Source organism: Acidovorax sp. 59 (assembly GCF_002754175.1).
Classification (GTDB): domain Bacteria; phylum Pseudomonadota; class Gammaproteobacteria; order Burkholderiales; family Burkholderiaceae_C; genus Acidovorax; species Acidovorax delafieldii.
Map to the genome: position 1 here is coordinate 4,597,046 of NZ_PEET01000001.1, position 111,908 is coordinate 4,708,953.

General features: G+C 66.0%; 100 protein-coding genes and 1 riboswitch (2 of these 101 running past the window's edge). Of the genes, 54 read left to right on the top strand and 46 right to left on the bottom strand.

The features are described from left to right. The 4 genes in view from CLU87_RS21035 to CLU87_RS21050 are tightly spaced (at most 41 nt apart) and all read left to right on the top strand, a layout consistent with a single transcriptional unit that may run on beyond the window. On the top strand, positions 1-129 hold the 3' portion of the coding sequence (locus CLU87_RS21035) for an SIS domain-containing protein (RefSeq protein WP_056056797.1). 873 nt of this gene lie to the left of the window's left edge; the window shows 129 of its 1,002 coding nt (coding positions 874-1,002); its start codon lies beyond the left edge, outside the window; it ends in the stop codon at positions 127-129. Positions 130-131: 2 nt separating this feature from the next. Then, entirely contained in the window at positions 132-701 is a 570-nt protein-coding gene (locus tag CLU87_RS21040) for an HAD family hydrolase (RefSeq protein WP_099731688.1), read from the top strand. Next, the gene (gene lptC, locus CLU87_RS21045; protein ID WP_056056794.1) at positions 698-1,318 is read left to right on the top strand and encodes an LPS export ABC transporter periplasmic protein LptC; all 621 of its coding nucleotides are present in this window, start codon (positions 698-700) and stop codon (positions 1,316-1,318) included. The genes CLU87_RS21040 and lptC overlap by 4 nt, the downstream gene beginning before the upstream one ends. Positions 1,319-1,359: 41 nt before the next feature. Continuing rightward, positions 1,360-2,142 (top strand): SDR family oxidoreductase, encoded by a 783-nt coding sequence (locus tag CLU87_RS21050; protein WP_199170858.1) that lies wholly within the window; start codon positions 1,360-1,362, stop codon positions 2,140-2,142. A gap of 118 nt (positions 2,143-2,260) precedes the next feature. Here the strand turns inward: CLU87_RS21050 and CLU87_RS21055 are convergent, their stop codons facing one another. Both CLU87_RS21055 and CLU87_RS21060 read right to left on the bottom strand, forming a co-directional pair. Beyond that, positions 2,261-2,815 carry an RNA-binding protein gene (locus CLU87_RS21055; protein ID WP_056742615.1) on the bottom strand — a complete coding sequence of 185 codons (555 nt, stop codon included), beginning with the start codon at positions 2,813-2,815 and terminating at the stop codon, positions 2,261-2,263. A 271-nt stretch (positions 2,816-3,086) separates the two neighbouring features. Beyond that, a complete protein-coding gene (locus CLU87_RS21060; protein WP_056056787.1) occupies positions 3,087-3,470 on the bottom strand; it encodes an RNA-binding protein in 384 nt (127 codons plus the stop codon). Between the two features lie 245 nt (positions 3,471-3,715). Beyond that, positions 3,716-3,901: riboswitch (yybP-ykoY riboswitch) on the top strand. Positions 3,902-3,917: 16 nt separating this feature from the next. Between CLU87_RS21060 and CLU87_RS21065 the strand changes: the two genes are divergently transcribed. The 4 genes from CLU87_RS21065 (at position 3,918) to CLU87_RS21080 (ending at position 7,662) form a co-directional block, all read left to right on the top strand. Then, positions 3,918-4,484, top strand: a complete 567-nt coding sequence (locus CLU87_RS21065; protein WP_056056786.1) for a TMEM165/GDT1 family protein — start codon at positions 3,918-3,920, stop codon at positions 4,482-4,484. A 246-nt stretch (positions 4,485-4,730) separates the two neighbouring features. Then, entirely contained in the window at positions 4,731-5,861 is a 1,131-nt protein-coding gene (locus CLU87_RS21070) for a homoserine O-acetyltransferase (protein WP_099731689.1), read from the top strand. Then, positions 5,858-6,442, top strand: a complete 585-nt coding sequence (gene metW, locus CLU87_RS21075) for a methionine biosynthesis protein MetW (RefSeq protein ID WP_008904599.1) — start codon at positions 5,858-5,860, stop codon at positions 6,440-6,442. Before CLU87_RS21070 ends, metW begins: the two co-directional genes overlap by 4 nt. A gap of 83 nt (positions 6,443-6,525) precedes the next feature. After that, complete coding sequence (locus CLU87_RS21080) at positions 6,526-7,662, top strand: glycerophosphodiester phosphodiesterase (protein WP_099731690.1); 1,137 nt, start codon at positions 6,526-6,528, stop codon at positions 7,660-7,662. Here CLU87_RS21080 and CLU87_RS21085 read toward each other — a convergent pair. After that, positions 7,640-8,281 (bottom strand): NAD(P)H-dependent oxidoreductase, encoded by a 642-nt coding sequence (locus CLU87_RS21085; RefSeq protein ID WP_099731691.1) that lies wholly within the window; start codon positions 8,279-8,281, stop codon positions 7,640-7,642. The genes CLU87_RS21080 and CLU87_RS21085 overlap by 23 nt on opposite strands. 72 nt (positions 8,282-8,353) lie before the next feature. After that, positions 8,354-8,824, bottom strand: coding sequence for a MerR family transcriptional regulator (locus CLU87_RS21090; protein WP_099731692.1), 471 nt, complete (start codon positions 8,822-8,824; stop codon positions 8,354-8,356). A 169-nt stretch (positions 8,825-8,993) separates the two neighbouring features. Here CLU87_RS21090 and CLU87_RS21095 point away from each other — a divergent pair, with 169 nt between their 5' ends. The 6 genes from CLU87_RS21095 (at position 8,994) to CLU87_RS21120 (ending at position 16,527) form a co-directional block, all read left to right on the top strand. Further along, positions 8,994-9,827, top strand: a complete 834-nt coding sequence (locus CLU87_RS21095) for a hydroxypyruvate isomerase family protein (RefSeq protein WP_099731693.1) — start codon at positions 8,994-8,996, stop codon at positions 9,825-9,827. 136 nt (positions 9,828-9,963) lie between these two features. After that, positions 9,964-12,027, top strand: coding sequence for a methyl-accepting chemotaxis protein (locus CLU87_RS21100; RefSeq protein WP_099731694.1), 2,064 nt, complete (start codon positions 9,964-9,966; stop codon positions 12,025-12,027). Positions 12,028-12,126: 99 nt separating this feature from the next. Then, positions 12,127-13,353 (top strand): GGDEF domain-containing protein, encoded by a 1,227-nt coding sequence (locus tag CLU87_RS21105; RefSeq protein WP_099731695.1) that lies wholly within the window; start codon positions 12,127-12,129, stop codon positions 13,351-13,353. Positions 13,354-13,423: 70 nt separating this feature from the next. Further along, complete coding sequence (locus CLU87_RS21110; protein ID WP_099731696.1) at positions 13,424-14,914, top strand: M20 family metallopeptidase; 1,491 nt, start codon at positions 13,424-13,426, stop codon at positions 14,912-14,914. Between the two features lie 67 nt (positions 14,915-14,981). After that, complete coding sequence (locus CLU87_RS21115) at positions 14,982-15,509, top strand: TlpA disulfide reductase family protein (RefSeq protein ID WP_099731697.1); 528 nt, start codon at positions 14,982-14,984, stop codon at positions 15,507-15,509. Positions 15,510-15,648: 139 nt separating this feature from the next. Continuing rightward, on the top strand, positions 15,649-16,527 hold the full coding sequence (locus tag CLU87_RS21120) for an alpha/beta hydrolase (protein ID WP_099731698.1): 879 nt from the start codon (positions 15,649-15,651) through the stop codon (positions 16,525-16,527). Positions 16,528-16,596: 69 nt separating this feature from the next. Here the strand turns inward: CLU87_RS21120 and CLU87_RS21125 are convergent, their stop codons facing one another. Then, positions 16,597-17,079: a YidB family protein gene (locus CLU87_RS21125; RefSeq protein ID WP_099732291.1), complete on the bottom strand. Its 483-nt coding sequence runs from the start codon at positions 17,077-17,079 to the stop codon at positions 16,597-16,599. Positions 17,080-17,208: 129 nt separating this feature from the next. Then, positions 17,209-18,579 (bottom strand): M20/M25/M40 family metallo-hydrolase, encoded by a 1,371-nt coding sequence (locus CLU87_RS21130; protein WP_099732292.1) that lies wholly within the window; start codon positions 18,577-18,579, stop codon positions 17,209-17,211. Between the two features lie 158 nt (positions 18,580-18,737). Here CLU87_RS21130 and CLU87_RS21135 point away from each other — a divergent pair, with 158 nt between their 5' ends. Continuing rightward, on the top strand, positions 18,738-19,664 hold the full coding sequence (locus CLU87_RS21135; RefSeq protein ID WP_099731699.1) for a LysR family transcriptional regulator: 927 nt from the start codon (positions 18,738-18,740) through the stop codon (positions 19,662-19,664). Here the strand turns inward: CLU87_RS21135 and CLU87_RS21140 are convergent. Continuing rightward, complete coding sequence (locus CLU87_RS21140) at positions 19,650-20,834, bottom strand: MFS transporter (RefSeq protein ID WP_099731700.1); 1,185 nt, start codon at positions 20,832-20,834, stop codon at positions 19,650-19,652. The two genes, CLU87_RS21135 and CLU87_RS21140, sit on opposite strands and share 15 nt — an antisense overlap. 240 nt (positions 20,835-21,074) lie before the next feature. Here CLU87_RS21140 and CLU87_RS21145 point away from each other — a divergent pair, with 240 nt between their 5' ends. The 10 genes from CLU87_RS21145 to CLU87_RS21190 all read left to right on the top strand — a co-directional run bounded on the left by CLU87_RS21145 (position 21,075) and on the right by CLU87_RS21190 (position 31,056). Beyond that, positions 21,075-22,127, top strand: coding sequence for a peptidase U32 family protein (locus tag CLU87_RS21145; protein ID WP_199170859.1), 1,053 nt, complete (start codon positions 21,075-21,077; stop codon positions 22,125-22,127). A 38-nt stretch (positions 22,128-22,165) separates the two neighbouring features. Then, on the top strand, positions 22,166-23,128 hold the full coding sequence (locus CLU87_RS21150) for a U32 family peptidase (RefSeq protein ID WP_099731702.1): 963 nt from the start codon (positions 22,166-22,168) through the stop codon (positions 23,126-23,128). 21 nt (positions 23,129-23,149) lie between these two features. After that, entirely contained in the window at positions 23,150-23,770 is a 621-nt protein-coding gene (locus CLU87_RS21155) for a hemolysin III family protein (protein ID WP_099731703.1), read from the top strand. A gap of 15 nt (positions 23,771-23,785) precedes the next feature. Next, positions 23,786-24,307, top strand: a complete 522-nt coding sequence (locus CLU87_RS21160; RefSeq protein ID WP_099731704.1) for an SCP2 domain-containing protein — start codon at positions 23,786-23,788, stop codon at positions 24,305-24,307. Positions 24,308-24,309: 2 nt separating this feature from the next. Next, positions 24,310-24,723, top strand: coding sequence for a putative zinc-binding protein (locus tag CLU87_RS21165; protein ID WP_099731705.1), 414 nt, complete (start codon positions 24,310-24,312; stop codon positions 24,721-24,723). Beyond that, a complete protein-coding gene (locus CLU87_RS21170; RefSeq protein WP_099731706.1) occupies positions 24,716-25,312 on the top strand; it encodes a UbiX family flavin prenyltransferase in 597 nt (198 codons plus the stop codon). Before CLU87_RS21165 ends, CLU87_RS21170 begins: the two co-directional genes overlap by 8 nt. A 144-nt stretch (positions 25,313-25,456) precedes the next feature. Next, a complete protein-coding gene (locus tag CLU87_RS21175) occupies positions 25,457-26,425 on the top strand; it encodes an IS1595 family transposase (RefSeq protein WP_099729449.1) in 969 nt (322 codons plus the stop codon). A gap of 34 nt (positions 26,426-26,459) precedes the next feature. After that, complete coding sequence (ubiD, locus tag CLU87_RS21180; protein ID WP_099731707.1) at positions 26,460-27,947, top strand: 4-hydroxy-3-polyprenylbenzoate decarboxylase; 1,488 nt, start codon at positions 26,460-26,462, stop codon at positions 27,945-27,947. A 164-nt stretch (positions 27,948-28,111) separates the two neighbouring features. Beyond that, positions 28,112-29,746 carry a long-chain-fatty-acid--CoA ligase gene (locus tag CLU87_RS21185; RefSeq protein ID WP_099731708.1) on the top strand — a complete coding sequence of 545 codons (1,635 nt, stop codon included), beginning with the start codon at positions 28,112-28,114 and terminating at the stop codon, positions 29,744-29,746. A gap of 50 nt (positions 29,747-29,796) precedes the next feature. Beyond that, positions 29,797-31,056, top strand: a complete 1,260-nt coding sequence (locus tag CLU87_RS21190) for a branched-chain amino acid ABC transporter substrate-binding protein (protein WP_082564848.1) — start codon at positions 29,797-29,799, stop codon at positions 31,054-31,056. A gap of 40 nt (positions 31,057-31,096) precedes the next feature. Here the strand turns inward: CLU87_RS21190 and CLU87_RS21195 are convergent, their stop codons facing one another. Further along, the gene (locus tag CLU87_RS21195; RefSeq protein WP_099731709.1) at positions 31,097-31,858 is read right to left on the bottom strand and encodes an SOS response-associated peptidase; all 762 of its coding nucleotides are present in this window, start codon (positions 31,856-31,858) and stop codon (positions 31,097-31,099) included. 208 nt (positions 31,859-32,066) lie between these two features. On the opposite strand from CLU87_RS21195, the gene CLU87_RS21200 reads away from it, so the two are divergent. Both CLU87_RS21200 and CLU87_RS21205 read left to right on the top strand, forming a co-directional pair. After that, on the top strand, positions 32,067-33,365 hold the full coding sequence (locus tag CLU87_RS21200) for an acyl-CoA dehydrogenase family protein (RefSeq protein WP_099732293.1): 1,299 nt from the start codon (positions 32,067-32,069) through the stop codon (positions 33,363-33,365). A gap of 129 nt (positions 33,366-33,494) precedes the next feature. Further along, a complete protein-coding gene (locus CLU87_RS21205; protein ID WP_099731710.1) occupies positions 33,495-34,049 on the top strand; it encodes a DUF3617 domain-containing protein in 555 nt (184 codons plus the stop codon). Here CLU87_RS21205 and CLU87_RS21210 read toward each other — a convergent pair. The 3 genes from CLU87_RS21210 to CLU87_RS21220 all read right to left on the bottom strand — a co-directional run bounded on the left by CLU87_RS21210 (position 34,033) and on the right by CLU87_RS21220 (position 37,408). Next, positions 34,033-35,190 (bottom strand): diguanylate cyclase, encoded by a 1,158-nt coding sequence (locus tag CLU87_RS21210; protein ID WP_099731711.1) that lies wholly within the window; start codon positions 35,188-35,190, stop codon positions 34,033-34,035. The two genes, CLU87_RS21205 and CLU87_RS21210, sit on opposite strands and share 17 nt — an antisense overlap. Before the next feature lie 199 nt (positions 35,191-35,389). After that, complete coding sequence (locus CLU87_RS21215; protein WP_099731712.1) at positions 35,390-36,154, bottom strand: 16S rRNA (uracil(1498)-N(3))-methyltransferase; 765 nt, start codon at positions 36,152-36,154, stop codon at positions 35,390-35,392. Between the two features lie 99 nt (positions 36,155-36,253). Beyond that, entirely contained in the window at positions 36,254-37,408 is a 1,155-nt protein-coding gene (locus tag CLU87_RS21220) for an aminoglycoside phosphotransferase family protein (RefSeq protein ID WP_233193834.1), read from the bottom strand. 153 nt (positions 37,409-37,561) lie between these two features. On the opposite strand from CLU87_RS21220, the gene CLU87_RS21225 reads away from it, so the two are divergent. From CLU87_RS21225 to rsmA, 3 genes are read left to right on the top strand one after another with little or no spacing between them, the layout of a single operon-like run. Next, a complete protein-coding gene (locus CLU87_RS21225; protein ID WP_099731713.1) occupies positions 37,562-39,943 on the top strand; it encodes an LPS-assembly protein LptD in 2,382 nt (793 codons plus the stop codon). Between the two features lie 3 nt (positions 39,944-39,946). Next, positions 39,947-41,380: a peptidylprolyl isomerase gene (locus CLU87_RS21230; RefSeq protein ID WP_099731714.1), complete on the top strand. Its 1,434-nt coding sequence runs from the start codon at positions 39,947-39,949 to the stop codon at positions 41,378-41,380. Positions 41,381-41,435: 55 nt separating this feature from the next. After that, positions 41,436-42,215 carry a 16S rRNA (adenine(1518)-N(6)/adenine(1519)-N(6))-dimethyltransferase RsmA gene (rsmA, locus tag CLU87_RS21235; protein ID WP_099731715.1) on the top strand — a complete coding sequence of 260 codons (780 nt, stop codon included), beginning with the start codon at positions 41,436-41,438 and terminating at the stop codon, positions 42,213-42,215. A 269-nt stretch (positions 42,216-42,484) separates the two neighbouring features. Here rsmA and CLU87_RS23225 read toward each other — a convergent pair whose 3' ends face one another. The 7 genes from CLU87_RS23225 to CLU87_RS21265 form a co-directional block, all read right to left on the bottom strand. Continuing rightward, complete coding sequence (locus CLU87_RS23225) at positions 42,485-42,694, bottom strand: hypothetical protein (protein WP_015016367.1); 210 nt, start codon at positions 42,692-42,694, stop codon at positions 42,485-42,487. Next, complete coding sequence (locus CLU87_RS21240; protein WP_015016366.1) at positions 42,673-43,098, bottom strand: barstar family protein; 426 nt, start codon at positions 43,096-43,098, stop codon at positions 42,673-42,675. Before CLU87_RS21240 ends, CLU87_RS23225 begins: the two co-directional genes overlap by 22 nt. Positions 43,099-43,236: 138 nt before the next feature. Continuing rightward, positions 43,237-43,644 carry a ribonuclease domain-containing protein gene (locus CLU87_RS21245; RefSeq protein WP_056056729.1) on the bottom strand — a complete coding sequence of 136 codons (408 nt, stop codon included), beginning with the start codon at positions 43,642-43,644 and terminating at the stop codon, positions 43,237-43,239. Positions 43,645-43,798: 154 nt separating this feature from the next. Continuing rightward, on the bottom strand, positions 43,799-46,144 hold the full coding sequence (locus CLU87_RS21250) for an NADP-dependent malic enzyme (protein WP_099731716.1): 2,346 nt from the start codon (positions 46,142-46,144) through the stop codon (positions 43,799-43,801). 404 nt (positions 46,145-46,548) lie between these two features. Further along, positions 46,549-48,069, bottom strand: coding sequence for a CoA-acylating methylmalonate-semialdehyde dehydrogenase (locus CLU87_RS21255; protein ID WP_099731717.1), 1,521 nt, complete (start codon positions 48,067-48,069; stop codon positions 46,549-46,551). A 70-nt stretch (positions 48,070-48,139) separates the two neighbouring features. Then, complete coding sequence (locus CLU87_RS21260; RefSeq protein WP_099731718.1) at positions 48,140-48,769, bottom strand: DJ-1/PfpI family protein; 630 nt, start codon at positions 48,767-48,769, stop codon at positions 48,140-48,142. A 29-nt stretch (positions 48,770-48,798) separates the two neighbouring features. Further along, complete coding sequence (locus CLU87_RS21265; RefSeq protein ID WP_099731719.1) at positions 48,799-50,160, bottom strand: aspartate aminotransferase family protein; 1,362 nt, start codon at positions 50,158-50,160, stop codon at positions 48,799-48,801. Positions 50,161-50,289: 129 nt separating this feature from the next. Here CLU87_RS21265 and CLU87_RS21270 point away from each other — a divergent pair, with 129 nt between their 5' ends. Beyond that, on the top strand, positions 50,290-51,270 hold the full coding sequence (locus CLU87_RS21270; protein ID WP_099731720.1) for a LysR family transcriptional regulator: 981 nt from the start codon (positions 50,290-50,292) through the stop codon (positions 51,268-51,270). Between the two features lie 94 nt (positions 51,271-51,364). Then, positions 51,365-51,670: a flagellar basal body protein gene (locus tag CLU87_RS21275; protein WP_015016359.1), complete on the top strand. Its 306-nt coding sequence runs from the start codon at positions 51,365-51,367 to the stop codon at positions 51,668-51,670. 218 nt (positions 51,671-51,888) lie between these two features. Here the strand turns inward: CLU87_RS21275 and CLU87_RS21280 are convergent, their stop codons facing one another. Next, positions 51,889-52,161, bottom strand: a complete 273-nt coding sequence (locus tag CLU87_RS21280; RefSeq protein ID WP_056056719.1) for a DUF2061 domain-containing protein — start codon at positions 52,159-52,161, stop codon at positions 51,889-51,891. Positions 52,162-52,436: 275 nt separating this feature from the next. Between CLU87_RS21280 and CLU87_RS21285 the strand changes: the two genes are divergently transcribed. From CLU87_RS21285 to CLU87_RS21315, 7 genes are all read left to right on the top strand, one after another. After that, on the top strand, positions 52,437-53,486 hold the full coding sequence (locus CLU87_RS21285) for an SPFH domain-containing protein (RefSeq protein ID WP_099731721.1): 1,050 nt from the start codon (positions 52,437-52,439) through the stop codon (positions 53,484-53,486). Between the two features lie 114 nt (positions 53,487-53,600). Further along, positions 53,601-55,115 (top strand): DUF4178 domain-containing protein, encoded by a 1,515-nt coding sequence (locus tag CLU87_RS21290; RefSeq protein WP_099731722.1) that lies wholly within the window; start codon positions 53,601-53,603, stop codon positions 55,113-55,115. A gap of 70 nt (positions 55,116-55,185) precedes the next feature. Continuing rightward, positions 55,186-55,404 carry a DUF350 domain-containing protein gene (locus CLU87_RS21295; protein WP_015016355.1) on the top strand — a complete coding sequence of 73 codons (219 nt, stop codon included), beginning with the start codon at positions 55,186-55,188 and terminating at the stop codon, positions 55,402-55,404. A 77-nt stretch (positions 55,405-55,481) separates the two neighbouring features. Further along, positions 55,482-57,056 (top strand): polyamine aminopropyltransferase, encoded by a 1,575-nt coding sequence (locus CLU87_RS21300; protein WP_056742696.1) that lies wholly within the window; start codon positions 55,482-55,484, stop codon positions 57,054-57,056. A gap of 122 nt (positions 57,057-57,178) precedes the next feature. Then, complete coding sequence (locus CLU87_RS21305; RefSeq protein ID WP_099731724.1) at positions 57,179-60,931, top strand: PAS domain S-box protein; 3,753 nt, start codon at positions 57,179-57,181, stop codon at positions 60,929-60,931. After that, positions 60,928-61,920, top strand: a complete 993-nt coding sequence (locus tag CLU87_RS21310) for a two-component system response regulator (RefSeq protein WP_056742703.1) — start codon at positions 60,928-60,930, stop codon at positions 61,918-61,920. The genes CLU87_RS21305 and CLU87_RS21310 overlap by 4 nt, the downstream gene beginning before the upstream one ends. A gap of 11 nt (positions 61,921-61,931) precedes the next feature. Next, positions 61,932-63,650, top strand: coding sequence for an NAD(P)-binding protein (locus CLU87_RS21315; RefSeq protein ID WP_199170860.1), 1,719 nt, complete (start codon positions 61,932-61,934; stop codon positions 63,648-63,650). Between the two features lie 20 nt (positions 63,651-63,670). Here CLU87_RS21315 and CLU87_RS21320 read toward each other — a convergent pair whose 3' ends face one another. Continuing rightward, entirely contained in the window at positions 63,671-63,922 is a 252-nt protein-coding gene (locus CLU87_RS21320) for a hypothetical protein (protein WP_056742705.1), read from the bottom strand. Positions 63,923-64,102: 180 nt separating this feature from the next. Here CLU87_RS21320 and CLU87_RS21325 point away from each other — a divergent pair, with 180 nt between their 5' ends. The 4 genes from CLU87_RS21325 to CLU87_RS21345 all read left to right on the top strand — a co-directional run bounded on the left by CLU87_RS21325 (position 64,103) and on the right by CLU87_RS21345 (position 67,571). Continuing rightward, on the top strand, positions 64,103-65,458 hold the full coding sequence (locus CLU87_RS21325; RefSeq protein WP_199170861.1) for an esterase-like activity of phytase family protein: 1,356 nt from the start codon (positions 64,103-64,105) through the stop codon (positions 65,456-65,458). Positions 65,459-65,535: 77 nt separating this feature from the next. Further along, positions 65,536-66,240, top strand: coding sequence for a riboflavin synthase (locus tag CLU87_RS21330; protein ID WP_056056705.1), 705 nt, complete (start codon positions 65,536-65,538; stop codon positions 66,238-66,240). A gap of 17 nt (positions 66,241-66,257) precedes the next feature. Then, positions 66,258-66,758, top strand: coding sequence for a GNAT family N-acetyltransferase (locus CLU87_RS21335; RefSeq protein ID WP_056742711.1), 501 nt, complete (start codon positions 66,258-66,260; stop codon positions 66,756-66,758). A 315-nt stretch (positions 66,759-67,073) separates the two neighbouring features. After that, the gene (locus CLU87_RS21345; protein WP_056743200.1) at positions 67,074-67,571 is read left to right on the top strand and encodes an NUDIX hydrolase; all 498 of its coding nucleotides are present in this window, start codon (positions 67,074-67,076) and stop codon (positions 67,569-67,571) included. A gap of 48 nt (positions 67,572-67,619) precedes the next feature. On the opposite strand, the gene CLU87_RS21350 is transcribed toward CLU87_RS21345, so the two are convergent. The 5 genes from CLU87_RS21350 to CLU87_RS21370 all read right to left on the bottom strand — a co-directional run bounded on the left by CLU87_RS21350 (position 67,620) and on the right by CLU87_RS21370 (position 73,747). Next, a complete protein-coding gene (locus CLU87_RS21350; RefSeq protein ID WP_099731726.1) occupies positions 67,620-68,777 on the bottom strand; it encodes a DUF3089 domain-containing protein in 1,158 nt (385 codons plus the stop codon). A gap of 142 nt (positions 68,778-68,919) precedes the next feature. Then, positions 68,920-69,897: a tripartite tricarboxylate transporter substrate binding protein gene (locus CLU87_RS21355; protein WP_056056701.1), complete on the bottom strand. Its 978-nt coding sequence runs from the start codon at positions 69,895-69,897 to the stop codon at positions 68,920-68,922. A 39-nt stretch (positions 69,898-69,936) separates the two neighbouring features. Then, positions 69,937-71,118, bottom strand: a complete 1,182-nt coding sequence (tcuB, locus tag CLU87_RS21360; protein ID WP_099731727.1) for a tricarballylate utilization 4Fe-4S protein TcuB — start codon at positions 71,116-71,118, stop codon at positions 69,937-69,939. Continuing rightward, positions 71,105-72,571, bottom strand: a complete 1,467-nt coding sequence (tcuA, locus tag CLU87_RS21365; RefSeq protein WP_099731728.1) for an FAD-dependent tricarballylate dehydrogenase TcuA — start codon at positions 72,569-72,571, stop codon at positions 71,105-71,107. The genes tcuB and tcuA overlap by 14 nt, the downstream gene beginning before the upstream one ends. Positions 72,572-72,763: 192 nt before the next feature. Then, positions 72,764-73,747: a LysR substrate-binding domain-containing protein gene (locus tag CLU87_RS21370; RefSeq protein WP_056056696.1), complete on the bottom strand. Its 984-nt coding sequence runs from the start codon at positions 73,745-73,747 to the stop codon at positions 72,764-72,766. Between the two features lie 354 nt (positions 73,748-74,101). On the opposite strand from CLU87_RS21370, the gene CLU87_RS21375 reads away from it, so the two are divergent. Beyond that, the gene (locus CLU87_RS21375; protein WP_099731729.1) at positions 74,102-75,763 is read left to right on the top strand and encodes an L-lactate permease; all 1,662 of its coding nucleotides are present in this window, start codon (positions 74,102-74,104) and stop codon (positions 75,761-75,763) included. 117 nt (positions 75,764-75,880) lie between these two features. Here CLU87_RS21375 and CLU87_RS21380 read toward each other — a convergent pair whose 3' ends face one another. The 3 genes from CLU87_RS21380 to CLU87_RS23565 form a co-directional block, all read right to left on the bottom strand. Next, positions 75,881-76,945: a porin gene (locus CLU87_RS21380; RefSeq protein WP_369804329.1), complete on the bottom strand. Its 1,065-nt coding sequence runs from the start codon at positions 76,943-76,945 to the stop codon at positions 75,881-75,883. An 84-nt stretch (positions 76,946-77,029) separates the two neighbouring features. Further along, entirely contained in the window at positions 77,030-78,028 is a 999-nt protein-coding gene (locus CLU87_RS23560; RefSeq protein ID WP_099731731.1) for a tripartite tricarboxylate transporter substrate binding protein, read from the bottom strand. Between the two features lie 69 nt (positions 78,029-78,097). Then, on the bottom strand, positions 78,098-79,189 hold the full coding sequence (locus tag CLU87_RS23565) for a 4-oxalomesaconate tautomerase (protein WP_099731732.1): 1,092 nt from the start codon (positions 79,187-79,189) through the stop codon (positions 78,098-78,100). Between the two features lie 190 nt (positions 79,190-79,379). On the opposite strand from CLU87_RS23565, the gene CLU87_RS21395 reads away from it, so the two are divergent. Both CLU87_RS21395 and mnmA read left to right on the top strand, forming a co-directional pair. Further along, complete coding sequence (locus CLU87_RS21395) at positions 79,380-80,321, top strand: LysR family transcriptional regulator (protein WP_056056686.1); 942 nt, start codon at positions 79,380-79,382, stop codon at positions 80,319-80,321. Then, the gene (gene mnmA / locus CLU87_RS21400; RefSeq protein WP_099731733.1) at positions 80,318-81,487 is read left to right on the top strand and encodes a tRNA 2-thiouridine(34) synthase MnmA; all 1,170 of its coding nucleotides are present in this window, start codon (positions 80,318-80,320) and stop codon (positions 81,485-81,487) included. The genes CLU87_RS21395 and mnmA overlap by 4 nt, the downstream gene beginning before the upstream one ends. 136 nt (positions 81,488-81,623) lie before the next feature. Here mnmA and CLU87_RS21405 read toward each other — a convergent pair whose 3' ends face one another. The 4 genes from CLU87_RS21405 to CLU87_RS21420 form a co-directional block, all read right to left on the bottom strand. Next, a complete protein-coding gene (locus tag CLU87_RS21405) occupies positions 81,624-82,337 on the bottom strand; it encodes a Bax inhibitor-1 family protein (protein ID WP_015016329.1) in 714 nt (237 codons plus the stop codon). A gap of 104 nt (positions 82,338-82,441) precedes the next feature. Beyond that, positions 82,442-83,017, bottom strand: a complete 576-nt coding sequence (locus tag CLU87_RS21410) for a hypothetical protein (protein ID WP_099731734.1) — start codon at positions 83,015-83,017, stop codon at positions 82,442-82,444. Between the two features lie 382 nt (positions 83,018-83,399). Continuing rightward, positions 83,400-83,954, bottom strand: coding sequence for a single-stranded DNA-binding protein (ssb, locus tag CLU87_RS21415; protein WP_056056677.1), 555 nt, complete (start codon positions 83,952-83,954; stop codon positions 83,400-83,402). A 126-nt stretch (positions 83,955-84,080) separates the two neighbouring features. Continuing rightward, positions 84,081-85,259, bottom strand: coding sequence for an MFS transporter (locus CLU87_RS21420; RefSeq protein ID WP_099731735.1), 1,179 nt, complete (start codon positions 85,257-85,259; stop codon positions 84,081-84,083). A 217-nt stretch (positions 85,260-85,476) separates the two neighbouring features. On the opposite strand from CLU87_RS21420, the gene uvrA reads away from it, so the two are divergent. Further along, complete coding sequence (gene uvrA, locus CLU87_RS21425) at positions 85,477-88,566, top strand: excinuclease ABC subunit UvrA (RefSeq protein WP_233193835.1); 3,090 nt, start codon at positions 85,477-85,479, stop codon at positions 88,564-88,566. 13 nt (positions 88,567-88,579) lie between these two features. Here uvrA and CLU87_RS21430 read toward each other — a convergent pair whose 3' ends face one another. The 6 genes from CLU87_RS21430 to CLU87_RS21455 all read right to left on the bottom strand — a co-directional run bounded on the left by CLU87_RS21430 (position 88,580) and on the right by CLU87_RS21455 (position 92,686). Next, the gene (locus CLU87_RS21430; RefSeq protein ID WP_099731736.1) at positions 88,580-89,152 is read right to left on the bottom strand and encodes a DUF1439 domain-containing protein; all 573 of its coding nucleotides are present in this window, start codon (positions 89,150-89,152) and stop codon (positions 88,580-88,582) included. Positions 89,153-89,362: 210 nt separating this feature from the next. Further along, positions 89,363-89,614 carry a hypothetical protein gene (locus CLU87_RS21435; protein WP_056056666.1) on the bottom strand — a complete coding sequence of 84 codons (252 nt, stop codon included), beginning with the start codon at positions 89,612-89,614 and terminating at the stop codon, positions 89,363-89,365. A gap of 155 nt (positions 89,615-89,769) precedes the next feature. Further along, positions 89,770-90,270 carry a GNAT family N-acetyltransferase gene (locus tag CLU87_RS21440; protein ID WP_099731737.1) on the bottom strand — a complete coding sequence of 167 codons (501 nt, stop codon included), beginning with the start codon at positions 90,268-90,270 and terminating at the stop codon, positions 89,770-89,772. 63 nt (positions 90,271-90,333) lie between these two features. Beyond that, positions 90,334-91,212 (bottom strand): PA4780 family RIO1-like protein kinase, encoded by an 879-nt coding sequence (locus CLU87_RS21445; RefSeq protein WP_099731738.1) that lies wholly within the window; start codon positions 91,210-91,212, stop codon positions 90,334-90,336. A 62-nt stretch (positions 91,213-91,274) separates the two neighbouring features. Then, positions 91,275-92,036, bottom strand: a complete 762-nt coding sequence (locus CLU87_RS21450) for a tRNA-uridine aminocarboxypropyltransferase (protein WP_099732297.1) — start codon at positions 92,034-92,036, stop codon at positions 91,275-91,277. A gap of 29 nt (positions 92,037-92,065) precedes the next feature. Further along, the gene (locus CLU87_RS21455; RefSeq protein ID WP_192419261.1) at positions 92,066-92,686 is read right to left on the bottom strand and encodes a trans-aconitate 2-methyltransferase; all 621 of its coding nucleotides are present in this window, start codon (positions 92,684-92,686) and stop codon (positions 92,066-92,068) included. Positions 92,687-92,810: 124 nt separating this feature from the next. Here CLU87_RS21455 and CLU87_RS21460 point away from each other — a divergent pair, with 124 nt between their 5' ends. The 4 genes from CLU87_RS21460 (at position 92,811) to CLU87_RS21475 (ending at position 96,447) form a co-directional block, all read left to right on the top strand. Then, positions 92,811-94,067: a helix-turn-helix domain-containing protein gene (locus CLU87_RS21460; RefSeq protein ID WP_099731739.1), complete on the top strand. Its 1,257-nt coding sequence runs from the start codon at positions 92,811-92,813 to the stop codon at positions 94,065-94,067. Positions 94,068-94,111: 44 nt separating this feature from the next. Further along, positions 94,112-94,804: a PQQ-binding-like beta-propeller repeat protein gene (locus tag CLU87_RS21465; RefSeq protein ID WP_099731740.1), complete on the top strand. Its 693-nt coding sequence runs from the start codon at positions 94,112-94,114 to the stop codon at positions 94,802-94,804. A 184-nt stretch (positions 94,805-94,988) separates the two neighbouring features. After that, positions 94,989-95,810: a DUF899 domain-containing protein gene (locus tag CLU87_RS21470; RefSeq protein ID WP_099731741.1), complete on the top strand. Its 822-nt coding sequence runs from the start codon at positions 94,989-94,991 to the stop codon at positions 95,808-95,810. A gap of 25 nt (positions 95,811-95,835) precedes the next feature. After that, the gene (locus tag CLU87_RS21475) at positions 95,836-96,447 is read left to right on the top strand and encodes a hypothetical protein (protein WP_099731742.1); all 612 of its coding nucleotides are present in this window, start codon (positions 95,836-95,838) and stop codon (positions 96,445-96,447) included. Here CLU87_RS21475 and CLU87_RS21480 read toward each other — a convergent pair whose 3' ends face one another. Then, on the bottom strand, positions 96,448-96,831 hold the full coding sequence (locus CLU87_RS21480) for a VOC family protein (protein WP_056056657.1): 384 nt from the start codon (positions 96,829-96,831) through the stop codon (positions 96,448-96,450). A gap of 325 nt (positions 96,832-97,156) precedes the next feature. On the opposite strand from CLU87_RS21480, the gene CLU87_RS21485 reads away from it, so the two are divergent. Next, entirely contained in the window at positions 97,157-97,753 is a 597-nt protein-coding gene (locus CLU87_RS21485; RefSeq protein WP_099731743.1) for a flavin reductase family protein, read from the top strand. 120 nt (positions 97,754-97,873) lie between these two features. Here CLU87_RS21485 and CLU87_RS21490 read toward each other — a convergent pair whose 3' ends face one another. Continuing rightward, entirely contained in the window at positions 97,874-99,295 is a 1,422-nt protein-coding gene (locus CLU87_RS21490; protein ID WP_099732299.1) for a DUF2130 domain-containing protein, read from the bottom strand. Between the two features lie 198 nt (positions 99,296-99,493). Between CLU87_RS21490 and CLU87_RS21495 the strand changes: the two genes are divergently transcribed. Next, positions 99,494-100,621 carry a Fic family protein gene (locus tag CLU87_RS21495; RefSeq protein WP_099731744.1) on the top strand — a complete coding sequence of 376 codons (1,128 nt, stop codon included), beginning with the start codon at positions 99,494-99,496 and terminating at the stop codon, positions 100,619-100,621. Between the two features lie 365 nt (positions 100,622-100,986). On the opposite strand, the gene CLU87_RS21505 is transcribed toward CLU87_RS21495, so the two are convergent. The 5 genes from CLU87_RS21505 to CLU87_RS21525 form a co-directional block, all read right to left on the bottom strand. Further along, a complete protein-coding gene (locus tag CLU87_RS21505; protein WP_099731746.1) occupies positions 100,987-104,190 on the bottom strand; it encodes a type I restriction endonuclease subunit R in 3,204 nt (1,067 codons plus the stop codon). An 89-nt stretch (positions 104,191-104,279) separates the two neighbouring features. Beyond that, on the bottom strand, positions 104,280-104,954 hold the full coding sequence (locus CLU87_RS21510; protein WP_099731747.1) for an abortive infection family protein: 675 nt from the start codon (positions 104,952-104,954) through the stop codon (positions 104,280-104,282). Continuing rightward, positions 104,954-106,039, bottom strand: a complete 1,086-nt coding sequence (locus tag CLU87_RS21515) for a restriction endonuclease subunit S (RefSeq protein WP_099731748.1) — start codon at positions 106,037-106,039, stop codon at positions 104,954-104,956. Before CLU87_RS21515 ends, CLU87_RS21510 begins: the two co-directional genes overlap by 1 nt. A 231-nt stretch (positions 106,040-106,270) precedes the next feature. After that, entirely contained in the window at positions 106,271-107,815 is a 1,545-nt protein-coding gene (locus CLU87_RS21520; protein WP_099731749.1) for a class I SAM-dependent DNA methyltransferase, read from the bottom strand. Positions 107,816-107,851: 36 nt separating this feature from the next. Next, complete coding sequence (locus CLU87_RS21525; protein WP_099731750.1) at positions 107,852-109,684, bottom strand: 3'-5' exonuclease; 1,833 nt, start codon at positions 109,682-109,684, stop codon at positions 107,852-107,854. 349 nt (positions 109,685-110,033) lie between these two features. On the opposite strand from CLU87_RS21525, the gene CLU87_RS21530 reads away from it, so the two are divergent. Continuing rightward, positions 110,034-111,341, top strand: coding sequence for an MFS transporter (locus tag CLU87_RS21530; protein WP_099731751.1), 1,308 nt, complete (start codon positions 110,034-110,036; stop codon positions 111,339-111,341). Positions 111,342-111,377: 36 nt separating this feature from the next. Here the strand turns inward: CLU87_RS21530 and CLU87_RS21535 are convergent, their stop codons facing one another. Then, positions 111,378-111,908 carry the 3' portion of a tyrosine-protein phosphatase gene (locus CLU87_RS21535; RefSeq protein WP_099731752.1) on the bottom strand. The gene runs 222 nt beyond the window's last position, so 531 of the gene's 753 nt are visible here — the last part of the coding sequence; its start codon lies beyond the right edge, outside the window; the stop codon is at positions 111,378-111,380.

The following is a 111,908-nucleotide window of genomic DNA, read 5'->3' on the forward strand; positions in this document are numbered from 1 at the left end:
GCCCTGGCCGTGGACGCCGCCGAAATGATGGAAGCCCACGCCATCACCAGCGTGCTGGTGGTGGACGCAGCGGGCGCCCTGGTGGGCGTGGTGCACATCGGCGATCTGATGCGGGCGAAGGTGATCTGACGATGGCGCTGGTTCCTCAGACCTCTCCCTCTCCTGCCCTGCAGATTGACCCTGAGCTGCTGCTGCGCGCCCAGGGCGTGCGCGTGGCCTTTTTCGACGTGGACGGTGTGCTCACCGACGGCGGCCTGTACTTCAGCGAAACGGGCGAGACCCTCAAGCGCTTCAACACCCTGGACGGCCACGGCCTCAAGCTGCTGCAAAAGGCAGGCATCACCCCCGCCGTCATTACCGGTCGCGACTCTGCCCCATTGCGCGTGCGCCTCAAGGCCTTGGGCGTGGAGCACGCCGTGTTTGGCACCGAAGACAAGCGCCCCGCCGCGGAGCAGATGCTGGCCACCCTGGGCCTGACCTGGGCGCAGGCGGCTGCCATGGGCGACGACTGGCCCGACCTGCCCGTGATGCGCCGCAGCGCCTTTGCCTGCGCGCCCGCAAACGCCCAGACCGAGGTGCGCCACGCGGCCCACTTCGTCACCCAGGCGCGCGGGGGCGACGGTGCGGCGCGCGAGCTGTGCGACCTGCTGCTGGTGGCCACGGGCCGCTATGCGGCGCTGCTGGCGGACTACACCGCATGATCCGCGTGATCCGCCAGGGCTGGGACCAGCTCTCGATCTACCTGCCCGTGGTGCTGATGGGCCTGCTGGCCCTGGGCACCTGGTGGCTGGTGCGTAACGCGCCCATGCCCCAGTTGCCTGCGATTGACCGGCCCGTGCAGCACCAGCCGGACTATTTCATGAAGTCCTTTTCGGTGAAGACATTCGATGCCACGGGCCGCCTGCAGAGCGAGGTGCAAGGTGACGAGGCGCGCCATTACCCCGACACCGACACGCTGGAGATCGATCAGGTCCGCATGCGTTCGGTCAGCCTCGATGGCCGGGTCACCGTGGCCACAGCCAACCGGGCCCTGAGCAATGCCGATGGCTCCGAAGTGCAGTTGTTCGGCAACGCCATCGTCAAGCGTGAACCGCTGCCCGCCAAGCCCGGGGCGGCAGCGCAGCCCCCCATGGAGTTCCGTGGTGAGTTTCTGCATGCCTTCACCAACACCGAGCGGGTGCGTTCTGATCAGCCGGTCACGCTCACCCGTGGCAACGACCGCTTCACCGCCGACAGCATGGATTACGACAACCTCGACCAGGTGCTGCAACTGCGCGGGCGCGTGCGCGGCATGATCCTGCCGGGCACCACGCGGTAGCCTCCACCTATCCTGCCTAGCCGCCCACTGTCGGAATGCACATGACCACTCCCCTTGTCTTCATCACCGGCGCATCCAGTGGCATCGGCCAAGCGCTGGCCCAGCGCTACCACCAAGCGGGGTTTCGCCTGGCTCTGGTGGCGCGGCGCACTTCCGAAGTCAAAACATGGGCAAGTGCTCAAGGAATAAGCCCTGAAAGCTATGAAATTTATAGTGCTGATGTGTCGGTGACTGACAGCATCGTGGCTGCAGGGCGCGATTGCATCGCACGCCAGGGTGTGCCGGATGTGGTGATCGCCAATGCCGGCATCAGCGTGGGCATGGACACAGCGGTGCGGGACGATATCGACGTCATGGCCCGCACCTTTGCCACCAACAACATCGGCATGGCGGCCACGTTCCAGCCGTTTGTAGACGCCATGGTGCAGCGCGGCAGCGGCACCCTGGTGGGCATCGGCAGCGTGGCCGGCATCCGGGGGTTGCCCGGCCATGGCGCCTACTGCGCCAGCAAGGCGGCTGTCATCAGCTACTGCGAAAGCCTGCGGGGTGAATTGCGCCCCCACGGCGTGCGCGTGGTGACGGTGTCGCCGGGCTACATCGACACCCCCCTCACGCAACAGAACCGCTACAGCATGCCGTTTTTGATGCAGCCCGCCGATTTTGCCGACCAGGCGTTTCGCACCATTCAGGCGGGCGTGAGCTACCGGGTCATCCCCTGGCAAATGGGCGTGGTCGCCAAGCTGCTGCGCATGCTGCCCAACCCATTGTTTGACAAGGTGCTGGCGGGCCGCCCGCGCAAGCGCCGCCAGAGCGAAATGCAGTAGGGGCGGGATTGCACAAGGCGCCCCAAGGCGCCGGGGGCGATGGAGATTGCTATCTCGACGTGCAGCTGCCATGAAAAAGGGCCCTGAAGGGCCCTTGTGACAGAAAAACGGGTGTGGTTCAGTAGCCGCCGTTGCCGCCGCCACCGTAGCCACCACCGCCGCCATTGCGGCCGCCGCCACCACCGTTGCGCGAACCCGAGCCGTACGGGCTGCGAAAGCCACCTTCGCTGCGGCCACCGCCGCCATAGCCCCCGCCACCACCTTCGCGGCCGCCGCCGTATCCACCGCCGCCGCCCTCGCGGCCACCACCATAGCCACCGCCGCCTTCACGGCCGCCGCCATATCCGCCACCACCGCTGCGGCCGCCGCCGTAGCCGCCGCCACCACCGCCGCCGCCGAAACCACCGCTACGGGGTGGGCGTGGTTCCATGGGGCGGGCTTCGTTCACCACAATGCTGCGACCGCCGAGGGGCTGGCCGTTCATGCCGTTGATGGCGGCCTGGGCTTCTGCGTCGCTGCCCATCTCCACAAAGCCGAAGCCTTTGGAGCGACCCGTGTCGCGCTCCATCATGACCTTGGCGCTGGTCACGGCACCGAACTGGCCAAAGGCCTGTTCCAGATCACCGTCGCGCACCGAGTAAGGCAGGTTGCCGACGTACAGTTTGTTGCCCATCGAGGGACTCCTCAAAAACACATGGATAAAGCGATGGAGTCCCCAAAACGCAGCCAGCTAATCACAATGACGCTCTCAGCGCGAAACTGACGGATCACCGCAAACTTGAAATGCGGGCCAAACCCGCCAGACCATTATGCGCCACACTTTTGGAGAAAAAGCAAGGGGCCTTGCGCGCTGTGGTGTCCGTGCCGCGTCAGAACGCAAAAAGGAGCCCGAAGGCTCCTTTTTTTGCCGTCGGCAGGCCCTGAGGACTACCGATGAGGACTTTTTAGTAGCTGCTACGGCCACCGCCGTAACCACCACCGCCGCCACCGCCGTAGCCGCCGCCACCGCTACGGCCACCGCCGTAACCGCCGCCGCCGCCATTGCCGCCACCGAAGCCACCGCTACGGGGAGCGCGGGGCTCCATGGGGCGGGCTTCGTTGACCACGAGGTCACGGCCACCGAAGTTTTGACCATGCACGCCTTGGATGGCGGCTTGGGCTTCAGCATCGCTGCCCATTTCGACAAAGCCGAAACCCTTGGAGCGGCCGGTGTCACGTTCCATCATGACCTTGGCGCTGCCAACCGAGCCGTACTGGCTGAAGGTCTGCTGCAGATCTTCGTCGCGGAAAGAGTAGGGCAGGTTGCCCACGTAAAGTTTGTTGCCCATGAAGGACTCCTGAAAAAACACAAAAACGCGATGGAGCCCGACGCAATCAACAAACCTGTGACGACTTCAAAGACGCGAAACTGACCATTCACCGCTAAGCTAACTGCCCTTCTGCAAGCAGAAAAGCGAATCCATTATTAATCACTTTATGGGGCCCGTGGGGTTTTATTTCTGGGCAGATGGGCTCAAAACACCGGGGCAGCGTGGTTTTTCGGGGAATTTCAGGGCAAACCATAGGGTAAAATCCGCGGGTCTTTGGGGAGTAGCCCGCCCGGCCGCGCAACGCGCCGGGGGCATGCGTCAACACACTTGGGTTCTTTGAGACCTATGGCGTATGCGGCTTTTGAGCTGGGCGAGACCATTGACTGCAAACCGATCCACATGGCCGGAGTCGGGGTGCAGTCAATGCGTTTTCCACCCATCCGGCCGGATAGGACCCCCTCCCCCATGGAAGCCTTTTTCATTTCCACCGCCATCGTCGCGCTCGCCGAGATGGGCGACAAGACGCAGCTGCTCGCTCTGGTGCTCGCGGCACGCTTTCGCAAACCCTGGCCCATCGTGCTGGGTATCCTGGTGGCCACGCTGGTCAACCACGGCCTGGCCGGCGCTGTTGGTGCCTGGGTGACCACCTTCCTGGGCCCCCAGGTGCTGCGCTGGATTTTGGGCGCCTCGTTCATCGCCATGGCGGTCTGGATGCTGATCCCCGACAAGCTGGACGAAGGCGAAGCCGACGGATCGCCACGCTGGGGGGTGTTTGGCACCACCGTGGTCGCATTCTTCCTGGCCGAGATGGGCGACAAGACCCAGATTGCGACGGTCATGCTGGCTGCCAAATACAACGCTTACCTCTGGGTGGTGGCGGGCACCACGTTGGGCATGATGCTGGCCAATGCGCCCGTGGTCTGGCTGGGCGAGCGCATCACGCGCAAGGTGCCCATCCGCGCGGTGCATCTGGTGTCTGCCGCCATCTTTCTGGTGTTGGGGCTGCTGGCGATTTTTTCGTCTGCAGGCTGACCTGATCGGTGCGACGGGCTGGGCGACGCGGCGCTGCTTTGGTATATTTGCCAGACGCGCCGATTTGCCACAGCTTGCGGGCGCTTTATAAATTCTGCTAAAGACCCGTCCGACACACCTGCCCGGCCTCGTTTTTAGCGACGCCGGGTATTTTTTTGCCGAGGTTTTGCCCTCGGTGACAGCGGCTCCTCAAGGGGCTTGCGGCGTGTGCAAGCGGTGGAACGTGAGGGCTTACCAGTTCCAACTATGTCGTTCATCGCCACACCCCAGTCCATGCATTTCCCGGATGCGCTGCCGCTGCAAAGCGGCGCGTCCATCCGCGACTACCACCTGGCCTTTGAGACCTACGGCACGCTCAATGCCGACCGCTCGAACGCCGTGCTCGTGTGCCACGCCCTCAACGCCTCGCACCATGTGGCGGGCGTGTACGCCGGTCAGGACAAGAGCGAGGGCTGGTGGGACAACATGATCGGCCCCGGCAAGCCCGTGGACACCGACCGCTTCTTCGTCATCGGCGTGAACAACCTGGGCTCGTGTTTTGGCTCCACCGGGCCCATGCACCACCACCCGGACACCGGCGAGGTTTATGGCGCGGACTTCCCCGTGGTCACGGTGGAAGACTGGGTCAACGCCCAGGCACGGTTGCTGGACCGTCTGGGCATCCAGCAACTGGCGGCCGTGCTGGGCGGCAGCCTGGGCGGCATGCAGGCCCTCAGCTGGACGCTGCAGTACCCCGAGCGCATGCGCAACGCGGTGGTGGTGGCCAGTGCGCCCAACCTCACGGCCGAGAACATCGCCTTCAACGAAGTCGCCCGCCGCGCCATCGTGACCGACCCGGATTTCCACGGCGGCCACTTTTACCGCCATGGCGTGATCCCCAAGCGTGGCCTGCGCATTGCCCGCATGATCGGCCACATCACGTACCTCAGCGACGACGTGATGAACGAGAAGTTCGGGCGTCAGCTGCGTGAAGGCATCGACCTGAAATACAGCACGCAGGACATCGAGTTCCAGATCGAAAGCTACCTGCGCTACCAGGGCGACAAGTTCAGCGACTACTTCGACGCCAACACTTACCTGCTCATCACCCGGGCGCTGGACTACTTCGACCCCGCGCGCACCCATGCCGGCAACCTCACGCGGGCCCTGGCCCGGGCGCAGGCCAGGTTCCTGCTGGTGAGTTTCACCACCGACTGGCGCTTTTCGCCCAAGCGCAGCCGCGAGATCGTGAAGGCCCTGCTCGACAACCGCCGCAGCGTGAGCTACGCCGAGATCGATGCGCCCCACGGGCACGATGCCTTTTTGCTCGATGACGCCCGGTACATGGGCGTCATGCGCTCTTACTTCGATAGCATTGCCAAGGAGTTGCAACCATGACCGAAAAAGCGGCGATGCAAGCCCTGGCGCGCCTGGTGCCCCCCGGCTCGCGCGTGCTCGACCTGGGCTGTGGCAACGGCGCCATGCTCGACTACCTGCAGCGCGAGCGCGGCTGCAGCGGCTATGGTGTGGAGATCGACGACGCCAACGTGCTGGCCTGCGTGCAGCGCGGAGTGGATGTGATCCAGCTCAACCTCGACGAGGGGCTGGCCATGTTCGACGACAACAGCTTTGACGTGGTGCTGCAGATCGACACGCTGCAGCACCTGCGCAATGCCGAAACCATGCTGCGCGAGACGGCGCGCGTAGGCCGCACGGGTGTAGTGGCGTTTCCCAATTTTGCGCACTGGCCCAACCGCCTGTCCATCCTGCGCGGACGCATGCCCGTGACGCGGCGCCTGCCTTACCAGTGGTACGACACGCCCAACATCCGCGTGGGCACCTACAAGGACTTCGAAGTGCTGGCCACAAAGAACAGCCTGCGCATCCTGGATTCCTTCGGGCTGCAGGATGGCGAAGAAGTGCGCTGGCTGCCCAACGCGCGCGCGGGCACGGCCGTCTTCCACTTCGAACACGCGTAGCGCTTACCGGGGTGTACGCCCCGGCGACACACCGCTGTCAAGCGCATCGGCTAAGGTGCGGGCTCCGTTTGTAGGAGACCCGCATGAAACGCATTGCACTGCGCGCCGTGACTGCTGCCGCGCTGTTGACCACCTGGGCGCTGGGCGCCGTCGCCCAGGCCTGGCCGCCCACCCCCACCGTCATTGCCCACCGGGGCGCCTCGGCCCTGCGGCCGGAGCACACGCTCGCCGCGTACCAGAAGGCCATTGACGACGGCGCCGACATCATCGAGCCCGACCTGGTGATCACCAAGGACGGCGTGCTGGTGGCGCGGCACGAGAACGCCATCGCCATCCTGGGCGCCGATGGCTCTGTGAAGGAAGCCACCACCGACGTGGTGGACCGCCCCGAGTTTGCGGGCCGCAAAACCACCAAGACCGTCGACGGCCAGGCCATCACCGGCTGGTTCACCGAAGACTTCACGCTGGCCGAGCTCAAAACCCTGCGCGCCCGCGAACGCATCCCTGCGCAGCGCCCGGCCAACGTGGCCTATAACGGCCAGTTCGAGGTGCCCACCTTGCAGGAGGTGATCGACCTGGCCAAGGCGGCGACGGCCAAGACAGGTCGCACCATCGGCATCTACCCCGAGACCAAACACCCCACCTACTTCCAGTCCATCGGCCTGCCGCTGGAGGCGCCGCTGCTGGCCGTGCTGGAGAAGAACGGCTGGAACCACAAGGACGCGCCCGTGTTCGTGCAGTCGTTCGAGGTCAGCAACCTGCAGGCGATCCGCAAGCTCAGCAGCGTGCGTCTGGTGCAGCTGGTCGCCCCTTCGGGCCGGCCGTATGACTTTGTGGCGCAGGGCGCGGCCAACACACGCGCTTATGCCGACCTGATCACGCCCGAGGGCCTGCAGCAGGTGGCCACTTACGCCAACGCCATTGGGCCATTCAAGACCCTGGTGGTGCCGGTGAAGGACGGTGTGCCCGGCGAACCCACGCCGTTGGTCGCGCAGGCCCATGCCGCCGGGCTGGCAGTGCATATCTGGACGCTGCGGCCCGAAAACGCCTTCCTGCCCGCCGGTCTGAAGAAGGCGCCGATCACTGATGGCATCGTGCGCGGCGACAGCGTTGCCGAGATCACGGCCTACCTGCGCGCGGGCATCGACGGCTTCTTCACCGACGATTCGGCGGTGGGCCGTGCTGCAGTGCAGGCCTTCACGGCGAAGGCGACGAAGTAACAGGTGCCGAGCGCGGCTTGCCCGGCGCGGAACGCGCCCCCTGGCGCAATCCCAGTTGCCGCGCCTTCTCCACCCACAGTGCCAACCGGTCGGCGCTGGCGCTGCGCACGGGGCCAAAGCTGTGCACCTGCACGGGCCGGATGCCGCAGAACTCCAGGATGGCCTTCTTCATCTGGTGGTGCCCCGGCATGCGCGTGACCCAGCGGAAGTACCAGGGCGGCGAGTCCATGGTCACCAGCAGCTCGGCCGATCGGCCGGTCAGCAGCTTGTCCCACAGCGATGAGCCTTTGCGGTACTTGAAGGCATAGCCGGGCAGCAGCACGCGGTCGATAAAACCCTTGAGCAGCGCGGGCATGGCGCCCCACCAGATGGGGTAGACCCACACCAGGTGGTGCGCCCAGGTGATGTCGGCCTGCGCGGCCAGCAAGTCGGGCTCCAGCGGCTGGACGGCGCCGTAGCCTTGAAACAGCGGGTTGAACGCCAGCTGCCCCACGTCCAGAAACCGCACCTGCGCCCCGGCGTGCCGGGCGCCCTCGGCATAGGCACGTGCCATGCCCGCGCACAGGCTCCCGGCGGCGGGGTGGCCCAGAATGACCAGAATGTTGTGTTGCTCTGCCACAGACGCTCCATCTCGGTGTTGTTGATGGCGCCATGGTCACCTTGCCCCACGGGGCAGAGTCAAGCGGTCAGGTCAAGTCGCGGTGGATCTCGCAGCGCCCGCTGTGGTCCCTGCGCCAAATTGCGCGGGGTTGTGCGCTGGAGGTGCCACCGCCAATGTGGAGGGCGCAGCGCAGGCTTCGAGTGCCACGGGCACGGCCAGCGTGTCGCAGGTGTGCAGCTCGGCTTCCAGTGCGGCCAGTTGTGCGTCCAGCGCTGACAGGCGCGCCAGCTCCTGCGCCACGGCGGCCCGCCGCCCGGCCACCAGTTGGGCCACACGGTTCCAACCAGCGGCGGTGTCGATGTGGGGCAGCCCGTCCAGCTCCGACAGCCGAAAACCCAGCGCCTGGGCCCTGCGAATCAGCAACACGCGGGCCACATCGGCCTCGCCATAGTGGCGGTAGCTGCCCGCGCGCGCCACCGTGCCCAGCAGGCCCCGTGACTCATACAGCCGGATGGCCTTGGGCGTGGTGCCGGTGCGTTGGGCGAGTTCTCCGATGCGCATGGGTGATCCTGAGATTGCTATAAAATATATAGCTGTAAAGGCATATGAAACTAGCGCTAGAGGCGAATTTGGCACAAATTCAGGCTCCACGGCGCTCTGGGCGGGCAATGGGCTCGTTGGCTACACGATAAGCTGCGTCGCTTTGAAGTTGCCCCTTCGCACTGCCCCCATGCCCCAGTTTGCCGCCCACCTGAGCCTGATGTACACCGAGCTGCCCTTGCTCGATCGTTTTGCGGCTGCGGCGCACGACGGGTTCCGGGCGGTGGAACTGCACTTCCCCTACGCTTTCGAGCCCCGCGAGATCGCTGCCCGGCTGCAGGACAACGGCCTGCAGCTGGTGCTGTTCAACGCCCCGGCGGGCGGGTTCAAGCCCACCGACATGGCCCACGCCTGGGACCAGGGCGCACGGGGCCTTGCCGCGCAGCCGGGTCGGGAGGCGGAGTTTCGCGCCGGGGTGCTGGAGGCCCTGCGGTATGCCGAGCAACTGCGCTGCCCGTTCATCAACCTGCTGTGCGGCACCGTGCCGCCGGGGGTGGAGCGCGAATCGCTCAAGGCCCTGTGCGTGGGCAACCTGCGCTGGGCGGCAGAGCAGGCCGCGCGTGCAGGGTATGACATCGTCATCGAGCCCACCAACCTGCGCGACGTGCCGCGTTATTTTCTGAACCGACAGGATCATGCGCACGAGCTGCTCGATGCGGCCCAGGTGCCCCACCTGAAGGTGCTGATGGACCTGTACCACTGCCAGCTGGTGGAGGGGGACCTGCACGGCAAGCTGCAGCGTTACCTGCCCACGGGCCGCGTGGCCCACATCCAGGTGGCGGGCGTGCCCACACGCAATGAGCCCGACCGGGGCGAGCTGCACTACCCGTTCCTGCTCGACACCATCGACGCCCTGGGCTACACGGGCTGGGTGGGGTGCGAATACACCCCGGCGGCAGGCACGTCACAGGGGCTCGGCTGGCGGGACTGGGCCCTGCGCAGCCGCGCCCCGCACCCCGCATAGATCGTTTCGGCGGTCGGCACCAATACGCGCGAATGCGTAAGGGAATGCGTGAATAAATGTAACAAGGTGCTGCGCTTAGAGTGAATGCAGACCGGCCCAGCCGGCTTTTCGCATTCCATTCTAGGAGACACCCCGCATGCCCGCATCCCTTGCCAACAACCGATCCGTCGCGCGCCAGGTCACGTTGACCGCCATTGCGCTGGTGGCCTTGGTGCTGGTGCTGGTGGGGCTGGCGATTGCCGTGCTGACCGAGCGCAGCACCCGCGCCCAGGTGGTGGCCAGCGTGGGCGACACGGCGCAGAGCGTGGCGCAGTCGCTGGACGCGGCCGACAACACCAACCGCGAGCTGGTGCAGCTGACCATGAAGGGCTTTCAGCGCTACTTCGAGGCCACCATGCAGCTTGACGAAGCCTCGGGCGAGCTGCGCAGCTACGGCGCGCTGGTCAACGAGGACTATGGCTCGGTCGACAAATTCGCCAGCGAGACGGGCGGCATTGCCACCGTGTTCGCCAAGAAGGGCGACGATTTCATCCGCATCACCACCTCGGTCAAGAACGACAAGGGCGAGCGCCAGATGGGCACGCCGCTTGGCCGCACCGACCCGGCCTACGCCACGGTGTCCAAGGGCGAGCCTTTTACTGGCGTCACGGTGGTGAACGGCAAGCCCTTCATGGGCCACTACCTGCCCGCCAAGGACGCCTCGGGCAAGGTCATTGCGCTGCTGTTCATCGGCAACGACATCAGCGTGTTCCACGCCATGCTGCAAAAACAGGTGGCGCAGACGAAGTTCTTCGAACACGGCGGCACCTACGTGATCAACCCTGGCACCTCGCTGGACCAGGCCGTGTTCGTGTACCACCCCACAGCGCGCGGCAAGCGCGTGCTGGAGGCCTACCCGCAAGCGCGCCCCTTCTTTGAAGCGCTGGCTGCATCGCAGGACGGCTTTGTGCGCGAGGCCGCAGACGTGCTGGGCACCGGCGCCGAGAACCCCTGGGCGCTGGTGCGCAAGACTGGTGGCGGCTGGTGGGTGGTGGCCGAGGTGGCCGACGGCGAGGCCATGGCCAGCCAGCGGCGCGTCACGCTGGCCGTGTGGGGCCTGATGGCCGTGGCCGTGGTGCTGCTGGCCATCGGCCTGTTCGTCATGCTGCGCCGGGGCGTGAGCCGCCCGCTGCAGGACCTGACCCAGGCCATCACGCTGGTCGCGCAGGGCGACCTGACCGAGGCCTTCCACACCACGCGGCGCGACGAGATCGGCGCGCTGGTGCAGGAGGTGGAGGGCATGCGCCAGCGCTATACGCAAATGCTGCAGCAGGTGCGCAATGCCGTGGACAGCATCACCACCGCCAGCGCCGAGATTGCCAGCGGCAACCAGGACCTGTCGGCCCGCACCGAGGCCACGGCCAGTAGCCTGGCGCAGACCGCACAAAGCATGGAGCATCTGACCTCCACCGTGCGCCAGTCGGCCGACGCCGCCCGCCAGGCCAACCAGCTGGCCAGCACCGCCGCCGAAGTGGCTGCGCGCGGCGGCCAGGTGGTGGGCGAGGTGGTCACCACCATGGGTGACATCAACCAGAGCTCGCGCAAGATTGCCGACATCATCGGCGTGATCGATTCGATCGCGTTCCAGACCAACATCCTCGCGCTCAACGCTGCGGTGGAAGCCGCCCGCGCGGGTGAGCAGGGCCGGGGTTTTGCCGTGGTGGCCAGCGAAGTGCGAAACCTGGCCGGGCGCAGCGCCGAGGCCGCGCGCGAGATCAAGGCTCTCATCGGCGCCTCGGTGGAGCGGGTGGAATCGGGCGCACGCCTGGTGCAGAACGCGGGCACCACCATGGACGAGATCGTGGGCTCGGTCAAACGGGTGGGCGACATCATTGGCGAGATCACGGCCGCATCGACCGAACAGTCCGACGGCATTGGCCAGGTCAACACCGCCGTCAACCAGCTCGACCAGATGACGCAGCAGAACGCCGCGCTGGTGGAGCAATCGGCCGCCGCTGCGCAAAGCCTGCGCGAGCAGGCCACGCGGCTGGCGGGCGCGGTGCAAGTGTTCAAACTCTCGCGGGGAGACGGCACGGCGACCCACGGTGGCCTGGGTTACTCGGCGCGCGAGGCCCTGGCTGCGCCCATGGCGCAGACCGGCGACGGAGAGGGACAGCACGCGCCCGGCAGCGGCGCCCGGGCACCCGCCCAGCTGCAATAGGGCGCACGAACGGTGGGGGTGGTCATCCGGCGGTTTGCGGTCTGTGGCCCTTGGTTTATGCTGGTCTGATTCCTTTCACTCCCCCGCCCACCTGCATCCATGGCCGCCCACGTCCCCACCATGCTGGCAATGATCATTGCCAGCTCCCTCATGATGGCGGCCTCCATGGCCGTGGTGGGCTGGGGCCGGCGGCGCGACGGCCTGGGCCGCTGGGCGGCGGCCCTGCTGGTCAATGCCATCGGCCACCTGCTGATCATGCTGCGCGGCCTGATCCCCGATGTGTTGTCCATCGTGGTGGGCAACCTGATGTTGTCCAGTGTGTTCGTGGGGATGATTGCTGCGGTCTATCAGTTCCAGGGGCGCCCCGTGCGCTGGCCCCTGCTGCTGGCACCACCGCTGCTGGTGCTGGTTTTTGTCTCGGTGTTCATCGACGACTTTCCGGCGCGGGTGAGTTTTGTGGGCCTGGTCATCGGGCTGCAAGCCGTGTGGGCGCTGCTGGCAGCGCTTTCGCACCGGCATGCCACCGTAGGGCGCGGGCAATGGCTGCTGGTGGCGGGCCTGTTGCTGGAGGCCGTGGTGCTGGGGGGCCGTGCATTGGTGGCCATCAGCACGCACACCGAGGCCACGAACATCCTGCAAAGCAGTGCGCTGCAAACGCTGACCTTTCTGGCCACCTTCTCGGTGGTGCTCATCAGCTCGGTGGGTTTTGTGTTCATGTCGCGCGACCGGGCCGACGAAAACAACCGCGTGCTGGCCGCGCTGGACCCGCTCACTGGCGTTGCCAACCGCCGCTCGCTGATCGCGGCGCTGGACCGCGACGTGGCCCGCGCCCAGCGCATGCGCGAGCCCATGGCCCTGATGATGGTGGACATCGACCACTTCAAGGACGTGAACGACCAGTACGGCCATCCGGCGGGTGACCGCGTGCTGTGCAGCGTGGTCAACGTCCTTCGCCAGCGCGTGCGTGCGCAGGACCTGGTGGGCCGCTACGGGGGCGAGGAGTTCATGGTGCTGCTGCCAGACACCGGCCTCACGGGGGCCGAGCAACTGGCGCGCGAGCTGTGCAAGGCGGTCGAGGAGTCCCGCTGCCCCGCCGATGGCGTACCCGGCCCCGGCATTGCGGTCACGGTGAGCATTGGCGTGTTTGGCGGGCGGCTGGAGTCGGGTGACAGCTGGGACATGCTGATTGCTGCCGCCGACCGCGCGCTGTACCAGGCCAAGAACAACGGCCGCAACCGCGTCGAGGTGGCCACGGGCCTGCGCCGCCCCAGCGCCCAGCTGGCGGCCCAGGCCAATCCCGAGACCCTGCCCGAGTCTCTGTATTGATCGATGGCGCCCGGCGGGGGGTTGTGTTGGAATGGCGGATTGATCACCTTCTGCCTTCAGGAGCCCCACCATGAACGCCCGTGTGCCCTCCCAAGTCCTTCAGCCTGAGCTTGCCCTGCAGCGTGTCAGCCAGGCCTGGGACAGCGACATTGTTCGCCAGCTCACCGACTACATCGCCATCCCCGCCAAGTCCCCCACGTTCGCTGCTGACTGGGCCGAGTTGGGCCTGCTCGACACCGTGGTGCGCAACGCCGCCGCCTGGGTGGAGTCGCAAAAGGTCGAGGGCCTGACGCTCGAAATCGTGCGCCTGGACGGCCGCACCCCGGTGCTGTTCTTCGAGATCGCTGCCACCCAGCCCGGCGCCACCGACACCGTGCTCATGTACGGCCACCTGGACAAGCAACCCGAGTTCTCCGGCTGGCGCAGCGACCTGGGTCCCTGGACGCCCAAGTACGAAGACGGCAAGCTCTATGGCCGGGGCGGCGCCGACGACGGCTATGCGGTGTACGCCAGCATCGCTGCGGTGCAGGAACTCAAGCGCCAGAACGTGCCGCACCCGCGCATCGTGGGCCTCATAGAAACCTGCGAAGAAAGCGGCTCGCGTGACCTGCTGCCCTACATTGATGCACTGAAGCCCCGCATGGGCAACGTGGCGTTGGTCGTGTGCCTGGACTCGGGCGCCGGCAACTACGACCAGCTGTGGCTCACCACCAGCCTGCGCGGCATGGCCAGCGGCACGCTCAAGGTCGAGATCTTGACCGAGGGCATCCACTCGGGCGATGCCTCGGGCCTGGTGCCCTCGTCGTTCCGCATCATGCGGCAGGTGCTCGACCGGCTGGAAGACAGCGCCACCGGCCGCCTGCTGCCCCAGAGCTTCCATTGCGAAGTGCCCGCCGATCGGCTGGCCCAGGCCCGTGCCACGGCGGCCATCCTGGGCGAAGAGGTGTACCGCCGCTTCCCCTGGGCGCACTACGACTGCGGCGGCTCCACCACGTTTGCACTGCCCACCACCACCGACCCGGTGCAGGCATTGCTCAAGCGCACCTGGGAGCCCACGCTCAGCGTCACCGGTGCCGAGGGCTTCCCGGCGCTGCAGGACGCGGGCAACGTGCTGCGGCCCTACACCGCCTTCAAGCTCAGCCTGCGCCTGCCCCCGCTGGTGGACGCCGCGCAAGCCGTGCAGGACCTGAAGGCGCTGCTGGAAGACAACGCGCCCTACCAGGCCAAGGTCACCTTCCAGAGCGGCGGCGGTGCCACGGGCTGGAATGCCCCGGCCACCACACCCTGGTTCGAGCAGGCGCTCAACGAGGCCTCACAGGCACACTTTGGCGCGCCCTGCGGCTACATCGGCCAGGGCGGCACCATCCCGCTCATGAACATGCTGAGCGAAGGCTTCCCCACCGCGCAGATGATGGTGTGCGGCGTGCTGGGCCCCAAGAGCAACGCGCACGGCCCCAACGAGTTTTTGCACGTGCCCTATGCCAAGCGCCTCACCGCCTCCGTGGCACACGTGATGGCGGCCATGGCCCAGCAGGCAGCCGCTGCGGCCACGGCCCCCTGACACCAGAGGGCGCCACACCGGGCGCCCTGGGTGCTCTTCCTCACGCCTTCCATCACCGGGTCACGCCATGGAAAAACGCGCCTTTCTCCACGCCTGCTCTGCAGCTGCCCTTGCCACTCTCGCGCCGGCGTCCGGTCTGGCCCAGACCCCGGCTGACAGCAGCACACCGGGCCCTCTTCACACGCTGACCGGCACCAACAGCGAAGGCAAGCCGGTCATGCTGACGGACTACGCGGGCAAGGTGTGTCTGGTGAGCTTTTTTACCGCTGGCTGCGCCCTGTGCACCAACGAGCTCCGCCTCATGCGCGAGTTTTACACCGCCAATCGCCAGCGCGACTTTGTGCTGCTGGGCGTGAACGTGGACGAGAAGGCGGCTGACTTCATGCAGTACATCGAGCTGCTCAAGGTATCAGTGCCCGCCGAGCAGCGTTTTCCCATTGCCTGGCGAAACGCCGAGGGGCACAAGGACAGTTTTAGCGCTATTTCGCGGCGTCCCACGCACTTCGTGCTCAACCGCAAGCACCAGCAAGTGCTGCGGCGCGAAGGCAATTTCCTGCCCACCGACTGGGATGACCTCTGGGTATCGCTGGCTTGAAAAGGCAGAAGCAACTCGGCCCGATCAGGGGTCACGCTCTCAGGGTCTTGCCGGCGGTACGAGCCTGACCATTTAGTGCATCGGGTATTTGGGTGCGCCGGGTATGCTGTCCCATCGCGTCTCGAATGCCCTGCTTTCCATGACTTCTGACGAACTGCTTCCTTCGACCCTGACCACCTTCACCGCCAGCGATGGCGAGAACCTCGCCGTGCAGGACTGGCCCCTGCCGCAGGGCGAGCCCTGCCGGGGGACGGTGCTGCTGGTGCACGGCCTGGGCGAGCATGTGGGCCGCTATGACGCGCTGGCCCGCCGCCTCAACGACTGGGGGTTTGCGGTGCGGGGCTATGACCAATACGGCCACGGCGAGTCGGCCGGGCCGCGTGGCGGGCTCACGTCGGACATGCGCCTGCTGGACGATCTGGCAGACCTGGTGGACGCCACCCGCGCCCGCATGCCTGCGGGCCAGCCCCTGGTGCTGCTGGGCCACAGCATGGGCGGCTTGGTGGCCTCGCGGTTTGTGTCCCTGCACCTGCGCCCGGTGGATGCGCTGGTGTTGTCCTCCCCCGCGCTCGATGCCGGCCTGGGCGCCGTGCAAAAACTGCTGCTGGCCACGCTGCCGCGCATCGCGCCCAACCTGCGCGTGGGCAATGGGCTGGACGCGCAGTACCTTTCGCATGACAGCGCCGTGGTGGCGGCCTACCTGGCCGATCCGCTGTGCCACGACCGCATCAGTGCCCGCCTGGCCCGCTTCATTGCCGAGGGTGGCCCCGCCACCGTGGCCCGCGCTGCGCACTGGAGTGTGCCCACGCTGCTGATGTGGGCGGGCAGAGACAAGCTGGTCAACCCCGCCGGCAGCCGTGCCTTTGCGGCCGCTGCACCCAAGGCCGTGGTGCAGTCGCACTGCTTTGAACCCCTGTTCCATGAGCTGTTCAACGAAAGCCCCGAGCTGGCGGAGCCGGTGTTCGACCTGCTGCGGCAGTGGCTGGTGCGGCGCTGCGCGGTGCCTGCAAGGCCGTAGGCAGGCGCCGGGTGGCCTGATTTCAGAGAAAACGGCTGGTCGCGCCAGTGCAATATGACCCGGTTGCTATTATTTTTGAAGTAGGCCGCCGAGCATCCCCAGCAGGTCGTTGGCATTGCCAAAACCGCCATGGGGCGCCTGGCCCTGGGGACTCAGGTGGTCTACCAGGCCCGGCAACACCTGGGCCAGCTGCCCGGCGGCTGCACCGGGGGCCACACCCAGCTGCGCGGCCATCTGCGACAGGGGGCCGCTGCCCAACACCTGCGACAGCTGCTCACCCGAGATCGCCTGGTTGGGCCCGGCGCTCAGCCACGACGCAATCACGTTGCCCAGCCCGGCTTGCTGGAACTTGGCCATCAGCCCCGGAAGGCCGCCCACCGGGCCATCGTTGCTGAGGAGGGACATGACGGCCTGCACCAGCTGCGGGTTTTGTGCGGCCAGGCTGATCAGCCCTCCCAGGCCACCACCGGCCCCACCCGCCGCAGCGGCGCCACTGCCGCCTTGCGACGCGTTGTTGATGACGGCACCCAGAACGGAATCGAGCAAACCCATGGTGTTCTCCTGCAGAGGAATGAAGGGCGGCAGTGCGCCAGCCCGGACGGAACCATCCATGGTACGCACCTCGGCGGCGCCTTCGTGTCAACAATCGTGAACGGGGGGCGCCGCTGCGGTGCCGCGCAACTACTTGGTGCGGGGTGGGCGCTTGTCCAGCAGCGGTGCGCTCACACCCTGCACCCCCACCAGCCCCAGCACCGTGACCAGCGAGGTCTGCGCGCCTTTCCAGGCGTCCGTCAGATCAATCCACTCCGAAAGTGCATGGAACCCGCCCGTCTTGCCGCCGCCCCCGATCACGATGGCGGGGATGCCCAGCGCCATGGGCACGTTGGCATCGGTGCTGGCACCGGCCAGCACCGTCTTGCGGCCAAAGGCGGTGTTGGCGCGCACGGCAGCCTCGACGATCAACGCGTCGGCGGCGGTGCGGCCACCGGGCCGGTCGCCGATGAGCTTGGTCGATGCGCTCAGGGTGTTCACGCCCCAGCGTGCGTTCTCTTCGGTCACGGCGCTGTCCACGGCGGCCAGCACCTGCTTTTCGGTGGCCAGCAGCGGGGCCATTTCGTCGGAGCGGATGTCCACCGCCATGCGCGCATCCGGCGCGATGGTGTTGACGGATGTGCCGCCGCCCACAGTGCCCACGGTGAACGTGGTCTTGGGGCTCTTGGGCGTGCGGATGTCGGCGATCTTGGCAATGGCGCGGCCCATGCCGTGGATGGCGCTGGGCACCTCGCCAAACGCGGCGTAGCTGTGGCCGCCCGGGCCCTTGAAGGTCACCTCGTGGCGGTGGCTGCCCGTGCCCAGCACCAGCACCGTGCCATCGGGCGCGGGCTCCAGCGCCACCATGCCGTCGATGTCCAGGTGTTCCTTGAAAAGGTGCTTCATGCCGCGCAGGTTGCCCAGCTCTTCCTCGCCCACATTGCCCACGAACACCAGGTCGCCCACGGTGGCGATCTTCTGGTCGTTGAGCACCTTGAGCCACGACAGCAGCACGGCCAGGCCGCGCGTGTTGTCGGAAATGCCGGGCGCATAGAGCTTGCCGTCGCGCTCTTTCACCTTCACATCGGTGCCGGATGGGAACACCGTGTCCAGGTGGGCCGAGATGACCAGCTTGGGGCCGTTGCCCGTGCCCTTGCGCACGCCCACGACGTTGCCTTCGGCATCGATGGCGGCGTTGGTCAGGCCCAGGGACTGGAGCCGGGCAAGAAAGGCTTCGGCACGCTTTTGTTCCTTGAACGGCGGCGCCTCGATCTCGGTGAGCATGCGCAGGTCTTCGGTGGCGCGGTCGTGGTCGGCCTTCACGGCGTCGAGCAGCTGCAGGATCTGGGGCGCAGCCATGAGCTGGCCGTAGGCCTTGTCCACGGCGGGGCGCAGCACTGTGGGCGTGGGTGCCACGGCGCCGAATTGCGCATGGGCGGCACTTGGCAGCAAGGCGGCGCAGGCGAGGGCCATGGCACCCGCAAGGGCTGTGGCACGGAAGGTATGGAGAGGGAGAGTCATGGTGATCCAGCGAAACACAAACACAAACGGAAGGGGTGAGCGGCCTGTCCAGCCATCGTGGATGGAGCCGTGGGCCGGCATGCAGGGCCATGCAATTGTTGGACCGAACTCCGCCCCCGGGCTCTGCTTTAATCTGCCGAGCCGACAGTTTTTCTTACATGCGCAAACACATCCCCAGCACCCGTGCCCTGCTTGTTTTCGATGCCGTGGCACGCCACCACGGCGTGAGCAAGGCCGCCGAAGAACTCTGCCTCACCCACAGCGCCGTGAGCCAGCAGCTGCGCCTGCTGGAGGGCCAGCTGGGCCTGCAACTGGTGCAGCGCGGCGCACGCGGCTCCACGCTCACCGACGTAGGCCGCCGCTACCACGCGCAGGTGGTGGGCGACTTGCTGCGGCTGCAGAACCACACCCTCGAAGCCATGGCCCAGCGGCCCGATGGCGCGCGCCTGCTGGTGGGTTGCGTGCCGGTGTTTGCCGAGCGCTGGCTGCTGCCCCGGCTGCCTGCCTTCCTTGCGCAGCACAAAGGCTGCAGCCTGCACCTGCAGGTGTACCCCACGCAGATCTACATGGCGGAGATCCCGTTTGATGTGGCTGTGCAGTACGACGACGCGGCCTGGCCCGGCGTGGTACCAGCGCCCCTGATGCCCGAGGTCTGCGTGGCCGTGTGTGCCCCGCAGTCGCGCCACCGGCGTGCGACAGAGCGCGGCGACTTCCGGGCTGTGCCGCTGCTGCAGCTCAGCTCGCGCCTGGGGGCGTGGGACGACTGGCTGGGCCGCGCGGGCATCACGCGCGTGCCGGCCCACACCCTGGGCGGCCACCGCTTTGATCTGTTCTCGATGCTGGTAGAGGCGGTGCGCGCCGATCTGGGTATTGGCCTGGTGCCCCGGTATTTTGTGGAGCGCGAACTGCAATCGGGCGAGCTGGTGCTGGCCCACCCGCACCACGACAGCGGTGCGCGGGGCTACAGCCTGTTCGTGGCGCCGGGGCGTCTGGAAGACCGGGCGGTGGCGGCCTTTGCGCAGTGGCTGCGCACCACGGTGGCCGCAGAAGGCGCTGTGGCGGAGGTGCCTTCAGACGCCGCGTGAAACGCGCTTGCGCTGCAGACCCAGCCAGGCCAGCGCCAGCCCCGTCACCACAATCGGCACCAGCGAACCCGCGTTGAGCAGCGTCCAGCCCTGGGTGGTGACCAGCACGCCGGATGAGAACGCACTCAGCGCCAGCGTGGCGTACACGCAGAAGTTGATGGCCGCCTGGGCGCGGTCCTTCTCCTCCGGCCGGTAGGCCGTCATCGCCAGCGTGGTGGAGCCGGTGAACAGGAAGTTCCAGCCCACGCCCAGGAAGAAGAGCGCAATCCCAAAGTGGTGCAGCTCCACGCCCATCAGCGCCACCGCCACACACGCCAGGTTGAGCAACACCCCGGTGCCCATGATGGGCAGCACGCCAAACCGCTTGATGAGGTGGCCGGTGACAAAGCCGGGAGCGAACATGCCGATCACATGCCACTCCAGCACCAGCGCCGAGGCATCAAAGTCAAAGCCACACACCTGCATGGCCAGCGGCGTGGCCGCCATCAGCAGGTTCATCACGCCATAGCCCAGCGCGGCGCCCACAATGGCCACGATGAAGGCAGGCTGGCGCATCAGTACGGAGAGGGGGCGCCCCTGCTCGCGTTGGCCCGCCGCGTTGAGCACCACGGGTTGCGCTTCGAACCGGATGGCTGCCATGCACAGCATGGACAACAGAGCCACGCCGATGAGCGCGATGTAAGCGCCCGCAAACGGCACCGGGAATAGCGTGCGCGTGGCGCTGGCCAGGTTGGGGCCCGCCACCGCACCCAGCAGGCCACCGGCCAGCACCAGCGACACGGCCTTTTCGCGGTAGTCCGGCTTGGCCAGTTCGGCAGCGGCAAAGCGGTACAGGCCGCCGTTGGCGCTGTAGTAGCCCGCCACCACCGTGGCCGTGCACAGCAGCCAGAAGCTGCCGCTGAACGCGGCCCAGGCACACAGCGCGGCCGACACCACGGCCACGGCCAGCCCGATCTGGAACGACACCTTGCGCCCCCAGCGCGCCTGGCTGTGCGCCACCAGCGGCGTGGACAGCGCCCCGCCCACCACGTAGCCCATCACCGGCAGCGTGGCCATCCAGCCAAAGGGCGCCAGCTGCAGGCCCACCAGGCCATTGATGGCAATGAAGACAACGTTGTTGGTGAGGAAAAGGCCTTGGCACAGGGCCAGCAACCACAGGTTCTTGTTCACGGCAGAGGGCGCCTTTTGGCGTCTTTATGAAATGGATGTCCCACGCAGGGCACTGGACGCAAGTCAAGGCCGGTGGGCAGTGTGGAACGCCGGGAAGGCTGGAGCACATCAAAACCCGACTGCTTTGCTCCGGCATTGTGCACTGCCGTTGATGAAGATCAGCGGATGCGCGGGGAGCCCCCCGTATGGTGGCGCCCAGTGCTGTGGCTCCCCACCGGGGCCAGCGTTTGAATGCTTGTGATGGATCCCTTGAAATCGACGGCCACCGCCTTGCCCGGGGCGGCTGGCCCTGCCATGGAACTGGTTTGCCCCGCGGGCAGCCTGCCCGCCCTGAAGGCCGCTGTGGACCACGGCGCCAACTGCGTCTACCTGGGCCTGCGCGACGCCACCAACGCGCGCAATTTTGCAGGCCTCAACTTTGACGAGGCCGCTATCGCCAACGGCATTGCCTATGCGCATGGTCGCGGCTGCAAGGTCTTCATGGCGCTCAACACCTACCCGCAGGCGGCCAACCCGGGGCCGTGGCGCAGCGCACTGGACAAGGCGGTCGACCTGGGCGTGAACGCGGTCATCCTGGCCGACCCTGGCCTCATGCACTACGCGGTGCAGCACCATCCCCGGCTGCGCCTGCACCTATCGGTGCAGGGCTCGGCTACCAACTACGAGGCCATCAACTTCTACCGCGAGCAGTTCGGCATCGTGCGCGCCGTGCTCCCGCGTGTGCTGTCGATGGAGCAGGTACGCCAGGTCATCGACCGCACGCCGGTCGAGATCGAGGTGTTCGGTTTTGGCAGTCTGTGCGTAATGGTCGAGGGGCGCTGTGCGCTGTCGTCGTACGCGACGGGCGAATCGCCCAACACGCACGGCGTGTGTTCACCGCCGAAGGCCGTGCGCTGGGTGGAGACCCCGCAGGGCCGCGAGTCGCGCCTGAACGGCGTGCTCATCGACCGCTATGCGCCCGGCGAGAACGCGGGCTACCCCACGCTGTGCAAAGGCCGCTTCGACGTGGGGGATGACGAGAACTACTACGCCATCGAAGAGCCCACCAGCCTCAACACGCTGGAGCTGCTGCCCCAGCTGCTCAAGATGGGTGTGCGCGCCATCAAGATCGAAGGCCGCCAGCGCAGCCCCGCGTATGTGGCGCAGGTCACCCAGGTCTGGCGCGAGGCCATGGACCAGTGCCTGTCCTACCCGCACCGCTATGCGCCCAAGACGCGCTGGATGGCCAGCCTGGACCAGGTGGCAGAAGGCCAGCAGCACACGCTGGGCGCCTACCACCGCCCCTGGAAGTAGTGCTTCTCCACAATGACAAAACCCCCGGAGACCGCCCCATGAAACTCTCTCTCGGCCCGCTGCTGTACTACTGGCCCCGCGACACCGTGTTCGCGTTCTACGAGGCCATGGCCGCCACGCCTGTGGATGTGGTGTACCTGGGCGAGACGGTGTGCTCGCGCCGCCATGAGCTGCGCCCGGCCGACTGGCTGGCGCTGGCGCGCATGCTGCGGGACGCGGGCAAGGAAGCGGTCTTGTCCAGCCAGGTGCTCATCGAGTCCAGCGCCGACGTGGGCGTGATGCACAAGATCACGGGCAATGGCGAATTTCTGGTCGAGGCCAATGACATGGGGGCAGTGAGCTGCCTTGCGCGTGCACCCGCCGGGCCGCAGGCCTTCGTGGCCGGGCCGCACCTGAACCTGTACAACGCGCCCTCGCTGCAATGGATGGCGCAACGGGGCGCCACGCGCTGGGTGATGCCGCTGGAGATGTCGCAGGACGCGCTCGCTGCTGTGCTGGCGCAGCGGCCTGCAGGCATCGAGACCGAGGTGTTTGCCTACGGCCGCATGCCCCTGGCCTATTCGGCGCGCTGCTTCACCGCCCGCCACCGCAACCTGCCCAAGGACGACTGCCAGTTCAGCTGCCTGCAACACGCCGACGGCCTGCCGCTGCGCACGCGCGAGGGCGAAGGTTTTCTGGTGCTCAACGGCACACAAACGCAATCGGCGCGCGTCTACAACCTGGCCAACGAACTGGCGACGATGCAGGCCCAGGGCGTGGACGTGGTGCGCCTGAGCCCGCAGGCGCAGCACATGGCGCAGGTGATCGCCGCGTTTGACGACGCCCGCCGCGCAGTGCTTGCGCAAGAGACTGCTGAAAAGACCCCCGACTTTGTGGAGCGCATGCAGCCCTTCATGCCCGATCTGCCCTGCAACGGTTACTGGTTCGGTCGCCCAGGCCTGGAACAGGGGCTGCAAGGGGCAGCGCGTGGTGCTGCCGCGCGGCCTGCGATGCATCCATAACGCAAAAAAGCGAATCACCGCATGTACCCCGGAGAACGTTTCAACAGCATCAGCCACCTGGTGGGTGCCCTGCTCGCCACGGCAGGCACGGCCGTGCTCATCACCCTCGCGGCGCGCCTGGGCGACCCGTGGAAGGTGGTGGCGTTCAGCATCTACGGCGCCATGTTGGTGGCGCTGTACGCGGCCTCCACCGCGTACCACAGCGTGCGTCGGCGCACCATCAAGGCCGTGCTGCAAAAGCTGGACCACTGCAGCATCTACCTGCTGATTGCGGGCAGCTACACGCCGTTTGCGCTGGTGTCGCTGCGCGGCGCCTGGGGTTGGTCGCTGCTGGGCGTGGTGTGGGGGCTGGCCCTGCTAGGCATTGCGCAAGAGATCTTGTGGGCGCGTGGTGCACGCGTGCTGTCGCTGGTCATCTATGTGCTCATGGGCTGGCTGGCGCTGGTGGCCGTGGTGCCGCTGTGGCAGGCGCTCACCCCAGCCGGGTTTGCCTGGCTGCTGGCGGGCGGGGCCTGCTACACGCTGGGCATCGTCTTCTATGCGCTGGACCACCGCGTGCGCCACGGCCACGGGCTGTGGCACCTGTTTGTGCTGGGCGGCAGCGTCTGCCACTTTTTCACCGTGTTTTTCTACGTGGCCTGAGGGCCCTTCTGTCTCATGGCGGCTTCTCCCCTTCCTTTCCCCCTGGTTGTTCCTGCGCCTGTGGGCGCTGTGCTGGCGCGCCTGCCCGCCTACCCCGGCTCCCAGCTGCTGGTAACCGCGCTCAACCTGGCGCTCGCGCGGCACCTGCCTGCGGACGTGGGCCAGGTGCTGCTGCACAAGAAGATGCGGGTGCAGGTGCGCGATGCGCGCGTGGCGTTCGACTTTGCCTGGACGGGCCAGCGCTTCGCCCCCCATGCACCGCTGGTGCCGCCGCAGGTGGCCGATGTCACGCTGAGCGCTACGGCCCATGATTTTTTGCTGCTGGCCCAGCGCCAGCAAGACCCCGACACGTTGTTCTTCAGCCGCCGCCTGTCGATGGAGGGCGACACCGAGCTGGGCCTGGTGGTGAAGAACGCGCTTGATGCGATCGAGCTGCCCGTGCTGGACCCGCGCCAGTGGGTGCACAAGCTGGCGCCGCGTCAGGTGCTGGGCCACCTGCGCCGCCGCCTGGACCCCACACCACGCAACGGAGGGTGAGCATGACCACCAACACCCATCCCCAGAACCACCCCTTGGTCTATTCCTGCTCCGGCTGCTCCAGCGCCGCGCAGCTGGCCAACCACGTGGCGCTGCAGCTCGACCGGCGCGGCGTGGCCGAGATGTCGTGCATCGCCGGGGTGGGCGGCGATGTGCCGCACCTGATGAAGACCGTGCGCTCGGGCCGGCCCATCATCGCGCTCGACGGCTGTCCGCTGGTCTGCGTGAAAAGCACGTTGGCGCGCCACGGCATCGTGGCCGACCGGCACTACCAGCTGCAGCAATATGGCGTGAAAAAGCGCACGCACGAAGACTTTGACCCCGTGCAGGCCGCGCTGGTGTTGGAGCAGGTGGAGGCCGACCAGCAGGCCCAACCCCTGCGGCGCCCCTCTGTGGTGGAGCCCTCGCATGGCTGATGCTGCCCACACCCGCCGCATCATCGTCGCGATCTCGGGCGCCAGCGGCGCCGTGTACGGCGCGCGCCTGCTGCAGGTGCTGCAGGGCCAGAGCGGCATCGAGACCCACCTGGTCGTCTCCGACGCCGGCTGCCGCAACCTGCAGCACGAGCTGGACATGGACCGCGCTGCGGTGGAGGCCCTGGCCCACCGCGTGCACGACGTGGCCAACGTGGGCGCGGCCATCGCCAGCGGCTCGTTCCAGTGCCATGCCATGGTGGTCGCGCCCTGCTCCATGCGCACGCTGGCTGCCATAGCGCATGGGCTGGCCGACAACCTGCTCACGCGCGCGGCCGACGTGGCCCTCAAGGAGCGCCGCCGTCTGGTGCTGATGGTGCGCGAGTCGCCCCTGCACCTCACGCACCTGCGCAACATGGTGGCCGTGACCGAGATGGGCGGCATCATCTGCCCGCCGCTGCCCGCCTTCTACCTGCGCCCGCAGACCGTGGGCGAGGTGGTGGACTACAGCGTGGCGCGCGTGCTTGATCTCATGGATGTGCCGCACGCCCTGGCTCCTCGGTGGCAGGGCCTGGAGCTGAATGCTCCTTAATTTATAGCTGCTAGGGCAATCAATACCTGCGCTACCAGTCGATTTCAGGCTCTTCTAGCGAATGCTAGTGATGAGTCTTTAACCGTAGCGCTACGCCCCCATCTCCCCAGCATGACGCGCTTGCGTCTGCCCCAGGAGAAGGCCATGCGACAGCAACAGATGACGCGCTTGATCCACAGCCTGCCCCAGCTGACGCACCACCAGCGCCAGCAACTGGCAAGCTGCCTGCAGGCGCTGCTCGATCACAGTCAAGCCATCGCCGTTGTAGAAGCACATGGCAGCGCCCACCGAACCTGTCCGCACTGCGGCAGCCCGCAGCTTGTCAAGAATGGCTCGGCCAACGGGCTGCAACGCTTCAAGTGCCGCCAGTGCGCGCGCACCTTCAACGCCTTGACTGGAACACCGCTGGCACGCCTGCATCTGCGGGATAAGTGGATGGGCCAGGCGCAGGTCTTGAGCGAAGGACTCTCACTCAACCAGGTGGCCCTGCGCCTGGGTGTGGCGCAAAGCACCGCCTTTCGCTGGCGCCACCGCTTCCTGGCCTGCCCCAAGAGCGTGCAGGCACGCCAGCTTGTGGGCATCGCCGAGGCCGATGAGTCTTACTTCCTGGCCTCCTGCAAGGGACACAGAGGCTTGCTGCGTCGTCCTCGCCGACGCGGCGGTAAGGCGCTGGCTGGCTGCAAGGGCTTGGAATACACCCCGGTGCTGATGGCGCGAGACCGGGCCGGAGCAACGGCCAACCTCATCCTGCAGACGAACCAAGCGGTGAGTGTGCAAACTGCACTCAAACCCTTGCTGCCACCAGACACCATCCTATGCACCGACGGCAGCGTCACACTGGCCAGCGCTGCGCGGGCCCTGGGCGTGCAGCACCAGGCGGTGAACGTGAGCCGGGGTAGGCGTGTGAGAGGCCCCTGGCATGTTCAAAACGTCAATGCCTATGTCAGCAGGCTGCGCGGGTGGATGCAGCGCTTCAAGGGCGTTGCAACGAAATACCTTGATTCGTACCTGGGCTGGTTCAGGATGTTGGACCGATCAGGCCCCATGGGGCCGCAGCCCGCACTGGTGCTGGAGGCGGCTATGGGGAGTCAAGGCGTCACTAGCATTCGCTAGAAGAGCCCGATTTCATTCAAATCCTGAACCTGACATGGCCTACAGCGACCTGCGCGACTTCATGGCCCAGCTCGAAGCCACGGGCGACCTGCGCCGTGTGGGGGAGCCCGTGTCGCCCCACCTGGAGATGACTGCGCTCAGCGACCGCGTGCTGCGCGCAGGCGGCCCGGCGCTGCTGTTCACCCAGCCCACGGGCCACCGCATGCCGGTGCTCACCAACCTGTTTGGCACCACAGACCGCGTGGCGCGCGCCATGGGTGTGGCCAACCTGCACGGCGTGCGCGCCCTGGGCGAACTGCTGGCCACCCTCAAGGAGCCCGAGGCGCCGAAAGGCTTCAAGGACATGCTGGGCATGGGCCAGCTGCTCAAGACCCTTTGGAACATGGCGCCGCACACCGTGGCGCGCGGCGCACCCTGCCAGCAGGAGGTGTGGGAGGGGCCGGACGTGGATCTGGCCCGCCTGCCCGTGCAGCACTGCTGGCCCGGCGACGTGGCCCCGCTCATCACCTGGGGCCTGACCATCACGCGCGGCCCGCGCAAGGCGCGGCAGAACCTGGGCATCTACCGCCAGCAGGTGCTCTCGCGCAACCAGGTCATCGTGCGCTGGCTGGCCCACCGGGGCGGCGCGCTGGACTTTGCCGACCACTGCGCCGCCCACCCCGGCCAGCCCTACCCCGTGGCCGTGGCGCTGGGGGCGGACCCGGCCACGCTGCTGGGCGCCGTCACGCCGGTGCCCGACAGCTTGAGCGAATACCAGTTCGCCGGCCTGCTGCGCGGCGCCCGCACCGAGGTGGCGCCCGCGTTGGGTGTGCCCCTCTCGGTGCCCGCCACCGCCGAGATCGTGCTCGAAGGCCACATCCAGCCCGATGCCCACCACGCGAGCGGCTGGCAGCATGCGCTGGAAGGGCCGTACGGCGACCACACCGGCTACTACAACGAATGCGCCGAGTTCCCCGTGCTCACGGTGGACCGCATCACCCTGCGCAAGGACGCGATCTACCACAGCACCTACACCGGCAAGCCGCCCGACGAACCCGCCGTGCTGGGCCTGGCGATGAACGAGCTGTTCATCCCGCTGTTGCAAAAGCAGTTCCCCGAGATCGTGGACTTCTACCTGCCGCCGGAAGGCTGCAGCTACCGGATGGCGGTGGTCAGCATCCGCAAGGCCTACGCGGGCCACGCGCGGCGCGTGATGATGGGCGTGTGGAGCCACCTGCGCCAGTTCATGTACACCAAGTTCATCGTGGTGGTGGATGCGGATGTGGACGTGCGCGATTGGAAGGAAGTGATCTGGGCCATCACCACCCGAATGGACCCAGCGCGCGACACGCTGCTGGTGGAGCACACCCCCATCGACTACCTGGACTTTGCCTCACCTGTCAGCGGCCTGGGCAGCAAGATGGGGATGGATGCCACGAACAAGTGGCCGGGGGAGACCCAGCGCGAATGGGGCCGCCCCATGGCCATGGACGCCGCCGTGCAGGCGCGCGTGGACGGGCTTTTCACAGCGCTGGGCCTGTGACCCGTCCGTGCACCACGGCGGTGCTGCGCTCTCCAGTCACGTAGAAGACAAGCACGCCCCGCGTTGTTTGCGACGATGCGCCAGCCCCGGCAAAGAGGGCTCTGCACCGGCATCCCACGGATGCCGCGATGCAGCACCGCGCACACCACAAGGAGACGACAGCAATGCAGCAGCCCGGCAGCATGATGGATCGGCCGTTACTGGTCTCGGCCATCCTCGAGCACGGTGAGAACCAGTACGGCGACCAGCAAATCGTCTCGCGCGACACCAATGGCAGCCTGCACCGCTACCGCTTTGCCGACATGGCCCGGCGCGCCCGGCAGCTGGCCAACGCATTGAAGGCGCTGGGCCTGCGCCCTGGCAGCGTGGTGGGGTCGCTGGCCTGGAACAACCACCGCCACCTGGAGGCGTACTACGCCGTGTCCGGCAGCGGCATGGTCATGCACACCTGCAACCCACGCCTGCACCCCGAGCAGCTGGCCTACATCGTCAACCACGCCGACGACGAGGTGGTGCTGTTTGACACTACCTTCGCACCACTGGTGCGCGCCATTGCGGGGTCGTGCCCCCGCGTACGGCACTGGGTGGCGCTGTGTGATGCGGACACGCTGGGCACCATCGACCTGCAAGGGGTGCCCGGGGTCGAGGCCTACGAGACTCTGGTGGCCGGCCAGCATGACCGCTTTGAGTGGCCCGAATGTGATGAAAAGACCGGCGCAGCGCTGTGCTACACATCGGGCACCACCGGCAACCCCAAGGGCGTGCTGTATTCGCACCGGGCGCTGGCGCTCAGTGCCCTGTCGGCCTGCATGCCGGGCGTGCTGAGCATCAGCGCGCGGGAGACCATCCTGCCCGTGGTGCCCATGTTCCACATCAACGCCTGGTGCCTGCCCTATGCGGCCCTGATTGGCGGGGCCAAGCTGGTGCTGCCCGGCCCGCGCCTGGACGCCGCCAGCCTGTACGAGCTGATGGAGTCCGAGCGCGTCACGGTCAGCGCGGGCGTGCCCACCATCTGGATGGGGCTGATCCAGCATGTGGAGCAGCACCAGCTGCGCTTTACCACCATGCGGCGCACGGGCGTGGGGGGATCTGCCATGCCCAAGGCGCTGATCGCCAAGTTCAACGACCTGTACGACGTGGAGGTGCGCCACGGCTGGGGCATGACCGAGACCACGGCCATTGCCACCATGAGCGTGCTGGGCGCGGCCGATGCCGAACTGCCACCCGAGGAGCGCCACGCGCTGGTCGCCAAGCAGGGCAAGTCGGTGTTCGGCATCGAGCTCAAGCTGGTGGATGAAAACGGCGCCAGCCTGCCGCGCGATGGCGTGGCACAGGGCGAGCTGATGGTGCGCGGCCAGTGGATCGTGGACCGGTACCACAAGGCCGAGCGTTCGGCGCTGGCCGATGGCTGGTTCCCCACCGGCGACATCGCCACCATCAGCCCGCAGGGCGTGGTGCAGATTCGCGACCGCACCAAGGACGTGATCAAGTCGGGCGGCGAGTGGATCAGCTCCATCGATCTGGAGAACGCCGCCGTGGCCCACCCGGCGGTGGCCATGGCCGCTGTCATCGGCGTCAAGCACCCCAAGTGGGACGAACGCCCGCTGCTCTTCATCGTGCGCAAGCCCGGCCAGTCGCTCGACAAGGCGCAGATCCTGGACTTCCTCGCAGAGCGTGTTGCCAAGTGGTGGCTGCCCGACGAAGTGCTGTTTGTCGAAAGCCTGCCGCTGGGCGGCACCGGCAAGGTCCAGAAAAACGAGCTGCGGCAACGCCATGGCTCGGTGTTCGGCGGCGAGTGACATCGCCCCGCATTGACGCAGTTTCTACCCACCACCCCACGGAGACACACATGAACATGGTTCCCAGGAAATGGCCTCATCAATGGCTCAAGGCCGGCGCATGCGCCGCAGCGCTGGTGATGGCTGCGCACGCCGGGGCTGCCGAGACGGTGAAGATCGGCTTCATCGACCTGCTGTCCGGCCCGTTTGCGCTCACCGGCCAAAGCTCGCTCAACCAGCTGCGCGAGGTGGTGGCGCAGGTCAACGCCAAGGCCGGGCCCAACGAGCCCAAGTTCGAGGTGATGGACTTTGACAACAAGGGCACGCCGCAGGAGAGCCTGAACGCCCTGAAGGCTGCCACCGACCGGGGCGTGCGCTACATCACCCAGGGTGGTGGCTCGGGCGTGGCGCTGGCGCTGGTGGATGCGCTCAACAAGCTCGCCGAGCGCGACCCCGAGCGCGCGACCGTGTACCTCAACTACGCCGCCATGGACCCGCAGCTCACCAACGAGCGCTGCAGCTTCTGGCACTTTCGCTTCTATCCGTCGAGCGAGATGAAGATGGAGGCGCTGACCACCTACCTGCAAGGCCGCAAGGACGTGAAGCGCGTGTACCTGCTCAACCAGGACTACACCCACGGCCGCCAGGTCTCCAAGGCTGCCAAGGAATACCTGGCCCGCAAGCGGCCTGACATCGAGGTTGTGGGCGATGACTTCATCCCCATCGCCCAGACGCGCGACTTCGCCTCGTACGTGGCCAAGATTGCCGCCACCAAGGCCGACACCGTCATCACCTCCAACTGGGGCAGCGACCTCACGCTGCTGTTCAAGTCCTCGCGTGACTATGGCCTGAACATCAACTACTTCACGCTCAATGCCAACAACCCCGGCACGCCCGCGCAGATCGGGCCCTGGGGCGAAGGCAAGGTCGGGGTCATCTGGAACTGGGTGCACAACGCCCCCACGCCCGAGCTGGAAAAGATCTACGTGGACTACAAGAAGAAGACCGGTGAAGACTTTGTGTTTGCCGCCCACTGGAACAGCGTGCACATGCTGCGCGAAGCCATGCGCAAGGCCCAGTCCACCGACGCCAAGAAGGTGGCCCTGGCCCTGGAAGGCATGACCTACAAGAGCCCCATGGGCGAGGTGCGCATGCGCAAGACCGACCACCAGCTCGAAGCCCCGCTGTACCTGGGCATCTGGGCCAAGCAGGGCAGCAAGGGCGTGAAGTACGACGCGGAGAAAACCGGCTACGGCTTCCGCTCCGAAGTGGCGTGGGACAACTACATCAGCGCCCAGCCAACGTCCTGCCAGATGAAGCGGCCGTCCTGAGTCTCCCACCGCGCAACCGTGCCGCTCACGCGGCGCGGCATCAGCCCAGCAGGCCCTTGGGCACCTTGTCCGCCTTTTTTTCCACCGGGTTGGCCGTGAGCCACTGCGCCGCGTACTGGCGCATGAACTCCTTGGCCTTTTCCGGCCGGGCCGTGAGCCACGCGTCGTACGCGCCTTCGTTCAGGATGGCGGGCATGCTTTTTTCGCTGCCGGGCTGGCCGTAGCGGTGCAGCAGCGCGTGGTTGTTGGCGTTCACCGTGAGCAGGCAGTAGCTGATGATCACCTCGCCGTCAGCGCCCTGCCAGCGCGCCCACAGGCCTGCCACGCCCATCGGCTTGCCGTCCACGCGCGCGACGCGGGTGGGCACGGCCTTGCCGCTGCGCAGGTCGTCTTCATAAAACGCCGCCATGGGCACGATGCAGCGCTGGCCGTTCAGCCATGCGTCGCGAAACGCCGTGCCGGTGGAGGCGGTGTCGGACTTGGCGTTGACCAGCTTGGGTGCACGCAGCTTGGCGTCGGATGCCGACTTGACCCAGTGCGGCACCAGGCCCCATTGCGCAGGCACCAGTACCCGGTGGGGGGCGGCGTTGCTGGGGGTGTCTGATGCAGTTGTTGGTGGAGCGGTCTCCTCGGCCGGGCTGGCGGGCCCTTGTGCCAGGGCGGCGGCCGTCGCGGCATGCACGATAAAGAAACTTGGCTTGCGGGGCCACAGGTGGCGTTCACCCAGCGCCGCAGGGGGCTCGACCGCAAACGCCTCGCGGTAGGTGTCGGCGTGTTGCAGGGTTTCGTAGTGGGTACTCATGGGGCCATGGTACCCGTGTGCAGGGGGGCGCTCAGCGAGATTTCAAGCAAAAGAGGCTGGTAGCGCTAGTGCAATATGCCTTGATAGCTATCAATAAAATAGCGCTGTGTTTGCCTCCCTAAGGGCGCTCCGGGCAGGCCGTGATGTGCGTCAAGCCCGTTGTCGCTTGCGTTGTGACATGTGCTGGCGCCGTTTTCACAATGCCCACATGGACTTCGCACCTTCCCCTCTGGCCCTGCAATGGCGTGATCGCCTGCTGGCGTTCATGGACCGTTATCTGCTGCCCTACAACGCCGCCTGGCATGCGGCCGTGGCCGCGCGCGACTACCCGCCGCCGTTCCTGGAAGACCTCAAGGCCCTGGCCCGCGAAGAGGGCCTGTGGAACCTGTTCCTGCCCACGCTGCGCGAGGATGAGCCCGGCACGCGCCTGTCCAACCTGGACTACGCGCCGCTGGCCGAGGCCATGGGCCGCCTGCCCTGGGCGGCCGAGGTGTTCAACTGCCAGGCGCCAGACACCGGCAACATCGAGCTGCTGCACCGCTTTACCACACCCGCGCAGCGCGCCCGCTGGCTGGTGCCGTTGCTGCACGGTCAGATGCGTTCGGCCTTTGCGATGAGCGAGCCCGACGTGGCCTCGTCCGACCCTACCAACCTGCAGACCACGGTGCGACGCGAGGGGGATGGCCTGGTGCTCAGCGGCCGCAAGTGGTTCATCACCGGCGCGGCGCATCCGCACTGCCAACTGCTCATCTTGCTGTGCCGCAATGCGGATGCCGATGGTGCAGACAGCCACCACCGCCACAGCATGGTGCTGGTGCCCGTGGACACGCCGGGTGTACAGATCGTGCGCAACATCCCCGTGCTGCACCACCATGCGCCCGAGGGGCATTGCGAGATCCTGCTGCAGGGCGTTCGTGTGCCTGCGGACCACCTGCTGGGCGACTGGGGGGCGGGGTTTGCGATGGCGCAGGCGCGCCTGGGCCCCGGCCGTGTGCACCACTGCATGCGCACCATCGGCCAGTGCGAGCTGGCGCTGCGCCTGGCCACCGAGCGCGCGCTGGAGCGCACGGCGTTTGGCAAGCCGCTGGCCGATCAGGCCAACGTGCAGGAGTGGCTGGCCGAGTCGCGCATCGAGATCGACCAGGCGCGCCTGCTGGTGCTGCACGCTGCGTGGCTGCTGGACCAGGGCGAATCAGCCGATGCGGCGGACGCGCGCGCCGTGCGTGCCCAGGTCGCTGCCATCAAGGTGGTGGCTGCGCGCCTGCAGCAGCGCGTGGTGGACCGCGCCATGCAGATCTTTGGCGCCATGGGCCTGTCGCCCGACACGCCGCTGGCCGCCTTCTGGACCTGGGGCCGCGCGCTGCGGCTGATGGATGGGCCCGACGAGGTGCACCTGCGCACCGTGGCGCGCCACGAGCTTGCGCAGGCGCGTGCGGCCCTGGGGGCGTCGGCGGCCTACTTCACCACCCCCGAGCAGCTGCGCGCGCCGCCGCACCTGAGTGCTTGAGCGGTCCGGCGTCTTTCGGAGAGTGCGTGCCGTCGATCGTGGCCCCTGAAGTGCTCCGTCTCCACTTGGCAGCCGGGGCGTGCTTGCCGATACTGTGGTCCCAGCCGCTGGCACTGAGGCCCCCACACCATGCACACCACCATCTCCCGCGCTTTCGTGTTTGCCGTTTCCTTCGCTGCGCTCTGCACTGCCCACGCCCAGCCCCAGAAGCTGCGGCCCGGCCTGTGGGAGAACAGCGTGACCATGAAAAGCCAGAGCGGCCAGCTGGAGGCCGCAATGGCGCAGATGCAGAAGTCCATGGCCAGCCTGACGCCCGCGCAGCGCAAGCAGATGGAGCAAGCCATGGCCCAGCAGGGCGTGAGCATGGGCCCCAGCGGCAACACCGTGAAGGTCTGCATCAGCCCCGAGCAGGCCGACCTGGACCGCATTCCGGCGCAGGAGGGCTGCACGCAGAACGTGCAACGCACGGGCCCCAACGCGGTGGCGATGACGTTCAGCTGCAAGGGCGCCCAGGGTCAGCCGCCCACCACGGGCGAAGGAACGATGACCTTCCAGGGCCCCACGGCCTACACGGGCAATTTCAAGGTCAAGACCACGTCCAACGGCAAGCCCGAGCAGATCGACATGGTGCAAAACGGCAAGTGGCTCGCCGCTGACTGCGGCACGATCAAGCCCGTGCGTTAGACCCCGCCGCCACGGTACGGTGGGCGGCAGGCGCCACCACCACACGGTTGCGGCCCAGGGCCTTGGCGTGGTACAGCGCCTGGTCGGCGCGTTCCAGAGTGTGCTCCACGGTGTCTCCGGGCAGGTGCTGCGCCAGGCCGATGGACACCGTGAGGTGCAGCGAGCCTGCGCTGTGGGCAATCTCCAGCGCTTGCACGGCCTGGCGGATGCGTTCGAGCAACTCGCGCGCGTGGTCTGCCGAGGTGTCGGTGAGCATCAGCACAAATTCCTCGCCACCCCAGCGGGCCAGCACGTCGGTGTCGCGCACGCTGGCGCGCACCGTGCCTGCAAACGCCTGCAGCGCGCGGTCGCCGGTGGCGTGGCCGTGCTGGTCGTTGATGGGCTTGAAGTGGTCGATGTCCAGCTGCGCCAGCAGCATCGGGCGGCCGCTGCGCAGGCTGCGGCGGTGCTCCAGCGCCATCAGGTCGAGCATGGCGCGGCGGTTGATGAGGCCTGTCAGCTCGTCGCGGGTGGCCAGTTCGCGGTTGACTTCGAGCGCCTGGGCCAGCGCCTCGCGCTGCTGCTGCAGCTTGGCGCGGATGCGCTGGATGCGCAGGTTCAGCGCAATGCAGCCGCTGAGCACGATGAGCACCATCAGCGCGTAGGCGGTGTCGAGGTAGCCCGAGGCGTTGGCGTTGAAGCGCGAACTGACGCCGATGGCGCTGGCAAAGGCCAGCAGCGCATACACGCCAATGCCGATCACCTCGGCCACCGTGAGGCCGAAGGTGCCAAAGAACAGGATCATTGCCAGCACGCTGGGCACCAGCCCGCGCGCATCGCCTGCCAGCACATAGGCCACGGCGCCGCTGGTGATGGTCCAGACCATTTGCGGGATGGTGAGCGAGGGGTCGCGCAGGCGGGCGGTTTCGCCGGAGCGGATGAAGGCCGTCATGACCACCAGGCCGCCCACCGACAGGGCGGCCCACCATTGCACGGCGTTCTGGTCCACGGTGGTGCTGGAATGCGCCACCAGCAGCATCACGCCGGCGCTGCCTGCCATCAGCGTGAGCGCCAGCAAGGCCATGCCCACCAGCGTGCGCCGCCGAGGGTCGGTGGAGAGGATCACATCCTTGAGGCGCTGCCAGCGGGCGGGTGGGCGCAAGGTGGGGGGCTCCGGCCAGGAGAGAGGGCCGCGCGGCGCGCGGGCGGGGTGGCCCGAAACCCGTGGGATCCTGGGTTACCGGCCGGTCGGAGATTTTACGGTGAGGTAGTGCCGTGCGTATAGTCCCCCAGGGCTTGTCCTGGCCTTGACCGGGCGTGGGGCCCGCGTGGCGAGCCCGGCCTGCGCGCGGGGTGTCGCGCTACAGCGTGAGCGCGGCCAAGGCGGCCAGCGGGGCCGTCTCGGCACGCAGCACACGCGGGCCCAGCGTGACTGGGGCGAAGCCGTGTTGCAGCGCCAGGTCCTCTTCCGCAGCGCTCAGCCCGCCCTCGGGACCCGAGAGGAACAGCACGGGGCGCTGGCCATCCGCGCTGCCCGTGGCCTCGCGCAGCGGCACGGTTCCGGCCCGCAGCGACAGCAGCAGGCGCTGGGGGGTGTCCCGTGTCTCGGGAGACGCCAGGCCCTGCCCTGGTGAACGCAGCCAGCCCGCCAGGTCGATGGCGGCGTGCACCACCGGCACGCGGTTGCGGCCGCACTGCTCGCAGGCGGCCACGGCCACGGCCTGCCAGTGGGCGATCTTCTTGTCGGCGCGCTCGCCCTTGAGCTTGAGCACGCTGCGCTCGGCCACCAGTGGGGTGATGCTGGCCACGCCCAGTTCGGTGGCTTTCTCGACCAGCCAGTCCATGCGCTCGTTGGCGGTGATACCCGCCAGCAGGTGCACGGCGCGGGGCGCCTCGCGCTCGATGGCGTGGTGCGCCCCCACCAGCACGCGCACATCGCTGCGGCCCATCTTGACCACGGTGGCATCGAACTCGCCGCCCGGGTCGGCCGCGCTCTGGCCGCCGTGGAACAGCGTGATGCCGTCACCAGGCTGCAGGCGCAGCACCTGCACATGGCGTGCAGCGCCCGGGGGCAGGTCCAGCTCGGCGCCGGTGGCCAGGGGGGCCGGGCAATGGAAACGGGGCATTTGCTATCTTTGTAATAGCTGCTAGCGCATAATTTGTGTGCGCTTGAGCCGGTTTTTGCTTGATTTATGGGGGTGTGCCGTGCGTGCAGGCGGCCAGGGCTACATCCGGCCGTACGCAAAGCCCACCACGGGCTCGGTGCCTTCGATCTGGTCCAGCATCTTGAGCAGCGGCCCCAGCTGGCGGTAGCGGTTGGTGGTGGCGCGGATGTAGGCGATGAAGCGGGGCGCATCGGCCAGGTACTTGGGCTTACCGTCACGCAAGGTCAGGCGCGCAAAAATGCCCGCGACCTTGAGGTGCCGCTGCAGGCCCATCCACTCCACCGCGCGGTAGAACTCGCCAAAGTCATCGCCCCAGCCGCTGGCGCTGGTGGCGCCCAGCAGTCCGGCCTTGCGCGCCTTTTCCCAGTAACGCACGGTAATGTCGATGACGAATTCTTCTTCCCAGCTGATGAACGCATCGCGCAGCAGGCTGGCAATGTCGTAAGTGATGGGGCCGTACACCGCGTCCTGGAAGTCCAGCACGCCCAAGGGGGCGCCCTGTTCGGCAGGTGCCATCAGGTTGCGGGTCATGAAGTCGCGGTGCACATACACCTGCGGCGCGGCCAGGTTGTGCGCCACGATGGCGTCAAAGGCGCTGCTCAAGGTGGCCTGTTGCTTGTCATCCAGCGTGACGCTGCGGTGCTGGGCGAGGTACCAGTCGGGGAACAGCGCCAGCTCGCGGCGCAGCAGCGGCTCGTCGTAGGCGGGCAGCACGCCGGGGGTGGACGCCTTTTGCCACTGCAGCAGCACATCGGTGGCCTGCTGGTACCAGGCGTGGGCGTCCCGGGGATTTTCGGGGTTCAGCCGCTCGATCACCGTCTGGTGGCCCAGGTCGGACAGCAGCATGAAGCCGGTGGGCGCATCAAACGCCAGGATCTGCGGCACATTCAGCCCCGCGGCGGCCATCAGGCCCTGCACCTGCACAAACGGCTGGCAGTTTTCCTTGTCGGGCGGCGCGTCCATGACGATGCGGCTGGCGCCCGTGGCTGTGTCGATGCGCAGGTAGCGGCGGAAGCTGGCATCGGCCGAGGCGGGGCGCAGCGTGGCAGGCAGCAGCTGGTGGGGGTCGACGAGTGGCGCCAACCAGGCTTCGAAGGCCGCGCGGCGGGCTGCATCAGGCCAGCTGACAGGGGTGGAGGCGGCGGGCGTAGCAGGTGCGGCCACGGTGGCGCCCAGGGGCTGGCCGGCGGGCGATGGGGGGATGGGGTGGCTCATGGATAATCCGATTTTACAAACCGGTCGTGGCTGGCGCCGTGCGCGCTGACCAAGACCGGTCCCTTTGTCCGCTACCGCCCCTCAACACCCCACGTGCCACGCTGCCAGCCCCTCACCGTGCAGAACCTCACCTCCCTTCGCGCCCGGCCCGCCATGGCGAAGTCTGCACGGCTGCGGCCCCCCGTGCCCCGCGTGCTGGCCCTGGGCGTTGCGCTGGCCTGGTGTGGCCTGCCGCTGGCGGCTCTGGCCCAGGACGGAGCCGCGCCCAGCGCCTGGGATGCGCCGCCGGTGTTGCGCACGTCACCCCTGCTGCAGGAAAAGATTCCCGACGCCGTGCGCTCGCAATTGCCCGTCTTTGTGAAGGGCGACCACATCAGCGGCCAGACCGACCTGAACGCACTGATTGAAGGCAACGCCGAGCTGCGCCGGGGCGACACGGTCATCCGCGCCGACCGGCTCGACTACAACGTGCCCGAGGACCTGGCCAAGGCCAACGGCAAGGTGCGCATCAACCGCGCAGGCAATGTCTACGAAGGCACGGCGCTGGAGCTGCGGGTGGAGGCCTTCGAGGGCTTCTTCAGCGACGCGCGCTACCGCTTTCTGGCCACGCAGGCGCATGGAGATGCGACGCGGGTGGACTTTGTGGACCGCTACCGCGCCGTGGTGCACAACGGCACCTACACCACCTGCGAGCGTGGCAATGAGGAAAGCTGGCAGCCCGACTGGGTGCTGCGCGCCGCCACCATCCGCATTGACAACGAGGAAGAGGTGGGCACGGCCGAAGATGCGGTGCTGGAGTTCAAGGGCATCTCGGTGCTGCCCATTCCGTACATCAGCTTCCCGCTGTCGGAAAAGCGCAAGTCCGGCCTGCTGCCGCCCACCGTAGGGCTCGACAGTCGGGATGGCGTGACCTATATGCAGCCGTATTACTGGAACATCGCGCCCAACCGCGATGCCACCTTGCGCGCCGCGCTCATGACCAAACGAGGCGCCAACGTGGGCGGCGAGTTCCGCTACCTGGAGCCAACCTACAAAGGCCAGATCAGTGCCGACGTGATGCCCACCGACCGTCTGCGCGACCGTGTGCGCTGGAGCTTTAGCGGCAAACACGAAGGCGCGTTCGACACCGGCATCGGCGGGCTGGGGCTGAACCTCAACCTCAACCGCGTGAGTGATGACAACTACTGGCGCGACTTCAGCCGTGCCACCGAACAGCTGCGCCAGCGCCTGCTGCCCAACGATGCGATCCTGTCCTGGGGCCGCAACGACATGTCGGCCACCGTGCGCACCCTCAAATGGCAGACGCTGCAAGACGTGAGCTCGCCCATCGTGCCTCCGTATGACCGCATGCCGCAGGTGCAATGGCGCTACAACCCCTCGCAGCTGGGCGGTGGATTCGATGCCAGCGTGGAGCTGGACACCACGCGCTTTGAAGCGGCCCGTGCGCTCACGGGCCAGCCCAATGCCGATCGCAGTTACGCCATGGCGCAGATCAGCCGCCCCTTCCTGTCGCCGGGCGGCTTCATCACCCCGCGCCTGCAGCTGCATGCCACGCAGTACCAGTTTGACTCGGCCCTGTCCAACGGCCAGCGCTCGGCCAGCCGCACGCTGCCTACCTTCAGCCTGGACAGCGGCCTGGTGTTCGAGCGTGACACCGCCTACTTTGGTCGCGCCTTCCTGCAGACACTGGAGCCCCGGGCGTTCTACACCTACACGCCCTACCGCGACCAGAGCATGCTGCCGGTGTATGACACAGCGGCCAACGACTTCAACTTCGCCACCATCTACACAGAGAACGCGTTTGGCGGCAACGACCGGCTGGCCGACAACAACCTGCTGACCCTGGGTGTGACCACACGCCTGCTGGACCCCGACACTGGTGCCCAGGCAGCGCGCTTCGGCATTGCCCAGCGGGTGCGTTTCTCGGACCAGAAGGTCACCCTGCCAGGGGGCACGCCGGTCAGCGAGCGCCTGTCGGACCTGCTGCTGGGCGCGGGCATCAACTGGACACCGCAGTGGGGCTTTGACTCCACCGTGCAGTACAACCCCAAGACGGGCCGCTCCATCCGTTCGACCATCGGCGCGCGCTACAGCCCCAGCAACTACCGCACCGTGAGCGCGGCCTACCGCCTGCAACGTGGCACCAGCGAGCAGATCGACATCGGCTGGCAGTGGCCGCTGAACGACCTGTGGGGCGACAAGGGCAAGGACCTGGGCCCCGGCCGCGGCCAGGGCGGCGGGCGCTGGTACAGCGTGGGCCGCCTGAACTACAGCATGAAGGACCGCAAACTCGTGGACACCGTGGTGGGCTTCGAGTACGACAGCTGCTGCTGGATCGGCCGCGTGGTGCTGGAGCGCCTGCAAAGCAGTGTGACCAGCTCCAACACGCGCCTGCTGTTCCAGATCGAATTCGTGGGCTTCTCCCGCCTGAGCCTGGGCTCCAGCCCGCTCGACTCCTTCAAGCAAAATGTGCCGCGTTACCAGAACCTGCGCGAGCAGGTCTCCACGCCCAGCCGCTTCAGCAACTACGACTAGACCATGAACCACCGTGTATTCGCACTGGCCTTGACGGCCGCGTTGGCATCCCTCGTGGCGCAAGGCGCTGCGGCCCAGGGCCTGCGCCCCTCGGGGACCTCGTCCTCGGGCAAGACAGGGTTGTCTTCCTCGCCGTCTTCGCTGAATGCGCGCCCTGCTGCCGTGCCCTCCATCACGCTGCCCGCTCCTTCCACCAGCGCGGCCCCGCGCTCGGCCGACTTCATCGTGGCGGTGGTCAACTCCGAGCCCGTGACCAACTACGAGGTGCGCTCGCGCCTGGCACGTGCCGAGGCGCAGATCGCCAAGCAGGGCGGTGCCATGCCACCGCGCGATGCGCTGGCGCGCGAAGTCCTCGAACGCATCATCCTGGAGAAGGTGCAGCTGCAGCAGGCCCGCGAATCGGGCATCAAGGTCGATGACTACGCCGTGTCGCAGGCCGAGCAGGGCGTGGCCCGCCAGAACGACATGACGGTGGACGAGCTGTATGCGCGCCTGGCCCGCGATGGAATGAGCAAGGACCGTTTTCGCGAAGAGCTGCGCAACCAGTTGCTGCAGCAGCGCCTGCGCGAGCGCGAAGTCGAAGCGCGGGTGAAGGTGAGCGATCTGGACGTGGACCAGTTCCTGCGTGAAGAGCAAAAGGGCACGGATGTCGCCGCCATGGAGATCAACCTGGGCCATGTGCTGGTGCTGGTGCCTGAAAACGCCACCCCCACGCAGGTGGCCGAGCGGCAGGCACGGGCACAGCGAGCGGCCGACAAGGTGCGCGCGGGCGAAGACTTTGCAGCGGTGGCCCGCGAGTTCTCCGATGCGCCCGAAGGCCAGCGCGCTGGTGGATTGCTGGGCTTGCGGCCTGCGGATCGTTATCCGGAGCTGTTTGTGAACTCCACCCTCGGCCTGCCGGTGGGCTCCATCGTGGGCCCGGTGCGCTCGCCAGCGGGTTTTCACGTGCTCAAGGTGGTGGAACGTGTGACGGCGGGTATGCCGACCACCGTAGTGCAAAACCATGCGCGCCACATCTTGCTGCGCACGGGCCCCCAGTTGTCCGAAGCCGCCGCCGCCGCGCGCCTGGCCGACTACCGCCGCCGCTTGCTGGCGGGACAGGCCGACTTTGCAGCCCTGGCGCGCGAGCATTCGCAGGACGGCAGTTCCAAGGAGGGCGGCGACCTCGGCTGGGCCAACCCAGGCCGGTATGTCCCCGAGTTCGAGCAAGCGCTGGACGCCCTCAAGCCCGGTGACATCAGCGAACCCCTGGTTTCGCGTTTTGGCGTGCACCTGATCCAGCTGCTCGAACGCCGCGAGGCCAAGCTCACCCAGCGCGAGCAGCGCGAAATGGCCCGCAGCACGGTGCGCGAGAAGAAGCTCGACGAGGCCTATGCCACCTGGGCGCAGGAGTTGCGCGGGCGCGCGTATGTCGAGTACCGCGAGCCACCCCAGTGAGTGCAGCGCACACGAGCTCCAAGCACTCTCAGACACGACAACAGGTAAGGCCGCGTTGAAACACATTCCCCGCAAGCGCTTCGGACAGCATTTCCTGTCCGACCAGGGCATCATCGACGGCATCGTGCAGGCCATTGCGCCGCTGCCCGGCCAACCCATGGTCGAGATCGGGCCCGGTCTGGCCGCGTTGACGCAGCCCCTGGTGGAACGCCTGGGGCGCCTCACGGTCATCGAACTGGACCGCGACCTGGCGCTGCGCCTGCGCCTGCATGGCCAGCTCGACGTGATTGAGTCGGACGTGCTCAAGGTGGACTTCACCGCACTGGCGCAGACCCTGCGTGACAAGGCAGGACAGCCCGGTTTGCGGTTGCGCGTGGTGGGCAACCTGCCCTACAACATCTCCACACCCATCCTGTTCCATCTGCTGGACCATGTGCAGGTCATCGAAGACCAGCACTTCATGCTGCAAAAGGAAGTGATCGACCGCATGGTGGCCAGCCCCGCCACGGGCGACTACGGTCGCCTGTCGGTGATGCTGCAATGGCGCTACGCGATGGAAAACGTGCTGTTCGTGCCGCCCGAGAGCTTTGACCCGCCGCCACGCGTGGACAGCGCCGTGGTGCGCATGGTGCCGCATGCAGAACCTGCGGCCTTGTCTGTGCCCCTGTTGGAAGAGCTGGTGCAGGTCGCCTTCAGCCAGCGCCGCAAGCTGCTGCGCCACACGCTGGGCCGCTGGCTCGAAGCCCGCCAGTTTGCTGGTGAATTCGACACCCAGCGCCGCGCCGAGGAAGTGCCCGTGGCTGAATACGTGGCCCTGGCGCAGATTTGCTCTTGAATTGATAGCTGACAGCGCTTGTTCGATGGGTGCTAGGCAGCTTTTTCTATCCAGTAAGCTGCGTTGGGTGGCACTGAGCTAGCCGGCGCACTGCAATCAATGCCGTTCCTGCAGCTACAACGCTGGACCTCGTAACAGCCATGGCAACTGTCGCTGCCCAGACCAGAGACACCGCGCAAGGGCCGCCCCGCCGCGCTGGTGTCGTCCCCCTTCCCGGCGAAGCCGAGAGAAGGGGGACGCGGCGTAGCCGCTCAGGGGGATGTACCGAGTTATGCGGCGCTGAGCCAATACCCGGCATTGAAAGGGCTGCTCATGCGCAGCGCCATGGGCGACACGTCCACAAGCTTGTCGGTGGGCATCTTTTCAGCGGGTTCACCGTTGATCTCGATGCCTTCCACGGCCTGGGTGTCGCTAGCCTCGTTCGCCCGTTCTGCTTGGCTGGTGGATGCAGAACGGGCTACAGAAAAGAATAGAAACACCGGAAGGGGATCTTGCGATCACCCCAGTAGTCGGCAGCATCACGGAAGATGTCGAGCAGCTGCTCGCGCGCTTCCTTGTCGAACTTGCCCGTGGCAGGAATCTGCTCCAGCACCACGATGAAACCAGGCTGCGGGCCTGATTTGTGCAAGGGGTCTGTCATGCAGTCGTACAACGCATCGAAGTTCTTGCCGAAGTGCGACGGGAACGTGAATTGGGCGGCAATCAGGTCCAGCACATCCTGCTTGGACTGCGCGTGGGCCAGATTGGCGTACAAGAAATGGTGACCCATGGAGGTGGCTGCATCTTGCAGGTCCTGCACGCGGAAGGCGCGAATGGACTGCACGATGTTGGTGCGCACGCCACGCAGTGGCGTTTCCAGGTCTTTACGAAGTGGCGTCTGCATCTCCGCTACTCTTTCTTTATAAAGTCCACAAACTTCTGGCATCTCACAGGCTGCAGGATGCGGCCTGTGAATGGGGAATTCAATGGGGCGCGGCGTACGCTTTCAGGGATGGGCTGGCTGGCGTACGACGCATTGGGGTTACTCGACGATCTCGCGAAAACTGGCGTAGTGGTCGCTGGTGTAGTAGCAGGCATCCGGCATCCGGGGCTTGCCGCCACACACGATGCGCCGGGCTCCCCGGTCGCGCGATCCTGGTGTTCTGACGGTGTATTCACGGTAGTAGCCCCGCTTTTGGGCGGGCAACAGCCGCTCGCGATTGCCAAAAACCGATCCGTCCTTGTCGTACGGAAAGGGCCCGCCCTCACGGATCAGCGCATACGTTGTCCGCCCTTGGGGCGGCAACTCGGCCAGTGCGATGGGGGTGATGGACCCGTCGGTGGACGGGGATTTCCGGGCATGTCCCGCGACCGGAGACAGCACGAAAGCAACACCCAAAACACACAATAACCCTGCCTTGCGCGCCCGGGTGGCTACAGCCTTCAGCATCAACGAACCTTTCAGAAACTACGGGTTAACCCGAAATTTCGACCCGCTAGTGTCGCTCAACGGTCCCCAAAAAGCAAGCGTCTGCACAAAGATTGGGCAGACGCTGAAGGGCTTTGCAAGGGTTTTAAGTTAGCGCTTGCTATTCTTTTAAGGCTTACCGCAGGGCATTGGCATCGGCCACGGTGAGGGCTGTCATGTTCACAATACGACGCACGGTGGCACTGGGTGTCAGGATATGAACCGGCTTGGCTGCGCCCAGCAGCACGGGGCCGATGGCAATGCCGCCACCTGCTGCGGTCTTGAGCAGGTTGTAGGCAATGTTGGCGGCGTCGATGTTGGGGAACACCAGCAAGTTGGCGTCGCCGGTCAGCTCGCTGCTGGGCATGAGCGCCGAGCGGGCCTTGCCGTCCAGCGCCACGTCGCCATGCATTTCGCCGTCCACTTCCAGCCAGGGGGCCTGCTGGCGCAGCAGTTCCAGCGTCCGGCGCATCTTCACGGCGCTGGGGCTGTTGCTGGTGCCGAAGTTGGAGTGCGACAGCAGCGCCGCCTTGGGCTTGATGCCAAAGCGCATCATTTCCTCGGCGGCCAGGGCGGTGATCTCTGCCAGCTCCTGCGGCGTGGGGTCGTAGTTGACGTGCGTGTCCACCAGGAACACCTGGCGGCCTGGCAGCATCAGGCCGTTCATGCAGGCGTACACCGGCACATCCTGCTCGGTGCTGTCGGCGCCGCCTGCATGCTTGCCGATGACCTGGTCGATGTACATCAGGTGGTTGGCGGTGGTGCCCCAAGTACCGCAGATCAGGCCGTCCACTTCGCCCTTGTGCAGCATCATCGAACCGATGAGCGTGAGGCGGCGGCGCATCTCGATCTTGGCAACCTGCTGGGTGATGCCCTTGCGCTCGGTCATGCGGTGGTAGGTCTGCCAGAAGTCGCGATAGCGGTGGTCGAAGTCGGTATTGACCACGTCGTAGTCCACGCCTTCCTTCAGGCGCAGGCCAAACTTTTCGATGCGCTGGGCGATGATGGCGGGGCGGCCGATCAGCGTGGGGCGCGCCACCTTTTCGTCCACCACGATCTGCGCAGCACGCAGCACGCGTTCTTCTTCGCCCTCGGCATAGGCCACCCGCTTCTTGGCGGCATTGCGGGCCGCGTCGAAGATGGGCTTCATCGTCGTGCCCGAGGCATACACAAAGGTCTGCAGCCGATCGCGGTACGCGTCCATGTCAGCGATGGGGCGCTGTGCCACGCCGCTGTCCATGGCGGCCTGGGCCACGGCGGGCGCAATCTTCATCATCAGGCGCGGGTCGAACGGCTTGGGAATCAGGTACTCGGGCCCGAAGGTCAGCTTCTCGCCCACGTAGGCGGCGGCCACCACCTCGCTTTGTTCGGCCTGTGCCAGCTCGGCAATCGCGTGCACCGCGGCAATCTCCATCTCATCGGTGATGGTGGTGGCACCGCAGTCCAGTGCCCCACGGAAGATGTACGGGAAGCACAGGACGTTGTTCACCTGGTTCGGATAGTCCGAGCGGCCCGTGGCCATGATGATGTCGTTGCGCACGCTGTGCGCCAGCTCGGGCGTGATCTCGGGGTTGGGGTTGGCCAGCGCGAAGATCACCGGGCGTTCGGCCATGGTGGCCACCATCTCGGGCTTGAGCACGTTGCCGGCCGACAGGCCCAGGAACACGTCCGCCCCCACCATCACCTCGGCCAGCTTGCGCGCGTCGGTCTTCTGCATGAACTGGCGCTTGTCGTCGTCCATCAGCTCTTCGCGGCCTTCATACACCACACCAGCCAGGTCGGTGACGAACACGTTCTTGCGCTGCACGCCCACCTTGAGCAGCAGGTTCAGGCAGGCCAGGGCCGCCGCACCCGCGCCGCTGGTGACCAGCTTCACGTCTTCGATCTTCTTGTTGGCGACCTTGAGCGCATTCACGACGGCAGCCGCCACCGTGATCGCCGTGCCGTGCTGGTCGTCGTGGAAGACCGGAATCTTCATGCGCTTGCGCAGCTCGCGCTCCACATAGAAGCAGTCGGGGGCCTTGATGTCTTCGAGGTTCACGGCGCCAAAGGTCGGCTCCAGTGCCGCAATCACCTCCACCAGCTTGGCGGGGTCCTTCTCGTCGATCTCGATGTCGAACACGTCCACGCCCGCGAACTTCTTGAACAGGACGGCCTTGCCTTCCATCACTGGCTTGGAGGCCAGCGCACCAATGTCGCCCAGGCCCAGCACGGCCGTGCCGTTGCTGATCACGGCGACCAGGTTGCCGCGCGAGGTGTAGCGGAAGGCGTTGGCCGGGTCCTTCACGATCTCTTCGCAGGGCGCTGCCACGCCGGGCGAGTAGGCCAGCGCGAGATCGTGCTGGTTGATCATCTGCTTGGTCGCGGCAATCGCCAGCTTGCCGGGCTTGGGAAACTCGTGGTACTCGAGAGCGGCACGGCGCAACTGGGCACGCTTGTCGGAATCGTTGTTGTTGTTCTGGGCCGTGGTGTTCTCAGGCATTCAGTGTCTCCAACTCAGGGGTGAGGGGCCAAAACCGTACTCCAGCGGGTCTGCAGCAGGCTGTCAGCTTTGTAAGGGTCTGCGATTGTAGGGGGATGTGCGTAAAAACCCTAGTAAGCGAATCTGCTTACAGAGGGGCTGTTTGCCCATTGATTGTGTCGTGCGGGCAGGGTTTTGAGACCTCCGTATCCATGCACAAAAGCTATGAAGTGTTTTGCTTTTTGATGGGTAAGACCTCGGCATCCGAAAACGGGTCGCTTCATGGGCTCTTCTTGCGCCAAAAGACGGCATGCCACGCCAGCCATGCGCATTTGCATGGCTCGCCTTTAAACCCCCTGGCACGGCACAGAACGAAAAAAAGGCCCCACGTGGGGCCTTTTCGTCGAAAAGTGGACGCTGGTGCTTCAGCGGCTACTCGGGAAGCTGAACACCGCCCCCTCACGCACGCCCGCCGAGGGCCAACGCTGCGTGATGGTCTTGCGCTTGGTGTAGAAGCGCACGGCGTCGGGACCGTAGGCGTGCAGGTCGCCGAACAGGCTGCGCTTCCAGCCGCCAAACGAGTGGTAGGCAACCGGCACGGGCAGGGGCACGTTCACGCCCACCATGCCGACCTGGATGTGGTCGGTGAAGTAGCGGGCGGCCTCGCCGTCGCGGGTGAAGATGCAGGTGCCGTTACCGTATTCATGGTCGTTGATGAGCTGCATGGCTTCCTGCAGTGTCTTCACGCGCACCACGCCCAGCACGGGGCCGAAGATTTCTTCCTGGTAGATCTTCATGCCGGGCTTGACGTTGTCAAACAGGCAGGCGCCCAGGAAATAGCCGTTCTCGTGGCCTGCCGCCACCTTCACGCCACGGCCATCCACCACCAGCGTGGCGCCTTCGGCCACGCCGCTGTCCACATAGGCCTTCACCTTCTCGAAGTGGGGCTTGGTGACCAGAGGGCCCATGTCGTTGCTGTTGTCGGTGCCGGGGCCGACCTTCATCTTGGCGATCTCGGTCTTCAGGCCTGTGATCACGGCGTCACCCACTTCGTCGCCCACGGCGACCAGCAGAGGGATGGCCATGCAGCGCTCGCCACACGAGCCGTAGGCCGCGCCCATCAGCGCGCTCACGGCGTTGCCTACGTCGGCGTCGGGCATCAGCACGGCGTGGTTCTTGGCACCGCCCAGGGCCTGCACGCGCTTGCCGTGTTTGCAGCCTTCGGCGTAGATGTATTCGGCAATGGGGGTGGAGCCCACAAAGCTTACGGCCTTGACGCGGGGGTCGCGCAGCAGCGTGTCCACGGCCAGCTTGTCGCCGTTGACCACGTTGAGCACGCCGGGCGGCAGGCCCGCCTCCAACGCGAGCTGGGCGATGAACAGCGTGGAGGAGGGATCGCGCTCCGAAGGCTTGAGCACAAAGGTGTTGCCGCAGGCCACGGCCATGGGCCACATCCACAGCGGCACCATGGCCGGGAAGTTGAAGGGCGTGATGCCTGCGGTGACGCCCAGCGCCTGGAACTCACTCCACGAGTCGATGCTGGGGCCCACGTTGCGGCTGTGCTCGCCCTTGAGCAGCTCGGGCGCGTAGCTCGCGTATTCGACGTTTTCAATGCCACGCTGCAGCTCACCGTGTGCATCGGCCAGCACCTTGCCGTGTTCGGCGGTGATCAGGGCGGCGATCTTGTCGGCGTTTTCTTCGAGCAGGACTTTCAGCTTGCTCATCACGCGCGCACGCTTGAGCGGCGGCGTGTTGCGCCAGGCCGGAAACGCGGCCTCGGCCGAGGCAATGGCCGCCTCGACCGTGGCCTGGCTTGCCAGGGCCACGCTGGTGGTGGACAGGCCGGTGGCGGGGTCAAACACGGGCTGCGTACGGGCGGTGTCGGCGACGATCTGGCCGTCGATCAGGTGGCCGATGGTGGTGGTGACGTTTTTGTCGTGGTTCATGGTGATTTCAAGTAAAAGGTGCCACAAGCGCTAGTGAAACATGCGCTGATAGCTATCAAATTTATAGTATTCAAGCCGCAGCAGCCTGGGGCTCCAGCGCGGGCAGCACATGCCCCAAGGCGCGGTCGATGAACTCCTGCTTCTCGCCCACCGGGGCAAAGTAGTGCAGCACTTCGCGCGCGGCGTCCAGCCCCTTGAGGCGGGCGATCAGCCACGCCACCAGGTACTGCGAGGCCAGGCACCCGCCCGCCGTGGCCACGTTGCCGTGGGCCGCAAACGCGCGTGGCACCACGTCCACGCCCGAATCCACCACCCACGGCTTGCTGGTCAGGTCCGTACAGGCGGGCGTGCCGCCCAGCAGGCCCAGGCGGCTGAGCAGGAAGGTGCCAGAGCACTGCGCCGCCAGCAACTGGCGGGCGGGGTTCAGCACCCTTAGCTGTTCCATCAGCGCGGGAGTGTTGGCCACCTCACGCGTCTTCATGCCGCTGCCCACCAGCACTGCGTCGGCCTCAGCCAGCTGGCTCAGGTCTTCGTGCGCATCGATGGTCAGCCCGTTCATGGACGTGATGCGGGGCGCGGGACTCGCAATGCGCACCTGCCAGTCCTTGTCGCCCAGCAGGGCGATGCGATTGAGCATGCCAAACGCCACCAGCGAATCCAGGTCGTTGAAGGCATCGAAGGTGAGGATGGAGATGCGCATGGAGGGGCAGGCTGGCTGGCGAAGGAAGCTCAGGCGGTTTCTTGCAGGGCGTCGCCCAGGGCGCTGATCAGGCGGTCGATTTCGGCCTGGGTGCTGATGAAGGGCGGTGCCAGCTGGATGGTGTCGCCACCGTAGCGCACGTAAAAGCCCTTCTTCCAGCAGTTCATGGCGATCTCGTAGGGGCGCTTGGCAGGCTCGCCGGGCAGCGCCGCAATGGTGAAGCCGGCGGCCAGGCCAAAGTTGCGGATGTCGGCCACATGCTTGGCGCCCTTGAGGCTGTGCACAGCCTGCTCGAAGTACGGGGCCAGCGCCTTCACGCGGCCGATCATGTCTTCGTTTTGCAGGATGTCGAGCGCCGCAATGCCCGCCGCGCAGGCCACGGGGTGGGCCGAGTAGGTGTAGCCGTGCGGGAATTCGAGCATGTACTCGGGGCCGCCTGCGGCCATGAAGGTGTCGTAGATTTCCTTGGTAGCCACCACGCCGCCGAGCGGCTGCGCGCCGTTGGTGACCTGCTTCGCAAAGTTCAGGATGTCGGGCGTCACGCCGAAGGCTTCGGCACCCGTCCAGGCGCCGCTGCGGCCAAAACCGCTGATCACTTCGTCAAAAATCAGCAAGATGTTGTTTTGGGTGCAGATCTCGCGCAGGCGCTGCAGGTAGCCCACCGGCGGGATCACCACACCGGCCGAGCCCGAGAAGGGCTCGACGATCACGGCGGCGATGTTGCTCGCATCGTGCAGCGCAATCACTTCCAGCAGGCGGTCGGCCAGTTCCTTGCCCGTGGGCGGCATGCCCTTGTGGAACGAGCCTGCGGGCGGCTGGGTGTGGGGCAGGTGGTCGGCTTCCACGCCCTGGCCAAACAGCTTGCGGTTGGCCACGATGCCGCCCACCGAGATGCCGCCAAAGTTCACGCCGTGGTAGCCCTTTTCGCGGCCGATGAGGCGCGTCTTGGTGCCCTGGCCCTTGGCGCGCCAGTAGGCGCGGGCCATCTTCAGAGACGTGTCGGCCGACTCGGAGCCCGAACCGGTGAAGAACACATAGTCCAGCCCTGCAGGCGTCAGTTCCTTCACGCGGTTGGCCAGCTCGAACGACAGCGGGTGGCCAAACTGGAAGGCGGGCGCGTAGTCCAGCTTCATCGCCTGCTTGCCGATGGCTTCGGCGATCTCGCGGCGGCCATGGCCCAGGCCCGCGCACCACAGGCCCGAGAGGCCGTCAAAAATCTTGCGGCCTTCGCTGTCGGTGAAATAGGCGCCGCTGGCCTCCACGATCATGCGCGGGTTGGCCTTGAACTGGCGGTTGGCCGTGTAGGGCATCCAGTGCGCGTCCAGCCACGCGGCGTCCATGCGGGGGCCTTCGGCACCAGCGGCGGGTTTTTCGATGTTGACGAAGCTCATGGGGTTCTCCAGTGCAAAGGCGGCGACAAAAAGCAGACAGCCCCAGCGGCCTGGGGCTTGACGTAAGGCATTGTTGCGCTGCCTGTTAATCTCTCAAATAATCCAATATCAATGTTTACTTGACGATTTATGCAAGTAAAAGACCCGGTTCCATCCCCCCAAGCTTCAGTGCCCGCAGTACCGGGCAAACACCGCGCCGTGCTGGGCCAGCTCAGCGACATGGACCTGCGCCTTCTGCAGGTGTTCAAGAGCGTGGTGGAGTGCGGCGGCATGTCGGCCGCCGAGCTGGAGCTGAACATCGGCACCAGCACCGTCAGCCGCCACATCAAGGACCTGGAAGCCCGCCTGGGCCTCACGCTGTGCCGCCGGGGGCGGGCGGGGTTTGCGCTGACGGCCGAGGGGCAGCGGGTGTATGACGAAACCCTGCGCCTGCTGGCCTCGGTGCGCAGCTTTCGCGACAGCGTGGACGACATCCACTCGCGCATGGGCGGGCAGCTGGCCGTGGCGGTGTTCGACAAAACCGCCAGCAACCCGGCCGCCCGCATTGGCGAGGCGATTGCCGCCTTCACCGCCCAGGCCCCCGATGTGCAACTGCAACTGCATGTGGGCTCCATCAACGCCATCGAGCGCGGTGTGATCGACGGCAGCTACCAGGTGGGCATCATCCCCGCGCACCGCAGCTCGCAAAGCCTGGCCTACGCCGACCTGTTTGGCGAGACCATGCTGCTGTACTGCGGCGCGGGCCACCCGCTGTTTGGGGCGTCATCGCCTCCGGCCGACTGGCATGCCGTGCGCGGCTACCAGTTTGCGGGGCTGGGCTACCACTCGCCCAATATGGAGTTGAGCCACCAGGCCCGGCTGCAGCGTGCGGCCACGGGGTTTGACCAGGAGTCCATCGCCACGCTGATCCTGTCGGGCCGCTTTCTCGGGTTCTTGCCCGACCACTACGCCGAGGCCTTCGAGCGCCAGGGCCGCATGCAGGCGGTGAACCCGTCGCTGTTCCACTACCACTGCCAGTTTGTGAGCCTGATGCGCCGCTCCCCCGCCCCCGCCCGCGCGGCGCAGGCGTTTGCGCAATGCCTGGAGGATGCGCACCGGCCCGGTCGCTGACAGGGGTATTGCGGGGCTGCGGCTTGCCAGCTGCCGCGGCGCGGCGGACAATTCACCTTCTTTGCAACATTGTGTGACATCGGGAGCAGCGCCCATGGCCAGCATTTCCTCCATCGGCAGTTCAGGCCTCCAGGCCGCCCAGTTGCGGCTGGACGCGTCGGCCAACAACGTGGCCAACATGAACACCCCCGGCTACCGCCGCGAGGTGGTTGCACAAGAAGAAGTGGCCGAAAGCGCCGGCGTGCGAGCCACCGTGCAGCGCGAACAGGACGCCAAGGGCGTGGCGCTGGAGCAAGAGGCGGTGGAGCAGATGTCGGCCACCTACGCGTTCAAGGCGAATCTGCAGACCATCAAGACGCAGGACGAAATGATGGGCTCCTTGCTGGATGTGAAAGCCTGAGCGCTGTCCATTCCGCGCCTGTTTGTGTTCCCACCCCCATGCCCCGCTGGCCGGGGCATGTTCGTTTCTGGCGCAGGCAGAGAGGACTGCCCGTTATCAGTTGGTATCGGCCAGCCCCGCCAGGCGCTGGACCAGCCAGCGTTGAAAGGCCAAGCCCGTGGCGGTGCGGCTGCGCAGTGGAATGGCGTACATGGCGGTGCTCCTTGTCGTGAGTTTGTTCAGGCGCCCTGGATGGCGGGATTGCTGTGGGGCGATGGGGTAGCGCTTTGGCGTGCAGCGCGCCGACCAGCCCGGTCCCACGCCTTTTCATGGAAGAAGAAGGCCACCGCCTGCACCGTGGGCTCCAGCAGGCTCAGTGTGAGCGAGGCCCACAGGTTGCCGGTGACGGCATAGGCCACCAGAGCGGCCACGCAGATGTGGATGAGGTAGTAGCTGCCCGTCTTCATCAGCATGGTTTGGTTCTGGCGGGCAACGCGGCGGATGAGGGACATGGCGGACTCCTTGGTTCAACAGAGCCTGCAGCGGTGCAGCAGGGATGGTTGAATGGTAGTGATTCGCAATAGCGAAAGCCAATTGATCATCGCTAAGGCGCAGATAGCCGCTATCCAATGACGCCTTGCAAAGCGCCACAGCGCCTATCCCAAACAGACTGGTTCTGCGCGTGAACTAGTTCACGTTCCGCCACTGAAAAAAGCCGCTGCCACCAAAGCCCCCGTTGCTATGATGGCCGCTCTTTTCAACCCCCTCTTTTGCTTTGGGAGCACACATGGCCCTCATGGACTTCATCAAGAAACAGTTCATTGACATCATTCAGTGGACCGAAGAGGGGGACGGCACGCTGGCCTGGCGCTTCCCCATGCGCGACATGGAAATCCAGAACGGCGGCACGCTGGTGGTGCGCGAGTCGCAGATGGCCATCTTCGTGAACGAAGGCCAGGTGGCCGACGTGTTTGGCCCCGGCACCTACAAGCTCACCACGCAGACGCTGCCGGTGCTCACGTACCTGAAGAACTGGGACAAGCTCTTTGAGTCCCCCTTCAAGAGCGATGTGTACTTCTTCAGCACACGCCAGCAGATCGACCAGAAGTGGGGCACACCCCAGCCCATCACGATCCGCGACAAGGACTTTGGCGCCGTGCGCCTGCGCGCGTTCGGCAACTACGCCTTCCGTATCGCCGACCCCAAGCTGTTCCACACCGAAATCTCGGGCACGCGCGAGTCCTACCCCGTGGCCGACCTGGAAGGCCAGCTGCGTGGCCTGGTATTGCAGAACATCAGCAACGCCATTGCCGGTAGCGGCCTGCCGTTCCTGGACCTGGCGGCCAACCAGGTCATGTTTGCCGATGCGCTGACCAAGGAGCTGGCGCCCATCTTCGCCAAGCTGGGCATCTTGATCGAGTCCCTCACGGTGCAGAACGTCTCGCTGCCCGAAGAGCTGCAGAAGATCCTCGACCAGAAGATCGGCATGGGCATGGTTGGCAACGACATGGCCAAATTCATGCAGTACCAGACGGCGCAGGCCATCCCCAAATTTGCCGAGGGCGCGGGCAACGGTGGCGGAGTGGCGGGTGACGCCATGGGTCTGGGCGCGGGTGTGGCGCTGGGCCAGGTGCTGGCGCAGAACCTGCAGCAGGGCCTGCAAGGCGGCGGTGCAGCAGCCCAGGCAGCGCCCGCAGCGGCGGCCGTTGCAGTGGGCGTCAAGCCCGAAGACGTGATGGCCACGCTGGAGAAGCTGGGCGAGCTCAAGTCCAAGGGCATCCTCACGCAGGAAGAGTTCGACGCCAAGAAGGCCGAACTGCTCAAGAAGCTCGTCTGATCGATCGGATCGATTGCTATCATAAAAATAGCTGCTTGCGCTGGAGGGATAGGCGCTAGAGGCCAATAGGGCTTCAAAGCCGTTTAGCGCGGCGCGGGCAGAACACTCCACACGATGGCCACCGACCCCACCCAGCGCTATTACCGCGCGCCCTGCCCCGGCTGTGGCGCGCCGGTGGAGTTCAAGAGCGCGCAGTCCACCCATGCCGTCTGCGGCTACTGCCAGAGCACCGTCGTGCGCAGTGGCGATGTGCTCACGCGCCTGGGCAAGATGGCCGAGCTGTTCGACGACCACAGCCCGCTGCAGCTCATGGCCAGCGGGCGCATCCAGCTCGACGGCAAGGACATTCCCTTCACCCTCATCGGCCGCCTGCAATACAAGGGCGACGCGGGCGTGTGGACCGAATGGGCGGCCTTTCTGAATGACGGCACGCTGGCCACGCTGGGCGAAGACAACGGTGCCTATGTCTTCACCAGGCCCATCGACCCCGGCCGCGAGATGCCTGCGCCCGAGCGCTTTCGCATCGGCACCACCACGGCCATCAACGGCAAACCCTACAGCGTGGCCTACACCGGCCAGGCACAGCTGATCTCGGCCCAGGGCGAGCTGCCCAAACTACCGCCGCTGGGCCAGCCCTTCGGCATGGTCGAGTTGCGCAGTGCCGACGGCGAAGTGGTCAGCATCGACTACGGCCACACCCCGCCCAATGTGGAGCGTGGCAAGGCAGTGCTCCTGGAAGACCTGCAGCTGCAGGGTCTGAAGGACGAATCGGCCAAGGACGAAAAAGGCCGCCAGTTCAACTGCCCGCACTGCGGTGCGCCGGTGCAGGTACAGCTGTCCACCTCCAAGAGCATCACCTGCGGCTCGTGCGCCAGCATCATCAGCCTGGACAGTGGCGTGGGCGGAGAGTTGCGCTCGGCGGAGCAGGACGAACCCGTCCAGCCCCTGATCCCGCTGGGCAGCAAGGGGCAGCTGCAGGGCGTGCACTGGCAGGTGGTGGGCTTTCAGCACCGGATGGGCGTGGAGCCCGGCGATGACGAGCACTTTGGCTGGAGCGAATACCTTCTCTACAACCAGAAGCGTGGCTTCGCGTTCCTGGTCGATTCCGAAGAAGGCTGGAGCATGGTGCGCCCCACCACCGGCGCGCCGCAGATGGCAGCCACGGGTCGCTCCGCCACGTACATGGGCACCAAGTACGACCTCAAGTACACCTACGAGGCCGAGACCACCTATGTGCTGGGCGAGTTCTACTGGCAGGTCACGCGCGGCCAGAAGACCACCAACCGCGACTTTGCGAGCGCCAAGGGCCTGCTGTCGATGGAGCAGAGCCCGAACGAGATCACCTGGTCTGCGGGGGACAAGCTGTCCAGCGACACGGTGGCCAAGGCGTTCAAGCTGGACGACAAGAAAGATGTGCTCCAGCGCGACGACCCTGGCCCGTTCGTGGCCAAATCCGGCCTGGGCTGCGGCACCATCATCATCATCGCCGTGGTGATCCTGATCCTGCTCATCTTGCTCAGCCGTTGCTCCAGCTGCGATCCCCGGGTCGAAAACTGTTCCTCGTCCTCCAGCTACCGAAGCTCGGGGGGCTCGTACGGCGGATATTCGTCGGGCGGCAGCCACAAGTAGTGCGGCGCTTGCTTCTGTTCATCCGCCAGCCACACTCACCGACACCACGTTTCAAGGAGATCACACCATGATGGGATTCGAATGGCTCAAACCCGCGGCATTTCTCGGGTCCATCCTCTACGCCATCATTGGCGTCATCATCTTCTGGCTGGCCTTTGTCATCGTGGACAAGATCACGCCCTATGACCTGTGGCGCGAGATCGTCGAAAAGCAGAACCAGGCCCTGGGCCTGGTGGTGGCCGCGATGTGCCTGGGCATCAGCATCATCGTGGCGGCTGCCATCCATTGACGCATTGACGCGTTTTCGAGCCCCTACCGCCTGAATGAACGAAGCGGCGCACCCGGCAGGGTGCGCTGACCGCTGCCTTGTCGTCTCCCACCCCGTCTCCCGTCGCGCCCGCGCCTGCGGTGCCGCCCCCATCCTCTGGCCCCCGCCCCATCGACATCGCGCTGCTCATCAGCGTGTTTGTGGTGGCAGCCTGCGGCCTGCTGTACGAGCTGGCCGCCGGGGCGCTGGCCTCCTATGTGCTGGGCGACTCGGTGCTGCAGTTCAGCACCATCATCGGCACCTACCTGTTTGCCATGGGCCTGGGGTCGTGGCTGTCGCGTTACTTCGAGCGGCAGCTGCCCGCGCACTTCCTGCGCATCGAGCTGCTGGTGGCGCTGATCGGCGGCGCGCTGCCAGCCACGCTGTTCCTCGCCAATGCGTATGCGCCGGGTGCGTTCCGGTTCCTGCTGTACGGCATGGTGCTGATGGTGGGCACGCTGGTGGGGTTGGAGATTCCGCTGGTCATGCGCATCCTCAAACGCAACGTGGTGCTCAAGGACCTTGTCTCGCAGGTGCTCACGTTCGACTACCTGGGCGCGCTGGCGGTGTCGCTGGCGTTTCCGCTGCTGCTGGTGCCGCACCTGGGGCTTATCCGCACCGGGTTGTTGTTCGGGCTGATGAATGCCGCAGTGGCGCTGTGGGCGGTGTGGCTGTTCCGGCATGAGCTGCGGCGCCTCCAAGCCCATTTGTTCGCCTGCCTGATGGTGGTGGGCCTGCTGCTGGCGGGACTGGCGGGGTCTGAGCAGATCACGAGCTTTGCCGAAGACAAGTTCTACCAGGACCGCATCATCTTCACCACGGCCACGCCCTACCAGCGCATTGTGGTCACGCAGGGCCGCTATGGCCACCGGCTGTACCTCAACGGCAACCTGCAGTTCTCCGAGTCCGACGAATACCGCTACCACGAGGCTCTGGTGCACCCCGCCATGGCCGCGCATGGGGCGCCCAAGCGGGTGGCGGTGCTGGGCGGCGGCGACGGCATGGCGGTGCGCGAGATCCTCAAGTACCCCTCGGTCGAGTCCGTCACCCTGGTCGAGCTGGACCCGGCCATGACGCGCATCTTCAGCGAGAACCCCACGCTGGCAAAGCTCAACGGCCACGCGCTGCAAAACCCCAAGGTGACCATCGTCAACACCGATGCCTTTGGGTGGCTGCAGCAGGGGACGGACCTTTTTGACGTGATCGTGGTGGACTTCCCCGATCCCACCAACTTCTCCATCGGCAAGCTATACACCAACAGCTTTTATGCGTTGCTGGACAAGCGGCTGGCGGCCAGTGGCTACGCCGTGGTGCAGACCACCTCGCCGCTGGTGGCGCGCCAGAGCTTCTGGACGGTGGTGCAGACCATCGAATCCGTGGGCCTCTCGACAGCGCCGTACCACGCCCATGTGCCCAGCTTTGGCGAATGGGGCTATGTCATCGCCAGCCGCAGGCCGTGGCGCCTGCCCGACGCCCTGCCACCCGGGCTCCGGTTCCTGAGCGCCCCGTCGCTGCCCCTGCTGTTCGACTTTCCGCTCGACATGGCGCGGGTGCCGGCCGACGTGAACCGCCTGTCCAACCAGGCGCTGGTGCACAGCTACGAGCGCGAATGGGGCAAGGTGGTGGCGCATTGAGTCGCCGTTTGCCAGGGCCCCAACAGGCATTCGCCGAGCAATTTGCAAGGGTTCTGCCCGCTGGCATGGGCAGCACAATCGGCTACAAAGCTGTCAAGACCTGATCGCCGTGGGCGCCCCCGATGCTGGACCTTTTTTTCCTTTCTGACGCACAGCCCTATCCGCTGCTTTGGGCGCAGCACGATCCCTGGCTGGTGACGCTGTCGGTGGGCATGGCGGTGCTGGCCTCCGTGCTGGCGCTGCAGATGGCGGGTCTGGCCCGCCGCGCCGACACCCGGTTCATGCGCCAGATGGCGCGGGGGTCCGGGGCGATGGCGCTGGGCGGCGGCATCTGGTCCATGCACTTCATCGGCATGCTGGCCTTCACGGTGTGCGCGCGGGGCCAGTTTGATGCGTGGACCACCGTGCTGTCCCTGCTGCCCAGCGTGGGCGCGTCGTGGGTGGCGCTGGGCTTGCTGATGCGCCGCGAGATCAGCCGCTCCGCCCTGGTGGTGGGTGGGGTGCTGGTGGGCGCTGGCATTGGCGCCATGCACTACATCGGCATGGCAGCATCGCAGTGGGCGCCTGTCATGCGGTACGACCCCTGGGGGTTTGCCGCCTCGGTGCTGGTGGCCGTGTTGCTGGCCATCGTGGCCCTGTGGGTGCGGTTTGGGCTGGAGCGCGTGGTGCGTTGGCGCGCCCGGTGGCTCAATGCGGTGGCCGGTGTGGTCATGGGGCTGGCGATTGCGGGCATGCACTACACCGGCATGGCGGCCTTGCGTTTCATTGACGCCCCCAACGAGCTGGAACTGCTGACTGCGGCCGATGGCGCGCCCCTGGCACTGGCCGTTGCTGCAGTGGCGTCGGGTATCGGGCTGCTGGTGATCGCCATCAACGCGGGCTTGCGTTACCGGCAGATGTTCCTGCAGATGCGCCAGAGCGAGTCCCGCTTGCGCGCCATTGCCGACACCGCCGTGGACGGCATGGTGATGATCGATGCGCAGGGCCGTGTGCAGTCCTTCAACGCAGCGGCCGAGCGCATCCTGGGCTGGCGTCCCGACGAAGTGGTGGGCCAGAACGTGTCCATGCTCATGCCCGAGCCCGACCGCTCGCGCCACGACACCTACCTGCAGCGCTACCTGCAAGGCCAGGGCGGTGGCGTGGTCGGCGCCAACAGCCGCGAGGTGCTGGCTTTGCGGCCGGATGGCAGTACCGTGCCCATTCGCATCTCCATAGGCCGCGTGCCGCTGGATGGCGCGCCGGTGTTCGTGGGCTTCATCAGCGACCTGACACAGCGCCGCGCCATGGAGCAGGAGCTGCAGGCCAGCGAGCAGCGCCTGCGCTCGCTCATGGCCAACATTCCGGGCGTCACTTTCCGATGCCGCCACGATGCCGACTGGACCATGCTGTTCATCAGCGATGCGGTGACCGCACTCACGGGCTGGTTGCCGCAGGACTTTCTGGACGGCCGTATCAACTTCACCCAGCTCACGCTGCCCGAAGAGGTGGACCGCCTGTGGGCGGAAGTCTCCATGGCCATCCAGGAGCACCGGCCCTACCACGTGGAGTTTGGCCTGCGGGACCGTGACGGGCGCCTGCGCTGGGTGTCGGAAAGCGGCCGCCCCGTGGCCGGCGATGATGGCCAGGTGTTGTGGATCGACGGCGTCATCATGGACATGACCGTCTTTCGCGAGCGCAACGCCGAGTTCGAGAGCACGGTGCGCGCCATCAACCGCGCGCTCGCGGTGGTGGAGTTCGACATGCAGGGCCATGTGCTCAACGCCAACGCCAACTTTCGAGAACTCATGGGCTACCGGCTGGAAGAGATCGTGGGCCAGCACCACCGCATGTTCTGCGAGCCCGCCTACGCGCAGACCGAGGCGTACGCGCAGTTCTGGGAGCAACTGCGAGCTGGCCAGCTCGATGGCGGTGAATATCAGCGACTGGGCAAGGACGGGCGGCGCATCTGGATCCAGGCCACCTACAACCCCATCTTCGACGCGCAAGGCCAGCCGTTCAAGGTCGTCAAGTTTGCGACCGACCTCACCCAGCGCCGTGCCATGGAGCAAGAGCTGCGGGCCGCCAAGGAGCGTGCCGAGCAGGCCGCAGCCGCGCGCAGCACCTTCCTGGCCAATATGAGCCACGAGATCCGCACGCCCATGAACGCCATCATCGGCTTCACCGAGGCACTGCTTGACACCCCCATGGACGCGCAGCAGCGCCGCCACCTGGGCACGGTGCAGCATGCGGCGCGCTCCATGCTGCGCCTGCTCAATGACATCCTGGACACCGCCAAACTGGAAAAAGGCGCGGTCGAGCTGGAGATTGCGGACTTCTCGCTGCAAGAGGTGTGCGACCAGATCCTTGCCTCGCTGCGCATCCATGCGGGCAAGAAGGGGCTCGCGCTGCAGTGCCTGACGGACGACCGGGTGCCGCCCTACCTGCGGGGCGATGCGCTGCGCCTGCAGCAGGTGCTGCTCAACCTGCTGGGCAACGCGCTCAAGTTCACCGAGCGCGGCCATGTGCTGCTGCGGCTGGACTACCACGACGGCACGCTGGTGATGGAGGTGGAGGACACGGGCATCGGCATCGCGGCGCAGCACCTGGAGCGCATCTTCGACCCCTTTGCGCAGGCCGACGCATCCACCACCCGGCAGTTCGGCGGCACCGGCCTGGGCACCACCATCTCGCGCCAGCTGGTGGAGCTGATGGGTGGCAGCATCAGCGTGCGCAGCACCCTGGGTGTGGGCACCACGTTCACCGTGTGTGTACCTTTGCCGGTGGGCCAGGCGACGGCGGCAGTGGCCACCGTGAGCCATGCGGTGCAGTTGCCGCCGCTGCGAATGCTGGTGGTGGACGATGTGCCGGCCAACATCGAGCTGCTGCAGATCCACCTGGACCGGGGGCGCCACCATGTGACCGTGGCGCGGGATGGCGAAAGCGCTGTCGCCGCCTACGAGGCCGGGCGCTTTGACGTGGTGCTGATGGATCTGCAGATGCCCGGCATGGACGGCCTGGAGGCCACGCGCCGCATCCGCGCGTTCGAGCAGGCGCAACGGCGCAAGCCGGTGCCGGTGATCGCCCTGTCGGCCAGCGTGCTGGAGCAGGACCGGCGCAACGCACGCGCTGCGGGCATGGACGGTTTTGCAAGCAAGCCGCTGGAGCCCGCCCGCCTGTTCCGCGAGATCGCCCGCGTGCTGCATCTGCAGCCCGACACCGCCACATCGGGGTGGAGCAGCCTGCAGACCTTGACGCGCGCCACCGACATACCACCGGTCCCCCACGCCACCATCGCCGCGGTGGACTGGGAGCGTGGCACCCGCCTCTGGGGCCAGCGTGCGCTGCTGCGCGATGCCGTAGCGCGCCTGCTGACCGACCATGCCGCCACCCCCGCCACCTTGCAGGCCCTGGTGGCGCAGCCCGACATGGACGCTGCCCGTGCGCTGGCCCACCGCCTGCGTGGTGCGGCAGGCAACCTGGCGCTGGGCCCGCTGCAAACGCTGGCGCAGCGCATCGAGGAAGCCGCCCACAGCCTGGACCGCACGGCTCTGCAGCCGCTGGTGGCCGCCCTGCCCGCCGCGTTGCAGGCCGTGGAGCAGGCCCTGGCCCACGAGGCCGAGGCCGCCGCAGCGCCCGCCCCCGGCGTGGGCCAGCACGCACCGCTGACCGCAGACCAACGCCAGCAGGCCCGGGACGCCGCGCAGGCGCTGCAGCAGGCCCTGGCACAGTCCGAGTTGGCCCAGCCGCCGTTGGACCTGCTGGTGCAGCTGCTGCCTGCAGATGCCACCGAGCGCCTGCAAGAGGCCATCGACCGCTTTGACTTTGACCAGGCCGGGGTGCAGTTGCAGCAGCTGCGCACGCACTGGCTGGACGAACCCCTGGAGAACCCCGCATGACACCGGCCCCTGACCAGCGGCCCCGCCTGTTGCTGGTGGACGACGAGCCCACCAACCTGCAGGTGCTGCGCCACATCCTGCAGTCCGACTACCGCCTGCTGTTTGCCACCGACGGTGAACGTGCGCTGCAGGTGGCGCGCGAGCAGCGGCCCGACCTGGTGCTGCTCGACATCATGATGCCGAACCTGGACGGCTATGCCGTGTGCCGCGCGCTCAAGGCCGATGCCGCCACCGCCTCCATCCCGGTGATCTTCATCACCGCCCTCACCGACAGCCAGGACGAAACTGCCGGGTTTGACGCGGGCGCGGTGGACTACATCACCAAGCCCGTCAGCCCGCCCGTGGTGCGCGCGCGGGTGCGCACCCACCTGTCGCTGGTGCGCATGGACGAGCTGCGTGAAACCCGCCTGCAGATCGTGCAGCGCCTGGGCCGCGCGGCCGAGTACAAGGACAACGAAACCGGCATGCATGTGATCCGCATGAGCCACTTTGCCCAGTTGCTGGCCCTGGCTGCCGGCCACAGCCCGGCCTGGGCCGAAGACCTGCTCAACGCCGCGCCCATGCACGACGTGGGCAAGATCGGCATCCCCGACGCCGTGCTGCGCAAGCCCGGCCCGCTGAACGCCGATGAGTGGGACACCATGCGCCGCCACCCCGAGATCGGCGCCGAGATCATTGGCGAGCACCCGTCCGGCGTGCTGCAGCTGGCCCGCGAGATTGCGCTGGCCCACCACGAAAAGTGGGACGGCAGCGGCTACCCGCGCGGCCTGGCGGGCGAGGCCATACCGGTGTCGGCGCGCATCGTGGCGGTGGCCGATGTGTTCGATGCGCTCACCACCCGCCGCCCCTACAAGGAGCCCTGGCCCGTGCAGGATGCGCTGGACCACATTGCAGCGCAGGCCGGCAAACACTTCGACCCCGCTTTGGTGGCGCTGTTCGCCCCGCTGGTGCCGCAGCTGCTCGAGATCCGCGCCCGCTGGGCCGATTGAGGCGTGACCGCATGACCCCCTGGACCCTGCAGCGCCGCCAGTTCGTGGCGGGCGCCGCCGCCCTGGCCACGGCTGCGCTGGGCGGGTGCGACCACGCCGTGCCGCCGCTGGAAGGCAGCTTTACCGGCATCGACATGGCGCGCGGCCACCAGCTGCGTGAGTGGCTGGCGCGCGGCACCTGGCCCGAGCCTGCCGTGGTGCGCCGTGCGCAGGTCATCATTGCCGGTGGTGGCGTGGCGGGGCTGGCCGCCGCGCGCGCGCTGCGCCTGGCGGGCGTGCAGGACTTTGCGCTGCTGGAGCTGGAAGACACCGCAGGCGGCAACAGCCGGGGCACCGCCGTCAACGGCATCACCTGCCCGCAGGGCGCGCACTACCTGCCTGTGCCGGGCGACGACGCGCGCGAGGTGCAGGACCTGCTGGAGGAGCTGGGCCTGCGCCAGCGCGTGGCCGGGCGCTGGCAGTACGACGAACGCCACCTGTGCCACAGCCCGCAGGAGCGCCTGTACTTCGATGGCGAGTGGCAGGACGGCCTGCTGCCCGTGCAGGGCGTGGGCGAGGCCACGCTGGCGCAGTACCGCCGCTTTGCCCAGGCCGTGGACGCGCAGGCCCGCGCCGCCCGGTTTGCCATGCCCGTACTCAAGCTGTGGGCCGCCAAGCGCCCACTGGCGCCCAGCCAGCAGGCGCTGGACGCGATGACGTTTGCCGCCTGGCTGGCGCAGGAAGGGCTGGACGATGCCCACCTGCGCTGGTACCTGGACTACTGCTGCCGCGACGACTACGGCGCCGGTGCCGACCGCGTCTCGGCCTGGGCGGGCATCCACTACTTTGCCAGCCGCCATGGCTTTCATGCGCCCGGCGAGGCCGTGGACGAAGCCCGCGAAAGCGTGCTCACCTGGCCCGAGGGCAATGGCTGGATCACCCGGCGCCTGGCCGAGCCGCTGGCCAACACGTCCCACGGCGGCGGCCAGCTGCGCACCGGCACCAGCGTGCTGCGCATCACCGAAGGCCGCCACGGCGTGGAGGTGGATGCGTTCAATCACGCCACCGACAGCGTGGAGCGCTGGCAGGCGCCACGCTGCATCGTGGCGCTGCCCGTCTTCGTGGCGGCGCGCGTGGTGCAGAACCCGCCTGCCTTCCTCACCGGGGCGGCCCAGCGTCTGTCGTGGGCGCCCTGGCTGGTGGCCAACATCCACATCCAAAGTCCGCTCACCGACCGCCCCGGCGCTGCGCCGGCCTGGGACAACGTCCTGTATGCCGACCCCACGGCGGGGGGCCTGGGCTATGTGAACGCCGGCCACCAGCGCCTGGACACCCGTGCCACGCTGGCCGGCCCCACCGTGCTCACCTACTACCAGGCGCTGGGCGACCGGGCGGACGGCCGCCAGCAACTGGCCACCCAGCCCTGGCAGCACTGGGCAGACGCCGCCCTGGCCGCCCTGGCCGTGCCCCACCCCGACCTGCGCCAGCGCGCCACGCGCGTGGACATCACCCGCTATGGGCACGCCATGTCCATCCCCACACCGGGTTTGCAGCAGTTTTTGAGCCAAATCGGCCTCGAGCGCAAGACTTTCATGCCCAAGGTGCTATCAAATGGTGAGCGTTCCGCCTGGCTGCCCACGCCCACCACCGCGCGGCTGGCGTTTGCGCATGCCGACTGGTCGGGGTATTCGGTGTTTGAAGAGGCCTTCACGCGCGGGCACGGCGCGGGGCTGGTGGCCGCCGCCAGTTGATTCCTTGGTGCAGAGGATCCCTAGCCGCGCTGCCCGTCCCACCACAGCCCCAGGCACAGCGCGACGCCCACGGCGTACAGCAGCCAAGTGGCCGAGACCACGTAGGGATAAAACATCAACGCCACGCCCCACCAGCGGGTGCGCGGCTGCTGCGCACGCTTGCCGTGCCAGTACGCCGCCATGCCGATCAGGCCAAACAGGATGGCGCCCACGATGTAGGCCGGGCTGGGCAGCTCCAGGCCGAGGGATTGCAGTGCAGAGAGGGTTTCCATGGCGGGTGCGCAGGCCGTGCGGGTGGGGTGAGGCAGGTGTGATCCCTGCCAGCGGCAAAAGGTCCGTGCATGTGCCCGATTCGGCGTTGCCTGGTGGGGGCGTCGGAGAACCGCTTTTCATGGCGGTGTCACAGGGCGGCGGCATCGTTCACGGTTTTGGCTCTCTTCCCCTTGACCACCATGTCCCGACTGTCCCAAATTGCCGCCTGCGCAGCGCTGCTGTGCGCTGCCGCCACCCCCGCCATCGCCCAGCAGGCCTACCCCGCCACCCTGGCCGGCCACGCCGTGATGCCAGCCCTCACCGTGGTTGCCGCGCCCAAGGACGCGCCGCAAGACCTGCAGGTGGCCGGCAAGTTCACCACCCCCCGCCGTGTGGACGCCGTGGGCAGCGTGATGGGCCAGTCGGGCGGCCGCGACACGGGTGTGTCGTTGCCGTTCCAGGGCCAGCCCCTCCAGGGCCACTCGGGCATCAAGCGCATGGCCGACGGCTCGTTCTGGATCCTGACCGACAACGGCGCGGGCTCCAAGGCCAACTCGCCCGACTTCATGCTGCACCTGAGCCACTACACCGTGGACTTCAAGAGCGGCCAGTTCAACCGCCTCAAGACCCTCTTCCTGCACGACCCCGACAAGAAGGTGCCGTTTCGCATCACCCACGAAGGCACCGACAAGCGCTACCTGACCGGCGCCGACTTCGACCCCGAGAGTTTCCAGTTCGCCGGTGGCGCACTGTGGATCGGCGAAGAGTTTGGCCCCTTCCTCATCAAGGCCGACCTGAACGGCAAGGTGCTGGCCGTGTTCGAGACGCAGGTGGACGGCAAGGTCGTGCGCTCGCCCGATGCGCCCGGTGTGCTGATGCCCGGTGCCCCCGACGCCAAGCCCACGCCGTTTGAAGTCAAGCGCTCCAAGGGCTACGAAGGCATGGCCTCCAGCAAGGACGGCAGCAAGCTCTATGCGCTGCTCGAAGGCGCGCTGTGGAACGACAGCGCCAAGGCGTACGAAAACGTGGGCGGCAAGCAGTACCTGCGTGTGCTCGAATTTGACGTGAAGACCGAGCAATGGACCGGCCGCCACTGGAAGTACGTGCTGGAGGCCAACCACCACGCGATTGGCGACTTCAACATGATCGACGGCACCACGGGCCTCATCATCGAGCGCGACAACGGCGAAGGCACGGCCGACAAAGCCTGCCCCGAGGGCCAGAAGCGCACGGACTGCTTCCACGACCTGGCCAAGTTCAAGCGCGTCTACAAGGTGGAGATGAGCGACGCCAACGTGGGCGGCGAGATCCGCAAGGTGGGCTACATCGACCTCATGAACATCCAGGACCCGCAGCGCCTGGCGCGCAAGCCGCTGAACAGCGGCGTGCTCACCTTCCCGTTCTTCACCATCGAGAACGTGGACATCGTGGACAGCACCCACATCGTGGTGGGCAACGACAACAACCTGCCCTTCAGCAGCAGCCGCGAGCCGAACAAGGCGGATGACAACGAGCTGGTGCTGCTCGAAGTGGGCGAGTTGCTCCGGGCCAAGTAACCCGGCGCCAGCGCGCGGTGGGGGCCGGGTGGCAAAATTCCCGGTTCCCCTTCCAACGCTCCACAAGCCGCGCCACCATGTTCACAGGCATCGTCCAAGCCACGGCAGGCATTGCCGCCATCCACGACCGCGCAGGGCTGCGCACCTTCACGCTCGATTTCCCTGAGGGCTTCTGCCAGGACCTGGCCATTGGCGCCAGTGTGGCCACCGATGGCGTGTGCCTCACGGTCACCGAGATCCTGTCGCCCACGCAGGCCAACTTCGACGTGATGCTGCAGAGCCTGAACATCACCACGCTGGGCAGCTACGGCCAGGGCGACCGCGTGAACGTGGAGCGCGCGGCCAAGGACGGTGCCGAGATCGGCGGCCATCCGCTGTCGGGCCATGTGGACTTCACTGGCACGCTCATCGAGCGGCGCGAGTTTGACAACAACCTGGTGTGGCGCGTGGCCGTGCCCGAGGCGTTTCGCCGCTACATCTTTGCCAAGGGCTACATCGCCATCCACGGCGCCAGCCTCACGGTGGCCGAGGTGAACCGGCAAGAGGGCTGGTTCGAGATCTGGATGATCCCCGAGACCCGCCGCGCCACCGTGTTTGAGAACAAACAGGTGGGCGACCGCCTGAACATCGAGATCGAGCGCAGCACCCAGGTGGTGGTGGACACCGTGCGAGAGGCCGTGCAGGAGAGCCTGGGCCGCCTGCAGCCCGTGCTGGAGGCGCTGTTGAAGGAAAAGGGCCTGTCGCTGGACGACTTCGTGCAGGCGCCCGTGCTGCCGCACTGATCGAACCAAGCTCACTCATGTCCCTGGTGGTGCGCCCGCTGGCGCTGAGCGACCTGGCCGATCTGCTGGCCGTGCAACTGGCCTGCTATGGCGAGGGGTTTGTGGAGAGCGGCGAGGTGTTTGCCCGCCGCCTCGCCAGCCCCGCCAATTGTTCGCTGGTGCTGGAGCAGGGCGGCACGGTGTGTGCCTATCTGGCGGCCTACCGCAGCGTGCGTGGCAAGGTCACCCCGCTGCACGGCGACTTTGAAACCGCTACTGCGCCCGACACGCTGTACCTGCACGACATGGCCGTGCTGCCTGCCCATGCGGGGCAAGGCCTGGCCCATGCGTTGCTGCAGCCCCTGTGGACGCAGGCCCGCGCCGAGGGGCTGCGGCACAGCGCGCTGGTCTCGGTGCAGGGCTCGCAGGCCTACTGGCAGCGGCAGGGCTATGCGCTGCACCCCTTGCAGGACGCCACCCAGCAGGCCCGCCTGGCCAGCTATGGCGAAGGCGCGGTGTACATGGCGCGAGCGCTTTAGAACGTGTTGACGATCTCCCAGAGGTCGCGCAGCGGTCTTTGCGGGATGGGATGCAAGGCGCTGTGCGTAGTGGATAGCTTGGCTATCCACAAGCGCCGCAACGCTGCAGACCGCCCGCAAAGACCACTGCCCGAAGGGTTGGAGCGAAATCGGGTGATTGGACGCCCCAGCTGCTTGCATGGGCATGAGCCCATGCGGCGCATCCGAAGCATCCACTCATCCCGATTGCGCTCCAACGCGATCCCCTGCGAGATCGTAAACACGTTCTTAGACCTTGTAGGCACAGTGTCACCCGCCCTCGTCATAATGCCCGCCATGCCCCACCGCTGGAAACCCAACGTCACCGTGGCCGCCCTCATCGAGCGCGACGGCCGCTTTCTGCTGGTCGAGGAAGAAACCACCGACGGCCTCAAGCTCAACAACCCTGCCGGCCACCTGGACCCGGGCGAGTCGCCCATCCAGGCCTGCGCGCGCGAGGTGCTGGAAGAAACCGCCCACGACTTCGAGCCCACGGCGCTGATCGGCGTGTACCTCAACCGCTTCACCAAGACGCGCACGGGGGACGACATCACCTACATGCGTTTTGCGTTTGCGGGCACGCTGGGCACGCACCATGACTGGCGCACGCTCGACACCGGCATCGTGCGCACGCTGTGGCTCACGGCCGACGAGATCCGCGCCTGCCCCGAGCGCCACCGCAGCCCGCTGCTGCTGCGCGGCCTGGAGGACTACCTGGCGGGCCAGCGCTTTCCGCTGACGCTGGTGCACACCGACATCTCGGTGACCGAGCCGGACGGCGTGACCGCGCGATAAGCCTTGGTGCCGCACGGGGCTGCGCACCGCCCCCGGTGTGAACAGGCGCTAGTTCGCCTTGGCCTTCCAGGCAGCGCCCTGCTGGCGCACCAGGTCCAGCAGGTTGCCCATCACCACGTTCATGTCGATCAGGTGCAGGCCCCAGTCGTCCAGAGTGCGGTCATTGACCACGATATCGCCCGGCACATCGCTGGGCAGGCTGCCACGCCCATTGCTGTCCAGGCCCAGCGCCAGGTAGTGTGCGGGGCCGTCCTTCACACAGCTTGCACGCATCAGGCCCGGCAGGCTCACAAACGGGGTGCTCACGCCCTCCAGGCCCTGCGCCCATTGCGCACGCAACACGGGCTGCCCCAGCAGGTTGGCCTCGCGGGCCAGCATGCTGCGCAGCGGCTGGCCGCTCAGGCGCACCGGGTCCGTGCAGGCCACCTCGGCGCCCGCCGCATTGCTGCGGCCAAAGCGGGAGTTCGCGGGCGGCGGTGATGTCTCGCGGAACGTGGCGTATGTCACCACACACCCGGTTTGCGCGCCGGTACGGCACAGGGGCAGCGTGGGCAGCGACCCTCCGGTGTCCGCACCCGCAGGGACCATCACGTTGAAGCCGATCAGCAGGGCCGACACCAGGCGCTGCTGCACCGGCTGGCCGTCCACATCGCGCTTGAGCAACTCCAGCAGCATGCGGCTGCCCTGGGAATGCCCCACCAGCACCACGCCCCGGCCCTTGTTGTCATTGGCCAGATAGTGCCGCCACGCGGCGCGCACGTCCTCGATGGCCATCTCCGGGTTCACCCCGGCCGGGTTGCCCGACATGGCCGCGCGCAGCCCCGCCAGCGTGATCTGCCGGTACATGGGTGCAAACGGACGGCACACCGAGGCAAAGGGGGCAAACTGCTGCGCCACCGCCCGCTGCTCACCCGGGCCAGGTTGCAGCGTGCTGTGCGGGTTGGGGTCCTGCGAGATCGTGGGGTACACGTAAAAGCAGTCGATGGGCGCATCGGCCTGCGGCTTGATCACCTGCACCGTGCGTTGGCCTTCGGCGGCCAGCGTGGTGACCGTCTGGTCGGTGCTGCACAGGTCGGCGCGGCCGGGGCGGCACAGCCAGGTATCCGGCGCGTCGTAGTTGGCGGCGGCAGCGGGCTGGGCCAGCGCGGGGGCGACCGCAAAGGCACCGAGCAAAACGGTCAAAAGGGAGGAAATGCGGGCATGCATCGACAGGACTCCTGGGAGGTTTGCCACAGTGTTGCGCACCCGGCGCGGCGGCGGGTGTCGGCTGTGTGACGGCCTCCGGGAAAACGAGGATGGCGGGCGGGCGCCACTGCCCCCGCTGCCGCAGCTCCTGCGCCCGCTTCCATCAGTCCGCCGTCAGCTTGCGTTCCTTGATGATGGTGGCCCACTGGGTCGATTCCTTCTTCATGAAGGCCGTCAGCTCGGCGCGTGTGGTGGGCTGCGGCGTGAGGCCGTGCTTATTCAGCGCCTCTTTCACGCCCGGGTCGTTCAGCACCTTCACGATCTCCTGGTTCCAGCGGTCCAGCAGCGGCGCGGGCGTTTTGCCCGGCGCCACAAAGGCGTACCAGTTGAGCGCCTCAAAGCCCGGATAGCCCGACTCCGCCACGGTAGGGATGTTGGGCAGGTAGGCCGGACGCGTGAGGCCGGTGGTGGCCAGCGGTATGAGCTTGCCCGTCTCCACATGCGGCAGCGCAGTGGGGGGCGCGGCAAAGTACGAGGTCACGCGCTCGCCCAGCAGGTCCTGCAGCGCGGGGGCGCCGCCCTTGTAGGGCACATGGGTCATGTCGATGCCGGCTCGCTGGTTGAACAGTTCACCCGCCAGGTGCGATGCCGAGCCCGCGCCGGTGGAGGCAAAGTCCACGCTGCCGGGCTTCTTCTTGGACAGCTGCACAAACTCGGCCAGCGTCTTCACGCCCGCGCCCTTGTGCACCACCAGCACGTTCGGAAAGTTCACCCCGCCCGACACGGCGGCCAGGTCCTTGAAGGGGTCGTAGGCCACCTTCATCAGGTGGGGCGCAATGGTGAGCGGTCCCACCGACCCGAGCAGCAGCACCGAGCCATCGGCGGGCGCATTGGCCACAAACTGGTGCGCGATGTTGCCGCCTGCGCCACCCTTGTTGTCCACCACCACCGACTGGCCGATGTTCTCGCCCAGCTTCTTGGCGATGAGCCGTGCCGCCGCATCGGCCGCGCCGCCTGCGGCAAAGCCCACGACCAGCGTGACGGGCTTCTTGGGCGGAAAGTCTTGCGCCGCAGCGCCCAAGGCGAGAGGCAGGGTGGCCAGCGCCAAGGCGCAACGCAGCAGGGTTCTTTTGGGGTTCATGGGGGTCTCCTTCATTGTGGGTTGTTGGGGGGCTGGGGATCAGTCGGCGCCCAGGCCGATGGGGTTGGGCTGTCGCTTCTCCACGGCATGGCGCAGCAGCGACGCGGTGCGGAAGATGCCGTGCGCAAACTTGCCGTAGGGCATGGTGGCGAACAGCGCCATCACCGCGCCCAGGTGCAGGCACAGCAGCAGCGGCAGGCCTGCGGTGCCACGCACCGCCCACAGCGCCAGGCCGCTGGTGGCGGTGAGGCACAGCAGCGCAATGAAGGCGCGGTCCATGGGCTTTTGTGCCGCATCGCCATGCTGGGGGTGGCGGCGCAGGTTCAGCCGCCACAGGCCTGCGGTGCCAATCGCCAGGCTGATGCCGCCCACGCCGCCCAGCAGCTTGGGCAAGCTAGGCAGGTCATACGGAGCAGGCACGCCCAGCAGGTAGTGGTACAGCGTCGCCACGCTGGTGGCCGCAAAACACAGCATGAAGCCGTAGAACGTGAGGTGGTGCATGCGCCTGCGCGACAGGGTGTAGGCATCGTCCTCGTTGTGGCAGCCATCGCCATGGCCGCCGTCCAGGTACTTGAGGCGCAGCACGGCATCGGTGGCCTCGGCCGTGGCGGGCGCGCTCAGCGGCGCGCCGCTGGTAGCGGGCGTCACGTCGCGCCAGAAGCGGCGCACGCCGAGGCCCAGCGCCAGCACGGCGAACAGGAACACGGGCGCAAACAGGCCCACCAGCAGGTTGTGCGGGAAGATGCCGTAGAAGCCGCCCACAGGGGCCTGCCACAGCGCGGCGATGCCCTGGCCATGCAGCACCACGGCCAGCAGCAGGAACAGCGTGAGCCCGGCCACCAGTGCCAGGGCCAGGGTCAGGCCGTTGCGCTGGTACAGCTGGCCCAGCGCGGGTGGCCAGGCGTAGTCGGCATAGGTCTGGCCGCGCACCTGGGCCATGGCCTGCGGAATGTTCACCGCAAACTCGTGCGGCGGCGCGTACTGGCAGGCGTGCAGGCAGGCACCACAGTTGTGACACAGGTTGGCGATGAAGTGGATGTCGGCCTTGCCAAACTCCAGCCGCCGCGTCATGGCCGGGAACACGGCGCAAAAGCCTTCGCAGTAGCGGCAGGCGTTGCAGATCTGCAGCTGGCGCGCCACCTCGGTCTCGGGCGCAGACAGCACGATGTCGCCATTTGCCAGCGCCCGGGCGTCGCGCGTCAGGGCCTCAAGCGTTTGCATGGTTTGCTCCTTGTTTTGTAGCGTTTGAGGCATGTTCGACTAGCGCTACCGGGCGTTTGGAGGCCAAAGCTGCCTGCGTGCCCGCAATGCGGCCAAACGCAGTGCCAATGCTCATGCCCACGCCGGCGGTGTAGCCTTTGCCCAGCACGTTGCCGGCCATCATTTCGCCGGCCACAAACAGGTTGGGGCTGGGCTGGTTGTTAAAGCGCACCGCAGCCGTGTCGTCGGTGTGCAGACCCAGGTAGGTAAAGGTGACGCCAGGCTTGAGCGCATAGCCGTAGAACGGGCCGGTGTCGATGGGCCGGGCCCAGTGTGTCTTGGCGGGTGCCACGCCTTCGGTATGGCAGTCGTCCAGCGTGGTGTGGTCGAACTGGCCCACGCGGCAGGCGGCGTTGTAGGTATCGAGCGTGCGGGTGAAGGTGTCCACGGGCAGGCCGAGCTTTTGCGCCAGCTCGGGCAGCGTGTCGGCCTTTACGCCCGGGAACACGGGCGGCATGAAGCGGCCAATGGCCTTGCTGTCGATGATGGAGTAGCCGATCTGCCCCGGCTGCTGCGCCACCAGGCGGCCCCAGATGGCATAGCGCTTGGGCCAGAAGTCCTCGCCCTCGTCGTAGAAGCGTTCGCCCGCGCGGTTGACCACCACGCCCAGCGACACGCAGTCGATGCGCGTGCAGATGCCGCCGTCGTACAGCGGCGCGCGCGCGTCGATGGCCACCATGTGCGCCTGCGTGGGGTCGCCGATGCGGTCGGCGCCGTGGTCGTCGAGCAGGTGCTTGAGCAGCACGCCCTTGTTGTAGGCCGTGCCGCGGATCAGGAAGTTGTCGGCCGGCCACTCGCCGCGCTCGTTCTGGCCCCAGGCTTCGCGCAGCCATTCGCGGTTCGATTCAAAGCCGCCCGCGGCCAGCACGCAGCTCTTGGCGGCAATGCGCTCGCCGTTGGCCAGGTGGGCTGCGACGAAGCGGGGGCCCTCCATCTCGATGCGCTCCACGGGCGCTTCGTAGCGGCTCTGCACGCCCAGCTGCTCCGCGCTGCGGTAGTAGGCATTGACCAGCGCCTTGCCGCCGCCCATGAAGAACGCGTTGGTGCGCGCCACATGCAGCGTGCCCGCCAGCGCGGGCTGGAAGTGCACGCCGTGGCGGCGCATCCAGGGCCGGCAGGTGCTCGACTCGCGGATCACCAGGCGCGCCAGGTGCTCGTTGGTCAGCCCGCCGGTCACCTTGAGCAGGTCCTGCCAGAACTCCTCTTCGGGGTAGGCATCGACCAGTACGTCCTGCGGCGCATCGTGCATGCATCGCAGGTTGCGGGTGTGGGCCGAATTGCCGCCGCGCCAGGCGCGCGGGGCCGATTCGAGCAGCAGCACGCTGGCGCCCGCCTCGCGCGCCATCAGGGCGGCGCACAGGGCAGCGTTGCCGCCGCCGATGACCAGCACATCGACCACAGCATCGCCGCTCATGGCCGGTGGCTCCAGGCGGTGCGTTGCGCGCGGGGGTATGAAGAAGGGGGTGTGGGGCCCATGGGGTGTCTCCTGGCGCGGTCGCCGTGTCGTTCATCGGGGTGATGGCGACTGTAGGGAGACGCAGGCCCGCTGTGCAGCGGGTTCAGGTCATGGGGGTATCACGGATCGTGATGGCTGCGGGGTGGCCGCTCAGGCGCTGGTGTCTTGTCCGCCGATCCATGTCGTGCCAAACCACTGGCCGCTCGTTACCAATTCGCGCACGCAATCCGTCAGCACCACGCGTGCGGCCAGCGCGGCGGGCGAGAGTTCTTCGTCGGGCAGGCTGCACAGCAGGTTGACGCGGCGCGCGGGCGCGTCGGTGAGGCGCGCGCACTGAAAGCGCTCGGCCGCATCCGGGTAGCGGCCCATGGCGGCCCAGGGCTGCACGGTGGAGCCCAGGCCCGCATCCACGGCGGCCATCACCATGGCAAGCGAGTCCACCTCCAGCACCACGTGCGGTGCCACGCGGTCGCGGGCAAAGGCCGTGTCCAGGGTGCTGCGCAGGCCGTGTGGGCCGGTGGGCAGGATCAGCGGCTCCTGCCCCAGCTCGGCGACGGTGATGGTTTCCGGCAGCTGCCGGCCACAGGGGTTGCCGGGACCGCTGCGGGCACAGATGAGGAACAGGTCTTCCTCCAGCAGCGGCGCCATGTCCCAGCGACGCGCGCCCGTGGCCTGTTGCGCCTGGTGCAGGCGGGTGTCGAACAGCACGGCCAGGTCCAGCTCGCGCGCATGCAGCATGGCCGTGAGGTGTCCCGACATGCTCTCCACCATGTGCAGCCGCACGTCGGGGTAGCGTGTGCGCATGGCCTGCATCAGCGGCAGGCCCAGCACGCCCGAGGTGGTGGGCGCCAGCCCCACGGTGACGGTGCCCGACAGCCGCGCCTGCTGCGCCGCGCGCACGGCCTGGTCGGCATGGCGCAGGGTGAGCTGCGCCTCGCGAAAGAACGCCAGCCCTGCCTCGGTGGGGGTCACGCCGCGCGGCGTGCGCTGCAGCAGGCGCGTGGACAGCTCGCTCTCCAGCCGCGTGATCTGCTGGCTGAGTGCGGACTGCACCACGTCGAGGTCCAGCGCGGCGCGGCTCATAGAGCCTTGCTCCACCACGCGCACGAAATAGCGCAGTTGTCTCAGTTCCATAGCGCCCTTTTTGCCATGCGGAACTGTACCCCGGAGCGTCCGTTGCTCCCCCCGGGGGCGCGAATACACCGGTGCTGCCGCGCCGCCCTGACTCGTTGGCGACTGCGTGCTGAGCGCGCAACGCGCCACTTGCAGCAGGCTGACGCCGTTGCTCCGGGTAAACGCGCAGTCCGAGCCCCGGTGACCCGTCAATTCCCTATGGAGGCTGGGGACTTGAAATTAATTACACCGCCAGTGGACCGCATTTCAAGAGAGACACAGGCGCTTTCCCGAAGAATCCGGTGGCGAACCAGGCACTGGCGACTGCTGCGCCAGCATTTTTTCACTTCAACCCTTTCCGAACGGAGACAGGCCATGATCTGGCAACAAATCTACAACCCGGCGGGCAATATGGTTGCGTCCACCGCGCTGGCCGCGATCCCGGTGATCATCATGCTGGCCGCCCTGGGGTTCTTTCACATCAAAGCCCACATCGCTGCCGGCATGGGGCTCATCGCAGCGCTGGTGGTGGCCATATTCGCTTATGGCATGCCCGCCGAGATGGCGGGTCGCGCCGCCTTGTATGGCGGTTTTGTGGGGCTGCTGCCAATCGGCTGGATCGTGCTGAACATCATTTTTCTGCACCAGCTGACTGAGCAGAACGGTAGCTTCAAGGTGCTGCAGGACTCGCTGTCCAACATCACGGAAGACCGCCGCATCCAGCTGCTGCTGATCGCATTTTGCTTTGGCGCATTCTTTGAAGGGGCCGCCGGTTTTGGCACGCCCGTGGCAGTCACTGCCGCGATCCTGATCGGGTTGGGCTTCTCGCCACTCGCTGCCTCGGGGCTGTCGTTGATCGCCAATACCGCCCCCGTGGCGTTTGGTGCACTGGGCACGCCAGTGATCACGCTGGCCAAGGTGCACGGCTACGACCTGATGGAGGTGACGGCCATGATCGGCCGCCAGCTGCCCTTCTTCTCGGTGCTGGTGCCGTTCTGGCTGATCTGGGCGTTTGCCGGGCGCAAGGCCATGTGGGAGATCTGGCCTGCCATTCTGGTGGCCGGTGTGTCGTTTGCCATTCCGCAGTTCCTGGTCTCCAACTACATCGGCCCTGAGCTGGTGGATATCATTGCAGCCATCATCTCCATGGCGAGTCTGATCGCGTTCCTGCGCGTGTGGCAGCCCAAGAAGATCTGGACCTCGCCTTCCATGCGGGGCCACGACGCGAGCGCCGCCGAAGCCAAGCCTGCACAGCCGGTCGTTCGCTACTCGCGCGCCCAGCTGATCAACGCCTGGATGCCTTGGCTGATTCTGTCGGTGTGTGTGTTTGTCTGGGGGCTGCCATCGGTCAAGGCAGCGCTCAACGGCATCTTCGCTCCGGCTTTCCCGATGGACGGGCTGCACAACCTCATTGAAAAGATGCCTCCCGTGGTGCCCAAGCCCACCAAGGAAGGCGCGGTCTACACGCTGAACCTGCTGTCGGCCACCGGCACGGGCATCTTGCTGTCCGCACTGATCAGTGCCCTGCTGATGCGCTACAGCCCTGTGGCCATCGTCGGTACGTTCTTCCGCACCATCTGGCTGGTGCGCTATTCGCTGCTGACCATCGTGCTCATGCTGGCACTGGGCACGCTCACCCGCTACTCGGGCACGGACACCACCCTGGGTCTGGCGTTCGCGAACACCGGCGTGTTGTATCCCTTCTTTGGCACCCTCATGGGCTGGCTGGGGGTGGCGCTGACGGGGTCGGACACGGCCTCCAACGTGCTGTTCGGTGGCATGCAAAAGGTGGCGGCCGAGCAGCTGGGCCTTTCGCCCAATCTCATGGGCGCCGCCAACAGCTCGGGCGGCGTGATGGGCAAGATGATCGATGCGCAGTCGATCGTCGTGGCCTCCACTGCCACCCGCTGGTTCAACCATGAAGGGGATATCCTGCGCTTCGTCTTCTTCCACTCGATTGCGCTGGCCTGTCTGGTCGGGCTGCTGGTGAGCCTGCAGGCTTATGTGTGGCCTTTCACCTCGATGGTGGTGCGGTAGCGGGTAGTTTGCCCCACCCGCCACCCTTCGGCGGGTGTTCTTCGTGCACAGGGTGGCTTTGGGGCGCAAGCCTCTGCCAACCCTGTGCCCAGTACCCGCTGCGTTGTGGCGCCGCGCTCAGAACGTGTGCACCACACCGGCCGAGATGCCGGTGGCCGTGGCCTTGTTCGCCGCGCCCTGGAAGCCGTTGCGCCAGCGGGTGTTGTCCAGCTCGGCATACACCTTGGTGCGGCGCGATAGCTTGTACTCGGCAAACGCCACCAGGCGGCCGTAGCCGTCGTCGGCCGCACCGGTGCGCGAGCGGTCCACCTTGTAGTAGGCCGCTGTCAGGTCCACCCACGGCGTGGCCGCCCAGGTGCCGCCGGCGGACAACACGCGCTGCACGGTGAAGCGGCCTGCGGCCGTTTCGGCCTTGTTGCGGCCGGCGTTGGCAGCCAGGCGCACGCTGCCCCATTGGTACGCGGCACCCAGGGTGGTGCCGTCGAGTGATCGCTTGTTGGTGTCGTTGAAGCTCTGGTAGGCGCCGGATACCACGAAGCCATCCGCAGCCCAGGCCAGGCCCACGCCGCGTGACGACAGGGCCGAGGCCTGCGATGCGACCTCGCCTATGCCCCACATGGCACGCGCCGTGAAGCCGCCGAAGCGGCCCGTGTACTTGAGCGAATTGTCCAGCCGGTACGAGCCCGAGTTTGCGCCTGCGCTGCCGTACTCGATGCCCAGGCCATGCTGGCTCAGCGCCGTCACGCTGATGTTGGGGTTGAAGCTGGCAAAGCGCATGGCCAGCGGATCCACGGGCGAGATGGCATCGGCCAGCGTCGTGGTCTGGCGGCCCAGGGCCAGCGTGCCCCAGCTGCCCTGCAGGCCCACCCAGGATGCGCGGTCGAAGTATTTGGTGGCGTTGGCCGGGGCACCCGTGTCGGCGTTGAGGCCGCTCTCCAGGTTGAACAGTGCCTTGGCGCCGCCGCCCAGGTCTTCACTGCCCCTCAGGCCCCATCGGCTGGTGGTGTGGATACCGCTGCCCAGGCTGCGACTGGAGCCGGCCGTGGGCGCGTTGGATGCGGTGAGGCCGCTGCCGTTGCGCAGGCCCAGGTCCACCACGCCGTACAGTGTCACGTCGGTGCCTTGTGCCATCGCGCAGTGGCCGATCAGTGCAGTGCAGGCCGCTGCCATCTTTGTTCTCATCTGTGTCTCCTTTTGTTGAAATGCGGGCGTGCCGCGCAGGGGCGGTGGCGCCCGTCTGCCTCCCCAAGCCGTCTTCGCAGCGGTTCAGTCGGGTGTGAGCTGGGCCTTGACCACCACACCCTTCCACTTGGCGAGTTCCTGCTTCACCGTCAGGGCCAGTTGCTCGGGCGTACTGGTGTCCACCACCGCGCCTTGCTCCTCGATGCGGCGCACCACGTCCTTGTCTGCCAGCGCGGTGTTCAAGGTCTTGTTGAGCAGGTCGATCACCGGGCGGGGCGTCTTGCCGGGCGCGAACAGGGCGTACCACTGGGTGATCTCCACGCCCTTGATGCCGGCCTCCTCCAGCGTGGGCACATCGGGCAGCAGCGACGAGCGCTTGGGCCCGGCCAGCGCCAGGGCGCGCAGCTTGCCGCCCTTCACGTGCGGGTAGGCCGAGAACAGGCTGGGAAACATCACCTGCGTCTGCCCGGCCATGGTGTCGTTCATGGCGGGGGCTGCGCCCCGGTAGGGCACATGGGCCATCTGGGCGCCACTTTCGAGCTTGAAGATTTCCGCCGAGAAGTGTGGGGCCGTGCCGTTGCCGGCCGATGCGTAGTTGAAGTCGTGGGGTTTGGCCTTGCTCAGCGCCACCAGTTCGCCCACCGTCTTGGCCGGCACCTTGGGGTTCACCACCATCAGCGTGGGCGAGTAGCTCACCATGCCGATGGGCTCGAACTGCGTGATGGGGTCGTAGCGCAGCTTCTGCAGCGCGGGGCTCATGCCGTGGGTGCCGATGTAGCCGAACAAAATGGTGTGCCCGTCCGGCGCGGCGCGCGCCACATATTCGGCCGCAATGGCGCCATTGGCCCCGGCCTTGTTTTCCACGATGACCTGCTGGCCCAGCAGGGTGGAGAGCTTGATCGCCACCACGCGTGCCATGCCGTCGTTGCCGCCACCTGCGGCGGTGGGCACGACCAGGGTGATGGGTTTGTGGGGGTAGGCGGCGTGGGCGGTGCCGGCGGCCCAGAAGGCGCTGGACGCGAGCGCTAGCGCAGCCGTGGCCAGCGCCGTGCGGCGCGTGGTGGAGTGAATGGAACGGGTCATGGTTTGTCTCCTGTCGTAATGGTTGAAATCTTTGGAAGGGCGCTGCGCAAGCGGCGCCCTGAAGAGCGCTCAGTGCGCGGGGGCGGTTTCGGGAACGAACAGCGTGCCTTCCAGAATCTTTCGGGCGGTGCGTACCAGCGCGGCCTGCACCAGCTTGAACTGGCCATCCACCTCGCTGAGTTCCACCTCCACCTGGATGCGGCCTGCCGGGTGTTGCACCTCCACGCGGCGCAGCCCGGCGGCGGGTGCATGCCGGTCGTCGGTGGCCACGGTGCCCGGCAGTACCGAGGCCGCCGCGACGCCAATCGCGCCCGTCACCGCATGCGAGCGGTGGCACTGGTGGGGGGTGAAGTAGCGCGACACCACACTGCCCGGTTGTGTGCCTGGCGACACGATCACCGGCTTGGGCAACACGCTGTGTGTCACGTCGCCCATGCCCATGCGGTGGCCGGCTTCGAGGCGCAGAGCCTCCAGGCGGGTGAGCAAGGCGGTGCTGGCGTCCAGCTCGGCGGGTGTCTCGTCGCCGCGCAGGCCCAGGTCGGTGGCGCGCACCAGCACCATCACCTGCGCTGCGTCGATGCAGGTGACATCCAGGCCCTGAATGGTGTCGATGCGCTGGCCGGTGGGAAAGATCTGCCCGGTGACGGCGCCCCAGGCGTCCAGGAAGTTCATCAGCACGGGGGCTGCCGTGCCCTGCACGCCGTCAATGCGCACATCACCGTCGTAGTGCACCTGGCCGCCTGCCGTGCACACCTGCACGTCGATGCGGGAGCGGGTGTTGACGTTGTAGACACGCACGGTGGTGGTCTGGCCTTCGCGGTCTGCGGGGACCAGCCCCTGCTCGATGGCAAAGGGCCCCACACCGGCCAGCATGTTGCCGCAGTTGGGCCGCGTGTCCACGCGGGCTTCCTGCACGCTGACCTGGGCAAACAGATAGTCCACATCGCAGTCAGGCTGCGTGGAGCGCGAGACGATGGCGACCTTGCTGGTCAGCGAGTTGCCGCCGCCCAGGCCGTCGATCTGCAGCTCATGGGGCGATCCCAGGGCTGCAATCAGCGTGCGGTCGCGGGCTTCGGGGTCGCGCGGCAGCCAGTCGGCCAGGAAGAACGGCCCCCGGGAAGTGCCGCCACGCATCAGAACGCAAGGAATGTTGGTGCTCATGGGTCGGCATGGTGCGACGCCTTCGATGATCTGTGAATTGCATTGTTGGCAACGATTGATGCATGCTGTGCAATAGGCTAACGCGGCTTGTACATGCTCCAATCACGGCCGTGAATTGCAATGTTCCGATCGTTTGATGCACGGCTTGCAACGCTAAAAACACCCCGAAGCGCACTGGAAGGACGCCGCGATGAACAACAAATTCGACCTTGCCGACATCCAGGCCTTTGCGGCCGTGGCCGAGCTGCAGAGCTTTCGTGCGGCCGCCGAGGCCATCCACCTGTCGCAGCCTGCGTTCAGCCGTCGCATCGACAAGCTCGAAGAAGCCCTGGGTGTGCGTCTGCTCGACCGCACCACGCGCCGCGTCACGCTCACGGCCGTAGGCCGCGACTTTGCGCGCAAGACCCGCGTGTGGCTGGACGACCTGGACGGCATGCTCATGGGCCTGGGCGATGTGGCCGCGCGGCGCATGGGCGAGGTCACCATTGCCTGCGTGCCCTCGGCCGTGTATTACTTCCTGCCGCAGGTGGTCAAGCGCTACCACGAGCGGTTTCCGAAAATCCGCGTCAAGGTGCACGACGCCAGCGCCAACGAGGTGCTGGTGGCCGTGGCGCAGGGCGATGCGGACTTCGGCCTGAACTTCATCGGCAGCCAGGAGGCCGAGATCGAGTTCAAGCCCGTGCTGGCCGAGCGTTTTGTGGCCGCCTGCCGGCGCGACCATGTGCTGGCGCGCCGCAAGAAGGTGAGCTGGGCCGAGCTGGGCCAGCACGACTTCATGTCGGTGGGCAAGACCTCGGGCAACCGCCTGCTCATGGACCTGGCGCTGGCCAACGTGCCCGACCGGCCCCAGTGCCTGTACGAGGCCAAGCACGTGACCACGCTGCTCGGCCTGGTGGAGGCGGGCCTGGGCGTGGCGGCCGTGCCCAGCCTGGCCATGCCGGGCAAGGACCACCCCACGCTGGTCAGTATTCCGCTGGTGGAGCCCATCGTCACGCGGCAGATGGGGCTGATCAAGCGCCGGGGAAAAACCCTGTCGCCTGCCGCGCAGCAGCTGTATGACCTGCTCGTGGCTACGCGTTCTGCGCGCCCGCGCAGTGCCCCGGCGGCATCAAAAATACAATCGGGGCAATGACTTCCCCTACCAAACAGCGCGTTGTCGTCGGCCTCTCCGGCGGCGTGGACTCGGCCGTGACCGCATACCTGCTCAAAAAGCAGGGCCATGAGGTGGTCGGCATCTTCATGAAAAACTGGGAAGACGATGACGACAGCGAGTACTGCTCGTCCAACATCGACTTTGTGGACGCAGCCGCTGTGGCCGATGTGATCGGCATCGAGATCGAGCATGTGAACTTCGCGGCCGACTACAAGGACCGGGTGTTTGCCGAGTTCCTGCGCGAGTACCAGGCCGGCCGCACACCCAATCCCGATGTGCTGTGCAACGCCGAGATCAAGTTCAAGGCCTTCTTGGACCACGCGATGCGCCTGGGGGCGGAGAAGATCGCCACCGGCCACTATGCCCGGGTGCGACACAACCTGGCCACGGGCCTGCACGAACTGCTCAAGGGCCTGGACCCGAGCAAGGACCAGAGCTACTTTCTGCACCGCCTGAACCAGGCGCAGCTGTCCAAGACATTGTTCCCCGTGGGTGAGCTGCACAAGACCGAAGTGCGCCGCATTGCCGAGGAGATCGGCCTGCCGAACGCCAAGAAGAAGGATTCCACCGGCATCTGCTTCATCGGTGAGCGGCCCTTCCGCGAGTTTCTGAACCGCTACATCAGCCATGCGCCCGGGCCCATTCTGGACGACCGGGGACGCAAGCTGGGTCAGCATGTGGGCCTGAGTTTCTACACGCTGGGCCAGCGCCAGGGCCTGGGCATTGGGGGCGTGAAGGAAAAAGGCGCCCAGCGCGGTGGCGGCGCGCACGAGCCCTGGTTCGTGGCCCGCAAGGACCTGGAGAAAAACACGCTGCGGGTGGTGCAAGGTCACGACCACCCCTGGCTGTTGTCGCACCGCCTGGTGGCGCAGGACGTGAGCTGGTGCGCTGGGCAGGCCCCGGCGCCCGGCGCCTACGCTGCCAAGACGCGCTACCGCCAGCAGGACGCAGCGTGCGCGCTGGAGACCGTGCCCGATGGCTTTGCGCTGCAGTTTCCGGACGCCCAATGGGCCGTGACGCCCGGGCAGAGCGCGGTGCTGTACGACGGTGATGTCTGCCTGGGCGGTGGCGTGATTGCTGCCGTGGAGGGGCTGCCGCAGCCCACCGGCCATGCGCCGGCGGGGCAGCCAGCCATGGCCCGTTGATGCTTCAAAATTGATAGCTGTCAGGGCAATGGAATCTAGCGCTTGCACCTGATTTGTCTTGAAACTCTCTTTCCAGATGCAAAAAAGCCGAGGCGGTGACCGCTCCGGCTTTTTTGTGGGGTTGTGCCCCGGCGTGTCAGTCGTCGTTCATGGCCAGGCTGATCAGGATGCGCAGCACGTACCAGAGCATGAGCGCAATCGATGCGAACAGGTGCAGCGCTGCGCCGGCGGGGCGGTCTGCAGGGTAGTCGTGGATGATGCGCGAGGTGTCGTACAGCACGCAGGCGCCCGCAAACAGCACCATGAGCCCTGAGAACCAGATGCCCAGCTTGAAGCCGAAGATGGCGCCCGCGATGATGGTGCCCAGTGCCACCAGGCCCGCCACCTTCAGGATGCCGCCCAGGAACGAAAAGTCGGTCTTGCTGCTGAACGCCGTCCATGTGAGCGCCGCCACCAGCAGCAGCGTGATGAAGGCGGCAGCGCCGATGGCGCCGGGCACCAAAAGCTGGGCAATGCCGAACATCGGGGCAAAGATGAGCCCTTCGGCCAGCACGTAGAGGCCCAGGCCCATCAGCTGTGTCTGAGGGTTGTCCGAGTTGTCGGCCAGGTGCGATGCCAGCCAGCCCACGAGCATGAAAGCGCCCATGACCCCCAGCCACAGGAATTTGCTACCGCTGGCCATGAGCATCTTGGCCGCGGCGGTGGAAAGTCCGCTCACCATCAGTACCGCCGACAGCACGACAAAGGCCAGAATGGCCACGCCCAGGTGCTTGTAGGTAGAGACGATGAAATCGCGCCGCTCCATCGGAGCGCCCGCAGGGGTTTGTGGCGAAAGTGCGTTGGGGTTCATGGTGTGGTCCTCCGTAGTGAGCGCGCAGGTTGGCGCAAACGATGGGAGGAGCGCGCCCCGGGCGCTGCCCCTCCCTCCCTCTCTCTTTTTATGGGGTATGGCCGTCAGGCGGCGGCCAGCTGGTGTGCTTCGTCGGCGGCGCGCAGCTTGCGGTTGGACCACACGCCTGCCGCTCCCACCAGCGTGAGCAAAATGGCAAAGATCCAGGTGCCTGCGCCGCTGAAGGACTGCGCGGAGGAGGCTGCTTCGGCCTGCAGCCGCTGTTTGGTGGTGTCGTAGCTGATGACGGTCGCGCCGTCTGCCGATACTTCATAGACCAGGTCGCTGTCGCTGCCATCGACCAAGGCGGTGACTTTTTCGTCGATCAGGTTGCCCACCAGCTGCTGCGGCGTGCTGTGGTCGATGCGCAGCTTGCGCGCCTCGGCACCAGCGGTGTCGGGCTGGACCGTGATTTCGTAGTACTTCTTGGTCGTACGACGCTTGCGCTTGACGGTGACTTCAGAGGCCTGCGTCACGGTACCGGACACGGTCTGCAGACTTTCGCGCGCCACGTAGGCGTGGCCGTCTTCCGCCTTCCAGCCGCTGTACACCGACAGCCCGATGAGCCCCGGGCCCGCCAGCAGCAGGAGCCACGCGTAGCCAGTGACAAATATCAAAATCTTTCGGACGAACCCCGGCATCACAACCCTCTCTCTTTTCAGTTTGGAATATTGATTTTGGTAACTGCTGGCCGCCGGGTTTTGCACCTCTTTGGCGAGCCAGTCCGCGATGATCTTTGATATTTCCGTATCGAATGTAAGGAATTGTTGGTTTGTCGCGGTGGTGCCGAACTGGACAAAACTGAGAAGCGGCGCCCGTGAGCGCCGTTGTAAAAGCCATCGCTCCATGGCCGCGCTGGCGCTTGTGAGTCGGGCGGGCTCCAGCACCTCCTGTTGCGAGTTGCTACGTTTTGACGCCCACAGGCGACGTTTTCCGTGGGGTTGGGCATGCCTTGCGCACCGACGAAAAAAAACCCGCACCTTGCGGGTGCGGGCTGGGGACTGAGTCCGGCGCCAGAAGCTGTCAGAACGGAATGTCGTCGTCCATGTCGTCAAATCCGGAGGCCGCGCGCGGTGCCTGTGCCACGGGGGCGGGTGCAGGGCGCTGAGCGGGGGCGGCCATGGGGCGCGGCGCTGGCGCTGCACGGCGCGGGGCCTGGTCGTAGCCACCCTGGTCGCCACCGTAACCGTCGTCGTATCCACCGCCTTGCTGTCCGCCGCCCTGTCCGCCACCGCCCATGCCCTGGCGGCTGCCCAGCATCTGCATCTGGTCGGCGCGGATTTCGGTGCTGTACTTCTCAACGCCGCTCTGGTCGGTCCACTTGCGGGTGCGCAGGCTGCCCTCTACATACACCTGCGAGCCTTTGCGCAGGTACTGGCCGGCGATTTCGGCGAGGCGGCCGTTGAAGACCACGCGGTGCCATTCGGTGGCTTCCTTCATTTCGCCAGACTGCTTGTCTTTCCACTTGTCGGTGGTGGCAATCGTCACGTTGGCCACCTGATCGCCACTGGGGAAGGTGCGCATTTCAGGGTCGCGGCCCAGGTTGCCGACGATGATGACTTTGTTTACGGATGCCATGGTGCTGTCTTTGCCTTTAAGGGATAAAAGCGCCGGATTTGGAGAGAGATTCCAGGCGCCAAACGCTCCATTGTGCCGCAACCGGGGGGCAATGGAAGCCCTGACGGCGTGGCACGGCTTGGCGGTTCAGTGCCCGCCACGCCCCACGGGCCGCAGCGGCCAGGTCAGCACCAGCCACAGAGCCGTGAGCGCCGTGGTCACGGCAAACAGGCCTGGAGCCCCGGCCCATTTCACCAGCGCGCCACCCATCGCACCGCCCGCAAACAGGCCCAGAGACTGCAGGGTGTTGTAGCTGCCCAGCGCGGCGCCGCGCAGCTGGGCTGGCGCCATGCGCGACACCAGGCTGGGCTGGCTGGCCTCCAGCGCATTGAATCCGCAGAAAAAGACGAACAGCAAAGGCCCCAGCACCCACAGCGTGGCAGGCACACCGCTGGCCGCCAGCAGGCCCAGCCCCGCCTGCACCACCAGCACCAGGGCAATGGCTCCGAGCAGGGCTGCGCGCAGTCGGCCCGCACGCTCCAGCGCAAACAGCCCGCCCATGGCGGCAAACGACAGCACCACGGCGGGCAGGTACACCTGCCAGTGGTGGTCTTTGGTGAGTCCTGCCTGTACCAGCATCGCGGGCACGGCCACCCACATGGACAGCTGCACGGTGTGCAGCACAAACACGCCGAGGTTCAGGCGCAGCAGGTCAGGGTGTCCCCACACATCGGCCAGGCGGCCCCGGGGGGCGTTCCGATGCAGCGCAGGCTCGGGCGGCACCCACCACACCACCACGGCCACACCGGCCAGGGCCAGCGCACAGGTCAGGCCAAACAGCCCCGCCAGGCCGATATGGGCAGCCAACATCGGTGCAGCCACCAGCGCCACAGCAAACATCAGCCCGATGCTGCCGCCCACCAGCGCCATCGCCTTGGTGCGCACGCTGTCGCGTGTCTGGTCGGCCAGCAGCGCGGTCACGGCTGCCGACACAGCCCCTGCGCCCTGCAGCGCCCGGCCCAGCAGCAGTCCGGTCAGAGAATCCGCCAGCGCAGCCATCAGACTGCCGCCTGCGAAGACGAGCAGGCCGAGCACGATCACCCGCTTGCGCCCGAAGCGGTCGGAAGCGATGCCCAGCGGCAGCTGCAGGACTGCCTGCGTCAGGCCGTAGATGCCCATGGCCAGACCCACCAGGGCGGGATCGTCGCCACCGGGGTACTTGCGTGCCTCCAGGGCAAACACGGGCAGCACCAGGAACAGGCCCAGCATGCGCAGCGCAAAGATCAGCGCCAGGCTGATGCTGGAGCGGCGCTCCAGCGGGGTCATCTGGGTACTGGGGGTGGGTTGCCGGGAGGCGGCGGTGGCTGACAGGGAAGGAGAATCCGGCACGGTGGTGCGCTAAGGCCCGAAGAAGCAAAACCGGGATTTTCGCCGATTGGCTGGGTGGCTGCTCGAAGGCCTCCAAAGCGTGGTGCGCAGGGACGCGGTGCAGGCCTGGCGGGTAATGCTGAAGTGCTACGCCAGAAAACGTGGGTGACCTATCATGGTGGGTTTTCCTGCACCGAGCCCGCCCGTGACCCCTCCCCCTGTTGCCGATGACCGATCCGCCGATGGTGTCTACCTCGCCCGCGCCCTGCGCGAGCAGCGCATCAGCATCCGGGGGGCGCGCACGCACAACCTCAAGAACATCGACCTGGACATCCCGCGCAACCAGCTGGTGGTGATCACCGGGCTGTCGGGCTCGGGCAAGTCCAGTCTGGCGTTCGACACGCTGTATGCCGAAGGCCAGCGGCGCTATGTGGAGAGCCTGTCTGCCTATGCTCGGCAGTTTCTGGGGCGGCTGGACAAGCCGGATGTGGACCTGATCGAAGGCCTGTCGCCCGCCATCAGCATTGAGCAGAAGGCGACCAGCCACAACCCGCGCTCCACCGTGGGCACGGTGACCGAGATCCACGACTACCTGCGCCTGCTGTATGCCCGCGCTGGCACACCGTTCTGCCCCGACCACGGCCTGCCGCTGGCCGCGCAGACGGTGAGCCAGATGGTGGACGCCGTGCTGGCCCTGCCCGAGGACACCAAACTCATGGTGATGGCCCCCGTGGCACGCGAGAAAAAGGGCGAGTTCACCGAACTGTTTGCGCAGATGCAGGCGCTGGGCTACATCCGCTTTCGCGTGGATGGGCAGATCTACGAGCACGAGAACCTGCCCCCGCTCAAGAAGACCGAGAAGCACGACATTGACGTGGTGATCGACCGGGTGAAGGTGCGCGCTGACCTGCAGCAGCGCTTGGCCGAGAGCATTGAGGCGGCCCTGCGCGTGGGTGGCAATGAGGGCAATGGCCGCGTTCTGGCACTGGAGATGGACACGGGGCAGGAGCATCTGTTCAGCAGCAAATTCGCGTGCCCGGTGTGCAGCTACTCGTTGGCCGAGCTGGAGCCGCGCCTGTTCTCGTTCAACTCGCCGATGGGCGCCTGCCCGGCGTGCGACGGCATTGGCCAGCGCGAGGTGTTCGACCCGGCGCGCGTGGTGGCCTTCCCGTCGCTCAGCCTGGCCAGCGGTGCCATTAAGGGCTGGGACCGGCGCAATGGCTACTACTTTGCGATGCTGGAGAGCCTGGCCCGGCACTACGCATTCGACATCGAGGCACCGTTTGAGTCGCTGCCTGCGCCGGTGCAGCACGCCATCCTGCACGGCTCGGGTGATGAAGAAATCGCCTTCAGCTACATCATGGACAGCGGGGCTTCCAAGGGCAAGGTGCACACCAAGAAGCACCCCTTCGAAGGCATCATCCCCAACATGGCGCGCCGTTACCGCGAGACGGATTCGGTGGTGGTACGCGAAGACCTGGCACGCTTTCGCAGCACCCAGCCCTGCCCCGAATGCCACGGCGTGCGCCTGCGCCGCGAGGCCCGCCATGTGAAGGTGGGCGAAGGCACACAGGCCCGTGCCATCTACGAAGTGAGCCACGCCACGCTGAGCGACGCGCACGCGTGGTTCCACGCCCTGCAGCTCACCGGTGCCAAGGCCGAGATTGCCGACAAGGTGGTGCGCGAGATCGCCACGCGCCTGCAGTTTTTGAACGACGTGGGCCTGAGCTACCTGAGCCTGGACCGCAGCGCTGAAACGCTCAGCGGTGGAGAGGCGCAGCGCATTCGCCTGGCCTCCCAAATTGGATCGGGCCTGACGGGAGTGATGTACGTGCTCGACGAGCCCAGCATTGGCCTGCACCAGCGCGACAACGACCGGCTGATCGCCACGCTGCAGCACCTGCGCGACATCGGCAATAGCGTGATCGTGGTCGAGCACGACGAGGACATGATGCGCGCCGCCGACCATGTGATCGACATGGGCCCCGGTGCGGGCGTTCACGGCGGGCGGGTGATGGCGCAGGGCACGTACGACGAAGTGCGCGCCAATGCCCAGTCGCTCACGGGCCAGTACTTGTCGGGCACGCGCACCATTGCCGTGCCCCAGCGCCGCACGCCCTGGTTGCCGGTGCTGGACCAGCCCGCGCCCGTGGTGGAGGCCAAGACCAAGTCGCGCTTTCCGCAGACCGAAGCCAGCAAGCGCCGCGCCGAGCGCATGGCCGAGCACCATGCGCGCCAGGGCGCCGTGCAGGCGCTGCGGGTGGTGGGTGCCACGGGCAACAATTTGAAGGGCGTGACGGTGGACTTCCCGGTGGGGCTGCTCACCTGCGTGACGGGCGTGTCGGGCTCGGGCAAAAGCACCTTGGTCAACGACACGCTCTATGCCGCCGTGGCGCGGCAGGTGCACCGAGCGCACGAAGAGCCGGCCGAGCACGAAGAGATCGTGGGCATCGAGTATTTCGACAAGGTCATCAATGTGGACCAAAGCCCCATTGGCCGCACGCCGCGCAGCAACCCGGCCACCTACACCGGCCTGTTCACGCCCATCCGCGAGTTGATGGCCGAGACCAACACCGCCAAGGAGCGGGGCTACGGCCCGGGGCGCTTCAGCTTCAACGTATCGCAGTCATCGGGCGGCGGCCGCTGCGAGGCCTGCCAGGGCGACGGCGTGGTGAAGGTGGAGATGCACTTCTTGCCCGACGTGTACGTGCCCTGCGACATCTGCCACGGCCAGCGCTACAACCGCGAGACGCTGGAGGTGTTGTGGAAGGGCAAGAACATCGCCCAGATCCTGGAACTGACGGTGGAGGACGCTGCGGCCTACTTCAAGGACGTGCCGACCATTGCGCGCAAGCTGCAGACGCTGCTGGATGTGGGCTTGAGCTATATCCGCCTGGGCCAGGCCGCCACCACGCTGTCGGGCGGCGAGGCGCAGCGGGTGAAGCTGGCGCAGGAGCTGAGCAAGCGCGACACGGGCCGCACGCTCTACATCCTGGACGAACCCACTACCGGCCTGCACTTTGCCGACATCGACCTGCTGCTCAAAGTGCTGCACCAGCTGCGCGACGCGGGCAACACCATCGTCATCATCGAGCACAACCTGGACGTGATCAAAACCGCCGACTGGCTCATCGACATGGGGCCCGAGGGCGGTGCCGGCGGTGGCACCGTGGTGGGCGTGGGCACGCCCGAGGAGCTGGCGGCCAACCCGGCCAGCCATACGGGGCGGTATCTGGCGCCTTACTTGAAAAAATCGCCCGCCTGAGCCCTGTTGGCCGTCAGGGCGTCTTGCTCACAAACGCCACGGTCAGCCCCTTGGCCGTCACGGTGATGGGCCCTGGCTGCAGGCCCAGGCCGTCAAACACCGCCGTGTCTTGCGGGCGCAGTTGGTGCAAAGTAACTTCGCGCAGCGACTGTTCGGCCAGCAGCGGGCCGTAGGCATTGAGCAGCTCGGTCACCGCCGGGCGCAGGCTGGGAAACTCCATGCGCCCCAGCTGGATCTGGTGGGCGCGCAGCGTGCGGTCGCTGGCCTCGTAGCGCAGCGCAAACTCCACCTCCAGGCTGCCCTGGTGGCTGCGCCGCAGCGCCGGGCCGGCCACATCCAGCGCCATGGCTGCGCCCAGCCGGTTCACTTCGGGCAGCAGGCGCAGGTGGGGCGCCTGCACGCTCAGGTTGAACAGGCCTTGTACCGGCACGTTGCGCGGAAACTTGGGGTCCACCATGGCCTGCAGTTGGGCCAGAGGCACGGTGTAGCTGGGCTGTGCCAGCGCGCCCCGCGCCACCAGCAGCACCGCGCCGCCCAGGGCAATGCCCCGGGTGGCGTGGGTCAGGAATCGTCGGCGATGCAGCATGGGGGCTTTCCGTCAAAACCGTTGTGACACCGCGGTAGCAAAAAGGTGCCCAAGGCTTGCTGCAGGCGTTGTTACCAGAAGTTTGTGGATTTTGGGGCGATAGCGCTAGTGCTATATGCCTTGGGTGCTATCAAAATAGGTGCATTTACACGTGGGCTGCGGGATGGCGGTGGCGGGGCTCGGCCGCCACCGGTGCGACCAGCGCCGCGCTCAGCGCCCCACGACCGACCAGCCCGCCCGCTGGTTGTTCTTGTCGTTCTCGTACTCCCACGCGGTGCCGCAGCGGTCGCACACATAGCGGGTGATGGTGACGGTGCCGTCCTCACGGTCTTCCTTGCGGTTGCCGCGCTGCACCAGCTCGGCATGGCCCGGCGCTTTGCGCCAGTTGCGCTGAATGCCCTGGCAGGGCTCGCACAGGGCCATGGGTTTGAGTTCGTTCTGTCGGGCCAGGTCTTTGGTCATGGGGTGGCAGCCGTTGTGGCTGGTATGTGGGTGGGTTTGTGTGTGCGGGGCGGCTACTGTAAGGCACCTGCAGGTGCAGGGGCACAGCACTGTGGTTTCATTTCAAGCCAAATTGGCCTCTGGCGCTTGATTGATAAGCGCAAGTAGCTATCAAATCAGGACTGATCCCTCAGGCGGGCTGCCAAGGCCTTGGCCATGCGCGCGTTGTGCAGCACCACGCCCGCACGCTCCACCTGCTGGCGCGCTTCCACCACGAAGCCCTGGGCGGCAAAAAAGGGCTCGGCGGTCAGGCTGACGTGCGCGTGCAACTGGGTGATGCCGCGCTGCGCCGCTTGCGCGTGAATGTGCGCCATCAGCGCCCGGGCCACGCCCTGTCGTGCGAACTCCGGGGCCACGAAGAACATGTCGATATAGCCGTTGGCCTGCAGGTCGGCAAACCCGGCGATGGCGCCCCTGCTCTGCGCTTGCGCGATGAAGGGCTGGTTGGCACGCATGCGCTCTGCCCACTGTGGGGCGTCATGGTGCAGCGGAGCCCAGGCGGCGAGTTGTTCGGCGGTGTAGTTCTTGCAAGCCAACCCATGCACCGAGGCATGGAAAACGGCGCGCAATGCAGGTTCGTCGCCGGGGCAGAAGTTGCGGATGTGGATGAACGGCATGGCGGGCAAGCGACACTGAAAAAGGCCGCGATGGTGCCACAGCCCTGCGTGGTGGAGACGGCGTCAGCCCGCCGCCATGCGCAGCCTGCGCGCTGCATCTTCGTCGCGCGCGTCGTCAATCTCGCGCAGCACGGCCTGCATGTCCACATCGGCATGCGTCGGCGCATAGATGCCGGTGAGCGGCGTCTCATTGCTCAGCAGCCCGCTCTGGTACAGGCTCCAGATTTCGGGGCCGTATTGGGTGGTGCGCAGCTCGGGGGCAAACTGGCCGAAGAAGTCGCGCAGGTTGGCCACGTCGCGCAGCAGCATGCGCTGGGCGTGGTTGTTGCCCGCAGCGTCCACGGCCTGGGGCAGGTCGATGATGACGGGGCCATCGTGGCCCGCCTCTTCACCTTCTGTGCCAGGCAGGTAGGCCAGCAGGATGTTGAACTCCGACAAGTCCCCATGCACCACACCCGCACACAGCATGCGCACCACCTCGGCCACCAGCGTGGCGTGGTGGGTGCGCGCGTCTTCGGGCGTGAAGCTCACATCGTTCAGGCGCGGGGCGGCATCGCCGTGGGCATCGGTCACCAGCTCCATCAGCAGCACGCCGTCGTGAAAGTTGTAGGGCTGCGGCACGCGCACGCCCGCCGCGGCCAGGCGGTAGAGCGCATCGACCTCGGCGCTTTGCCAGGCGGCCTCTTGCTCTTGCCGGCCAAACTTGCTGCCCTTGGCCATGGCACGGGCCGAGCGCGAGTTCTTGACCTTGCGGTTCTCGGTGTAATCCACGGCTTGGCGAAAGCTGCGGTTGTTCGCTTCTTTGTAGATCTTGGCGCAGCGCGTTTCGTCACCGCAGCGCACCACGTAGACCATGGCCTCCTTGCCGCTCATGAGCTGCCGGACCACGGTGTCGATCAGGCCTTCCTCGATGAGGGACTGCAGGCGGGGGGGAGCTTTCATCGGTGCATTTTGCCCGTGTCGCGCAATCCCCCTGGCGGACCGCGTGCCAAAGTGCGTTTTGCTCAGCCCGCGCTGAACACACCGCGCAGCCGCAGGTGCGTGGCATCGTCCACAGCCACCGGCAACTGGTGCTTGGCCTGCAGATAGTGGTGGGTGAACACATCCAGGTATGCCTCCAGCGCCTGTGCGGCCTGCAGCTCGCCCGCCAGCTCCAGGCACAGCGCGCCGACCTCGGAGGTGCAGAAGTGGTCCATGCGGGTGGATCGGCGCAGGTGGTAGCGCGAGAGCTGCTCGGGCTGCAGGCTCAGCACGGGCAGGTGGTTGAGGTAGGGGCTCTTGCGGAACATCTTGCGCGCCTCGGGCCAGGTGGCGTCGAGCAGCAAGAACAGCGGGCGTTTGCCCTCGGCCTGGGCCACCTGCGTGGCCACGCGCTCGGGCGCCACGAACTCGCCGGGGAACACCACATACGGCTGCCACTGTGGGTCGGCCAGCAGCGCCAGCAGGTCGGGGTTTACCTCGGTGCGCGCCCAGCCAAACGCATAGGTGTCGGCCACCACATCGGCGATCAGCCAGCCGGTGTTGCTGGGCTTGAGGGGCTCGATGTCCGCCATCAGCAGGCACATGCCTGCACGCGTGGGCAGCACGGGCCGCAGCGCGCAGATGCAGTGGCTGGGCACCAGGCGGCAGCCCGCGCAGCGCTCGCCCTTGGGGCCGCCCCGGGCCAGAAAGGGCTTGGCACTGCGGGCCAGGCGCTCGGCGCGCAGGCGTGCCACCGCATGTGGTGGGACAGGTGGTGTGACGGACGGCGTATCGGTGGTGGCCACGTCAGTCGCCGAGGGGGCTGCGGGCTGTGTCACCGGCCGCCCGCACGTTCCAGCGCAAACAGCGGCAGCTCTGCCAGCGGGCTCAGCCACACGCCCCCACCCAGCTCGGTAAAGCCCTCGCCCAGCGTGCGGCGGTACAGCTGTGCGGGGTGGCGGAACATGCGCGGGTCGGTCACTTGCTCGTCCACCACATCCTGTTCCCAGTCCTCGCGCGCGACGGCCTCCACATACAGGGCGCCCCGGCTCAGGCGCGCCAGGTTGCGCATGGCCTTTTGCACGTCGGCCTCGCTCAGGTAGGGCAGCACGCCCTGGCAGATCACCAGGTCGTACGGCGTGCGGGCCTTGTAGTCCACCACCGAGCCGCGCTCCCAGCCAAACCGCTGGCACAGGTATTCGCTGAACTCCACGCCGTGGAACTGTGCCTGCGGAAAATGCCGTGCGATCACATCGCGCCACAGGCCAATGCCGCAGCCCACATCCAGCACCCGCCGCACGGGCACGCGCAGGTACTGCAGGTAGCTGCACACAAACGCGCCCAGGCGCTCGGTGTGCGCCGGGTCCACCACGCTGGTCTTCTTGTCGAAGTAAAAGCGCTGGTAGTACGCCTCGTCAAAAATGGCCGCGTCTGCGCTGCCGGTCACTGGTTTCACTGCTGCTTCCTTTTGCCCGGAACCGCCTGCGGGGGCAGCCGCACGATGGCGATTCGAGGTGGCTGTTCGAGGCGGCGAGTATCGCCCACGGGAGTGGGGGCCTCTGGCGGTGTAGTCTGCGGCCATGGATTCGCTGATCTCCGCATCCGCCCGCGCGCTGGCCGCCGGGGACCCGCTGGGCGCCCTCAAGCGCGTGGCCCTGCGCGACGACCCACCCGCCCTGGCCTTGCGCGGCATTGCCATGGCGCAGCTGGGCGAACACCCCCGTGCGCGCGACCTGCTGCGGCAGGCTGCGCGTGCCTTTGGCGCCCACGAAGCCCAGGCGCGCGCCCGTTGTGTGGTGGCCGAGGCCGAGGTGGCGCTGGCCATGCGCGACCTGGGCGGGTTACCCCGCCCGCTGCTGGAGGCGGCCGACACGCTGCAAGCCCACGGCGACACCGCCAACGCCACACAGGCGCGGCTGATTGCGGCGCGGCGGCTGCTGCGCATCGGCCGCCTGGACGAAGCCGCAGCGGCCATGGACGCCATGGCGACCGCCCCCACAGCGGGCGACCTGCCCCCCGCCCTGCGGGCCATGGCCGACCTGACCCTGGCCGAGCTGGCGCTGCGCTCGCTGCACATCGCCTCCGCCAGCGCGGCGCTGGACCGTGCGCAGGAGGCCGCCGAGCAAGCCCATGTACCCGCCCTGCTGGCTGAGGTGGCCCAGGCGCGCGCCGTGCTGGATCAACCCGCAGCGCGGCGTGTGGGGGCAGGGGTGGACCAGCCGCTGCGCCTTTCCGATGTGGCAGACCTGCTGGCATCGGGCGCGCTGGTGGTGGATGCATGTCGGCGCTGCGTGGGGGTGGGCGGTGGCCCCTCCACCGCAGACGCCGCCGTGTGGCAACCGCTGGCACGCCGGCCCATCCTGTTCGCGCTGGTGTGTGCGCTGGCGCAAGCCTGGCCCGGCGATGCCGAGCGCGAGGCGTTGATTGCGCAGGCCTTTCGCACCCGCCACCCCGACGACACCCACCGTGCGCGGCTGCGGGTGGAGGTAGGGCGCCTGCGCGCGCTCCTGCGGCCACTGGCGCGCATCGAGGCCACAGCGCGCGGCTTTGCGCTGCAGCCCTTGGACGCACGGCCCGTGGTGGTGCTGGCGCCGCCCATCGATGGCGAGCAGGCGGCGCTGCTGGCTCTGCTGTCGGACGGTGCGGCCTGGTCCACCTCGGCGCTCGCGTTGGCCACGGATGCCAGCCAGCGCACCGTGCAGCGCGCGTTGGCCGAGCTGGAAGCACAAGGCCGTGTGCGCTCCATCGGCCGCGCGCGCGCGCAGCGCTGGCTGGCGCCGCCGCTGTCCGGATTCACGACGATCTTGTTACTCCCTGCTGCGCTGCCGATTGCATAAAGTGGACGCCAAGCCCCCACCGGGCCACCCCACAGGAGCCAACCATGACCGCATGCACCCACAGCGACCCGACACCCGCCACCCTCCGCCGCCACCCTTCACAACCCGCAGAGATCGTGCGCGAATACGGCCCCTTTGCGGGCGCGGACAGCGTGCACGGCGTCACCCACGACGGCCAGCATGTCTGGGCGGCCACGGGGGCGCACCTGGTGGCCTTCGATGCCGCCACGGGCGAGACCCTGCGCACGCTGGCCGTGGCCAGCGATGCCGGCACTGCGTTTGACGGCAGGCACCTGTACCAGATCACCGAGGCGCGCATCGACAAGATCGACCCCGCCACCGGCCGGGTGGTGGCCTCCATTCCTGCACCCGGCAACGGCAACGACTCGGGCCTCACCTGGGCCGAGGGCAGCCTGTGGGTGGGCCAGTACCGCGACCGCAAGATCCACCAGATCGACCCCGCCACCGGCGCCATCCGGCGCACCATCGAGTCCGACCGCTTTGTGACCGGCGTGACCTGGGTGGACGGCGAGATGTGGCACGGCACCTGGGAAGGTGACGAGAGCACGCTGCGCCACATCGACCCCGCCACCGGCGCCGTGCTGCAGCAGCTCGACATGCCTCCAGGCGTGGGCGTGAGCGGCCTCGAATCGGACGGTGCCGACCTCTTCTACTGCGGGGGCGGCGGCAGCGGCAAGGTCCGCGCTGTGCGCCGGCCCAAGGCGGCCCGCACCTGAGCCCCTGACACCTTCAGCCCTTGAGCGACGCGGCGCCCCGCCGCACCCACCACCTCTTGCAACCAAAGGCCCTGCGCGCATCACGCGATGTCGCAGGCCGGGGACAGGTCCGCCTGCCAGCGCCTCCCTCCCCACGCAATTCTCCGTCCCGCGACGTCATCCACCACCCACCAGGAGCACCCCCATGAACGCACCCACTTCCCACCCCGTGGTTTCTGCCGACGAATGGCTGGCTCAGCGCCATGCGCTGCTGGCCCGCGAAAAGGCCCTGACCCGCCTGCATGACGAGGTCGCCGCGCAGCGCCGCGCACTGCCCTGGACCCGCGTGGACAAGCGCTACACGCTGGACACGCTGCAGGGTCCGCGCGCCTTGGCCGACCTGTTCGATGGCCGCAGCCAGCTGCTCGTGCAGCACTTCATGTTTGGCCCGGGGTGGGAGCAGGGCTGCCCCAGCTGCTCTTTCATGGCCGACCACATGGGCGGCATGGAGCTGCACTTGCAGCACCGCGACGTGTCGGTGCTCGCCGTCTCGCGCGCGCCGCTGGCCGAGATCGAGCGTTTTCGCCAGCGCATGAGCTGGCAGTTTCGCTGGGCGTCGTCGCATGGCAGCGACTTCAACCACGACTTTGCCGTGAGCTTCACGCCCGAGCAGCGCGCACGCGGCCACGGCGAGGTGTTCTACAACTACGGCATGCAGCCGTTCCCCGCCGATGAGGCGCCGGGCATCAGCGTGTTTGTGCGCAGCGATGCGGGCGAGGTGTTCCACGCTTACTCCACCTTCGGGCGCGGCGTGGAGGCCATGATGGGCACCTACCAGCTGCTGGACCTCGCGCCCCGAGGCCGCCACGAGACCAACCCCGCCTACCCCATGGACTGGGTGCGCCACCACGACCGGTATGCACCTTCCCTGCCAGCGGCTGCGTCTGCGGCGGCACCAGCTGCACAGGCGCCACAGCCTTCACCGGCCCACACGGCGCCGGGCGGGTGCTGCTCCACGCGGGGCTGAACCACACACGGTTGAGACCGCGACCATGGACGCCACCCTCTGGTCCTGGCTGGCCATCGCCGCCATGGGGGCACTGCACGGGCTCAATCCGCTCACGGGCTGGGGGCTGGCCACCATCTGGAGCCTCTGTGCGCGTGACCACAGCATGCCGCTGCGCGCACTGCTGCCCATGGCCGTCGGGCACCTGGCCGCCGTGGCACTGACGGCGGCTGCGGTGGGGTGGGGGCTGTCGTTGTCGCCACCTGCCCTGCTGGCGGTGGCGGGCGGCCTGGGCGGGGTGGTGATAGTCGCTCGCGTGCGTCTGACGGGGGCGGCGTGGCATCGCCTGCGCAAGCCGGCCGGGCCCGTGGGCATGGCAATCTGGTCCTTTGGGGTGGCCACGGTGCACGGTGCCGGGCTGGCGCTGGTGCCTGCGCTGGCGCCGCTGTGCGGGGGCGATGTCGCTGCAGGTGGGGTGGCCTCTGGGGGCGACCGGCTCTCCACCCCCTTGCTGTTCGCGCTGGCCGCGCTGGGGGTTCACACACTGGCCATGCTGGCCGTCACCGGGGCCATGGCCGCTGCGGCCTGCCACGGTGTGCAGGGCGCCCAGCGCTGGCTGCAACGCTACCGGGGTTGCAGCGGGGGGCCTGCCCGTTGATCAGGCCTTGGCCGGGCGGTGCAGGGCGCAGATCTTGTTGCCGTCCGGGTCGCGCAGGTACGCCAGGTACAGCTTGCCGCCGGGGCCTTCGCGCCAGCCGGGTGGGTCTTCGCAGGTGATGCCACCGTTCGCTACACCGGCGGCGTGGAAGGCATCGGCCTGCTCGGGCGACTGCATGGCAAAACCGATGGTGCCGCCATTGGCAAAGGTGGCGGGCTCGCCGTTGATGGGGGTGGTGATGCCAAAGGTACCAGTGGGGCCGCGATAGAAGTAGCGGTTCTTGTTGGCCACACCGGGCGGTACGCCCAGCGCCCCCAGCAGCGCGTCATAAAACTTCTTGGACCGCTCCAGGTCGTTCACACCGACCATCACATGACTGAACATTCATCGTCTCCTGTAGGCCCCTCAGGGGGCGGGTTGTGGCCAACGGTTGGCGTTGGCATGTTAGCGGGTGGCTATCGCCATCACCGGCGCGGGCCACAAGCCCCTGTGCGGCACTCAGGGGCGGGGGCATTGGGCGGGCCGTGCCGCTGGCCCCAGAGCGCCCCCACAGGCTTCATGGAAGCCGTTTTGAGGCAAAAATGCGCCATGGCGCTAGTGCAATATGCCTGAATAGCTATCTAATTGATAGCAAATTTCAGCAACGCCCACAGGCTCCACGCACTGCCCCATCCCCTGGTATTGCCCTTTGAACAGACCCTCACCCCCCATGCTGCCCACTGCCTCCCACCGCCACTTCACCCCGGTGCCCCTCGACAAGGCCTACCGCCTGCTCAACCACGGCCCCGTCGTGCTGGTGTCGGCCGCCCACGCGGGCCAGCACAACGTCATGGCGGCATCGTGGGCCTGCGCACTGGACTTTGCACCGCCCAAGGTCACGGTGGTGCTCGACAAGGCCACGCGCACGCGCGAACTGGTGGAGGCCAGCGGCTTCTTTGCTCTGCAGCTGCCCACCGTGCCCCTGGCCGCGCTGACTGTGGCGCTGGGCACCGACAGCGCCAAGACCACGCCCGACAAGCTGCAGCGCCATGGCGTGCCGTTGTTTGAAGCGCCCGGCCACCCGGCGCAGGCCACGCCCCCGCTGGTGCAAGGTTGCGCTGCCTGGCTGCTGTGCCGCGTGATCCCTGAGCCGCACAACCAGCAGGCCTATGACCTTTTCATCGGCGAAGTGGTGGCCGCCTGGGCTGACGACCGCGTGTTCCGCAACGGGCACTGGGAGTTCGACACCGCGCCCGACGCGCTGCGCACGCTGCACTACGTGGCGGGAGGCCAGTTCTATGCCACGGGGGCTTCGGTCAAGGTGTGAGTCAGCATCTTGATGCCGCGAATATTCAGATCAAATTGGCCTGTAGCGCATACCGGGTAAGCGCAAGCAGCTATAAAAACAGGAGTTTTTGTCTCGCGCTGATGGTGCGCAACACCCCGCTCACTCCCCATCCGCAAGCCCCACCTGCTTCAGTTCCGCAAACTTGGCCGCCATCGTCGGGTTGCCGCGTGTCAGCTTCTTGATCGTCAGGTCTTCGGCCTTGTCGTTGGCCAGGCGCAGGTTGTTGGCGGACTTGTGCAGCGCCTCCTTGGTCTTCTCCAGGTCCTTGATGGCCTCGTCAATGCGCTTGATGGCCTCCTCGAACCCGTCTGACGCCAAACGCCAGTTGCGGCCAAACGCGGTTTTGAACTCGTCCAGCTGCGTCTCAAACTTGGTGATGTCCAGGTTCTGCGAACGCACCATCGCCAGCTCAGACTTGTACTTCAGCGAGTTCAACGCCGCATTGCGCAGCAGCGTGATCAGCGGCACAAAGAACTGCGGCCGCACCACATACATCTTGGGGTAGCGGTGCGACACATCGACGATGCCGCTGTTGTACAGCTCGCTCTCCGGCTCCAGCAGGGACACCAGCACCGCGTATTCGCACGCCTTCTCGGTGCGGTCCTTGTCCAGCTCTTTCAAGAAGTCTTCGTTGCGCTTCTTGGTGGCCGTTTCATCGCTCTCGTTCTTCATCTCAAACATGATGGAAACGATCTCGGTGCCGTGCTCATCCGCCTCGCGGAAGATGTAGTCGCCCTTGCTGCCGGTGCGGGCGTCGTTGTCCTTCTCAAAGTGCGCGCGCTGAAACGCCGCCGCCCGAATGCGGTTGAACTCAATCTCGCAGTGCTGCTCCAGCGTTTCGCCCACCATCTTGGTCGATAGCCGCGCCTTCATGTCGCGCAGGCGCTCAATCTCGCCCTCGCGGTCGCGCAACTGCAGGGCAAATTGCTCCTTGATGGCTTTCTCTTCCAGCTGGTTTTTGACGGTGATGAGGCTGAGGTCATGTTTCAAGGCATCGCGCTCTTGGGCCACCACGCCCACGGCCTGGTTCACCGCCTCCGTCACCGCCAGTTGGCGCGCTACATCGCTGGCCGCCAGCTTGGCTTGCAGGGCCTGAATCTCGGCGTCCTTTTTGGCGGCTTCGGCCTGCAGCGCATGGGCCAGCTTGGCCTCGGCCAACTGGGCGGCGGCCTGCTGCGCGTTGCGCGCTTGGGCTAATTCGTTGGCCAGCGCATCGCGCTCTTTGCTCACCGTGCCCAAAGCCTCTGTGACGGCCAACTTGCGCTCCACCTCGCCCGCGTCCAGCTGAGCCTTCAGCGCCTGAATCTCGGTGTCTTTGGCCGCCGCCGCCTTTTGCAGCGCGTTGGTCACCTCCGCCTTGGCCAGGGCAATCGCGTCGCGCTTTTCCCGCTCGGCCAGCTCCAGCCGCTCGTGCAAAGCTTGCTCAAACTCGCCATCGCGCACCTGCTTGAGGATGTCGGCATACCCCGCCTCGTCGATCTTGAAGGCTTTGTTGCAGTGGGGGCAGATGATTTCGTGCATGGCGCGTACCGTGTGTGTCGTGTTTCGTCGGGTGGGGAGCATAGCGGGCACCATGCGCAGCCATGTGGGTGCACTGCGCGCAATCCAGCGCAAGCGGTGAATGCCATGTCGCCAGCCTTTTGTGCGGCAACACATGTGCGGCGAAAAGCGCATTGATTCACCGCATTATTTGCGGCGAATAACCTCCATAATCACCGCATGCGCCACCACCGCCCCACCCGCACGCCCCGCTACCTCTGGCAGTTGCCCGATTGGCCGAACCTTGCTTTTGATGCCGCCGCCCTGGCCGCGCCACTGGCCCAGGTGCACCGCGCACAGGGCATGCTGGCCGGGCGCATGGCAGAGCTGGGGCTGGCGCAGCGCGACCAGGCCACCTTGCAGGTGCTGACGCAAGAAGTCATCACCACCAGCGCCATTGAGGGCGAGCGGCTGGACCTGGATGCCGTGCGCTCCTCCGTGGCCCGCAAGCTGGGGCTCGACATTGAAGCCCTGGCCCCCAGCGACCGGCATGTGGATGGCGTGGTGGACGTGGTGCTGGACGCCACCCGCAACTTTGACCAGCCCCTGACCGCCGAGCGCCTGTTTGGCTGGCACGCGGCGCTGTTCCCCACCGGCTACAGCGGGCGCATGCGCATCACCGTGGCCGGGTGGCGCACCGATGCCAGCGGCCCCATGCAGGTCGTGTCTGGCCCTGTGGGGCGGGAGAAAGTGCACTTTGAAGCCCCGCCCGCCGCCACCCTGCCCGCGCAAACCCAGGCCTTTTTTGACTGGTTTGAAGCCGCCCCGGTGGGCGACGCCCTCATCAAAGCCGGGCTGGCCCACCTGTGGCTGGTCACCCTGCACCCGTTTGACGACGGCAACGGCCGCCTGAGCCGCGCCGTGGGCGACATGGCCCTGGCACGTGCTGAAGGCACGCATCAGCGCTTTTACAGCTTCAGCGCCCAAATTCAGCGCGAGCGCAAAGACTATTACGACCAGCTAGAAGCCACCCAAAAAGGCCCGCTGGACGTGACCCCGTGGCTGCACTGGTTTCTGGGCTGCCTGCTGCGCGCCGTGCAGGGCTCAGACGCCACACTGGCGGGCGTGCTGGACAAAGCCCAGTTCTGGCAGCGCTGGGCGGGCACGCCCATGAACGCCCGCCAAACGCTGGTGCTGAACCGCGTGCTGGATGGCATGGAAGGCAAACTGACCAACGCCAAGTGGGCGGCGATGGCCAAATGCTCACCCGATACGGCGCTGCGCGACATCAACGACCTGCTGGCCCGGGGCGTGCTGGCGCGGCTGGAAGGTGGCGGGCGGAATACCGCCTACATCTTGGTCAAATAGGCTGCTAGCGCTTAAACCATAAGCGCTAGCAGCTATCAAATCAGAAGCAATTCACGGTATAGCAACGCTGCAAGTCACCACCACCTACCCCTGCGCATACCGCGCCAGCCGCTGCGCCAGCGTGCCGGTGTGCAGCTCAAACAGGTGGTTGAGGATGTCGGCATACCCCGCCCCGTCGATCTTGAAGGCTTTGCTGCAGTGGGGGCAGATGATTTCGTGCGTGGGGTAGTTAGCGGAGAATTTGGTATTTAAAAAGTCTGTAGCCCGCTTTGATATTGCGTGACCAGCTATCAATAACGGAGCAGAAAGATCAACTCAAAGTAGCGCCCCTCTGCAACTCTGAATCCGATCCGATGTTTGCGCTTCTATGGATTGAGTTCACTCGCAATCATCTCCGCTTGCTTCAAAACAGTCTCAGTCGCCAGCAGCTCCATGTCAGGTGGGTAGCCGAACTGGCGCAATGTTCGCTTCACAATGACCTTGAGCTTGGCTTTAACGTTTTCCTTGATAGTCCAGTCAATGGAGGCGTTCTCCCGCACCCGCTGGGTCAGCACCACGGCTAGCTCACGTAGTTTGTCTTGATGCATTAGCTCTTTGGCGCTGTCGTTGTTGGCCACCGCTGTGTAGAAAGCGTATTCAAAGTCCGACAGGCCCATATGCGCGGCCTCACTGTCAGCACTCACAATTTCCTTGCTTACCTTGATGAGCTCTTCCATTACCTCGGCCGCCGTCAGAATCTTGTTTTGGTACTTCTTGATGGCGGTTTCCAACATCTCCATGAGAGAGCGGCTTTGCACCAAGTTGCGTTTGGCGCGCACCTTCAACTCGTCGTTCAGCAGTTTTTTGAGGACTTCCAGCGCCACATTTTTATGCTCATACCCTTTAAGCTCCGCCAAGAATTCGTCGGACAAAATGGAAATATCTGGCTTCTTGATGCCCGCTGCATCAAACACGTCAATCACTTGCTCCGAAACCAGCGCCTGGTCTATCACTTGCCGAATGGTGGTTTCGATCTCTTCGTTGCTTCGTCCGTCTGACGTATTGTCAAACTTAGCCAACCGCGCTTTGACAGCTTGAAAGAACCCGACCTCGTCTTTCACCTCCATCGCCTGCTCGTGTGGTACTGCTATGGCAAAAGCTTGCGAGAGCGCAGCGACCTCGTTCAAAAAGCGCTTACGCCCATCGTCTAGCCCCAAAACATGCTCTTCGGCCGCAAGAATAAGTGATAGTTTTTGCGCCGTATCCGCAGCAAAATAGTCCTCATAAGCAAAGCCATGGAACAGCGCAGAAATCACTTCTAGCTTTTCCAGCATTAACGCTATGGCTTGCTCCTGTGCCAACGCTGGGTCACCCTTGCCGCCCGCATCCGAGTAGAAGGACAGGGCCGTTTTCAGGTCTGCGGCGATGCCCAGATAGTCCACCACCAAACCACCGGGTTTGTCTTTGTAGACACGGTTCACCCGCGCAATCGCCTGCATCAGGTTGTGGCCTTTCATCGGCTTGTCGATGTACAGCGTGTGCATGCTGGGTGCATCAAAGCCGGTGAGCCACATGTCGCGCACGATCACCAGCTTGAGTGGGTCACTGCCTGACTTCATGCGCTCGGCCAACACCTTGCGCTGCTCTTTGGTGGTGTGGTGCTTGGCCAGTTTGGGGCCGTCGCTAGACGATGCTGTCATCACCACCTTGATCGCGCCTTTGCGTAAATCATCCGAGTGCCACTCGGGTCGCAGCAGGATGATCTCTTCATATAAGTCGGCGGCAATGCGCCGCGACATACTCACCACCATCGCCTTGCCTGCAAATACCTCCTGGCGTGCCTCAAAGTGCGCCACGATGTCATGCGCGATATTTTTGACGCGCGGCTCACTGCCAATCAGCGCCTCCATCTTTGTCCATTTAGCCTTGGCCTTCTGCGTTTCAGTCAGCTCCTCTTGCTCCAACTCTTCGTCCAGCTCCGCAATTAGCTTCTTGCCCTCGTCGCTCAGGCTCACTTTGGCCAAGCGGCTCTCATAGTAGATGCGCACAGTAGCGCCGTCTTCCACCGCTTGGGCAATGTCGTAAATATCCACATAGTTGCCAAACACCGCCGGGGTGTTGACATCGGTCTTCTCAATAGGCGTACCGGTAAAGCCCAGGTAGGTGGCGTTGGGCAAGGCATCGCGCAAATACTTGGCAAAGCCGTAAACAACTCGCTTGCCAATTACATCGCCAGCCTCATTCTTTTCGTCCACCGTTTTGGCAGCAAATCCATATTGCGTGCGGTGCGCTTCGTCGGCAATCACCACTATGTTTTGCCGCCGAGACAGCTCTTCGTACACATTGCCCTTTTCAGGCTGGAACTTCTGAATGGTCGAAAACACCACGCCACCAGCCGAAACACGCAGCAACTCCTTCAAGTGGTCGCGGTCTTTTGCCTGCACGGGCTCTTGGCGCAATAACTGTTTGGATGCTGCAAAAGTATCAAAGAGCTGGTCGTCCAAGTCATTGCGGTCGGTGATCACCAGCACCGTTGGGTTGTTGAGCGCCAGCACAATCTTGCCGGTGTAAAAAACCATTGACAATGATTTACCAGAGCCCTGCGTGTGCCAAACCACCCCAGCCTTCATGTCGCCTTTGGGTTGGCTTGTAACGCTAGGTGCCCCATAGCTGGCCGGGTTCTCGCGCACCGAAGGCGGCCCGCTAATGTCCGCTGCGCGCAGGGTAGATGCCACCGCCGCGTTCACGGCGTAATACTGGTGATAAGCCGCCAGCTTCTTGGCGGTGCTGATGGTGATCTGCCCTGTTTTCGGGTCTTCTTGGCCGCTCTTCTCAAACACAATGAAATGGCGCACCAAGTCCAGCAAAGTGGCTTGGTTCAGCATGCCCAAAATCAAGGTTTCTAGTTGGCTCACCAAGTGCGATGCCTCGGCCTTGCCGTCTGCACTCTTCCACACCATAAAGCGCGACAGGCCTGCCGACACCGAGCCCGCCCTGGCCTCCAGCCCATCCGAGATAACCACGATGGCATTGGTGGTGAACAAGCTGGGTATCGCTTGCTTGTAAGTGTCTATCTGCTGGTGGGCAGTTTTGAGCGTGGCCTTTTCATCGGTGGCATTCTTCAACTCAATCACCACCAGCGGCATGCCATTCACAAACAGCACCAGGTCAGGCCGCTTGTTCTGGTGGTTTTCTATCACCGTGAACTGGTTCACCACCACAAACTCGTTGTTCTCTGGCCGCTCAAAGTCCACCAACCACACCCGCTCACCCCGCGTGTCACCGTCCTTTTGCAAATTAACTGGCACGCCCTCCGTCAGCAGCCGGTGAAACGCTTCGTTATTGGTCAACAGGTCGGGCGAATGGATGCGCTGCACATCCCTTAACGCTGCGTCCACCACGTCTGTGGGCAGCCTGTGGTTGATGCGCCTGGCGGCCTGCGTCATACGCTCAAGCAGCAGCACATCGGCATAGGTGCTGCGCTCCGGGTTGTCGCTGTCCGGGGCCATGCTCGGGCCGTGCAGATAGATGTAACCCAGCCGCTCCAACAGTTTGATGGCAAAGGCTTCGATGGCGGATTCGGTGAGCATATGGGTTCTATATCGCTTTTGGTGAAGGCCTAAGCTATTGATTCAAGACACGAGAACGAAAAGCGTCATATGGATGACTCGCATACATTTCATAGCGCTTCCCCGGCCGAATCTTCGTCTGCTTCCATGAAGGCCTTATGTTCCGCTGCATAAGCCTGTGCGTCTACGCTAAACAAAATTTCGCTGGCAGGGTAAGAGTATTGGCCCATGGCAAATTCACCAAAGGTTTCATCCCAGTAGTTATTGAAGGCCTCGTTATCTTCGTAATCGGACGAGTTGTTAGTCTGCGCATCCCGTGGCGATGCTGTTTCGCTGTGTCGCTCTTCAAACGACCGAATCAGAAACACCGCTACCACGAGCGTACTGTCAATCAGGAACTCTCGTGTCAGCAAATCAACTTTGTCGTTTCGCTCGCTTAGAGCTGCCAAAGGTTTTCCGTGGGAGGTAGGGCTAATTTCATTACGCAAATTTCCCACTTGCTGGCCAATATTCGCCAGTGCGCCAGATACTTGACTTACCAAGTCCTCGGACGTGTAACCCAATGCCATGAAGGAGCGTTTCATCACAGCGTTAATGCTTGCAGCAGCGGGCAATTCCACCGCTTTTACCTGGCATATCTCCTTGCCGATGGACTCCAGCAAGGCCTTGGCGTTTTCCACCGCATTGCTGAAATCGCTCTCCAGGCTGGCTTCCATTCGGTCTACGTAAACCGAAAGCGGTTTCCAGCGACCGTACTGCTCCAGCGTGTTGCGTAGTTTTTCCATCAGTAGGTCACCCGCACTTCCCCGCTCATCAATTTGGGCAGCAGAGTGTCACGCAGCTTCTCCAGAGTTTTTCGCTGCTTGGCATTGGCAATCTGCTTGTCCAGCAGCGGTTGCATTTGCTGGGTCATGTTTTCGAGCACGTCGGGTGGCGGCACCAGTACCATGGCCGTATCCAAGTCGCCGCGTTTGATGTGCCCCATTGTGGTGGCGTGGCTGGTGGCCACGGCAATGAACTCTGCGAGATGGTGCTTGCACCACATCAGATAAAACCACTTTGGAAACTCGTTCGACGTCACCTTGAACAAGTGCTGATTCAATACGCACTTTTCACCATTCCACACCTTGACCATCAAGGATGCAGACCATGCAAAAATCACATCGCCCGCTTCGACGATGTAGTCGGGCTTGACTTGGCTGGTTGCCCAGTCGGATGCTTCGGAGATGCCGCCGCTCAGCTCTTTAATTTTGAGGACTGGCAATTTTTCCAACGCATTGGTTGCTGGATATTTTTGGCATGCCAAGCCATTCAAGAAATGGGCAATGTCGCTCAGTGGCCTTTCGACCCAGCCTTCCTGCACATCTTTCACAAACCACTGGCGGAACAGGGTTGCGGCCATAGTTTCAAGCGTTTGGATTTGACGGTTCAACAGGTCTATTTTTTCGTCGATGCTGCTGAGGACGGCCGCGATGGATTGTTGTTCCGAGGGTTGCGGGAACGCTACGCGCTCCTGATGAACATCGTTGCGATTAACACCGGGGACTGCGCTCTTGTCGCTGTATTTTTCCCAATCGAGTTGCTGCAAGAAGTAGTAAACAAATTTAGGGTTGTTACCCTTAAAGTCTTGAACATATAAGGTGGTATTCAACGGCCAATAACTACCGCTCGCATAGAACACTTGTCCTATCGTTCCATATCGCCCGGTGACTACACCGGGTCCATTTGCCTTTTTCTCGTTGTGGAAACCCGAAATTCCGGAGGATGAAAATATTGGAACTTTGCCTTCGATGCGGCTATTGCTTGGCAGATCGTATCCACGCTTAAGATTTATCAGGTCACCAAGTGGTGCTTCTTTCCACTCACTCATAGTTTCACATTCCCTAGGTTCGCCGAAATCCCCGGATTCTGAAGCCCTTGCGGCACCACACTCGCCGGGCTCTCGGATGGAATCGCGGCTGGATTGGGAATGCCCGGTCGGCGGACGTTTTCTGGGAAACCGGAAGCGTCCGTTTTCATTTTGGGTACACCTTGAGTCCGTGAATGCGGCTACATTCGTCAAAAAACGCGATGAAGCGTGACGTGGACAAGCAGTTTTGCGTCATGCCTGCACTTTCGCCAAATTCTCGGCAATGGCTTTGTTCAGCTTCACCTCTTCTAGCAACTGCGCTTCAAACTCGGCCTTGAGTGCCGCAAACCGCTCGGCAAAATTGAAGTCATCTTCCTCATCGGGCAAGCCGACATAGCGGCCTGGTGTCAGCACATAGTCCAGCTCGGTCACGCGCGCCAGGGGCACTGATGCACAAAAGCCTTTTTCGTCCTCATACGTAGCCTCACCCGTGCGCCATGCGTGGTACACGCTGGCGATCTTTTGAATGTCGTCAGTGCTGAGTTCGCGGGTGCGGCGGTTGATGAGGTAGCCCAAGTTGCGGGCATCAATAAACAAAATCTCGCCCTTGCGCGGGTGGCCGTTGGCTCGAGCGCGGTTCATGAACCACAGCGCGGCGGGTATCTGAGTGTTGAGAAACAGTTTGGCGGGCAGGTTGACGATGCAGTCGATGAGGTTGCCCTCTGCCACCAGTGCCTTGCGGATGTCGCCCTCGCCACTGCTTTTGCTGGTAAGCGCACCCTTGGCCAGTACCACGCCCGCGCGGCCATTGGGAGCCAGATGGTGGTGAAAGTGCTGCAGCCAAGCAAAGTTGGCGTTGCCTGTGGGCGGCACACCGAATTGCCAGCGGCCATCTTTGCGCAACAGCTCACCACTCCAGTCGCTCACGTTGAAAGGCGGGTTGGCGATGATGAAGTCGGCCTTCAAGTCTTTGTGCGCGTCGTTCAGAAACGAGCCTTCGTTGTTCCATTTCACTTGGCTGGCATCAATGCCGCGAATGGCCAGATTCATCTTGGCCAAGCGCCAAGTAGTTTGGTTGCTCTCTTGCCCATAGATGGAAATGTCGTTCACGCGGCCTTGGTGCGAGGTGACGAATTTTTCAGACTGCACAAACATGCCGCCGGAGCCGCAGCAGGGGTCAAACACCCGACCTTTGTAGGGCTCCAGCATTTCCACCAGCAGCTCCACAATGCTGCGCGGTGTGTAGAACTGCCCGCCTTGCTTGCCTTCGGCCAGCGCAAATTCGCCCAAAAAATATTCAAACACGTGGCCCAGCACATCGGCGCTACGCGATTTGGCATCACCCAGCGCGATGTTGCCTACCAAATCAATCAGGCCGCCCAGGCTGGCGGGGTCGAGGTTTTGCCGTGCAAACACTTTGGGTAGCACGCCTTTGAGGGAGGGGTTTTCCTTCTCGATGGCATCCATGGCTGCATCCACAAAAGTGCCTACGGTGGGCAGCTTGGCCTTGCTAAGCAGAAAGGACCATCGTGCCTCGGGCGGTACAAAGAAAATGTTCTCCGCCTTGTACTCGTCTTTGTCCTCGGGGTCTGCCCCTGCGTAGTCACCTTCTCCGTCTTGGAGCTTTTCAAACATCTCGGCAAACGAATCCGAAATGTATTTGAGAAATATCAAGCCCAGCACCACGTGCTTGTACTCGGCTGCGTCAATGTTCTTGCGCAGCTTGTCGGCGGCTTTCCAAAGCTGCTTTTCTAGTGGTTCTTCTTTATCGGGCTTGGTAGTAGATGCGCGGGCCATGGGGCAGTCTTTCAATTGCAAGTGGGGTACTTTACGTCAAGGCGAGTGAGGCAATCGGGCGCAAAAACTGCCATTCCCGCACACCCCCAACACCAACCTCTGCGCAGCCCTCGTCACCGCCACATACAACACCCGCGCCGCCTCCCTGCGCGCCAGCACCTCGGCCTCTGACAGCGCCTGCGCGCCCTCTCCCGGCTCGGTAGCCTCCGCCCCCATTCGCTCCACCCCCGGTATCGCCACCACCGGGAATTCCAGCCCCTTGCTGACCATCATGGTCATCACCTTCACGCTGTTGGCCAGCGGGTTGTAGTCGCCCGACCTCCGGCGGTTTTGCACAGGCACGCCGCGTTTGTAGAGGGCGCTGGCGCACAGGTCGCGGATTTTTTCGGTGCGGCACAGCACGGCCATGTCGCCCCAGGCGAAGCCATCCGCATGCGCGCCTTGCAGCAGCTCGGCGATCTTGGCGGCCTGTTCGGGCAAGGTGGGCAAGTTGATGACGATGGGCTCGGGGCCGTCGCGGCCACAGCTCACGGGTTTGACGAGGGGGATGCCGTCGTCGTCGCGGTCTTCGGCGGTGAGCAGGTCGCCCGCGAGGGCGTTGGCGGCTTGCAGGATTTGCCGCGTGTTGCGGTAGTTGATCTTGAGGATGGTGGTGCGGCCCTGCGCCTGGATGCCCACGCTTTTGAAGCTGAAGTTCTTTTTGCGGCCGCGCTCGTAAATGCTTTGCGCGTCGTCGTATAGCACCAGCAGGCTGTTGGTGGTGGGGTCCACCATTTGGGTGACGAGCTTGAGCCATTCGGGCGCAAAGTCGTGGCCCTCGTCGATGAGCACCGCCAGGTATTGGCCGGTGGGGATGTGGCCCCGGTCCACGCCGGTGATGACGCGCTGGACCATCTCGGCCATCTTGGCGTCCGTGCTCTGGTTGTCTGCGGGCAAGGTCTGCCCGTAGGCCACCAGTTGGGCCCTGGCCCATTTGTGGAAGTGGACGCAGTGCACGCGATCACTCAGGCCCTTGGCGGCCATGGTGGCGGCGAGTTTGACGGCCAGCGGCTCGTTGTAGCAGAGCACCAGCACGGGCTTGCCTGCGGCGTGGGCGCGGGCCAGGTATTCGGCACGGTAGCCCAGCACCATGGTTTTGCCAGAGCCCGCCACGCCGTGGATAACACGGTGGCCGTCGCCCAGGCTGCGGGCCAGTTGCTCTTGCTGCAGGTCCATCACGCGCAGCATGTCGGGCACTTCGGCCTGCATGTCGGCCTCGTCGAACAGGCTGGCCTGCTCAGGGATGCGCACCTGCGGGAAGAGGATCCAGCGCACGCGGTCAATCTGCGGCAGGGTGAGCGTGTGGTAGCGCTCGTAGGGGAACATCTCCCACAGGCGGCTCTGGAAAGCCTCGGGCTCCACGCTGTCGGTCATCTCGTCGCTGCAGATGACGCGGTGGGGTGCAATGGCCTGGCCCAGCTGTGCTTCGGTGAACTGTTTGCGCGTGATGTTGGGCAGCACCACGCCGTAGCTCCAGGCAAACACCACTTCGCCCTGGCGGCGGCCATCGGGGTGCACCAGGCGCTTGTCGGCGCGCAGGGCGTCGAGCACCGTATGCGCATAGTTGCGGGCCTGGGCGAAGGGGGACTGGATGGCTTTGGGCTCGCTGCTGGTGGCGTCCAGAATGGTCCAGTCTTCCTTGTCGGCCTGCACGATGGTGCTCAGGCGGAAGTCTTTGACCTCCAGAATCAGCAAGCCCCGGCTGGGGTGCAGCACGATGAAGTCGGGGTGCAGTTGCTGCGGGCCCACGGTTACGTCGTACCAGAGCAGGTAGTCGTCGTCCAGCTTGTCTTCCAGCCTCTCAGCCAGGCGCTTTTCTCCAGGGGTCATGCGCCGCAAGCACGCACCCAGTGCCGGTATCAATGTCGCCATGCCGCGAGTCGCCCCCCTATGTTGTGCGATGCATATCTTTGTATGCAGTTGTTAAGGCACTTTAGGTGGTGTGGCAGTAGGGCGCAACTTTTCGATGCCAAGCGTGTTGGCAAGCGCTGGTTGAGTGGGCCGCTGCAGAAAGACCTACCCAGTCAAGACTATTCAAACCATATTGGCCTGTAGCGCTTATCCAATAAGCGCTAGCAGCTATCAATTTCATACCAATCAACTAACGGCACCCTGGCCCTTAGCGTGCACTGGCGCCGCCCTGCAAGTCCCTGCAGTGCCGTCGGGTAAATTGCCCCGCATGCCGAACACCTCTTCGCCCCCCCCAGCCGCCGCCCCCGCATCCCGCATCGACTCCCGCCAGGCCGCCTGGCGCCTGCTGACCACGTTGGGCCTGGTGGTGCTGGGCAACAGCAGCATGTATGTGGTGTCGGTGGTGCTGCCCGCCGTGCAGGCCGAGTTTGGCGTGGGCCGCGCGGATGCGTCGCTGCCCTACACGCTGATGATGGTGTGCCTGGGGCTGGGCGGCATCTGGACGGGCCGCATGGCCGACCGGCATGGGCTGATGCCGGTGCTGTGCGTGGGCGCGGTGGCTGTGTGTGGCGGGTTTGTGTGGGCGGGGCTGTCGGGCAGCATCTGGGGGTTTGGGCTGGCGCACGGGTTGATGGGGCTGATTGGCAGCTCGGCCACGTTTGCGCCGCTGATGGCAGACACCGCGCTGTGGTGGAACAAGCGGCGCGGCATTGCGGTGGCAATCTGCGCCAGTGGCAACTACATTGCGGGCGCGCTGTGGCCGCCCATCGTGCAGCACGGCATTGAGCTGATCGGCTGGCGCCACACCTATGTGCTGCTGGGCATTGTGTGTGGTGTGGGCATGCTGCTGCTGGCACTGCGCATGCGCCAGCGCGCGCCCATGGTGCAGATGGATGCAGCATCGGCAGCGATGGCACCGGCCGCGTCGGGTGCAGCGCCCTCGCCGTTGCCGCTCGACCGCAGCCGCCCGTTCGGTCTGCGCCCGCTGCATGCACAGCTATTGCTGTGTGTGGCGGGCGTTGCGTGCTGCGTGGCCATGGCGATGCCGCAGGTGCACATCGTGGCCTATTGCACCGACCTGGGTTTTGGCGCAGCGCGCGGGGCAGAGATGCTGTCGCTGATGCTGGCCTGCGGCATCGTCAGCCGCTTGGTGTCGGGTGTGATCTGCGACCGCATTGGCGGCGTGCGCACGCTGCTGCTGGGGTCTGCGTTGCAGGGTGTGGGGCTGGCGCTGTTTTTGCCGTTTGACGGGCTGGTGCCGCTGTATGTCATCTCGGCGATGTTCGGGCTGTTCCAGGGCGGCATCGTGCCCGCCTACGCCATCATCATCCGCGAGTATTTCGCCCCGCAGGAGGCCGGTGCGCGGGTGGGTGCTGTGATCATGGCCACGCTGATCGGCATGGCGCTGGGGGGCTGGATGTCGGGCTGGATCTTTGACCTGACGGGCAGCTACCGCGCGGCGTTTTTGAACGGCATGGCGTGGAACCTGCTGAACTTGTCGATCGTGGGCTGGCTGTTCTGGCGCGTGCGTCAGCAACGCGCTGTGACAGCGCGGCCGCAGCACAGCCCGGGGTAAGCTGGGCAGGCGCTGCCAGCGGGCACCATCGGCAGCTCAGGCCGCCTGCAGGTACCGCCCCATCAGTTCCTTCTGCGCGGCCGCGTCCACGCCCAGCACGTCCACCAGATAGGGCTGCAGACCGCCATAGTCGTTGTCCACCATGTGCAGGGCGGCATCCAGAAACTCCTCTTGCACACGCCATAGCACGCGCAGCACTTCTTCCGGCGCGTGGCTGCCCATGCCGGGGGGGCGCTGGTAGAGCGTGTTGGTGAGCAGGTAGTCGTGCATGACCACATCGCGCGGTACGCCCAGAGTCAGCAGGATGAGGGCAGCGGCAAAGCCGGTGCGGTCCTTGCCCGCCGTGCAGTGAAAGACGGTGGGCGTATCGCTGGCCAGCAGCAGGCGGAACAGCTCGGCAAAACGCGGGGCGTTGTCGTGCACAAAACCCCGGTAGGTGTCCTGCATCAGGCCCACGGCGTCTTGGGCCGTGAGCTGGCGGCCGGTGCGTTGCAGCTCCAGCGCGCGCTGCACCACGGTGGGCTCGATGTGCAGTGGGTGGTAGGCCACGCCGGGCAGTGCGTAGGC

What these genes read in the sequence shown, in the direction of transcription:
- CLU87_RS21055 (WP_056742615.1), bottom strand. Translation starts at nt 2,815, where the DNA reads ATGGGCAACAAACTGTACGTCGGCAACCTGCCTTACTCGGTGCGCGAC.
- CLU87_RS21320 (WP_056742705.1), bottom strand. Translation starts at nt 63,922, where the DNA reads ATGGAAACCCTCTCTGCACTGCAATCCCTCGGCCTGGAGCTGCCCAGC.
- uvrA (WP_233193835.1), top strand. Translation starts at nt 85,477, where the DNA reads ATGGTGGGTTTTCCTGCACCGAGCCCGCCCGTGACCCCTCCCCCTGTT.
- CLU87_RS21280 (WP_056056719.1), bottom strand. Translation starts at nt 52,161, where the DNA reads ATGTCCCTCATCCGCCGCGTTGCCCGCCAGAACCAAACCATGCTGATG.
- CLU87_RS21170 (WP_099731706.1), top strand. Translation starts at nt 24,716, where the DNA reads ATGGCTGATGCTGCCCACACCCGCCGCATCATCGTCGCGATCTCGGGC.
- CLU87_RS21105 (WP_099731695.1), top strand. Translation starts at nt 12,127, where the DNA reads ATGGCCGCCCACGTCCCCACCATGCTGGCAATGATCATTGCCAGCTCC.
- CLU87_RS21430 (WP_099731736.1), bottom strand. Translation starts at nt 89,152, where the DNA reads ATGCTGCATCGCCGACGATTCCTGACCCACGCCACCCGGGGCATTGCC.
- CLU87_RS21370 (WP_056056696.1), bottom strand. Translation starts at nt 73,747, where the DNA reads ATGGAACTGAGACAACTGCGCTATTTCGTGCGCGTGGTGGAGCAAGGC.
- CLU87_RS21260 (WP_099731718.1), bottom strand. Translation starts at nt 48,769, where the DNA reads ATGCGCATCTCCATCCTCACCTTCGATGCCTTCAACGACCTGGATTCG.
- CLU87_RS21305 (WP_099731724.1), top strand. Translation starts at nt 57,179, where the DNA reads ATGCTGGACCTTTTTTTCCTTTCTGACGCACAGCCCTATCCGCTGCTT.
- CLU87_RS21495 (WP_099731744.1), top strand. Translation starts at nt 99,494, where the DNA reads ATGCGCCACCACCGCCCCACCCGCACGCCCCGCTACCTCTGGCAGTTG.
- metW (WP_008904599.1), top strand. Translation starts at nt 5,858, where the DNA reads ATGACCGAAAAAGCGGCGATGCAAGCCCTGGCGCGCCTGGTGCCCCCC.
- CLU87_RS21420 (WP_099731735.1), bottom strand. Translation starts at nt 85,259, where the DNA reads ATGACCCCGCTGGAGCGCCGCTCCAGCATCAGCCTGGCGCTGATCTTT.
- CLU87_RS21070 (WP_099731689.1), top strand. Translation starts at nt 4,731, where the DNA reads ATGTCGTTCATCGCCACACCCCAGTCCATGCATTTCCCGGATGCGCTG.
- CLU87_RS21135 (WP_099731699.1), top strand. Translation starts at nt 18,738, where the DNA reads ATGCGCAAACACATCCCCAGCACCCGTGCCCTGCTTGTTTTCGATGCC.
- CLU87_RS21335 (WP_056742711.1), top strand. Translation starts at nt 66,258, where the DNA reads ATGTCCCTGGTGGTGCGCCCGCTGGCGCTGAGCGACCTGGCCGATCTG.
- CLU87_RS21295 (WP_015016355.1), top strand. Translation starts at nt 55,186, where the DNA reads ATGGGATTCGAATGGCTCAAACCCGCGGCATTTCTCGGGTCCATCCTC.
- CLU87_RS21120 (WP_099731698.1), top strand. Translation starts at nt 15,649, where the DNA reads ATGACTTCTGACGAACTGCTTCCTTCGACCCTGACCACCTTCACCGCC.
- CLU87_RS21490 (WP_099732299.1), bottom strand. Translation starts at nt 99,295, where the DNA reads ATGCACGAAATCATCTGCCCCCACTGCAACAAAGCCTTCAAGATCGAC.
- CLU87_RS21110 (WP_099731696.1), top strand. Translation starts at nt 13,424, where the DNA reads ATGAACGCCCGTGTGCCCTCCCAAGTCCTTCAGCCTGAGCTTGCCCTG.
- CLU87_RS21225 (WP_099731713.1), top strand. Translation starts at nt 37,562, where the DNA reads ATGGCGAAGTCTGCACGGCTGCGGCCCCCCGTGCCCCGCGTGCTGGCC.
- CLU87_RS21190 (WP_082564848.1), top strand. Translation starts at nt 29,797, where the DNA reads ATGAACATGGTTCCCAGGAAATGGCCTCATCAATGGCTCAAGGCCGGC.
- CLU87_RS21250 (WP_099731716.1), bottom strand. Translation starts at nt 46,144, where the DNA reads ATGCCTGAGAACACCACGGCCCAGAACAACAACAACGATTCCGACAAG.
- ubiD (WP_099731707.1), top strand. Translation starts at nt 26,460, where the DNA reads ATGGCCTACAGCGACCTGCGCGACTTCATGGCCCAGCTCGAAGCCACG.
- CLU87_RS21405 (WP_015016329.1), bottom strand. Translation starts at nt 82,337, where the DNA reads ATGAACCCCAACGCACTTTCGCCACAAACCCCTGCGGGCGCTCCGATG.
- CLU87_RS21195 (WP_099731709.1), bottom strand. Translation starts at nt 31,858, where the DNA reads ATGAGTACCCACTACGAAACCCTGCAACACGCCGACACCTACCGCGAG.
- CLU87_RS21515 (WP_099731748.1), bottom strand. Translation starts at nt 106,039, where the DNA reads ATGAGTGAGTGGAAAGAAGCACCACTTGGTGACCTGATAAATCTTAAG.
- CLU87_RS21255 (WP_099731717.1), bottom strand. Translation starts at nt 48,069, where the DNA reads ATGAACCACGACAAAAACGTCACCACCACCATCGGCCACCTGATCGAC.
- CLU87_RS21175 (WP_099729449.1), top strand. Translation starts at nt 25,457, where the DNA reads ATGCGACAGCAACAGATGACGCGCTTGATCCACAGCCTGCCCCAGCTG.
- CLU87_RS21230 (WP_099731714.1), top strand. Translation starts at nt 39,947, where the DNA reads ATGAACCACCGTGTATTCGCACTGGCCTTGACGGCCGCGTTGGCATCC.
- CLU87_RS21065 (WP_056056786.1), top strand. Translation starts at nt 3,918, where the DNA reads ATGGAAGCCTTTTTCATTTCCACCGCCATCGTCGCGCTCGCCGAGATG.
- CLU87_RS21440 (WP_099731737.1), bottom strand. Translation starts at nt 90,270, where the DNA reads ATGCCGTTCATCCACATCCGCAACTTCTGCCCCGGCGACGAACCTGCA.
- CLU87_RS21330 (WP_056056705.1), top strand. Translation starts at nt 65,536, where the DNA reads ATGTTCACAGGCATCGTCCAAGCCACGGCAGGCATTGCCGCCATCCAC.
- CLU87_RS21270 (WP_099731720.1), top strand. Translation starts at nt 50,290, where the DNA reads ATGCAAGTAAAAGACCCGGTTCCATCCCCCCAAGCTTCAGTGCCCGCA.
- CLU87_RS21185 (WP_099731708.1), top strand. Translation starts at nt 28,112, where the DNA reads ATGCAGCAGCCCGGCAGCATGATGGATCGGCCGTTACTGGTCTCGGCC.
- CLU87_RS21050 (WP_199170858.1), top strand. Translation starts at nt 1,360, where the DNA reads ATGACCACTCCCCTTGTCTTCATCACCGGCGCATCCAGTGGCATCGGC.
- CLU87_RS21200 (WP_099732293.1), top strand. Translation starts at nt 32,067, where the DNA reads ATGGACTTCGCACCTTCCCCTCTGGCCCTGCAATGGCGTGATCGCCTG.
- CLU87_RS21220 (WP_233193834.1), bottom strand. Translation starts at nt 37,408, where the DNA reads ATGAGCCACCCCATCCCCCCATCGCCCGCCGGCCAGCCCCTGGGCGCC.
- CLU87_RS23565 (WP_099731732.1), bottom strand. Translation starts at nt 79,189, where the DNA reads ATGAGCACCAACATTCCTTGCGTTCTGATGCGTGGCGGCACTTCCCGG.
- CLU87_RS21165 (WP_099731705.1), top strand. Translation starts at nt 24,310, where the DNA reads ATGACCACCAACACCCATCCCCAGAACCACCCCTTGGTCTATTCCTGC.
- CLU87_RS21325 (WP_199170861.1), top strand. Translation starts at nt 64,103, where the DNA reads ATGTCCCGACTGTCCCAAATTGCCGCCTGCGCAGCGCTGCTGTGCGCT.
- CLU87_RS21485 (WP_099731743.1), top strand. Translation starts at nt 97,157, where the DNA reads ATGCTGCCCACTGCCTCCCACCGCCACTTCACCCCGGTGCCCCTCGAC.
- mnmA (WP_099731733.1), top strand. Translation starts at nt 80,318, where the DNA reads ATGACTTCCCCTACCAAACAGCGCGTTGTCGTCGGCCTCTCCGGCGGC.
- CLU87_RS21475 (WP_099731742.1), top strand. Translation starts at nt 95,836, where the DNA reads ATGGACGCCACCCTCTGGTCCTGGCTGGCCATCGCCGCCATGGGGGCA.
- CLU87_RS21285 (WP_099731721.1), top strand. Translation starts at nt 52,437, where the DNA reads ATGGCCCTCATGGACTTCATCAAGAAACAGTTCATTGACATCATTCAG.
- CLU87_RS21345 (WP_056743200.1), top strand. Translation starts at nt 67,074, where the DNA reads ATGCCCCACCGCTGGAAACCCAACGTCACCGTGGCCGCCCTCATCGAG.
- CLU87_RS21520 (WP_099731749.1), bottom strand. Translation starts at nt 107,815, where the DNA reads ATGGCCCGCGCATCTACTACCAAGCCCGATAAAGAAGAACCACTAGAA.
- CLU87_RS21310 (WP_056742703.1), top strand. Translation starts at nt 60,928, where the DNA reads ATGACACCGGCCCCTGACCAGCGGCCCCGCCTGTTGCTGGTGGACGAC.
- CLU87_RS21510 (WP_099731747.1), bottom strand. Translation starts at nt 104,954, where the DNA reads ATGGAAAAACTACGCAACACGCTGGAGCAGTACGGTCGCTGGAAACCG.
- CLU87_RS21480 (WP_056056657.1), bottom strand. Translation starts at nt 96,831, where the DNA reads ATGTTCAGTCATGTGATGGTCGGTGTGAACGACCTGGAGCGGTCCAAG.
- CLU87_RS21355 (WP_056056701.1), bottom strand. Translation starts at nt 69,897, where the DNA reads ATGAACCCCAAAAGAACCCTGCTGCGTTGCGCCTTGGCGCTGGCCACC.
- CLU87_RS21205 (WP_099731710.1), top strand. Translation starts at nt 33,495, where the DNA reads ATGCACACCACCATCTCCCGCGCTTTCGTGTTTGCCGTTTCCTTCGCT.
- CLU87_RS21350 (WP_099731726.1), bottom strand. Translation starts at nt 68,777, where the DNA reads ATGCATGCCCGCATTTCCTCCCTTTTGACCGTTTTGCTCGGTGCCTTT.
- CLU87_RS21150 (WP_099731702.1), top strand. Translation starts at nt 22,166, where the DNA reads ATGAAACTCTCTCTCGGCCCGCTGCTGTACTACTGGCCCCGCGACACC.
- CLU87_RS21080 (WP_099731690.1), top strand. Translation starts at nt 6,526, where the DNA reads ATGAAACGCATTGCACTGCGCGCCGTGACTGCTGCCGCGCTGTTGACC.
- CLU87_RS21265 (WP_099731719.1), bottom strand. Translation starts at nt 50,160, where the DNA reads ATGAGCTTCGTCAACATCGAAAAACCCGCCGCTGGTGCCGAAGGCCCC.
- CLU87_RS21040 (WP_099731688.1), top strand. Translation starts at nt 132, where the DNA reads ATGGCGCTGGTTCCTCAGACCTCTCCCTCTCCTGCCCTGCAGATTGAC.
- CLU87_RS21160 (WP_099731704.1), top strand. Translation starts at nt 23,786, where the DNA reads ATGGCGGCTTCTCCCCTTCCTTTCCCCCTGGTTGTTCCTGCGCCTGTG.
- CLU87_RS21460 (WP_099731739.1), top strand. Translation starts at nt 92,811, where the DNA reads ATGGATTCGCTGATCTCCGCATCCGCCCGCGCGCTGGCCGCCGGGGAC.
- CLU87_RS23560 (WP_099731731.1), bottom strand. Translation starts at nt 78,028, where the DNA reads ATGACCCGTTCCATTCACTCCACCACGCGCCGCACGGCGCTGGCCACG.
- CLU87_RS21115 (WP_099731697.1), top strand. Translation starts at nt 14,982, where the DNA reads ATGGAAAAACGCGCCTTTCTCCACGCCTGCTCTGCAGCTGCCCTTGCC.
- CLU87_RS21100 (WP_099731694.1), top strand. Translation starts at nt 9,964, where the DNA reads ATGCCCGCATCCCTTGCCAACAACCGATCCGTCGCGCGCCAGGTCACG.
- CLU87_RS21090 (WP_099731692.1), bottom strand. Translation starts at nt 8,824, where the DNA reads ATGCGCATCGGAGAACTCGCCCAACGCACCGGCACCACGCCCAAGGCC.
- CLU87_RS21410 (WP_099731734.1), bottom strand. Translation starts at nt 83,017, where the DNA reads ATGCCGGGGTTCGTCCGAAAGATTTTGATATTTGTCACTGGCTACGCG.
- CLU87_RS21060 (WP_056056787.1), bottom strand. Translation starts at nt 3,470, where the DNA reads ATGGGCAACAAACTTTACGTGGGCAACCTGCCCTACTCTTTCCGCGAC.
- CLU87_RS21240 (WP_015016366.1), bottom strand. Translation starts at nt 43,098, where the DNA reads ATGCAGACGCCACTTCGTAAAGACCTGGAAACGCCACTGCGTGGCGTG.
- CLU87_RS21095 (WP_099731693.1), top strand. Translation starts at nt 8,994, where the DNA reads ATGCCCCAGTTTGCCGCCCACCTGAGCCTGATGTACACCGAGCTGCCC.
- CLU87_RS21290 (WP_099731722.1), top strand. Translation starts at nt 53,601, where the DNA reads ATGGCCACCGACCCCACCCAGCGCTATTACCGCGCGCCCTGCCCCGGC.
- CLU87_RS21130 (WP_099732292.1), bottom strand. Translation starts at nt 18,579, where the DNA reads ATGACTCTCCCTCTCCATACCTTCCGTGCCACAGCCCTTGCGGGTGCC.
- CLU87_RS21380 (WP_369804329.1), bottom strand. Translation starts at nt 76,945, where the DNA reads ATGAGAACAAAGATGGCAGCGGCCTGCACTGCACTGATCGGCCACTGC.
- CLU87_RS21375 (WP_099731729.1), top strand. Translation starts at nt 74,102, where the DNA reads ATGATCTGGCAACAAATCTACAACCCGGCGGGCAATATGGTTGCGTCC.
- CLU87_RS21155 (WP_099731703.1), top strand. Translation starts at nt 23,150, where the DNA reads ATGTACCCCGGAGAACGTTTCAACAGCATCAGCCACCTGGTGGGTGCC.
- CLU87_RS21275 (WP_015016359.1), top strand. Translation starts at nt 51,365, where the DNA reads ATGGCCAGCATTTCCTCCATCGGCAGTTCAGGCCTCCAGGCCGCCCAG.
- CLU87_RS21445 (WP_099731738.1), bottom strand. Translation starts at nt 91,212, where the DNA reads ATGAAAGCTCCCCCCCGCCTGCAGTCCCTCATCGAGGAAGGCCTGATC.
- CLU87_RS21435 (WP_056056666.1), bottom strand. Translation starts at nt 89,614, where the DNA reads ATGACCAAAGACCTGGCCCGACAGAACGAACTCAAACCCATGGCCCTG.
- CLU87_RS21145 (WP_199170859.1), top strand. Translation starts at nt 21,075, where the DNA reads ATGGATCCCTTGAAATCGACGGCCACCGCCTTGCCCGGGGCGGCTGGC.
- CLU87_RS21395 (WP_056056686.1), top strand. Translation starts at nt 79,380, where the DNA reads ATGAACAACAAATTCGACCTTGCCGACATCCAGGCCTTTGCGGCCGTG.
- CLU87_RS21465 (WP_099731740.1), top strand. Translation starts at nt 94,112, where the DNA reads ATGACCGCATGCACCCACAGCGACCCGACACCCGCCACCCTCCGCCGC.
- tcuA (WP_099731728.1), bottom strand. Translation starts at nt 72,571, where the DNA reads ATGAGCGGCGATGCTGTGGTCGATGTGCTGGTCATCGGCGGCGGCAAC.
- CLU87_RS21525 (WP_099731750.1), bottom strand. Translation starts at nt 109,684, where the DNA reads ATGACCCCTGGAGAAAAGCGCCTGGCTGAGAGGCTGGAAGACAAGCTG.
- CLU87_RS21245 (WP_056056729.1), bottom strand. Translation starts at nt 43,644, where the DNA reads ATGCTGAAGGCTGTAGCCACCCGGGCGCGCAAGGCAGGGTTATTGTGT.
- CLU87_RS21315 (WP_199170860.1), top strand. Translation starts at nt 61,932, where the DNA reads ATGACCCCCTGGACCCTGCAGCGCCGCCAGTTCGTGGCGGGCGCCGCC.
- lptC (WP_056056794.1), top strand. Translation starts at nt 698, where the DNA reads ATGATCCGCGTGATCCGCCAGGGCTGGGACCAGCTCTCGATCTACCTG.
- CLU87_RS21215 (WP_099731712.1), bottom strand. Translation starts at nt 36,154, where the DNA reads ATGCCCCGTTTCCATTGCCCGGCCCCCCTGGCCACCGGCGCCGAGCTG.
- CLU87_RS21125 (WP_099732291.1), bottom strand. Translation starts at nt 17,079, where the DNA reads ATGGGTTTGCTCGATTCCGTTCTGGGTGCCGTCATCAACAACGCGTCG.
- CLU87_RS21470 (WP_099731741.1), top strand. Translation starts at nt 94,989, where the DNA reads ATGAACGCACCCACTTCCCACCCCGTGGTTTCTGCCGACGAATGGCTG.
- CLU87_RS21505 (WP_099731746.1), bottom strand. Translation starts at nt 104,190, where the DNA reads ATGCTCACCGAATCCGCCATCGAAGCCTTTGCCATCAAACTGTTGGAG.
- CLU87_RS21530 (WP_099731751.1), top strand. Translation starts at nt 110,034, where the DNA reads ATGCCGAACACCTCTTCGCCCCCCCCAGCCGCCGCCCCCGCATCCCGC.
- ssb (WP_056056677.1), bottom strand. Translation starts at nt 83,954, where the DNA reads ATGGCATCCGTAAACAAAGTCATCATCGTCGGCAACCTGGGCCGCGAC.
- tcuB (WP_099731727.1), bottom strand. Translation starts at nt 71,118, where the DNA reads ATGCAAACGCTTGAGGCCCTGACGCGCGACGCCCGGGCGCTGGCAAAT.